The sequence below is a fragment of the Paenirhizobium selenitireducens ATCC BAA-1503 genome, from assembly GCF_000518785.1.
Classification (GTDB): Bacteria; Pseudomonadota; Alphaproteobacteria; order Rhizobiales; family Rhizobiaceae; genus Allorhizobium; species Allorhizobium selenitireducens.
Map to the genome: position 1 here is coordinate 1 of NZ_KI912496.1, position 110179 is coordinate 110179.

Here is a 110179-nt window from a genome sequence, read left to right on the forward strand (position 1 = left end):
CAAGCTGAAGAAGCTCTTGGCCGAAGCCATGCTGGACAATGCGATCCTGAAGGATGTCGCTTCAAAAAAATGGTGACGCCCGATGTGAAGCGGGATGCGGTGGTTCACGTCTGCGCGCAGCACGGGGTGAGCCAGCGTCGGGCGTGCGAGGTTCTATCGGTGGATTTCTCGAGCATGCGATAGCGCAGCGTGCGGCCTGACAATGCGGCCATTCGGGAGGCGATGAAGAAGGTGGCGTCGGAGCGTCGTCGCTTCGGCTATCGCCTGGCCGACAGGTGATAGCCTTGCAATCATCGTAAGGCGCCGTACCCACGTCATGCCCGATCGTCAGCCCTTCAGGCGGCGGCGGACAGGTGTTCGTGGACGGCGAGCCAACGACCGTCGGGCTGGCGGGCAAAGACGATCGTTTCGCGTTCGTTGTTGGTCAGGGCCTCGCCGCCGATCGAGAGGTCTGTCTCCACCGCATGGGTGAAGATGGCGACGTCACCGAGAGGCTGAACGTTGCGGTTCGTCGAGCGGCAGCTGCGCACCTGGAAGCCGTCGCGGATCTCCCACAGCGCCCATTCCGCCTCGTATTCGGCTCGGTTTTCGAGCGTCCTGTCGAGATTGTAGAAGATGAAGGTCGCGGCCGGCGAAAAGGCGTCGAAATAGGCCTTGGCGTCGTGGCGGCCAAAGGCTGCGACGAGGGCGTCGGCGGCGGCAAGGACGGCGTTCGTGGTATCGGTCATGTCTGTCGTTTCTGCGTGATTTACGGAATGGTTCAAACGGGTTTGACGCTGCTGATCAGCGCGGCGATCGGACGGTGCTGTTCGGCGACGCGGGACTTCAGCTCCTCAAGCGGCATGGTCTCGACCTTGCAGAACTCGATGAACATCAGGTTGAGGTTGTTGAAGAACACCTCGCCCAACGCGCGGGTGTCCACGCCGGCGATGATGACGCCGCGGCGCTGCAGGGTCTCGATGAGCTGGACGACCTGGGCGCAGAGGCGCTGGTCGAGCTCGGTATAACGTTTCGACAGCGGCGTCTCCGGCTGCTGGATCGACGAGGCCATGGCCGTGCGCCACATCTCCTTGCTCAGATAGACGAGCGAGTGGTCGTAATACTGGTTGATCAGCGCGCCGAGCGCCTCGTTCACGTTGAGCGGCGGGTTGGCGACGATCATTTCGCCGGCCTCCAGCACTTCGGTCACTTCCATCGAAACGGTGGCGACAAGGATGTCGCCCTTGTTCTGGTAGTAGTTGTAGAGCGTGCCGACGGAGACCTCCGCCCGCTCGGCAATGTCCTCGATACGGGCGCTGTCATAGCCCTGTTCGCGGAACAGGGTGGTGGCGGATTCGAGGATGCGGCGGTTCCTGTCTGCCTTCTGTCTGGCGCGCAATCCGGTCATCGGAACCTCCCTTGGAATCTCTTCAAAAATGAGATTGACTTAAAAAATGAATTCATTCAATCTTTTTCTCAAGGCGCCGATACGAGTGCCATTTTGATCAACGCGAGGGCTCGACGGGGGTCTTCGACAAGAGGGAAACGACATGAAGAAAACCGTTCTGGGCGGGCTCTCCCGCCGCATGCTTCTCGCCACCGCCGCCGTTTGCACGCTTTCCGCCGGCGCCTCGGCGCAGGAAGAGCTCAACGCGCTCGTCTGGTGCGACCACACCGATCCGGCGCTGATCGAGCCTTTCGAAAAGGCCAACAACGTCAAGGTCAATCTCAAGGAATATGAAGGCACGGGCGCCGGCCTGTCGATCGTCGAGCAGTCGCGACCCGGCGACTGGGACGTCTTCGTCATCGACGGTGTCGACGTGCCGCGCGCGGTCGAGATGGGCCTTCTCGCCGAGATCCCGGCCGACAAGCTGCCGACGGCCGACATCTTCCCGGAAGTGCGGATGGAAGCCAACAACACCAAGGACGGCAAGATATACGCCGTCACGGAGAAGTTCGGCTACAACACGATTTCCTACGACAAGACCAAGGTCGATCCGAAGGACATGGAAGACCTGTCGATCTTCTGGTCCGACAAATACAAGGGTCGAATCGCCCTCTATGACTATTACCTGCCGATGATCGGCCTGACCGGGCTTGCCATCGGCAAGAACACCGCCGACCTGACGGCCGCCGACCTTCCGGCGATCAAGGAAAAGCTATTCGAGATGAAGAAGGTCGCGCGCCAGGTGAGCGACGTCGTCGCCTCCCAGACCGCGCTCGTCAGCGGCGAAGTCGACATCATCCTCGGCGGCGGCGAATGGGTGACGGCCGGCCTCACCACGGAGAAGCCGAACCTCGACTGGACCGTGCCGAAGCAGGGCGCGCTGCGCTGGGCACAGTCGATCGGCGTCTTCAAGGACTCGACGAAGCAGGATCTGGCGGTCAAGTTCGTGCAGTACATCCTCAGCCCCGAAGGCCAGTCCAAGCTTGCGACCTCGTCCTGCTACTGGGGCATGCCGGCGAACTCCAAGGCCGGTGAAAAGCTGAACGACCAGCAGAAGACGGCGCTGCGCTGGGACAAGCAGCCGGAATATCTGAAGAACACGCAGCTCTATCCGGTTGTCGATGCGGATCTCGACGCCGCGATGCAGGATGCCTGGACGGAGATGCTGCAGCAGTAAGCGGCTCTGGCGTGGATCCTCGGGGCAAGCCCGAGGATGACGACCGGGAGGTTGTTTCGTCGCGCCCAGGCCCCTCTGTTCAGTGCGCTCAGCCAGGGGGGCTGCCTGCTGCGGCATTCCCTCGATACTCAGTCATCCTCGGGCTTGACCCGAGGATCCACGACCTTGCGGGCGACCTTTGCGGCACGCCCGATCGCCTCGGGAGACTGGGGCGAGATGAAGGGCCAGACATGCCTATGCGACTGCTACCGGATCCTATGGACACGGCCGTGACCGCAAGTTTCCCGAAACACCAGCCTTCAGCGTGAACGGAGTGTCATGCCCATGACCGCCACTGCCCTTGAACGCGCGGAACGCCGCAAGGCCTGGGGATTTGCGCTGCCGGCGCTGCTCTGGACCGTCGCGTTCTTCCTCATACCCTTTCTCTACATGGCGGCGATCAGCTTCTGGAAGCGCGAAGGCCGCGTCATCGTCGCCAGCTGGACGCTCGACAACTACAACGCCTTCTTCGGTAAGGCGCATCTGCTGAAAGCACTGTTCAACTCGCTGGAGGTCACGGCAACCGTCACGGTCATCTCCGTCGTGCTTGCCTATCCGCTCGCCTGGATCATTGCCGAACGGGTACCGCGGCGCTGGCAGCGCTTCGCGCTGATCATGGCGATCCTGCCCTTCTGGACCTCCTACGTGGTCCGGTCCTATTCCTGGCTGCTGGTTCTGTCGAAGGGCGGTGTCGTCAACCAGGCGCTGCTGTGGACCGGCCTGCTCGCCGAGCCGCTGGATCTCTCCGCCAATCGTACCGGCACGGTGATCGGCTTCGTGCATTTCTTTGTCATGCTGCTGACGCTGACGATCTATGCCAATCTCGTGCAACTGTCGCCGAATTACCGTCGGGCCGCCGCCGATCTCGGGGCGAACGGCTTCCAGACCTTCTGGCATGTCATCCTGCCGCTGACGCTACCCGGCATCATGGTCGGCGCCTTCCTGACCTTCGTGCTGTGCATCGGCGACTACATCACGCCGCAGATCCTCGGCGGCAACAACGAACTCGTCCTGCCCCAGCTCATCATGCTGCAGCTTGGTCGCCGGGCGGATTTCCCGATGGCTGCGGCGCTGTCGCTGGTGCTGATGGTGGTCGTGACGATCGCCTATCTCGCCTGCGCCCGCTGGCTGAAGATGGAAAGGACCTGACCGATGCGACACCTGCAAACGGCGCTCGCCTTTTTCTATGCCGGCGCCATCTATGTCTTCATCTTCCTGCCCGTCGCCGTGCTCGTGCTGTTTTCCTTCCAGGACGGCACCCTGCCGGTGCCGCCGCTGCACGGCCTGACCTTGCGCTGGTATGGCGAGATCTTCGCCGACGCCAAGCTGATGCAGGCGCTTTTCAACTCGCTGATCGTGGCGCTGGTCTCGTCTGCCGTGTCCTGCCTGCTCGGCTTCCTCGCGGCTTACGCCTTTGCCCGCTACAAGCTGCCGGGCTCCGGTCTCCAGCGGGCGCTGATTGTCGCGCCGATGACGGTCAGCACCCTGATCATCGCGCTTGGCCTTCTGTCTGTCTTCAGCCGTCTCGATATCCAGCTTTCTCTATGGACGGTGGGTGTCGGACATGTGGTGATCAACCTGCCGCTCTGCTTTGCCATCATCTATGCCTCGATGGGCGGCCATCAGGTCAATATCGAGCGGGCGGCGCGCGACCTCGGCGCCAGGGACTGGCAGGTGATGGCGCTCATCACCGCGCCGATGCTGATGCCGTCGATCCTGGCCGCCTTCTTCCTGTCGGTCACCTTCAGCTGGGACGAGTTCATCATCGCTTTCCTGCTGTCGCGCTTCGACGTGACGCTGCCCGTCGAGATCTGGAGCATGTTGCGCTCGGGCCTCGACCCCAAGACCAATGCCATCGGCAGCGTCGTCTTCCTCATCTCGGTCGCGTTCCTGATCGTCATGGAACTCGCCGTCTTCAGAAAATCCGGGAAATCTTCATGACCGCCGACGTCTCGATCAGAAACGCCACGAAAGTCTTCGGCGCGTTCCGCGCGCTGGACAATGTCTCGCTCGACATCGCCGCCGGCGAGTTCATCGTGCTGCTTGGGCCCTCTGGCTGCGGCAAGACCACATTGCTCTCGATCCTCGGCGGCTTCATCGAGCCGACCTCGGGTACGATTGCCATCGGTGGCCGCGACATGACCCACGTCGCGCCGGCAAAACGTCCGACGACCACCATGTTCCAGGACTATGCGCTTTTCCCGCATATGCGCCTGCTCGACAATGTCGGGTTCGGCCTGCGCATGCGGGGCATGGCCAAGGCGGAACGGGATGAGAAGGCATTGTCGATGCTGGATCTGGTCGGGCTGAAGGCCTCCGCATCGAAGAAGCCGCATGAGCTTTCCGGTGGACAGCGGCAGCGTGTGGCCCTGGCGCGCGCGCTGGCGGTCGATCCCGACGTACTGCTGCTCGACGAGCCGCTGGGCGCGCTGGACCTCAAGCTGCGGCGTCAGATGCAGGACGAGCTGAAGGCGATCCAGAAGCGCGTCGGCACCACCTTCATCCACGTCACCCACGACCAGGAGGAGGCGATGGCGATCGCCGATCGGATCGTCGTGATGAACCATGGGCATATCGAGGATGTCGGCGCGCCGTCGGAGATCTACATGCGGCCGCGTTCGCTGTTTGCCGCGGGCTTCATGGGCGAGGCCAATTTCCTGCCCGCAAGGGTGATCGGCATTACCTCTGGCGAGGTGCGGATCGAGACGGCGCTCGGCCGGGCGGTCATACCCGTTTCCGCCTTCACGGGTAGCATGCCGACCGCGGACCAGAAGGTTACGCTCTGCATTCGCCCCGAGCATTTCCGCTCGGCCGGCGAAGAGGGAGCAACCGTCGCGCTCGGCCGGGCGCGCATCACCGACAGCGCCTTCTTCGGCGCCCACCACCGCTGCCACCTGCAGCCGGAAGGGGCGCCCGACACAGTCATCACCGCTCATCTTCCACAGACGGCGGAGCCGCGCATCGGCGATATGCTTGATCTTACGGTGCCCGCCGATAGCATCGTCGCACTTGTCGAGGAGTGAGGAATCCCCCAATGAAGCCACGCATGCGCGCCGAAGACTGGTACAGCGTGCGTCGTCTTGACGACGGCGTCACGTATATCTGCGAGCCTCACATCCAGGAGTTCTATCGCTGCAACATCTGGCATGTACGCGGCCGAGATCGCGACATGCTGGTCGACAGCGGCATGGGCGTCGTGTCGCTCCGGGAATGGGTGCCGCTGGTGACGGAGCGCGAGCTGATCGCGGTCGCCAGCCACACCCATTTCGACCATATCGGCTGCCATCACGAGTTCGAGTGCCGCGCGGTGCATTCGGCCGAAGCCGACCTGCTGGCCAATCCGACGCGCGAAAATACGCTGGCCGATCCTTATGTCACCGACGAGATCTTCGACGCACTTCCGCCGGAACCCTATTGCTCGAAATGCTATGCGGTGAAGCGGGCGCCGGCGACGCGCATTCTGGAGGATGGCGACGTCATCGATCTCGGCGACCGCCACTTCGAGGTGATCCACACGCCGGGGCATTCTCCCGGTGGCATCGCGCTCTACGAAAAGGCGACGGAAATCCTGTTTTCCGGCGACATCCTCTACGACGGTCCGCTGATCGAGGACACCTACCATTCGAATGCCGCCGACTATCTCGCATCGATGGAGCGCCTGCTGACGCTTCCGGTGCGGCAGGTCCATGGCGGCCATTTTCCAAGCTTCAGCGGCGAGCGCTACCGGGGCCTGATCTCCGGCTGGCTCGACGCCAAACACAAGACAATCTGACGGGAGTGACGCATGCTCGACAAGCGCAAGTTCTACATCAACGGCCAATGGGTCGATCCGATCGCGCCCAACGACCTCGAGGTCATCAACCCCGCGACAGAGCAGCCGATCGCCGTGATCTCGATGGGGACCGCCGCCGACATCGACCGCGCCGTTGCCGCCGCCAAGACGGCTTTCCAGAGCTACGGCCGCACCAGCCTGGACGAACGCATCACGCTCCTGGAAAAGCTGCTTGCCATCTACAAGCGCCGCTATGACGAGATGGCCCGCACCATCACGCTCGAACTCGGCGCGCCGATCACCATGAGCACGGAACAGCAGGCCCATGTCGGCGTCGGCCATCTCAAGGGCTTCATCGATGCCCTGAAGCGCATCAAGGTGCGCGAGGAACTGCCGAACGGCGATATCGTGCTGCGCGAGCCGATCGGCGTCTGCGGGCTGATCACGCCGTGGAACTGGCCGATCAACCAGATCGCGCTGAAGGTCATCCCGGCGCTCGCGACCGGCAGCACCTGCGTGCTCAAGCCCAGCGAGTTCACACCGCTCAATGCGCTGCTCTATGCCGAGATGGTGCATGAGGCCGGCTTCCCGGCTGGCACCTTCAACCTGGTCAACGGCGACGGTCCCAATGTCGGGGCAGCGCTTTCGAAGCACAAGGATGTCGACATGATGTCGTTCACCGGCTCGACCCGGGCCGGCACGGCCGTCAGCAAGGATGCCGCCGATACCGTCAAGCGAGTCACGCTCGAACTCGGCGGGAAGTCGCCCAACATCGTCTTCGAGGATGCCGACCTGGAAGAGAGAGTGACCGGCAGCGTGCTTGAATGCTTCAACAATTCCGGCCAGTCCTGCGACGCGCCGACACGACTTCTGGTGCAGCGTTCGGTCTACGACCAGGCCGTGGGGATCGCCCGCCGCGTCGGCAGCGAAGTCACGGTCGGCAATCCGGAAGAGGCCGGCGAGCACATCGGACCGCTCGTCAGCGACATCCAGTATGGCCGCGTGCAGGCTCTGATCGAGGCTGGGATCGCCGAAGGCGCCGAGCTTCTCGTCGGCGGCCCCGGCAAGCCGGAAGGCTTCGAGACCGGCTACTACGTCAAGCCGACGATCTTTGCCGGGGTCAACAACCAGATGCGGATCGCGCGCGAAGAGGTTTTTGGTCCGGTGCTCGTCATCATCCCATTCGACGCGGAAGAGGATGCGATTGAGATCGCCAACGACACGAATTACGGTCTGGCGGCCTACATTCAGTCCGGCGATCTCGACCGGGCCGAGCGTGTCGCCGGACGCCTGCGCGCCGGCATGGTCCATATCAACGGCGCACCCCATCGCTATGGCAGCCCGTTCGGTGGTTACAAGCAGTCCGGCATTGGCCGCGAGGGCGGAATTTTCGGGCTCGAGGATTTTCTCGAAGTGAAGACGGTCCATCGGCCGCGTGCAGATTGAGAGTGATGTGAGATGATCCCAAAGACCATGAAAACCGCGGTGGCCGAGGCTCCCGGCGCTCCGCTCGTCATCCGTGATCTGCCGGTGCCCGTACCGGGTCGCGGCCAGTTCCTGGTGAAGCTCGAAAGCTGCGGTGTGTGTCATTCCGACCTGCACCTGCGCAACGGCGACGAGGGGCTGCCGGACGAGATGTATCCGCTCGTCCTCGGCCATGAAGGCATCGGCCGGATCGTGGCGGTGGGCGAGGGGACGGAGACGTCCCTCTCGCTCGGTGATCGGGTCGGTCTGCCATGGCTCTACGACACCTGCCTCGACTGCAGCCCCTGCCTCACCGGTGCGGAAACGTTCTGCACCCATCAGCACGCACGCGGTATCCACCATCACGGCGCCTTTGCCGAATATGCGATCCTCGAATCCCGCTTCGCCTGCACGATCCCGGACGCGATCGACCCGCTGCAGGGTGCGCCGCTGCTCTGCGCCGGCCTGACGGCCTGGAGTGCGCTTCGCAAGACCTCTCTTCGTCCGGGCAAGACCGTGATGGTGATCGGGTGCGGAGGGCTCGGCCAATATGCGATCATGATCGCCAAGGCCCATGGCGCGACCGTGGTTGCGGTCGATCGGGATCCGGCGAAGCTCGAGGAAGCTCGCCAGCGCGGTGCCGACCATCTGGTCGAGGCGGGGCCGGATGCTGGCTTGAAGGTCAAGGAACTGGGCGGCGCAGATGTCGCCGTCAACTTTGCGCCATCGCCGGCGGTGTGGAAGACGATCGAGCAGGCGGTCAATCCGATGAGCGATATCATCGCCATTGCGCTGGTTCACGATCCTGTGCCGCTGTCGATGATGTGGCTGATCGATGGCGGTCACCGCGTCTTCGGTTCGTCGGTCGGCTCGCGTCAGGACCTGCGCGACTTCCTCGCCTTTGCCGCGCGCACCGAGCTTTCGATCGACATCGAGACGATCCCGCTTTCGGGCGTCAATGCAGCTCTCGACCAGTTGCAGGCCGGAAAGGTTGCCGGCCGTATCTGCATCGATTTTTCGCTGTAGCGGGTGCCGACACGACCGTCGCCGCCCGCTCTTTGGGAGCCGGCGGCGGTGCTTGCACGCCCCGTCGACGAGGCTTGAACTGCCGATGCCGGGAACGCGCTGCCCATGCGGCATCGTGGCTGTCCTGCAGCTACTCGGCTAGAGATTCTCCTTCAGCAGGACCTCGATGCGGATCTTCTCCTGGGAGGCGAGCGGTTCGCGGAGATCCGTGCGCGCGCGCATGATGCGGATGGCGCTGCGCACGGCATGTCCCGGATCCTGGGCGATGATCGCGTCGATCCGCTCGTCGCGCAGTGCTTCCTCCGTGAAGGGCGTGCGCTCGTGCACGACGACGGTCAGCGCGCCGAGGTCTCCGCTCTTTTCGATGGCGGCCACGGGAATGCGGGCTTCGGCGCTCAGCACATAGGCGGCCCTGATGTCCGGATTATTCTCCAGTGTTCTCTGGATGATCGTCTGCGCCCGGCGCTCGTCGCCATAGGTCTCCAGCGAAGGCAGGCTCTTGAGGTGCGGGAACTGGCTGTTGATGATGCTGTCGAAACCGAGCCGGCGCTCGATGCTGTCCTGCGCCATCATGGTTTCCGCCACGACCATGATCTTGCCCGGCTCGTTGCGCAGGAAGCGGCCGATGATCCGGCCGGCGGTGGCGCCGGCGGCGAAGTTGTCGACACCGACGAAATCGGTGTTCTCAAGCTTCTCCTGGCCGGAGAGAAACTGCACCACCTTGATGCCCCGCTCGAAAAGCCGGGCCATCGCATCGCGCACCTGGGGTGATTCCGGCGCCATGATGGCCACGCCGTCGACGATGGTGCTGTCGATCGACGCGAGATACTTGGCGACGAAATGCGGGTCGCTGATGGGGATCTGGTCGACATCGACGACGGTCAGATCCGATCTCAGGGCCTCTCTGGCCTCCTCGACGCGCTGAAGCAGTTCGCGCAGATACTGGTCGCCGGCCGTCGGCAGCACGAACAGGAAGCGGTAGGTCTTGTTGCGTGCGAGGTTCACGGCCGCCGGGTTCCGGACGAACCCAATTCTTTCAATGGCTTCATTGACCTTCCGCGCCGCCGTCTTGCTGACGAACGGCCGGTCGTTCAGCACGCGGTCCACCGTGGCCAGGCTCACGCCGGCCGCTTCGGCAAGATCTTTCGCTGTGGGCCGCATGCCGTCTCCTGTCAGGCTTCGCAAAAATACGCCATCCGACTTTTCCAACAGAATCAAGCAAAAAGCAAGAAACTGAGGTGCGCACCTCAAAAATCGCTTGCATTGAGGTGCGCACCTCAATTACTAACACTGGCGACATCAATTGCTAAGGGACCGATTGCGATCGGAGGAGCGTATTGTTGTCGAAGGGGCCAGGGAGGATGGCGGCCTGTCGCATTTCCTCAGTCTGCTCTGTCTGCCCTCGCGGGCATTTTTTCGTTTCCTGATGGAGGTCGGGATGCACAAAGGGAGGTTCTCAACCATGAAGTCCAGGCTATTGAATTCCGTAGTGGCTGTCGGCGCACTCGTCGGAGCCGGCGCCGTTGGCGCAACATCCGCCCAAGCCGATGAACTGACCCTTTGTTGGGCGGCGTGGGATCCTGCCAATGCTCTTGTCGAGCTCAGCAAGGATTTCGAGGCCAAGTCCGGCCACAAGATGAAATTCGAATTCGTGCCGTGGCCGAATTTTGCCGACCGCATGCTCAACGAACTGAATTCGGGCGGCAAGCTTTGCGATCTGATGATCGGCGACAGCCAGTGGATCGGCGGCGCGGCCGAGAACGGCCAGTACATCAAGCTCAATGATTTCTTCGACAAGGAAGGCATCAAGATGAGCGACTTCATCCCGGCGACCGTGACCGGCTATTCGGAATGGCCGAAGAACACGCCGAACTACTGGGCCCTGCCGGCCTTCGGCGACGTGGTCGGCTGGACATACCGCAAGGACTGGTTCTCGCGTCCCGAGCTGCAGGCCGAGTTCAAGACCAAATACGGCCGTGATCTTGCCGTGCCGAAGACTTTCGCCGAACTCAAGGACATTGCCGAGTTCTTCCAGGGCCGCGATATCGACGGCACCAAGGTCTATGGCGCGGCGATCTACTCCGAACGTGGCTCGGAAGGCATCACCATGGGCGCGATGGACGTGCTCTACAGCTATGGCTTCCAGTACGACAACCCGGCCAAGCCCTATGAGCTGGAAGGTTTCGTCAACTCGGCCGATTCCGTCGCAGGCCTGGAATTCTACAAGGCGCTCTACGACTGCTGCACGCCGCCCGGCTCCTCGGACGCCTACATGTCCGAGAACATCGACGCCTACAAGTCCGGCCAGGTGGCGCTGCAGATGAACTTCGCCTTCATCTGGCCCGGCATCCATGCCGACGCCAAGGTGGGCGGCGACAAGTCGGGTTACTTCCCCAATCCGGCCGGCCCGGGCGGCAAACAGTTCGCCCAGCTCGGCGGCCAGGGGATCTCGGTGGTGTCCGCCTCCGAGAAGCAGGCGGCAGCGCTGGAATATATCAAGTGGTTCGCCCAGCCCGACATCCAGGCCAAGTGGTGGAGCCTCGGCGGCTACTCGGCGCTGCGCGCCGTGGTCGAAGATCCGGGTTTCGCCACCAGCCAGCCCTATGCGCAGACCTTCCTCGACTCCATGGCGATCGTGAAGGACTTCTGGGCCGAGCCGTCCTATGCGTCCCTGCTGCAGGCCTCGCAGAAGCGGTTCCATGACTATGTCGTCGCCGGTCAGGGCACCGCCAAGGAAGCCCTCGACGGCCTGGTCAAGGACTGGACCGACGTGTTCGAGGACGAAGGCAAGTACTGACCCTACGCTGCCGCTTCAGCGGAAGACCGCGTAAAAGCAGGGCCGGCCGTCGCGCCCGGCCCTGCCATTCCAGACCCATTCCTTGAAGGGGGTATCATGTCCGATACACCGATAGATCGCGTCGCACGCGCCACGCCGCCAGCGGTGGCCAAGCGGATCCGGGGCCTTTCCGACCGCGCCATAGCCTGGCTGTTCGTCGCGCCTTCGATCATCCTGTTGCTGGCGGTCAACATATTCCCGCTCATCTGGACCGTACGGTTGAGCTTCACCAATTTCCGTGTCAATCGGCCCAATGCCGAGGTCGAATTCATCGGCCTGCAGAACTACCGGCGGATCCTGACGGATGGCGACATCTGGCTGACCATGCAGGCGACGGCCCATTTCCTCATCTGGACGATCGTCCTGCAGGTGCTGATCGGCTTTTCGCTCGCCTATCTGATCAACAAGAAGTTTCGCGGCAATGACATGTGGACGACCATCATCGTCCTGCCGATGATGCTGAGCCCGGCCGTCGTCGGCAATTTCTGGACGTTTCTCTACCAGCCGCAGATCGGCCTGTTCAACTATGCGGTCGGTTTCCTGACCGGCGCCGATCCATCCAGCTTCTCGATGATCGGCAGCGTCAACCTTGCGCCCTGGGCCATCATCATCGTCGATACCTGGATGTGGACGCCTTTCGTCATGCTGATCTGCCTTGCGGGCCTGCGCTCCATTCCCGACAGCATTTACGAGGCTGCCGAATGCGACCGGGCCAGCAAGTGGCGCCAGTTCTGGACCATCACCATTCCCATGGTGCTGCCTTTCCTCATGCTGGCGATCCTGTTCCGCGGTATCGAGAACTTCAAGATGTTCGACCTGGTGGTCCAGCTGACGGGCGGCGGTCCGGGCTCGATCACCGAGCTCACCTCGATCAACCTCAAGCGCGAGGCGTTCGAGAAGTGGCGGACCGGCTATGCCTCGGCCTATGCGGTCATCCTGTTCGTCACCGTCTTCGGCCTTGCGTCGATCTACGTCAAAGCGCTCAACAAGGTGAAGCAGCGATGAGCAGTTATTCCGTCACAGAGCCCTCGGCCCGCCAGAAATGGTTCGCCGGCATCCTGGTGGTGTTCTACGCGGTCGTTACCATCCTGCCGCTCCTGTGGATCATCGCCACCGGCTTCAAGTCGCCATCCGATGCGATCGCCTATCCGCCCAAGGTCTTCTTCGAGCCGACGCTGGAAGGCTATGTCAACCTGTTCACCACCCGCACGCGCGTTTCGGAGGAAACCCTGCAGCAGATGGGCGAACCAACGTCGTGGTACGAGCGGCTGGTTCGCAAGGATGGGCTGGTGATTGCCGGTCCCTCCCGCTTCGGCGAGCGGTTCACCAATTCGGTGATCATCGGTTTCGGTTCGACTGTGCTCTGCATCGTGCTGGGAACGGCCGCCGCCTATGCCTTCTCGCGCTTCAAGGTGCCGCTCAAGGACGATCTTCTGTTCTTCATCCTGTCGACCCGCATGATGCCGCCGATTGCGGTTGCCATCCCGATCTTCCTGATGTTCCGCCAACTGGGCTTAAGCGACACCCATGCCGGCATGATCCTGCTTTACACGGCCGTCAATCTGTCGCTGTCCGTTTGGCTGCTGAAAGGTTTCATCGACGAGATCCCGGTCGAATACGAGGAGGCAGCGCTGATCGACGGCTACACCCGGTTTCAGGCCTTCTACAAGGTCGTCCTGCCGCAGGCGGTGACCGGTATCGCCTCGACCGCGATCTTCTGCCTGATCTTTGCCTGGAACGAATATGCCTTCGCGGTGCTGCTGACATCAGGTACGGCCCAGACTGCGCCGCCCTTCATCCCGACGATCATCGGGGTGGGTGGCCAGGACTGGCCGGCGGTGGCGGCCGGCGCCACGCTGTTCCTTGTTCCCGTGATGGTCTTCACCATTGTCCTGCGCAAGCATCTGCTGCGTGGCATCACCTTCGGAGCGGTCCGCAAATGAGTGAGTTCTTCAACGGCTTGGTCCATCTGCGCCGCGGCGCGTGGGAACTGGTCGCCTCCTTCCTGATTGCCGCGGGCGTCGTCATGCTGATGCAGCCCTTCGCGCTCTGGATGTTCTCCTACTCCTTCGTTGTCACCCTGGTGGGCACAGTGATGTTCATCGTCGTCAGCCACTTTCCGGAGTAATCCATGGCACAGATCAGAATTGAAAATGTGCGCAAGGAATTCGGAAGCTTCACGGCCGTCCAGTCTTCCACATTCACCGTCGAGGACGGCGAGTTCTTCATGCTTCTCGGCCCTTCGGGCTGCGGCAAGACGACGACGCTGCGCATGATGGCCGGCCTTGAACTGCCGACGAGCGGGGAGATCTACATCGACGGCGAAGAGGTGGGCATGAAGCCCGCGAGCCAGCGCGACATCGCCTTCGTCTTCCAGATGTTCGCCCTCTATCCGCACATGAATGTCCGCCGCAACATCTCCTATCCGCTGCTCAGCCAGGGCGTGCCCAAGGCCGAGGTGAAGAGCCGCGTTGCGGAAGTGGCGCGCATCCTCAAGATCGAGGACATTCTCGAAAAACCCGTCGGCGGCCTTTCCGGTGGCGACCGGCAGCGCGTGGCGCTCGGCCGGGCGATCGTCCGGCGGCCCAAGGCCTTCTTCATGGACGAGCCGCTCGGTGCGCTCGATGCGGAGTTCCGCGAGCACATGGCAGAAGAGCTGCGGGCGCTGCACGACCGTATGGGGGCGACGACGGTCTATGTGACGCATGACCAGCTCGAAGCCATGCAGATGGGCGACAAGATCGTGGTGATGAACCACGGCGTCGTCGAGCAGTTCGGCAAGCCGCAGCAGATTTACGACTGGCCGGCGACCAAGTTCGTCGCGAAGTTCATCGGTTCGCCGCCGATGAACTTTCTGGAATTCGACGGCATGATCGGCATTGGCGGAGATCACGTCGATCTGTCGGGAACGACGGTGCGGGTCCCCGTGTCGCGCCAGGGTGCCAAGGGGAAACTGACGCTGGGTGTCCGGCCCGAGCATATCCATTTCTCGGACCGATCGGACTTCCGTGGCCGGGTCATCGCGACCGAATATCTCGGCACGACCCAGATCGTCACCATGTCGACCGCCAATGGCGTCGTGAAGGCACGTATTTCCTCCAATCAGGCAATCACGCCCGGCGAAGTCATCGGCCTGGAATTCGATGCTCGCACGCTCACCGTCTTTACCGAGGAAAGAGGGCAGGCGCTCCTGTCGGAAGCAAACGAGGGAGTGCTGCGTCATGGCTGAAGTCATCCTCGAAAACGTGACCAAGACGTTCGGTGCCCAGGTGGCGCTCGACAATGTGTCGCTGACCATTCCGCATGGCTCCTTCGTCGTGCTGCTCGGACCGACCGGCGCCGGCAAGACGACCACCTTGCGCATGGTGTCCGGTCTCGACCACCCCGACAGCGGCGAGGTCTATATCGACGGCCAGCCGATGCGCGGCCTGACTCCGGCCCAGCGCAACGTCGCCATGGTGTTCCAGCAATATTCGCTCTATCCGCATCTGACGGTCCGGCAGAATCTGGAATTTCCGCTGAAGTCGCCTCTGCTGAAGACGCCGCCGGACGAGATCGAGCGCAAGGTGAAGGCGATCGCCGACGTCCTGCAGATTTCCCACAAGCTCGACAACAAGGCGACGGCGCTGTCGGGCGGGGAGATGCAGCGCGTGTCGATCGGCCGCGCGCTGGTCAGAAATCCGCGCATCTATCTGATGGACGAGCCCTTGAGTTCGCTCGATGCCAAGCTGCGGGCCGATCTTCGCATCGAACTGAAGCGCATCCAGGCCGATTCCGGCGCGACGCTGCTCTATGTCACGCATGACCAGATCGAGGCGATGACGATGGCGACCCATGTCGGCGTGTTGCATCACGGCAAGCTGGTGCAGTTCGGCTCACCGCGCGAGGTCTACGAGAACCCGGTCAGCGTCTATGCCGCCACCCGGCTTGGCCAGCCGCGCATCAACTTCCTGCCGGCGGATCTCTTTCCCGCGGCGCCCTCTGGTGCCGTCACCATCGGGCTCAGGCCCGAACATATCGCCCAGGGCGTGGGGGAGGACAGCCTGGTGACCCGGGTGGAACATCTGGGCGACCAGACGCGTCTGCACCTCTCGTTCAGGAATCATGACCTCGTGACCGTAACCGATGCCCATACCGGATTGCGGAGTGGCGATATCGTCAAAATTCAGCCAGACAAGCCGCTCTACTTCGATGCGGACGGCCTGCGCCTCGTTTAAGGGAGTTCTCCATGGCACATTTCATCAACAAGAAAGAAGACGTCGTCATCGAAGCGATCGACGGCTTGCTGGCAACCTCCCGCAGCCCGCTGGCGCGCCTTGACGGCTACCCGCATATCCGGGTCGTCGTGCGCAGCGACTGGGACAAGTCCAGGGTCGCGCTGGTCTCCGGTGGCGGCTCCGGCCACGAGCCTGCCCATGCAGGCTTCGTCGGCGCGGGCATGCTGACGGCGGCCGTGTGCGGCGATGTCTTTGCCTCGCCGAGCGTCGATGCGGTGCTGGCCGGCATCCTTGCCGTCACGGGCCCGTCGGGCTGTCTCCTGATCGTCAAGAACTATACCGGCGACCGGCTGAATTTCGGCCTGGCGGCCGAGCGCGCGCGCGCCTTTGGGCTGAACGTCAGCATGGTGATCGTCGACGACGATATTGCCTTGCCCGATCTGCCGCAGGCGCGCGGCGTGGCCGGGACCCTGTTCGTGCACAAGATCGCCGGTGCGCTGGCGGAGTCCGGCGCGGATCTCGATACCGTCACTGCGGCGGCGAGGCGGGTGGTTGCCGGCACCAAGAGCATCGGCATGTCGCTCGATACCTGCACTGTTCCGGGCTCGCCCAAGGAAGACCGCATCCCCGAGGGCATGGCCGAGCTTGGCCTCGGCATTCACGGGGAGGCCGGGGTCGAGCAGATCGACTTCTCCGATGCCCGTTCCGCCATGGCCGCCGTCGCGGCCAAGCTGGCGCCGACCATCGAAGACCGGCCCCATGTCGCCTTGATCAACAATCTGGGCGGAACGTCCGTGCTGGAGATGTCGGTGCTGACCCATGAGCTGATCAATTCGGCGGTCGGCAAGCATATCTCCCATGTCGTCGGGCCTGCACCGATGATGACTTCGCTCGACATGCGCGGCTTCTCGATCTCGCTTTATCCGGCCGACAAGGCGGATCTGGCGGCGCTTGGCCAGCCCGTGGCGCTTGCCGCGTGGCCCGGCCTTGCCGCGGTGAGGCCGGTTGCCGTCGCAGCCCTGCCGGATGGGCTGACGCCGATTACGCCCCTGCCGTCCGACCACAGGGAGATGCGGGAGTTCCTGATCAACTGCTGTAATGTGATGATCGCCGCCGAGCAGGATCTGAATGCGCTCGATGCCAAGTCGGGGGATGGCGATACCGGGTCGACGCTTGCCGGCGCGGCACGAGCGCTGATCAAGGCGATGGATCGCCTGCCGTTGTCGGATCACACCCAGCTCTACCGTGCGATCGGCCTGGAACTCAGCCAGACCATGGGCGGATCGTCGGGCGTGCTGCTCGCCATCTTCTTTGCCGCGGCCGGCGACGGGGCATCGAGCGGCCTGTCGATGCGCGACGCGCTGAAGGCCGGGCTTGCCCGCATGCAGGAGATCGGCGGCGCGCAGGTCGGCGACCGCACCATGGTTGATGCGCTCGCCCCCGCTCTGGACGCGCTCGGGGAGAGCATCGGGGCTGCGGCAACTGCCGCCCGCGCCGGCGCCAACATGACCGCCAAGCTGCTGCGCGCCAAGGCCGGACGTGCCGCCTACATCAACGCCAAACAGCTCGAGGGCCACGTCGATCCAGGCGCCGAAGCCGTGGCACGGCTGTTCGAGCATTTGGCCGGGTGACAGGCCGTTTTCGGGAGCTCTCTGGACGCGGCCGGCGGTGATCGCCGGTCGCTTTGTCTGTGGCGATGTCAAACGCCATGAGCGCAAAACCCTGAGTTCCCCTCTTCGGAAGCTCAGGGGATTGATCCGATTGCGACTGGATGGCGGCCCTACTTGATGTACCAGCCCCAGGGTTCGTCGCTGTTGAACGCGGTGATCTGTTTGACCTCGAGATAGTTGGAAAGGCCCCACTTACCGAGTTCGCGGCCGATGCCGGATTGCTTGTAGCCGCCCCAGGGCGCCTCGGTGAAGGTCGGCTGTGAGCAGTTGATCCAGACGATACCGGCGCGGAAGGCGCGGGCGACGCGCTCGCAGCGCGCCTTGTCCTTCGACATCACGGCGGCGGCCAGGCCGAACTTGCTGTCATTGGCCATGCGGATCGCGTCGGCCTCGTCCCTGAACGTCTTGACGCAGACGACCGGACCAAAGATCTCCTCGCGCCAGACGAAGTTGTCCTCGCTCATGTCGGTCAAGATGGTAGGTTCGAGGAAGTAACCGGTGTCGAGCCCTTGCGGACGCTTGCCGCCATGGGCAATGGTCGCGCCCTCAGTGCGGCCGCGTTCGATCATCGCCAGAACCTTGTCGTGCTGTCCCTTGGAGACGAGCGGGCCGAGCAGCGTGCCGTCTTCCAGGCCATCGCCGATCCGGATCTTCGCGGCCTCGGCGGTCAGCCGTTCCAGCAGTGCCGGATAGAGGCTTTCCTCGACCAGCACGCGGGAGGTTGCCGAGCAGACCTGGCCCTGGTTCCAGAAGATGCCGAACATGATCCATTCGACCGCCTTCTCGATGTCGCTGTCGGCGAAGACGACGAAGGGCGACTTGCCGCCGAGTTCGAGGCTGACATTCTTGATGTCGCGAGCGGCGGCCGCCATGATCTTGGCGCCGGTCGGCACAGAGCCGGTGAAGGCCAGCTTGTCGACACCCGGATGCTCCGACAGCGGCTGACCGGCTTCGGGGCCAAGGCCGGTCACGACGTTGAGCACGCCGGCCGGCAGACCCACTTCCTCGGCGATGGCGGCGAGTTCGAGTGCCGTCAGTGGGGTGAGCTCTGAAGGTTTCAGCACCATGGTGCAACCGGCGGCAAGCGCCGGCGCGACCTTCCACGAGGCCATCAGCATCGGGTAGTTCCACGGGATGATGGCGCCGGCGACGCCGATCGGCTCGCGCACCACCTTCGAGGAAAAGCGCGGCTCGGAGAGCGCGATCGGCTCCTCCGGGTTTTCGTCCAGCTCTTCCGCCAGATTGGCATAGAAGGAGAAGCAGCCGGCGGTATCTTCCATGTCCCAGACGGCTTCCGGCAAGGGCTTGCCGTTGTCGATGACTTCCAGGCGTCCGAGTTCCTGCTTGCGTTCCAGAATCTTCTCGGCGATGGCGCGCAGGTATCTGGCGCGCTCGCCTCCGCTCATCCTCGGCCAGGGACCGGTATCGAAGGCACGCCTCGCGGCCTTGACCGCAAGGTCGATGTCTTCGGCGGTGCCGGCCGGCGCGTGGTGAATGACTTCTTCCGTTGCCGGATTGACGACCGGGAAGGTGCCGCCCTTGACGGGTGCCAGCCATTGACCGTCGATGAAAAGCTTCTGCTTCATTTTTTCCCCTTCTTGGCTTTGGGTCTTGCGCAGGCGACGGGGCGATGCCCGGTCAGCCTGTGACTTTGAGGATCGCTTCTGCCGCCCGGGTTGCTCCGGCAAAGGCTTGCATCTTGCGGGCATTGTCCTTGAGGCGGGCCTGCATGGCGCGGTCGGACAGAAGCCCGCCGATGACGGCTGCCAGTTCGTCGACCGACCAGTCGTAGCGATGGAGCATCTTGCCGACGCCGGTTTCTTCGGCACGGCGGGCATTGTCGTGCCCGTCCCAGCAATAGGGCATCACCAGCGAGGGAACGCCGTAGTAAAGCGCCTCGCAGAAGCTGTTATTGCCGCCGTGGTGGATGAACAGGCTCGATTGCTCGACCACCGAAGGCTGCGGGAACCAGCTGTCGATGAAGACATTGTCGGGCACCTGGGCATATTCGTCGCGCCAATGGCCGGCATTGACGAGGAAACGATAGGGCAGGGTGGCGAAGACGTCGATCATCCGCCGCAGCATGTCGACATCCATGGCGCCCAGCGAGCCGAAGCTGGTCAGCACCAGTTCCGCATCGTTGTGGCTGGCAAAACGCGGCGCCTGATAGGGCGTTTCGCGCCGCACGCAGCCGTCCAGGAAGACGAAACGCTCGGGATCGAGCGGCTCGGCGCGGCGATGGCGGATGATCTCCGGCGCGAGCAGCAGGTTGAGGTCGGGCGAGGCATCGAGAAACAGGGGCGCGGCCGGCGGCTTCAACCCGCACTCGCTCATAAAGGCGGACAGCCGCTTGTGGGAGGCGGCCGTCACCTTGTCATAGGTCGAGGAGAAGGCCTTCCAGTCCGCCCCTGGCGTTTCGCCGAGGCCGGAGAGATAGGGCGGCACCAGCGGGTCGGGAATTTCGGTCTCGGCGCAGGACACCACGCGGATCCACGGCACGCCGGCCGTCGCGATCGCCGGAAACATGACCACGTTGTCGAGCACGATCGCATCGGGCTTCAGGCGCGCCAACAATTGGCGAAGCGGATCCTCGACGCCGATCGCGGTTTCGACGATGGCATCCCAGGTCGGTCCGACATAGGAGGTGAGCTGTTCGAAGGGCGATTGCCGGAAGGCATCCTGGTGACGGCTGATGAAGTCGTTCCAATCGGTCGTCTGGGCCGGCCCGCTCTCGCCGAGCTGGTATTCGGCAAAGCCGTATTCGGCGAAGACGCCGATGAAACCCGGATGACAGATGAAGACGGGCCGGGCGCCAAGCCGACGCAGCTCCTGGGCGATGCCGACACAGTTGAGCGCGGCGCCGTAGCTTGCTTCAGGGAACAGGGCGATGGTCTTTTGTGCTGCCATGGATTTGTTTTTGCTGGCCTTATCGCGAAACGAGCTTGAAGGCGGGAGGGACGCCGCGGCCGGCGAGGCGCGGCCTCAGCGATTGCGACAGCTGTATATGCACACGCATCAGATCGGCGGCAAGCTCCATCTGGCCGCGCTCGATCTGCTCGAGAATCTGGATATGTTCGAGATTGGACTGCATCAGCCGGTAGGTGTTCACGTGGCCCGCCGCGGCATTGGCGCGGCGCCGGCGATGGTGGTTGGTCAGGGCTTCCGCCATGAAGGGATTGCCGCAGCCGCGCGCCACCAGCATGTGGAAGTCGAAATCGGTGCGCTCGAACAGTTTGCGGTCGAAATCCGCCTCGCTCATGCTCCTGAGGATCAGCATGGATTGCCTGAGCGAGGTCAGCGCCGGCAGGTCGCGGCGGAATTCGGGCAAGGTCAGCGCCAGCGGTTCGGTCGCCAGCCGGAACTCGTAGGACTTGGCAACCGCATCGGCGCCCAGGGCAAACTGCTTCAGCAGCCACTGCTGCCCGGCGCCGCGTTCGGCAAGATTGTCCTCGGAGAGTTTTTGTAGCGCGTTTTGTACCGTCTGGCGGGAGACGTCATAGCGCCGCTGCAGCCCGGCAACGGTCTGCGCCTCGGCGATGCGCCCGGCGGAGAGGTCGCGCAGGATGGCGCTGTAGATCTCTGTTTCTCCATCGCTTTCGCCCGCGTCGTCAAGGCGCGCGATCGCCACCGGATCGACGGCAAGCAGAAAGCCGCCATCGGCGTCGGCGGTCACCAGTTCACGCTCCGCAAGCACCTGAAGCGCCTTGCGGACTGGCGTTCTGGAGACATTGCAGTGCGAGGCGAGCGCCTGTTCGGCCAGCCGTTCGCCGGGCGACATGCCGCGCTCGCTGGCGAAATCCAGTATTCTTTGCGCCAATTCCACATGGCGGTGATGAATGCGTCCCGGCTCTGTCGCCATGCCCCACCTGTCTCTCACAAAGGCCGCATGCTGACCGTTGCCGGCCTTTTTCGCAAGCCTTTCCATGACAATTCTGGCAGTTGCTGAGAAAATGTAAATTCCCTATTGACGTATTTTTTTTATAAATAATACTGTCCACCAACGGCGACATGAGATCGGGACACCGACGCCTCGCCGAATGAGGTTGGAACAATCATCAAAAAAGGGAGAGATCCGTGCGAACGAAAAGCGGATACGCCAGAACCAGCGCCTTTGCCGTCAAACTGCTCGCCGCAACTGTACTCGCCGGCAGCGCCGGTGTCGCCAACGCGGCCGATCTCGTCATTTCGAACTGGGATGGCTACATGGCGAAGGACATCGCCGAGAGCTTCAAGGCCGCGACCGGTCTCGAAATCGAAGTGGTGAACCACGCCACGAACGAAGAAATCATGGGCAAGCTGATGGCGAGCCAGGGCAAGGGCTATGACGTCGTCTTCGTTTCGTCGCCCTTCGCCGAGATCCTCAACCATCAGGGTCTGGTTGAGCCGCTCGATGGCGCCGCCATTCCGAACCTCGCCAACCTCTATCCCGAGGCGGTCAATCTCGCCTACGACCCGGGCAATGTCTATTCGGTGCCCTATACCTGGGGCACGACCGGCCTGTGCTATCGCTCCGATCTGGTCAAGACCGCGCCCGACAGCTGGATGAACCTGCTGGCGCCGTCCGACGACATCAAGGGCAAGACCACGATGCTGGCGACCGATCGCTGGCTGATGGCGGCGGGCGAGCTCGCCAAGGGCTATTCGGTCAACGAAGCCGATCCGGCGAAGATCGCGGAGGTCAAGGATCTGCTGATCCAGGCGAAGAAGACTCTGCTCGCCTATGACGACACGACCTTCTACTCCAAGCTCGTTTCGGGCGAAGCGTCGCTGGTCCACGCCTGGGACGGCTGGTGCAATTACGGCATCACCGAAAACAAGGACATCAAGTTCGTCGTGCCGAAGGAAGGCTCGGACCTCTGGGTCGACACCATCGTCGTGATGAAGAACTCGGAGAAGAAGGATGCGGCGATGAAGTTCATCAACTTCATCCTCGATGCCTCCAACCATGCCTGGGCTGCCGAAAACATCCTCTACAAGGTGCCGAACCGGGCTGCGATGGAGAGCCTCGACAAGGCGCTGATCGAGCAGTACCCGAACATGGGCATGACGCCTGCGGAACTCACCAAATACGAACTGCTCCGCGATCTCGGTGCCGCCCAGAAGGACTATTCTCGCGCCGTCAGCGAGATCAAGGCCGCAAACTAAGGCCTCACACCGGAAGACCCGAACACTGCAAGACGATGGGGGAGATGTCGGTCTCCCTCATCGGCACCCCTTTGGCTGCCGCGCTCCCTTGCCGGCCGTCATGGCAAATCCCTCGTCTGGAACTCGTGCATGTCCTATCAGTCCACCCGATCGAACCTGCTCACCGCGCCGGCTGTCGCCTGGCTCGTGGCGTTCATGGTGGCGCCGTGCCTGCTCATCCTGTCCTACGCCTTCTTTCAGCGCGGCATGTGGGGCGGCATCGAATATACCTTCACGCTTGAAAACTTCGCCCGGGTCGTCGATCCGCTCTATGCCAAGATCTTCCTGACCTCGGCGCGCATCGCCGGTCTTGCGACGCTGCTGGCCATCCTGATCGCCTATCCGGCGGCCTATGCGATCAGCCGTGCGCCGCGCATGCGCCAGCCCATGCTGCTGTTCTTCGCCGTTCTGCCGTTCTGGAGCAACTACCTGATCCGCACCTATGCCTGGATGGTGCTGCTCAACCGCGAAGGCCTGATCAACAATCTTCTGCGCTGGTTCGGTTATCAGGGCGAGCCGCTGTCGCTGCTCTACACGGAAGGTGCCGTCATCGTCGGCCTCGTCTACAACTACCTGCCCTTCGTGATCCTGGCGATTTATTCGACGCTGTCGCGGCTCAATCCGGAGCTGATGGAGGCCTCCCGCGATCTCGGCGGCGGCCCGATCCGGACCTTCTGGCGCGTCACCCTGCCGCTCACCCTGCCGGGGGTGGCCGCTGGCGGCGTCTTCGTCTTCGTCCTGTCGATCGGCAATTTCGTCACGCCCGCCCTGCTCGGCGGCGGCCGCTTCCAGATGATCGGCAATGTGGTCTACGACCAGTTCCTGACCGCCAATGACTGGCCCTTCGGTGCCGCCCTCGGGCTCGTGCTGATCGCCATCATGATCCTTCTCCTGATGCTGCAGGCCCGGGCAACCGCGCGTGCCAGCGGCGAGCGCGCGAGGGCGGACGCATGAGAATGGCAAATTCCTCGCGCCTGCCCGGCCGTCTCGTCCTTCTTGCCGTCTTCGGCTTCCTCTACCTGCCGATCGCGGTTCTGGTGGCGCTTTCGTTCAACGAGGCGGGCCTGCCGACAAGCTGGTCGGGCTTCTCGTTCAAATGGTATGCAGCACTCGCCGGCAATGGCGAGATCCTCGGGGCGGCCTGGAACACGCTGGTCGTTGCGGTGTTCGCAACCCTGATTTCGACGGCCCTCGGCACGCTGTTGGCGCTCGGCATGGAAACGCGGCGCCGCAAGAGCACGGGGCTCGAGGCGCTGGCCTTCGCGCCGATGGTCATTCCCGACATCGTGTTGGCGGTCGCACTGCTCACGTTCTTCTCGTTGCTCAACGTGACGCTCGGACTGCACACGATCATCATCAGCCATGTGATCTTCGATCTCGCCTTCGTCAGTTCGGTGGTCCGGGCGCGACTCAAGCATTTCGACTATTCGATCGTTGAGGCCTCGCGCGATCTCGGCGCCTCCGGCTGGACGACCTTCTGGCGGGTGACCTTCCCGGTGCTTCTGCCGGCGATCATTGCCGGCGGCCTGCTCGCCTTCACGCTCTCGGTCGACGAGTTCATCATCGCCTTCTTCACCGCCGGCGCCGGCCGCTCGTCGATCACCCTGCCGATCCAGATCTACTCGATGATCCGTTTCGGCATCACGCCGGAAATCAACGCCCTTGCCACGATCGTCATGGGGGTCAGCGCGCTCGCGCTGCTCATCTCCCAATGGCTCAACAAAGAACAGATGCAATGACCGACGCGCCCCATTCCCACGAGCCGATCCTGACGATCGACGGTCTCCACAAGAGCTTTGGCCCGGTGAACGCGGTGGATCACGTGTCGCTGGAGATCCGCAAGAACGAGTTCTTCGCGCTGCTCGGGCCCTCCGGCTGCGGCAAGACCACGCTTCTGCGCATGCTGGCCGGTTTCGAGACCCCGACCGGTGGGCGCATCCTGCTGGAAGGCAACGATATTTCTGCGCTCCCGCCGGAAAAGCGGCCGCTCAACCTGATGTTCCAGTCCTATGCGCTCTTCCCGCACATGACGGTCGCCAAGAACCTGGCATACGGGCTGGAGATGGACCGGTTGCCGAAGGCGGAAATATCCCGGCGCGTCGAGGAAATCATGGCGGTCACCGACCTTGGCCAGTTCGCCGGCCGCAAGCCCGACCAGCTGTCGGGCGGGCAAAAGCAGCGCGTGGCGCTGGCCCGCGCTCTGGTCAAGCGGCCCAAGGTGCTGCTGCTCGACGAACCGCTCGGCGCGCTCGACAAGAAGCTGCGCGAACGCATGCAGCTCGAACTGAAGCGCCTGCAGCATGAGGTCGGCATCACCTTCATCATCGTCACCCACGACCAGGAAGAGGCCCTGGTCATGGCGGACCGGATGGCGATCCTGAAGGACGGCAAGCTGCTGCAATGCGGCTCGCCGGAGGACGTCTACGAAACGCCGGCCGATCGCTTCGTTGCCAATTTCATCGGCGTGATGAACTTCATCGAAGGTGTCGTCGGTAGCGACGGCATATTCAATGCCGAGGGGCTGAAGCTTGCGACGGGCACCGAGATCCGTGGCGCGGCAACGCTTGCCGTGCGGCCGGAAAACATCACGGTGACTGGGGGCAGCTTCGGCATCGGCGGCAAGATCGTCGACATGGCCTATCACGGTCTCGACCGTGTCCTGCACGTCAAGATCGCCGCCAGTGCAACGCCGCTGCAGGTTCGGGTTCCGGCCAATGCCGCCGTGCCGCACACCGTCGGCGACACCATTCACATCGCGATCGACCCGGATCGCACCCGGCTATTCAAGAACTAAAAAACGAAGGGGAACCCCATGTCGCAAAAGACAATCGCATTCTTTCCAGAAGCCGCTTTCGGACCGGCGCTGAATTCCGTCGGCATCGCGCAGGCCGTCGAAGCACTCGGCCACAAGGCCGTCTTCCTGTCCGACCCGGGTTTCGTCTCGGTCTATCAGGGCTATGGTTTCGAGGCCCATCCTGTGAACCTCTCCGAGCCGATGCCGCCGGAGCAGATGGCGAAGTTCTGGGAGGACTTCATCAACGGCCACATCCCGAACTTCCGCAAGAGTCCCTACGACCAGATCGACAACTATGTGAAGGATTGCTGGACGGCGATCGTCGACAGCGCCAAATGGGCGGAAAAGGATCTGCCGGGCGTCCTGGCCAAGATCAAGCCGGATCTGATCTGCGTCGACAACGTCATCCTGTTTCCGGCCATCAAGCATTTCGGCAAGCCGTGGGTGCGCATCATTTCCTGCTCGGAAAACGAGATCGAGGATCCCAAGATCCCGCCGCATCTCTCAGGCTGCGGCGCCAGCGACTATGCCTGCCATGCAGCCTATCGCGACCATTTCAACGAAGTCATCAAGCCGATCCACGACGACTTCAACGAATTCCTGACATCGACCGGCGAGGACGCCTATCCGATCGGCCAGTTCTTCGAGGCCTCGCCCTTCATGAACCTGCTGCTCTATCCGGAGCCGGTGAAATTCGAGCGCGAACACCCGCTGAACCCCAGCCAGTTCCAGTATCTCGAAGGCTGCGTGCGCTCGGAAAAGCCCTACGAAGTGCCGGTCTTCAAGGCCAACAACGACAAGCCGCTGCTCTATGTCAGCTTCGGCAGCCTCGGCGCCGGCGACACGGATCTGCTGAAGCGGATCATCGCGACGGTCGGCAAGCTGCCGTATCGCGCTCTGGTCAATGTCGGCGACTACAAGGACCAGTACGAAAACCTGCCCGACAACGTCATCGTCGAGAGCTGGTTTCCGCAGCCGTCGGTCATCCCGCTCGTCGATGCCGTCATCCACCACGGCGGCAACAACTCTTTCACCGAGTGCCTCTACTTCGGCAAGCCGGCGATCATCATGCCCTATGTCTGGGACGGCCACGACAACGCGACCCGCGTCGACGAGACAGGCCACGGCTTCAAGATGCCGCGCTATGACTGGACCGACGCGGAACTGGCGACAAAGATCGACCACATGATCAACGACCCGGCGATGAAGGCCAAGCTCGCCGCTGCCGCAAAGCACATGCAGGGCCAGAACGGGCCGCAGAAGGCAGCCGGCATTCTCGATGAGCTGGTAAAGACCGGGAAATACAATGGTTGAGACGCTGAAAACGACGGCCCCGCACATCCATGGCGCCACCACTTTCGACGACCTGGTCGACTGGGGCGTGCAATCGGATGCGATCGAGGGCGCTTCGAAATCGACCGGCCGCCTGCTGTTCAAGGGGCCGAACAACCAGCCGGAAACCGGCATCTGGGTGTGCACGCCCGGCCGCTGGCGGCTGTCGATCCCGCGCGACGAGTTCTGCCACTTCGTCGCCGGCTCGGCGACCTACCGCTCGGATGACGGCGAGGTGATCGAAGTCACTCCCGGGACGGCGGTGATGTTCAAGGCCGGCTGGACCGGCGAATGCACGGTCCACGAGACCATGCGCAATATCTACATGCTGGCCTGAGCCGGCCACTCGAAAGGACATGACCATGACCACCGCACCTTTGATGCGCAATCCGCTCGAACAGACCGATCTCGTCGACTGGGGCATCATCCCGACGATGATCGAGGGCGAGAGCCACGTCTCCGGCCGGCTGATCCACAAGGGTCCGAACGGCGAGAGCGAATGCGGGCTCTGGGTTTGCACGCCGGGCAAGTGGGAGTGCCACGTGACGCGTGACGAGTTCTGCCACTTCCTCGAAGGCCGCAGCACCTATGTGCACGAGTCGGGCGAGGTGATCGAGATTACGCCGGATACGGCAGCCTTCTTCCCCAAGGACTGGAAGGGCGTCTGCACCGTCCATGAGACGATCAAGAAGGTCTACATGATCCGCTGAAAGGCGGAACGAAACGCCGCCCTGGCGGCCGTTCGAAGCAAGAGATTGACCATGCTGCAAAGCCAAACGCTGCCGGACGCGCGCCGGGAGTTCATTGCCGCGCATTTCGACGCGACGCCGAAGACCAGGGCGCTTCCGGCGGATGCCTCGCCGCGCCGCTACTACCGGATCGAGGTCGCGCCGAAGCTGTTAATGGAGGTCGAGCCCGGCACGCCGGACTTCGAGGCTTTCGTGCGCATCAGCCGGCACCTCAACGCGCTCGGGCTTTCGGCGCCGAGGATTTTCTCCGTCGATTTCGAGCGCGGGCTGGCGCTGATCGAGGATTTTGGTCACGGCACCTTCACCCGGTTGCTCGCCGCCGGGCGCTCGGAAGAAGAGCTTTACGGCCTGGCCGTCGATGCTCTGATCCATCTGCACCAGGCACCCGGCGCGACCCGGATCGACGTGCCGACCTATGACCATGGTCCGCTGTTCGATGAACTCGCCATGTTCACCGACTGGTTCGTGCCGCAATGCGCGCCGGACTGCGACGCGGCCGTCTTCAAGGACCGGTTCCTCGGTCTATGGAAGTCCGCGCTTACTGATGTCGCGACATGCCGCGATGCGCTGGTGTTGCGTGACTACCATGTCGACAATCTGATGGTGATCGAGGGGCGCGAGGGCGTGTCCGCCTGCGGGCTGCTCGATTTCCAGGACGCACTGATCGGATCGGCCGCCTATGATCTCGTGTCGCTGACCCAGGACGCCCGCCGCGACATTGATCCGGCTCTGGAGGAACGGCTGATCGAACGTTACCTCGCGGGTCGGCCGGGCCTCGACCGCCAGCGTTTCCTTTCCGAATACTGGCTGCTCGCTGCGCACCGGCACACGAAGATCCTCGGCAATTTCGAGCGATTGTCGAAGCGCGACGGCAAGCACGGCTATCTGATCCATCTGCCGCGCGTCGCCCGACTGCTGGACAAGGCGCTGACGCGCGCCGGGCTAGATGATATCCGTGCCGTCATGGATGCGGCACTTCCCTCCTGGCGCGACCATGCACCGGCCGCGTCGATTTCCTCTCCGACTTCCGAAGCAGGCAGGACGCCATGAGCGCTTATGACATTTCCAAGCCCACCTATTTTGCGGCGGGAGAATACCGGCACAGTCTCGGCCGGAGCATCGACGTGATCGATCCGGCCCGGATCGAGAAGGTCGGGGTGATCACCGAGGTTACCGAAGACGAGCTTTCCTCCACGCTGGATGCCGCAACGGCCGCGCAGCGCAAGTGGAAGCAGCTCGACGCCAAGAGCCGCGCCACCATCCTCCACAAGATCGCCAACCGCATCGAGGCGACCGACATGCGGCGCTGCGCCGAGATCATGTCGCGGGAAATGGGCAAGCCCTATCCGGAAGCGATCGGCGAGGTGGCCAACTGCGCCGGCGCCTTCCGCTATTTCGCCGAGATGGCCCGCGACGACGCGGGCAAGATCGCCGGCACCACGCAGGCCGGCTCGTTCCAGTTCGCCCGCTACGAGCCGCTGGGCTTGTCCGTCCACATCATGCCGTTCAATTTCCCCATCCTCCTGATGTGCTGGACGGTCGCGGCCTCGCTGGCCTCCGGCAATGGCTGCATCATCAAGCCGGCGCCGGCCACGACGCTGTCGACGCTCGAATTCATGCAGATCTTCGCCGATCTGCCGGAGGGGCTGATTGCCTGCCTGCCGGGCGGCGTGGCGCTGGCCGAGGCGCTGATCGCCTCGCCGAAGACCCATGCGGTCGCCTTTACCGGCTCGGTTGCCGCCGGACGGGCGGTCGCCATGGCCGCCGCCGGCCAGATGAAGCCAGCGGTGATCGAGGCCGGCGGTTCGGATCCGATGATCATCACCGCCAACGCCCCGCTGGACGTTGCCGCCGCCGGCGCGGTCACCGCCGCTTTCCATATGTCCGGCCAGGTCTGCACCTCGGCCGAGCGTTTCTTTGTGGTCGATGCCGTGCATGACGATTTCATCGCAAAATTCGTCGCCGAGACCAAACGCCTGCGCATCGGAAACGGTCTCAGCAAGGCCGAGATCGGACCTTTGGTTTCCGAAGCTGCGCGGGCCAAGGTCATCCGGCTGGTGGAAGATGCGGTTTCCAAGGGCGCCAAGGTCGAGATCGGCGGGCGTATACCGCCGTCCGAGCCGGTCGGCTGGTTCTACGAGCCGACCATCCTCACCGGCTGCACGTCCGACATGGCGATCATGCAGGAGGAGTGCTTCGGACCCGTCGCCTCCGTGATGCGGGTCGCAGATTTCGAACAGGCGATCGAGAAGGCCAACGACAGCGAATTTGGCCTCGGCGCCTCCGTCTTCACCACTTCGCTCGAAGAGGCGATGGAAGCGGCGGAGCGGCTGGAGGCCGGCATGGTCTGGGTCAACAATCCGCTGATCGACAATGACGCGCTGCCCTTCGGCGGCTGGAAGAAGTCCGGCATCGGCCGCGAATTGTCACGGCTCGGCATCGACACCTTCCGCCGCTCCAAGATGGTCATCATCGACCACAAGCCGGTGCGCCAGGAGTGGTGGTACCCCTATCCGGACGCGTGGTTCTACGAAACGGGCGGACGCAAGCACGCCTAGGCGCCGCTTCGGCCCCGAACAGATTTCATGACAAGAGGACTTTCGAAATGATCATCACCCTTCTCGGCGGCGCCGGCTTCATGGGCGCCGGCATTGTCCGCGACCTCGTTTCCGACCGCGCCATCGTCGACATCACGAAGATCCGCGTCTGCGATGCGGCGCGCGACAAGATGGAAGCGCTGAAGCAAGAACTTGGCGATGCGCGCCTGGAACTCATCGACCTGAACGTCACCGACCCGGCCGCGCTCAATGCCGCGATTGCCGGTGCCGACATCTGCATCAATTGCGTGCCGACCCTGCTCGGCTTCCAGATGGCGATCTTCGAGGCGGCGCTTGCGGCCAAGGTTCCGTATATCGACCTCGGCGGGCTTGGCACCTTCACGGTGAAGCAGCTGGCCGAACACGATCGCTTCAAGGCTGCGGGCGTGACCGCCGTGATCGGCGTTGGCGCCGATCCGGGCATGTCGAACGTGATCTGCCGGGCCGTGGCGGACGAGTTGGACGAGATCGACAAGATCAACCTCTACTGGGCGGCCGAACTGATCGGCGACGAAAACCCGGTTCTCGTTCCTCCCTACAGCGTCTCGACGGTGCTTGCCGAATATGCCCATGAGAGCACGCAGTTCTACGACGGCAAGCATGTGACCTGCCCGCCGATGAGCGGCAGCGAGTTCCTCGACCTGCCGGAACCCTGGGGTCGCTGCGAGTTCATGCACTCGCCGCATTCCGAACAGCTGACCGTGCCGCTGGCCGACGGCATCAAGGAGAAAGGCATCAAGGAATTCTCCTGGAAGCTGCACCTGCCGCATCGCGAACACGAGGCCTGGGTGGGCCTGGTCAAGGCAGGCTTCGGCGATTTCAACGATCCGGTCGACGTGGGCGGGGTCAAGGTTCGCCCGCTCGATGTGCTGAACAAGGTGATCGAGCGCAACATCAAGAAGAATGCGGCCAAGATCCCGGCGCAGGACAGTCACGAGATCCACTTTGCCATCGGCAAGGGTCGCAAGAACGGCGTCGAAACGACGGTGACGGTCGAGGTCGTGGTCAAGCCGGATGCGATGTACGCGCCCTATGTCGACGCCTGCACCTCGATGAACGGCTCGATCGCCGCGCAACTGATCCTCGCCAATCCGAAGAGGCCGGGCGTTTGGGCGCCGGAAGAATATTTCGACGTTGCGGCCTATTTCAAGGAACTGGAAAAGCGCAAGTTCATCATCAGCAAGCGGGTCGAGGCGTAAGACGCAGGCCCTCTACATCGACGACGCAGGTTCCGGGGGCCGGGGAGGTGACGCCTCACCCGGCTCTCGCCTGGGATATGACCGGTGCTCGTCGTTGCGCGGAAACGCCGAAGACGGACGGGCTAGTTGTTTCGCTGCGGCTTGCGGGCCAGCCAGTGTTCGAGGTCGGCTTCGGCGCGTTCGAGCGCATTGTGATTGAGCAGCTTGCGCAGGAGCGCCACGGTGACCGCCCGGGCACGCAGGTTGAAGCGACCTTCTTCCGCCTCTTCGCCGACGGGCTGGTAGACGCCGAGTTTCTCGTAGAGCTGCTGCAGGCGGTTCTGTACGCTGCGAAGCGAAAGGTTGCGGCGCTTGGCGATGGCGCGGTCGGTGAGGCCCAGCGCAATGTCGACCAGGATCTCGTATTCGGATTCGCTGAAGCCGCGGGCATGGCCAAGGCTCTTCTGCTGAAGGCCCCGCACTTCGCGGTCGATCACGCATTGCGCCTCGATGAAGATCGAGCGCAGCGCCAGCCTCAGCCGTTCATCGGAGGCCGACTTCAGCACATAGCCATAGGCCGCTCCATCCGGCACGATCCGCGAAATGCCGCGGACATTGGCCTCGTCGGCATAGTTGGACCAGAACAAGATGCGTGTATCCGGACGTTCCTTCCAGATGGTGCGGGCCGCCTCGATGCCGTTGCGCGGGCTCATCTGCAGGTCCATGACGATATGCTCGGAGCGGTGTTCGCGGGCGAGCTTTTCGCCGACCAGCCCGTTCTCGGCCTCGAACACCGTATCGCATTCCGGCAAGGCGGTACGCACGGCCTCGTTCAGGTAGGCCCGGTGCAGCGCGTCGTCCTCGACGATCAGAACCTTCATTCTGCAACCTCCTGTTCCGGCATGGGCAGAGTGACGCGGACAAAGGTCTCGCCATGCTCGCGGCCATAGGTGAACCCGGCCGAGATCAGCCGCGCGCGGGTGCGCATGTTTTCCAGCCCGCTGCCGGGGCGGCGGGCGACCTTGCCGATGCCGATGCCGTTGTCGCGGATCTCCAGCAGCATCTCGCCCGGCGGGCAGTCCAGACGGACGGAGATGCGGTCGCCCTGCGCGTGGCGAATGGCGTTGTTGATCGCCTCCTGGGCGATGCGGAAGAGGGCTACGCGGACGGAATGGCCGAGCCGGTCGGTCGCCCCCTCGGTATGGTCGAGGAGTTGGTGGTCGATCGTCAGTCCGCTGTCGCGCACCGATCGCTCCAGATGGTTCTCGATCGCATCGGCAAGACCGAAGAGCTGGAGCACGGAAGGGCGCGCTTCCTCGATGATCTGGCGCAGGTCCTGCATCGAGTGCTGCAAGCTGCGAAACAGAGGCTCCAGCGTCTCGCCGCTGATCGTCGGCATCAGGCTCAGCCGCTCCAGACGCTTGGCGAAACGGGTGAGATCGGCCAGCGTCTGGTCGTGCAGGTCCATGCCGATGCGTTGGCGCTCGGCTTCGAGCGCTTCGGTCAGCCGCAGCGCACCAAGGCGCAACCCCTCCTCGCGCGCCCGCGCCTCGGCCTCGACGATCGCCGAACGCTTGGCCTGGTCGGCGGCCCTCAGCGCAAAGAAGTAGGGCGCGAGCAGGTCGGCGATCGAACGGGCCTTGGCAATGTCGGCAGGGGTGTAGAAATCGGGCTGTAGGCTGGAGCAGGACAGGGCGCCGATGGTCTCCCCCTGTACCTTCAGCGCTACATGCAACCGGCTGCGCAGTCCGTGTTCGAAGATCGGGTGGGAGAAGGCTCCGGAGAAGTTGAACGTGGGGTCGGTGCTTGCATCGGCGGTCAGCATCTCGTCGACCTCTCCCATCAGCAGATCGCGGAGCGGGCTGTTGGCTATGAGCGCTGCCGACATCTTGCTCCATGCCGTCTCGAAGCCGCTCTCATAGGCCGTGTGGTAGGTGCTGCCCGGCGTGATGATGCAGACGTCCATGTGATCGTTGGGAATGATCAGGTTGATTTCCTTGGCCACTGCGCGTATGGCGGAATGGAAATCGAGTTGGCCGGCAAGCAGGCGCGAGATCGCCAGGTACTGGCCGAACAACGAGGCCGAGGCGTCTTCCAGCATTGGTATTCCTCCCCGGCTTCAGGGCTCCCTCCAGAGCCGTGAAACCAACTCACTTCACACCCATTAGCGCAAAAACCGCTCGTCGCGTCTTGCGAACTTCCGCAAATCTCTTGCGGGATCCCGCAGTCTCCCTGCTCGTATCCGTCTATACAGCTTTTTCGATTTCCTCCATCCTGCATTTCACTGAGGCGCCAGTCCTCAGTGGAGGAACATTTCCGGGCCAGCCGTTGAGGAGCGGTCCCGGAGATCCGCCGGACCGCTCCGGCATTCAGGGAGAGAGACATGACCATCAGGAAATTACTCCTGGCGTCGGCTGCGATCGTGTGCGCGGCGATGCCAATTTCGGCCCATGCCGACACATCGACCAAGAAGATCGCGCTTTCCAACAACTACGCCGGCAATTCCTGGCGTCAGGCCATGCTGACCAGCTGGGACAAGGTTACCAAGGAAGCGGTGAAGGCCGGCACGGTCGCCGCTGCCGATCCGTTCACTACCGCCGAAAACCAGGCGACCGAACAGGCCGCGCAGATCCAGAACATGATCCTGGAAGGCTATGACGCCATCGTCGTCAACGCTGCCTCACCGACCGCGCTCAACGGCGCCGTCAAGGAAGCCTGCGATGCCGGCATCACCGTCGTTTCCTTCGACGGCATCGTCACCGAGCCTTGCGCCTGGCGCATTGCTGTCGACTTCAAGGAAATGGGCCGCAGCCAGGTCGAATACCTGTCGAAGAAGATCCCGAACGGCGGCAACCTGCTTGAAATCCGCGGCCTTGCAGGCGTCTTCGTCGACGACGAGATTTCCGCCGGCATCCATGAAGGCGTCAAGCAGTTCCCGCAGTTCAAGATCGCCGGTTCGGTCCATGGTGACTGGGCGCAGGACGTTGCCCAGCGCGCAGTCGCCGGCATCCTGCCGAGCCTGCCGGAAATCGCCGCGGTCGTGACCCAGGGCGGTGACGGTTATGGCGCGGCTCAGGCCTTCGACGCGGCCAAGCGCCCGATCCCGACCATCGTCATGGGCAATCGCGAGGACGAACTGCAGTGGTGGAAGAAGCAGAAGGACGCGAGCGGCTACGAGACCATGTCGGTCTCGATCGCGCCCGGCGTCTCGACGCTCGCCTTCTGGGTCGCCCAGCAGATCCTCGACGGCAAGGAAGTGAAGAAGGACCTCGTGGTTCCCTTCCTGCGCATCGATCAGGACAATCTCGAGAAGAACCTCGAGACCACCGAAAAGGGCGGCGTGGCCAACGTCGAATACTCGCTCGAGGATGCCCAGGCGGTCATCAACGGCAAGTGACGGTATCATCACGGCGGAACTTCACGCCGCCGTGATCTCCCGCCACCCGGCGCCCCCAACCTGGCGCCGGGTGGTCATCCCATGAATTTTCCAGACAGGCAGTGGCCAAGGGCATGAGTATTGAAGCCGAACAGCAGGCGGTCGTCTCCGCGCGTGGTGTCAGGGTCGAGTTCGGCGCGGTCAAGGCGCTCGACGGCGTCGATCTGACGATCCTGCCCGGCGAGGCAGTCGGTCTGGTTGGCCACAACGGCGCCGGCAAGTCGACTATCGTCAACGTCATCAATGGCGGTCTCCCGCCGCACCAGGGCACGATCGCCTATGGAGGCGCGGACGGGGCCGGCGGGATCGCCACAGCGCGCGCCGGCGGCGTGCGATGCGTCTTCCAGGAATTGTCGCTCTGTCCGAACCTCACCATCGTCGAGAACACCCGCGTCATGCATGCGGGGCTTTCCGGCTTCGGCTGGCGCAAGCGGGCGCTGTCGCTGATCCGCGCGAAACTCGACGAGATCTTTCCCGGCAACCACATTGACTGCACGGCGACCGTCGGAGAACTGTCGATCGCCGAGCGGCAGATGGTGGAGATCGCCATCACCTTTGCCGCCGTCACAGACGCGCCGCGGCTGGTGATCCTGGACGAGCCCACCTCGTCGCTCGATGCGGGTCTGGCCGAACAATTGCTCGCCCATGTCCGCCGCTTCGTCGCTTCCGGCGGCGCGGTGCTGCTCATCTCCCATATTCTCGGCGAGATCCTGTCGACCTCCAGCCGCATCGTGGTGATGAAGGACGGCCGGGTCGTGGCCTCGCGGCCGGCGGCCGAATTCACCGTGAACAGTCTCGTGGAAGCCATGGGCAGCGTCGTCAAGGAACGGACCCGCGGCGGCGCCAGGATCAGGACCGAGGCGGATTTTTCGATCGAGCGCGCGCCGCAGGCCGGATCGCCGATCGGCTTCAAGGCGCGCAAGGGTGAGATCATCGGGCTTGCCGGCCTCGGTGGCCATGGCCAGACCGACATGCTGCTCGATCTCTTCCGCGACTACAGCGGCAACTGGTTGCCCGGTCACGGCGATGCGATCGCCTTCGTCGCCGGCGACCGCGCGCTGAACGGCACGTTCCCGCTGTGGAGCATTCTCAAGAACCTGTCGATCGGCAGCCTGCCGCATCTTGCGCGGCTCTGGGCGATCGACGGCGGGCGCGAAACGGCGCTCGGCGCAGACTGGAAGACCCGCATGGAAATACGTACGCCCGACATGGGCAATCCCATTCTCTCGCTGTCGGGCGGCAATCAGCAGAAGGTGCTTTTCGCCCGGGCGCTCGCCACGAAGGCCGAGATTGTGCTGATGGACGACCCGATGCGCGGCGTCGACATCGGCACCAAGCAGGAGGTCTATGCGATCATCAGGGCCGAAGCCGAGGCTGGCCGGACGTTCATCTGGTATTCGACGGAAATGGACGAAATCTGCCTGTGCGACCGGGTCTATGTGTTCCGGGACGGCGCGATCGTCGCCGAACTCACGGATGACGAGATCGACGAAAGCCATGTGCTCGCCGCCTCCTTCTCGGGAGAGGCAGCATGAAGGGTCTCTCTATCAACACGCTGCGACTGATCATCCCGGCGGTCTCGCTTGCGATCCTGCTCGCGGCGGTGTTCTACATTCAGCCGCGCGCCATGAGCTATACCGGGCTCAACCTGCTGTTCAATCTCGCCGTGCCGATCGCGCTCGCCACCATCGCGCAGATGCTGATCATGGCGGTCAACGATCTCGATCTGTCGATCGGAACCTTTGTCAGCTTCGCCGCCTGCGTGACGGCGGTCTACATGCCGACGGAGCCGGTGACTGCGATCGCCATTCTGGCCGCGGCCGTGCTGACCTATGCGGCGCTCGGCATGATTATCCACCTGCGGGACCTGCCCTCGATCGTCGTTACGCTGGGGATGAGCTTCGTCTGGGGCGGGCTGGCCGTCATCATCCTGCCGGCTCCCGGCGGCGAAGCGCCTGTCTGGCTGCGGGCCGTGATGGTGTCCAAGCCGCCCTTCGTGCCGATGGCGATCATCGCCAGCCTGCTGATAGCGCTCGTGGCCCACCTTCTTGTCATGCGCACCACCTTCGGCGTGCTGATGCGCGGCGTCGGCGGCAATGCCCGCTCGGTTGCCCGCGCCGGCTGGTCGGTGCTGTGGATCAAGGGCGCGACCTATGCGGCAGCCGGCTTCTTCGCCATCCTGTCCGGCATCGCGCTGGTCGGTCTCGCCACCTCGGCGGATGCCAACATCGCACTGCGCTATACGCTCCTGTCGATCGCCGGCGTCATCCTTGGTGGCGGCGAGTTCGTCGGCGGGCGCGTCTCGCCGGTCGGGGCGGTCATCGGTGCGCTGACGCTGACGCTTGCCGGTTCGTTCCTCTCCTTCATGCGCATCTCGCCCGACTGGCAGATCGGCGCGCAGGGAGCGATCCTCATCATCGTGCTCGGGCTCAGGCTGGTGCTCAATCGCCGCGGCCAGGAGGAGAAGCAGCCATGACCCGCGTTACCGCTCTCTTCGGCAAGGCCTGGATCTGGTCGTTCGTCGCCGCCATCGCCACCTGGATCGTCACCGTGCTGTTCACCGGCGGGGCCAGCTCGGCCGGGCTCTCCCAGGCTGCGTTCACCTTCGCCGCCTTCTCCGTCATCGTCGGTCTCGGGCAGATGCTGGTCATTACGCTCGGACCGGGCAATGTCGACCTCTCTGTGCCGGCCACGATGACGCTGTCGGGCACCATTGCGCTCAAGCTGATGGACGGCCAGGATTCGCTGATCCTCGTCGGCTTTCTCGTCGCCATCCTGATCGGCGTGGTCATCGGCGTGCTGAACTATGCGCTGATCAAGCTGCTCAGGATCCCGCCGATCATCGCCACGCTGTCGATGAGCTTCATCGTCCAGTCCTCGGCCATCTGGTACAATCGCGGCCTCAGGGTCAAACCGCCGGAAGTGCTGGCCCAGTTCACCACCTCGACCAGCTTCGGCATTCCCAATATTGCGCTCGTCGCGCTGCTGCTTTCCGTCGCCGTCTGGTGGCTGCTGGATAGGGCGATTTTCGGCCGCTGGATCTCGGCGATCGGCCAGAGCCGGTTCGCCGCCCGCATGGCCGGTATCCCTGTCGACGGCTCGCGCCTCCTGACCTACGTGCTCTGCGCGGTGCTGGCGGCGGTCTGCGGCTATCTGCTGGCGAGCTTTTCCGGCGGGGCGGCGCTCAACATGGGTTCGGAATACCTGCTGATGTCGATCGCCGTGGTGGTCATCGGCGGTTCGGCGGTCGCCGGCGGAAATTCCAACGTTCCGGGCATCTGGGGCGCCTCGCTCTTCATGTTCCTGGTCGTCTCGATGCTCAACACCTATGGCTTCGGCGCCGGCATCCGCCTGATCCTGACCGGCCTCATCATCATCACCGTGATCCTGGTCGCGAGCCGACCGCCGCGGGGATCAAGATGAAGAACCACCTCCTCCAATTCCACAGGTCTGCGGAACGACTGCCATGACGACTGCCCCTTCATCGATCTACGAGATCCACGACCCGCGCTTCCGCCACCTGATCGTCGTCAGCGCCGAACTGGAGGAACTGTATTCCGGTTGCCGCTGGGCGGAAGGTCCGGTCTGGTTCGCCGATCTCAACTGCCTGCTGTTCAGCGACATTCCCAACCAGCGCATGCTGCGCTATTCGCCGGGCCATGGCGTATCGGTGTTCCGCGAGCCGTCGAACTTCGCCAACGGCAATACGCGCGACCGCCAGGGACGGCTCGTTACCTGCGAGCATGGCGGCCGACGCGTGACGCGGACGGAAATCGACGGAAGCATCACGGTGCTGGCCGACCAGTTTGGCGGCAGAAGGCTCAATGCCCCGAACGACGTCGTGGTCAAGTCCGACGGCAGCGTCTGGTTCAGCGACCCGACCTACGGCATCCTGTCCGACTACGAAGGCTACAAGGCCGAACCGGAATTGGCGCACCGCAACGTCTTCCGGCTCGATCCGCAGAGCGGTGCGCTTTCCGCCGTCGTCGATGATTTTCGCCAGCCCAACGGTCTTGCCTTTTCGCCCGACGAGAAGCGGCTCTATGTTGCCGATTCCGCGCAGAGCCACGACGAGACGGCGCCGAGCCATATCCGCGTCTTCGACGTCGTCGACGGCTCGCGCCTGACAAACGGGCGGGTGTTCTGCAATCTGGACAATGGCATTCCGGACGGTTTTCGCGTCGATACCTTGGGCAATGTGTGGACCAGTGCGGGCGACGGCGTGCATTGCTTTGCGCCGGACGGCACGCTGCTCGGCAAGATCCTGGTGCCGCAGACGGTGGCGAACCTGACCTTCGGCGGGCCGCGCCGCAACCGGCTGTTCATCACCGCGACGCGTTCGCTCTATGCGGTCTATACGACGGCCAGCGGCGCCCAATATCCATGAGGCGCGCCCGCGATGGCGGGCGCCAGACCTGAAACCTCCGCATAGTCTCTGCCAGGGAGCCCGGCCATGACCACTGCCGTTTCGCCGATCATCATCCTGAATCCCGCCGACGACGTGGGCGTCGCCCGCAAGGTGATCCCGGCCGGTGCGCCGGCAGGGCCGGAAGGCCTGTTTGCCAGGGTCCAGATCGGCCGCGGCCACAAGATCGCGCTGCGTTCCATCGCCAAGGGCAAGGAAGTCCTGAAGTTCGGCCAGGTGATCGGGGTTGCGTCGGAACCGATCGAGGCCGGCGACCATGTGCATCTGCACAACCTCGAAATGATCGATTCGCAGCACGCCTACGAGTTCGGCGGTGTCGCCGGCCCGGTCCTGCTGCCGGAGGCCGAGCGGCGCACCTTCATGGGCTTCAATCGCGGCGCCGGCGGCATCGGCACCCGCAACTACATCGGCATCATCTCTTCGGTGAACTGTTCGGCGACAGTCTCGCGTTACGTGGCGGAGCATTTCAACCGGCATCACGGGCTTGAGGGTTTTCCCAATGTCGATGGCGTGGTCGCGCTGACCCATGGGGGCGGCTGCGCGATCAATACCAAGTCCGAAGGCTACGAGATCCTGACGCGCACCATCCAGGGCTATGCCCGTCATCCGAACTTCGGCGGTATCCTGATGATCGGGCTCGGCTGCGAGACCAACCAGATCGCGCCCATCCTCGAGCACTACAAGCTCGTCGAAGGCGCGCTGCTGAAGACCATGACGATCCAGCACACCGGCGGGACCCGCAAGACCATCGACGCCGCCTGCGAGGCGATCAAGGAGATGCTGCCGATCGTCAATGCCGTTGGCCGCACCGAACAGCCCTTGTCCGGCATCAAGCTGGCGCTCGAATGCGGCGGCTCGGATGGCTATTCCGGCATTTCGGCCAATCCGGCGCTCGGCGTTGCCTCGGACCTTCTGGTGCGGAACGGCGGAACCTCGGTGCTGGCCGAAACGCCGGAGATCTACGGGGCCGAACATCTGCTGACCCGCCGCGCGGTCAGCCCCGCCGTGGCTAGGAAGCTGCTCGACCGTATCGAGTGGTGGCGCCAATACACCGCCCGCAACGGCGACGAGCTCAACAACAATCCCTCCTTCGGCAACAAGCTCGGCGGGCTCACCACCATTCTGGAAAAATCCCTCGGCGCAGTCGCCAAAGGCGGGTCGATGCCACTTTCGGCGGTCTACGAATATGCCGAGATGGTGACCGAACCCGGTTTCGTCTTCATGGATACGCCCGGCTATGATCCGGTTGCCGTCACGGGCCAGGTGGCGGGCGGCTGCAATGTCATCTGTTTCACCACCGGCCGCGGGTCGGTCTCCGGCTTCAAGCCGGCGCCGTGCATCAAGATCGCCACCAATTCCGAAATGTACCGCCACATGGAAGAGGACATGGACCTCAACTGCGGCGACATCGTTACCGGCGAGGATACGATCGAGGCGGCCGGCCGGCGGATCTTCGAGGAGGTGATCGCGGTCGCTTCCGGCAAGAAGACGCGCAGCGAGGAATTCGAATACGGCGACAACGAATTCGTGCCGTGGCAGGTCGGCGCCGTAACCTGAGCAAGGGACGGATACCGGCAGTCGCGGCTGTCCTCCCGCCTCGCGTCCTCTATAGTCCCGCGAGGTGTGCTTCGTGCCGTGGTGACGGGGAGGAGACACACGAAAGGAAATCGGGAGTAGTGACTTGAAAAATCCGCTGTTCAGCCTTGAAGGCAAGACCGCCCTCGTGACCGGTTCATCGCGTGGGTTGGGCTTGGCGATCGCCACGGGGCTCGCCGAGGCCGGTGCGCGGCTGGTGCTGAACGGCATGGATGCCGACCGGCTGGCGAAAACAGCGGACGTCCTGCGTTCGCAAGGGCATGTCGTCCTCGTCGAACCCTTCGACGTCACCGACGAAGCCGCCGTCGTTGCAGCCTTCCAGCGTCTCGACGCCGAAGGTGTCCCGATCGACATTCTCGTCAACAATGCCGGCATCCAGCTGCGCAAGCCGCTCGTCGAGCTTGAGGCCGCGGAATGGCGGCGGGTGATCGATACCAACCTGACCAGCGCCTTCTTCGTCGGCCGCGAGGCCGTCAAGCGCATGATCCCGTGCGGGCAGGGCAAGATCGTCAATATCGGCTCGCTGATGAGCGCCTTTGCCCGCCCGACGGTCGCACCCTACACAGCGGCGAAAGGCGGCATCAAGCTCCTGACCCAGTCGATGGCGGCCGAGTGGGCCGAGTACGGCATCCAGGCCAATGCCATCGGTCCGGGCTACATGCTGACCGACATGAACGAGGCGCTCACCAGCAATCCGCAGTTCGATGCCTGGGTGAAGGGGCGCACGCCCTCGCGCCGCTGGGGGCGCCCGGAGGAACTGGTGGGAGCCGCCGTCTTCCTCGCCTCGTCCGCTTCCGACTATGTCAACGGCCAGATCATCTATGTCGATGGCGGCATGAGCGTCGTGCTCTGAGGCGCAGAAACGCCGCCGAACCTGAGGTATCGGCGGCGTCGAGGATGTCGGTGTTACTTGTCAGGCGGCGCGGCGGGGCAGTTTCCAGTTCGGCCGCGGGAAATGGCAGGTATAGCCGTTCGGAATGCGCTCCAGATAATCCTGGTGCTCCGGTTCCGCTTCCCAGAAATCACCGACGGGCTCGACCTCGGTCACCACCTTGCCGGGCCACAGGCCTGACGCGTTCACGTCGGCGATGGTGTCCTCGGCCACGCGCTTTTGCTCGTCGCTGGTGTAGTAGATCGCCGAGCGATAGCTCATGCCGACGTCATTGCCCTGGCGGTTCGGCGTGGTCGGGTCGTGGATCTGGAAGAAGAATTCCAGCAGGTCGCGGTAGCTGATCTTCGAGGGATCGAAAGTGATCTCGATGCCTTCGGCGTGGGTGCCGTGGTTGCGGTACGTGGCGTTGGCCACGTCGCCGCCGGTATAACCGACGCGGGTGGCGAGAACGCCGGGCATCCTGCGGATCAACTGCTGCATGCCCCAGAAGCATCCGCCAGCCAGTACGGCGCGTTCGGTGTTTGTCGTCATGCCATCCTCCTTCGGTGTGGGTTCCGCCCTTAGATGGGGCTCGCGGCCCGCAACGTCAAACGCGCGGGCCGCAGGGCACGAGGATGTGATCGCGGAAAGGCGCCCGCGACCCGTTGGACGTCAGTGGTTGTGACGCGGCGGCGTCCTGGCGATCTGGCGGAAGTCGTCCGCGCCCTTGATCGTCGCGCCCTCGGAGAGCTGCGTGACGGTCTGGCGATAGATCCGCTGCCAAGGAGTCGCGTCGGCGGGCACCTTGGGGATGCCTTCGCCCTTGCGACGCTCGATTTCGGCCTCGTCCACCAGCATGTCGCAGCGACCCTCGTTGAAGTCGATGCGGATGATGTCGCCGGTCCTCACCCAGGCGAGACCGCCGCCGGCCGCACTTTCGGGCGAGGCGTTGAGGATCGACGGGCTGTCGGCGGTGCCGGACTGGCGGCCGTCGCCGATCGTCGGCAGGCTCATGATGCCCTTCTTCAGCAGGTGATCCGGCGGCTGCATGTTGACCACTTCGGCGGAGCCCGGCCAGCCGAGCGGACCGGCGCCGCGGATCACCAGGATCGTGTTCTCGTCGATGTCGAGTTCCGGATCGTTGATGCGCTTGTGGTAGTCCTCGGAGCCGTCGAACACGACGGCCTTGCCGTCGAACACGCCTTCCCTGCCGGGTTCGCACAGATAGCGCTCGCGGAAGCCTTCCGACACGACGCTCATCTTCATGATGGCGAAGTCGAACAGATTGCCCTTCAGCACCAGGAAGCCGGCGCGTTCGCGCATCGGCGCGTCGTAGGGCTTGATGACCTCGCGGTCGTCGGATTCGCGGCCCTGCAGGTTTTCGGCCATGGTCTTGCCGGTGACCGTCGGACAGGCTCCGTCGAGCTTGCCGGCTTTCAACAGTTCCCACATGATCGCCGGCACGCCGCCGGCGCGGTGGAAGCGCTCGCCGAGATAGGCGCCGGCCGGCTGCACGTTGGCGAGCAGCGGAATGTCGAAGCCGTGCACCTGCCAGTCGTCCGGATGAAGCTCGACACCGGCGTGCTTCGCCATGGCGGCGAGATGCGGCTGGGCATTGGTCGAGCCGCCGATCGCCGAATTGACCTTGATGGCGTTGAGGAAGGCGGCCCGGGTCAGGATGTCGGACGGCTTGATGTCCTGAAGAACCAGTTCGACGGCGCGACGGCCGGTGCGATAGGCCATCTGGCCGCGCTCGCGGTAGGCGGCCGGAATGGCGGCGCAGCCAGTCAGCGACATGCCGAGCGCTTCGGCCATGGCGTTCATCGTCGATGCCGTGCCCATGGTGTTGCAGTGGCCGACCGAGGGTGCCGAATCGAGCGCCGCCTCAAGGAATTCTTCACGGGTGATCTCGCCCGCGGCAAGCTTGCGGCGCGAGCGCCAGATCACGGTTCCGGAGCCGACGAGGTCTCCGTCATGCCAGCCGTCGAGCATCGGGCCGCCGGAGAAGACGATGGCCGGCAAATCGACGGTGGAGGCCGCCATCAGCGCCGAGGGCGTGGTCTTGTCGCAGCCGGTGGTCAGCACCACGCCGTCGAGCGGGTAGCCGTAGAGGATTTCGACCAGACCAAGATAGGCGAGGTTGCGGTCGAGGGCTGCCGTGGGCCGCTTGCAGTTCTCGAACAGCGGATGGGTCGGGAACTCGATCGGGATGCCGCCGGCATCGCGAATGCCGTCGCGCAGGCGCTTGGCGAGGTCGAGATGGTGGCGGTTGCAGGGGTTGAGGTCGCTGCCCGACTGGGCGATGCCGATGATCGGCTTGCCCGAGCGCAGCTCTTCCGGCGTCGTGCCGTAGTTCATGAAGCGCTCGAGATAGAGCGCTGTCAGATCGATATGGTCGGGATTGTCGAACCAGTTCTGCGAGCGCAGGCGTCGGCCGGTCTTGTTTTCTTCGCTCATTGGTTCTCCTCCCGCTGGCGATGATTGATCTTTTCGAGATGCAGCAGCAGCCCACTATGGTCTTTCTCGCCGCCGCCGTCTGCGACGAATTGGCGGAACTCGTCGCGCACCATGGCGGTGAGCGGCAGCTCGAGGCTGAACAGGTCAGCCATGGCGGCGACCGCGTCGAGGTCCTTCAGCTGGAGCCGCGACGGGCCGCCCGGCGCGAAGCTGCGGTTCACCATTCTGCCGCCATGCAGGTCGAGAATGCGGCTTTCGGCAAAGCCGCCGCGGATCGCGTCGCGGAACTTTTCGCGGCTCGCGCCGCCGGCCTCGACGAGGATCATGGCTTCAGCGACCGCACCGATGGTGATCGCGACGATCTGCTGGTTGGCGAGCTTGCAGATCTGACCGGCGCCCGAGGGGCCGACATGGGTCACGCGTCCAAGCGCTGCAAAGACGTCAGCGAGGCTGTCGACAATGGCCGCATCGCCGCCCGCCATGATGGCGAGCGTACCCGCTTCGGCGCCGACCACGCCGCCGGACACGGGGGCATCGATGTGGTGCACCTGCCGCTTGCGCAGCGTTTCGGAATGCTCGCGGGCGATCGGCGGGGCGATCGACGAGGTGTCGACGACGATGGCGCCGGGCTTCAAAGCATCGGCGACGCCCTGGTCGAACAGAACATCCGTCACCGCCTTGCCGTCGCTCAGCATGGTGAAGACGATGTCGGCACCGCGCACGGCGTCGGCAGCCATCAAGGAAACAGTTGCGCCGTCGGCAGACAAGGCGTCCGCCTTGGACGGGTCCCGGTTCCAGACGGTGACGGCGAGGCCGACCTTGAGAAGACGACGCGCCATCGGCGCGCCCATCAGGCCGGTGCCGAGAAAGGCGATCCGGCGCGAGCCCCGACCTGTGCTGGCGGGGGAGCTCACAGCTTTCCTCCCAGTTCGTCTTCGATGTGCACACGGATGATCTCGTCGAACGAGGTTTCGGCGGTGAAGCCGAGCTCGCGGGCGCGCCTGGCCTCGAAGCCCGGCGCCCAACCGGCGCACATGCGCATGATCATCTCGTCCGGTTCGCGGCGGATGAGATTGACGGCCTTGTCGCCGGCAACGCGCCGCAGCGCCTCGATCTGCTCACCGACGGTGGCGCTCAGGCCCGGCATGGAGAGGTTGCGGCGCGGGCCGACCTTGTCGACATCGATCGTCGCGCCGTGGATCAAGAAACCGACGGCCGAGCGCGGCGAGGCATGCCAGTGGCGCACGTCGTCGGAGACGGGAAGCACGGCTTCCAGGCCGACCAGCGGTTCGCGCAGGATGTTGGAGAAGAAGCCGGAGGCAGCCTTGTTCGGCTTGCCCGGGCGGATGCAGATCGTCGGCAGACGGATGCCGATGCCGTCGAAGAAGCCGCGGCGCGAATAGTCTGATAGCAGGAGCTCGCAGATCGCCTTCTGGGTGCCGTAGCTGGTGAGCGGCGTGGTGTGGAATTCGTCCGGGATCGGATAGGGCAGGGGCGCGCCGAAGACGGCGATCGACGAGGTGAAGACGACCCGCGGCTTGTAGCCGTCCTGGCCGTTGGCGACGCGAATGGCGTCGAACAGGTAGCGCGTGCCGTCGAGATTGATGCGATAGCCTTTTTCGAAATCCATCTCGGCCTCGCCGGAGACGATGGCCGCGAGATGGAAGATCGCGTCCGGACGGCCGGCAATCAGGCGCTCCGCTTCACCGGGTGTCGAAAGATCGACGGTTTCCAGCGTCACCTTGCCGGCAAAACCGGCCGGAGCGTCGGGCGTGACCACGTCCACCAGGGTCATGGCCTCGATCGCCTTGCCGCCGAGCGCGCCGTCGCGCGCCAGGCGATCGGCGAGTTTGCGGCCGACCATTCCCGCGGCGCCGATGATCAGGATATGCATGGATTTCCTCCTCCTGCAGGGCCTGCCGTTCCGATTTGACGAATGACAAGCCGCTCAAAACAAATATTGTAAGGTTGTCTGATAACCTTATATGATAGGTTTGAAAACAGAATTATTGGCAATCCCCACCGTCGACGCTAGCAGAGTTCGTCGGGGTCGGGCACTTGGAGAATGCGACCTTGATCGGACGGAGCGGAGCGGTAGCGGCGGCAGCGGATGACCAGCAGGAGGCGCTCGTTCGAGCGCTTGGCCCGGACATGGTTCTGGTCGGTGATGAGGTCGGGCGCTATTGCCGCGACTGGCACGGCGACGTGACGACCGGTGCGGTTGCTGTCCTGAGGCCACGGTCCACCGACGAGGTCGCGGCCGCCGTCAGGGCTTGCGCGTCGCTCGGCCTTTCGATCGTTCCGCAGGGCGGTAATACCGGCCTGGTGCTCGGCGCCGTTCCGGACCGGCCGGACAGCCAGGTGGTGCTCAGCCTCGAACGCATGACGGCGATCCGGCGCATCGACGCGGATGATTTCTCCGCCGTGGTCGAGGCCGGCTGCATTCTCTCGGAATTCAAGGATGCGGTGGGGCGCGAGGGCATGTTCTTCCCGCTGGCGCTCGGCGCGCAGGGTTCGTGTCGGATTGGCGGCAATGTCTCCACCAATGCCGGCGGCATCAATGTGCTGCGCTATGGCATGACCCGGGAGCTGGTGCTCGGCCTGGAAGTCGTGCTGCCCGACGGCACGGTCTTCGACGGACTGTCGACGCTGCGCAAGGACAATCGCGGCATCGATCTCAAGCAGCTTTTCATCGGCGCCGAAGGCACGCTCGGTATCATCACGGCCGTCTCCGTCAAGCTCATGCCGGAACCCGACCGGGTGGCAACCGCGCTTGTCGGCCTCAATGCCCTTGACGATGCCATCGTTCTCTATCGCCGTGCGCGCCGCGATTGCTGTGATTTGCTGTCGGCCTTCGAGTTCATGCCGCCCTTGGCCTTCGTGCTCGCCCGCGAGGCGATCCCCGATCTTGCAATGCCGATGGCCGGCGACTACCCGGCCTATGTGCTGATGGAGATCTCCGGCTCTGGCCTCGTCGACATCGACGACCTGATGGAGCGTTTCCTCGGCGGCGTGATGGAGGAAGGGCTGGTGGCCGACGGCGTGATCGCCACGTCGAAGGGCCAGGCGCGCAATCTGTGGCTCTTCCGCGAAGGTATGAACGAAGGGCAGGCAAAACGCGGCCCGCATCTGCGGACGGATATTTCCGTTCCTCTTTCGCGGCTTGCCGATTTCGTCCGTGATGCCGAAGCCGCGGTTGCCGCCGCTCTGCCGGATTGTGTGAGCGTGTCCTACGGCCATGTCGGCGACGGCAATGTGCACCTGAACGTGCTGCCGCCTGCGGGGCTTTCGCCGGAGCAGTGCGCCGCGCAGATCTACCAGGCCAAGGTAGCCATCAACGTGGTGCTCGACGCCTATCACGGGTCGATCAGTGCGGAGCATGGCATCGGACGGTTGAAGAAACCGGATTTCGACGTGCGGCTGCCCGCGGTTCAGCGCCAGTTGCTGACCGCGATCAAGACTGCCATCGACCCTACCTTCGTCATGAATCCCGGTTGCCAATTGAATTTCGTGCAGAATTCCTAGAAAACCGCCGGGGGCTACAAGGAGACGGGGCAGCATGTCGGTGGATTTCGGTCATATCAGGCGCAATGAGCATTTGCCGGCGCGCATCGCGGCGCAGATCGGCCGCGATATTGCCGAGGGCCGCATCCTGCCTGGCGAGAAACTGCCGACCGAGCACGTTCTGGCCAAGGGCTTCGGTGTCAGCCGCTCCGTTGTGCGCGAGGCGATCGCCCAGCTCCGCAACGAAGGGCTCGTCGAGACGCGGCAGGGGGTAGGCGCTTTCGTCACCGAACAGCGTGCCCGGCAATCGATCCGGATCGAGCAGGACGACCTGCACGACCGCGAGAGTTTCCGGGAGCTGTTCCAGCTGCGTCTGCCGCTGGAAATCGAGGCGGCGGGGCTGGCGGCGGTCCATCACGACCAGAGCGACCTGGACAAGCTGGACGAGACGCTGGCGGCGATGACGGGCGCGGACAAGTGGACCGATCAGGGCATCGTGGCCGATCTCGCCTTTCACCGTATCCTGGCTGCGGCCACCCGGAACGAGTATTTCACGCTGTTCATCGGCTTCATCGCCGAACGCATCAGCCTGGCGATCAATGCGGCTCGCGCCGCGGCCGTGCTCGAGGAAATTGTCGAGGTGACCATCGCCGAGCATCTGGCCATCCGCGAGGCCGTCGCCAGCCGCGACCCGAAACGGGCGCGCGAAGCGATGCGCCGCCACCTGCTCGGAGCCACCGGCCGTCTCGGTCTTGAGCTCGAATCGTATTGAACAAGGCGTCGCCGCGTTCGTTTGCCCGGCGCGGCCGCTGATGAATTTCTTCTGAATTCGAATTCAGTCGGGAAATCTGTTTCGGCGCTGGACAGCCGGAAAGAGTCCGACTAAAACGTTTCAGCATTGTTGTCAGACATCCTGACAATAGGGCAAGGTGGGCTGGAGGGCGCACCTGCAGACTTTGAACGGGGGAGGTACGTTTTGGGTTCCACGCATTCGCTAAGCGCCGCGCAGATTTTGCCGGATGACGCCGCCGAGGCCTTGCTGGTCGGGCGCGTGTGGTCGAAGGCGGTCGATGGGCCATGCCCGGTCCTCGTGCGCAATGGCCGCCTGCTGGACCTCTCGCCGCTGTCCGCCACCGTTTCATCTCTTCTGGAAATCGAGGATGTAGCTTCCCGTTTGAAGGGGGCGAGCGATCTTGCCGAACTCGGCTCCCTCGATGATTTCCTCTCCGGCCAAGCCGGTGAACTGCTGGCGCCGGTCGACCTGCAGGCGATCAAGGCCGCCGGGGTGACCTTTGCCGACAGCATGCTCGAGCGGGTGATCGAGGAGCAGGCCAAGGGCGATGCCTCGCGTGCCCTGGACATCCGCAAGCGTCTGGCGCCGGTTCTCGGCGACAGCCTGCGTGGCGTCGTCGCCGGCTCCGAACAGGCGGCCCGCGTCAAGGCGCTGCTGCAGGACATGGGCCTCTGGTCGCAATATCTCGAAGTCGGCATCGGTCCGGATGCGGAGATCTTCACCAAGGCTCAGCCGATGTCGGCGGTCGGCTGCGGCGCGCTGGTCGGCATCCACCCCATTTCCGAGTGGAACAATCCTGAGCCGGAAGTCGTGCTCGTGCTGCGCTCCAGCGGCGAAATCGTCGGCGCGACGCTCGGCAACGACGTCAACCTGCGCGACGTCGAGGGTCGCTCGGCCCTGCTGCTCGGCAAGGCCAAGGACAACAATGCCTCCTGCTCGATCGGCCCCTTCATCCGCTTGTTCGACACGTCCTTCGGGTTGGATGAGCTTGGGCGCGTGCGGGTGTCTCTCAAAGTCGAGGGCAAGGACGGTTTCGAGATGACCGGCGAAAGCCCTATGGAGGCGATCAGCCGCAAGCCTGCGGATCTCGCCCGCCAGCTCATCAACCGCAATCATCAATATCCGGACGGCGCGGTGTTGTTCCTCGGCACCATGTTCGCCCCGGTCAAGGACCGGCGCGGCGCGGGCCAGGGCTTCACCCACGAGCTCGGCGACCGCGTGGAGATCGCCACGCCCAAGCTTGGCCGCCTCGTCAATTGGGTGGAGCGCACCGATGCCTGCCCGCCCTGGACCTTCGGCACGAAGGCACTGATCCGCAACCTGGCCGCTCGCGGCCTGCTCGACAAGGTGTGAGGGGACTGACCATGCAAAGGGCAATCGACACGTTCTATCGCATCCTCGAGATGCTGCTGATCTTCTTCCTGTCGGCGATGGCCTTGATGGTCTTCGTCAACGTCATCATGCGCTATGCGATGAATTCGGGCATCGTCGCCTCGGAAGAACTGTCGCGCTATTTCTTCGTCTGGCTGACCTTCACCGGGGCGGTCGTCGCCTTCCGGGAACATGGTCACCTGGGCATCGAGACGGTCGTGATGTTCCTCTCCCGCCGAGGACGGATCATCTGCATGATCCTGTCCAACATCATCATCCTAGCCTGCTCGGTAATCTTCTTCTGGGGTACCTGGAAGCAGTTTCCGATCAACGCCAGCATGAAGGCGCCAGTCACTGGCCTGTCGATGATCTGGGTCTATGGCATCGGTCTGTTCACCGGCGGCGGCATGGCGATCATCGCCTTCGAACGGCTGATCCGTCTGCTGACCGGTCGCGTGACCGACGAAGAAATCGCTGCTTTCGCCGGCGAAAACCTCACTCTCGAACAGCTGGCGGAGCGTACCTGATGACACTTCTCGTCTTTATCGGTTCGCTTCTCGGAGCGATGGCGATCGGTGTTCCGGTTGCCTTTGCGCTGATCTTCTGCGGCGTGGTGCTCATGTCCTACATGGGCATGTTCAACACCCAGATCATCGCCCAGAACATGATCGCCGGGGCCGATACCTTCACCCTGCTCGCCATTCCCTTCTTCATCCTCGCCGGCGAACTGATGAATTCCGGCGGCCTGTCGCGGCGCATCATCGACTTTGCCATCGCCTGTGTCGGTCATATCCGTGGCGGCCTCGGCATCGTCGCGATCATGGCTTCGATCATCATGGCCAGCATATCCGGTTCGGCCGCTGCCGATACCGCGGCGCTCGCCGCGATCCTGCTGCCGATGATGGCCAAGGCCGGCTACAATGTTCCCCGTGCAGGTGGCCTCATTGCGGCCGGCGGCATCATCGCACCGGTTATTCCGCCGTCGATGGCCTTCATCGTCTTCGGTGTGGCCGCCAACGTGTCGATCACCCAGCTGTTCATGGCCGGCATCGTGCCGGGCATCATGATGGGCATTTCGCTGGTGGTCGCCTGGCTGATCGTCGTGCGCAAGGACAATGTCCAGCCTTTGCCGAAGGCGCCGATGAAGGAACGCCTGACCGCAACCGGCCGTGCGGCCTGGGCGCTTGGCATGCCGGTCATCATCCTTGGCGGCATCAAGGCCGGGATCATGACGCCGACGGAAGCTGCTGTCGTCGCCGCTGCCTATGCGCTTTTCGTCGGCATGGTCATCTACCGCGAACTGAAGCCGAAGGACCTGCCGCATGTCATCCTGCAGGCGGCGAAGACGACCTCGGTCATCATGTTCCTGGTGTGCGCCGCACTCGTCTCGGCCTGGCTGATCACGGCCGCGAACATCCCGGCGGAGATCGCCGGCTACATCGAGCCGCTGATCGACCGTCCGATGCTGCTGATGTTCGTGATCATGATCCTCGTGCTGGTGGTCGGCACGGCGCTCGACCTGACGCCGACGATCCTGATCCTGACGCCGGTGCTGATGCCGATCATCAAGCAGGCGGGTATCGATCCGGTCTATTTCGGCGTGCTGTTCATCATGAACAACTGCATCGGCCTGATCACCCCGCCGGTCGGCGTCGTGCTCAACGTCGTGAGCGGCGTCGCCAAGATCCCGCTCGGCAAGGTCACGACGGGCGTCTGGCCGTTCCTGCTCGCCCAGACGATCGTGCTCTTTCTCCTGGTCCTGTTCCCGGACCTCGTGCTCGTACCCGCCCGCTGGCTGCACTGACAGCCCGCAGGCCCGACTTCTCGCTCAACCATCCATGGGAGGATAATATGAGAAAACTGCTTCTGACCACCACTGCCATCGCCTTCGCCTGCTCGGCCGCTGCTCCGGCTTTCGCCGAGTTCTCCGAGCGCAACATCCGCGTCTCGAACGGCATCAATGCCGACCATCCGGTCGGCAATGGCATCAAGGCCATGCAGGCCTGCCTGGACGAGAAGTCCGGCGGCAAGCTGAAGCTTACCGCCTTCTGGGGCGGCGCGCTCGGCGGCGACCTTCAGGCGACCCAGGCCCTGCGCTCGGGCGTGCAGGAAGCCGTCGTCACCTCGTCCTCGCCGCTGGTCGGCATCGTGCCGGCGCTCGGCGTCTTCGACCTGCCGTTCCTGTTCGCCAGCGCCGACGAAGCCTACAAGGTTCTCGACGGTGACTTCGGCGACCAGATGAACAAGAAGCTCGAGGAAGCCGGTCTCGTGAACCTGGCCTACTGGGAAAACGGCTTCCGCAACCTGTCGAACTCGGTTCGCCCGGTCAACAAGTGGGAAGACTTCGAGGGTATGAAGGTTCGCGTCATGCAGAACAACATCTTCCTCGATACCTTCCAGAATCTCGGCGCCAATGCCACCCCGATGGCCTTCGGCGAAGTGTTCTCGGCGCTGGAAACCAAGGCGATCGACGCGCAGGAAAACCCCTATGTGACGATCGACACTTCGAAGTTCTACGAAGTGCAGAAATACGTCACCGAGACGAACCACGCCTATACGCCGTTCCTCTTCCTGTTCTCGAAGGCGATCTTCGATACCTATGCACCGGAAGAACAGGCAGCCCTTCGTGATTGCGCCATGGTCGGCCGTGACGAAGAGCGCAAGGTCATCCAGGATCTGAACAAGAAGTCGCTGGAGAAGATCAAGGCCGAGGGCATCGAGGTCAACGTGCTGTCCGCGGAAGAACAGGCTCGCATTCGCGAGAAGTCGATGATCGTCTACGACAAGCACAAGGCCGAGATCGGCGCCGACGTTGTCGACGGCATCCTCGCCAAGCTGGCCGAGATCCGCAAGTAAGCGGTACGGGTACGACGGAGAGGCGGCCGTGCTCCTTCACGGCCCCTCCCAAACCAGGAAAGCCCGCGACGGTTGTCGCGGGCTTTTTTTGATCAGAGCGACTTGAGCTTCACAACGCGTGTACGAAAAAAGGGCCACTTCGTCCGAAGCGGCCCTTTTGTCATTCTCACCACGGTTCTCGTCGTGGGACTCAAGGCACGTCGAGCGGGCGATCCGGTTGGCGGCGCTTCAACTGCTGTTCGCGGAAGAAGATGAACATGCCGGAGCCGACGATCAGGGCTGCGCCCAGCATCATGGTGAGGCGCGGCACGTCGCCGAAGAACATCCAGCCGAACAGGATCGCCCAGAGCAGCAGCGTATATTGCAGCGGGGCTACGGTCGCGGCATCGGAGATCTTCAGCGCGCGGTTGACCAGCATATGCGCGCCCATGGCGACGACGCCGAGCAGTCCGAGCAGGGCCAGTTCGGAGGCCGAGGTGAGCGGCGTCCAGTCGAAGGGGGCAAAGACCAGTCCCGCAAGACCGGCACCGCCCACCTGGAACAGGACCAGCGTCTTGTCCGGCGTGCCGCGCAGGCTGCGGCCGGAGAGCAGCATGAAGGCGAAGGCGAAGGTGCCGAGGATGGAGATGATCGCCGGCATGGTGAACATGGCGCTCGATGGCTCGAGCGTGATGATCACGCCCACGAAGCCGACGAAGATCGCGCTCCAGCGGCGCCAGCCGACCTTTTCGCCGAGCAGGAGCGGCGAGGCGGCGGCGACGTAGATCGGAGCGGCCAGCCAGTAGGTCATGACGTCGGCAAGCGGCAGATACATGACCGCGTAGTAGAAGCAGAACACCTCCAGGGTCGAGAAGACCACCCGGGCGAACTGCATCAGCGGCCGCTCGGCCTCGAAGACCGGCTTCTTGCCGGCGCGCCAGAGGAAGGGTGCCAAGATCAGCAAGGCGGCAATGCTGCGAATCAGGATGACCTGGCCGAGGCCGTAACTGGCGACCAGCCATTTGCCCATGGCGTCGTTCAGCGCGAACATCAGCATACCGAGCAGCATGACCGCCGGACCCGCCATGGCCCGGTAGCGGCCGCCGCCAAGGGCTGTTTCAGTGGTATTGGACATTGATGCCTTCTTCCATCGGATAGGTGCGGCGTTCAGAGGCTGGACGCGTCGGAGATGCGGCGCGAGACCGTAAAGGCCCGCTCGAGTTCGGGGTTGAGCTCCATGCCAAGCCCCGGACCGGGCGGCACCGTTATCATGCCGTTCTTCACTTCGGGAAGAGCGGTCACCAGATCCCGATACCAGGTGCGGTAGAAGGCGCGCACGCTTTCCTGCACAAGCGCGTTCGGCGCGTTGAGCGACAGATGCGTCGAGGCGCAGAGCACGACCGGGCCGGTGCAGTCATGCGGCGCGACCGGCAGGTGCCAGGCTTCGGCCATGGCGGCGATCTTGCGGGCTTCCGACAGGCCGCCACACCAGGAAATGTCCAGCATCACCACGCCGGCCGCACCGGTCTCGAGATAGTCGCGGAAGGCCCAGCGCGAGCCCAGCGTCTCCGAGGCGGAGATGGGAGCGGGGGAGACCTCGGCATAACGCTTGAGGCTCGACAGGCTGTCCATCTTGATCGGATCCTCGTGCCAGAAGGTCTGGTACGGGGTGAGCGCCTTGGCGATCTGCATGGCCGGCAGCAGCTGCCACATGGAGTGGAACTCGACCATGATGTCCATCTTGTCGCCGACGGCGGCACGGATCTTCTCGAAGGGCTGCAGCGCCTGCTTCAGATCCGGCATGGAGATGTACTGGCCCCGGGTCTTCTCGGCTGCGGCGTCGAAGGGCCAGATCTTCATCGCCGTGATCCCTTCTTCGAGAAGGGACTGGGCCAGTTCGTCGGCGTGATGGAGAAAGCCGTTCAGGTCGTCATAGTCGCGGCCTTCGGCGAGCCCGTAATTGGCGGTTGTCTGGCCGGTCGCCTTCTTGATGTATTCGGTGCCGGCGCAGGTATTGTAGGTGCGAATCTCGCGGCGGGTGAAGCCGCCGAGAAGCTGGGCGATCGGCTGGCCGGTCGCCTTGCCGAACAGGTCCCAGAGCGCGATGTCGAAGGCCGAATTGCCGCGCACCTCGGCGCCCGACGAACGAAAGCCGAGATAGCCGACGAGGTCGGCGGACAGCCGGTCGATCTCCAGCGGATCGCGGCCGATCACGCGCGGCGCGATGTATTCGTGCACATAGGCTTCGACCGTCTCCGCGCCGAAGAAGGTTTCACCGAGGCCGGTCAGTCCCTCGTCGGTGTGGACCAGCAGCCAGAGCAGATTGGCGCGCTCGGCAACGCGCACCGTTTCGAGGCGGGTGATTTTCATGGGGCTCCTCCGGGGGCTTGCCGCCCTTGTGGTCGAGGCGCCGGATCGCGTCTCCTCCGGATCCGGCGCCTTTCAGGTCAGTGTGCGGTCAAACGTCGGCTTTGAATGTCTGCTTCTGGGATCCCAGCCCGTCGATGCCGAGTTCGACGACGTCGCCGGGTTTCAGGTAGCGCGGCGGCTTCATGCCCATGCCGACGCCGGGGGGCGTGCCGGTGGAGATGACGTCGCCGGGATGCAGGCTCATGAACTGGCTCAGATAGGAGACGAGGAAGGCGACGCCGTAGACCATGGTGGCCGACGTGCCGTTCTGCATCTTTTCGCCGTTGACGGTCAGCCACATGGACAGGGCCTGCGGATCGGCGATCTCGTCCTTCGTCACCAGCCAGGGACCGATCGGGCCAAAGGTGTCGCAGGACTTGCCCTTGGTCCACTGGCCGGCGCGTTCCGTCTGGAAGGCGCGCTCGGAGACGTCATGGGAAACGCAATAGCCGGCGACATAGTCGAGGGCCTCGGCTTCCGAGACATATTTTGCCGTCTTGCCGATGACGACGCCGAGTTCGACCTCCCAGTCGGTCTTTTCCGAGCCGCGCGGGATGAGCACGTCGTCGTTCGGGCCGACGATCGCCGAGGTCGCCTTCATGAAGATGACGGGTTCGGGCGGCACCGCCATGCCGCTTTCGGCGGCGTGGTCGGAATAGTTGAGGCCGATGCAGATGAACTTGCCGGTGCCGGCAACGCAAGCGCCGATGCGGGAGGCTTCAAGCTCGGGCAGCGAGTTGAGGTCGAGGGCGGCGATCTTCGAAAGCCCCTCGGGCGAGATCGCCGCGCCGCCGATATCGGTCACATGGGCGGAGAGATCGCGGATCTTGCCGTCCCGGTCGAGAATGGCGGGCTTTTCCTGGCCGGGCTGTCCGACGCGCATCAGTTTCATGGGGGTGTCCTTTCCAGAAGAATTAGATGGTCCAGCCGCCGTCGATGGCGAAGGCCTGGCCGGAGGTATAGGTGGCGCCGGCGATGTAGACGGCAAGATCGGCGATCTCTTCCGGTGTACCGAGCCTGCCCATGGGCTGGCGGGCGATGAAGGCGGCGCGGGCGGCGTCATAGTCGCCCTGGGCACGCATGCGGTCCTGCAGCGAGGGGCTCTCGACCGTGCCGGGGCAGATGGCGTTGACGCGGATTCCTTGCGTCACATAGTCGGCGGCGACCGACTTGGTGAGGCCGATCACGGCGGCCTTGGTGACGGTGTAGGCGCAGCGGTTGGGCACGCCCTTCACCGAGGATGCGACCGAGGCCATGTTGATGATCGAACCCGAACCGCGCGCCAGCATGGCGGGCAGGACGGCGCGGATGGTGCGGATCATGGCGCGCACATTGAGGTCGAAGGCGAAGTCGAGATCGCCGGCCGTCATGTCCATGACGGTGCCGCCATGGACGACGCCGGCGCAGTTGAACAGGATGTCGAAGGGCCCGGTCTCGGCGACGATCGCCTCGACGGCTTCGTCCTTCAGCACGTCGAGCACGCGCGTCTCGAGCATGAGCCCTTCCGCTTTCGCCTCGGCCGCCAGGCTGTCGAGCGCTTCCGCATTGATGTCGGTGGCAACCACGCTTGCACCGGCGCGGGCAAAGGCCAGCGCACTCGCACGCCCGATCCCTTGGCCCGAGGCCGTGATCAGGGCTTTCTTCTCGCTCAGCGACGCCATGATGAACGCCTCCTCCATCTTGTCATGTTGTCAGACTTCTTTGTTCAACGGTCGACAATGTGACTGCGATCGGTCGCAAGCACAACCTTTTTTCGCGGCGATTCGCCTGCTTTTTCATCAAACTTCATCGACGGCAGGTAGGGAATCGTCCCTGGCCGTCGCCGGGGAGGCGGCTCCCCGTGCCCTCAGGCGAGAGAAGCCAGCATGCCCTTCAGTTCTTCGAGCAGGGAGGCCTGCACAGGAATGCCACGGCTTTCGTTGCGGGTGCGGGCCTCGTAGCGGCGCTGCGAGGGCAGGCGGGCGCCTTGGCCGGTGATGGCGGCGAACATGTCTTCGGCCCGGCGCATGTGCTCTTCCATGCCGCCGCCGAGGAAGACCTTCGGATCGAGTGCGAGGATCAGTTCGCCGTGGCACGGGGCCGCGCCTGCACCATCGTCGAAGGCCATGGATTCGGCGCTCGTCATGTCGGCGATCAGCGGGCCGGCCATCAGCTCGATCATGGCCGAAAGCGCCGAGCCCTTGTGGCCGCCGAAGGTGAGCATGGCCCCCTCCATCGCCTTTGTCGCATCGGTCGTGTCATTGCCGTCGCTGTCGATCGCCCAGCCGAGCGGGATGGGCTTGCCGGCGCGGCGATGCAGTTCGATCTCGCCGCGGGCGGCGGCGCTGGTGGCGAAGTCGAAGACGAAGGGGTGGGAGGCGGCGCGCGGCCAGCCGAAGGCGATCGGATTGGTGCCGAAGACGGGCTTCGTGCCGCCGGCCGGCGCCACCCAGCTGTGGCTCGGCGTCATGGCGAGCGCCACGAGTCCGGCTTCGGCGATCTGTTCGACTTCCGGCCAGAGCGCCGAGAAATGATAGCAGTGATTGATCGCCATGGCGGCAATGCCGAGGCGGCTGGCCTTTGTGATCAGTTCGGGCAGGCCTTCCCGGAAGGCGAGCAGGGAATAGCCGAAATTGGCGTCGACCTTGACGATGCCGGGTGCCGAGGCGTCGACCGTCGGCACGGCCTTCGGATCGACCTTGCCCTTGCGCACCGTCGCCACGCAACCGAGCAGGCGCCACAGACCGTGCGAGTAGCATTCGTCGCGCTGGGCGGAGACGACGGACTTTGCGATCGTTTCGGCATGTCCTGCGGAAAGCCCGGCCGCGAGAAGGATGTCGGTTGCGAGGCGCCTGGCGTCTTCGAGCGGGAGGAATTCGAGATCCTGGGACATGGGATGCTTCCTGTCGGGTTGGAAAGAAAAGGGCCGCCAGCGCGATGCGGCTGGCGGCCCGGAGTTCTGCAGGACGGGCCGGATGCGGCTCAGGCGGCCTTTGCCGTCTTCGACGGACGGGTGGCGGCAGCCTTTTCGACCATGGCGGTGATCTCGGCGCGACGGGCGCCCTGAAGGATCATGCGCGGCATGCGGACGCGTTCGGAACCGCGGCCCATGATCTGCTCTGCGAGCTTGATGGTCTGGACCAGGTCGTGCTCGGCGTCGAGATGCAGGAGCGGCATGAACCAGCGGTAGATGCGGCGGGCTTCTTCCCAGTCGCCGCGGTCGACGGCGGCGACGAGCGCGACCGATTCCTGCGGGAAGGCGCTGGTGAGGCCGGAGACCCAGCCCTTGGCACCGAGCATCATGCCTTCGAGCGCCACGTCGTCGAGGCCGGCGAAGATGTCGAAGCGGTCGCCGAATTCATTGAGGAGGTCGGTGAAGCGACGGGTATCGGGTGCGCTTTCCTTGACGGCCTTGATGTTCCCCACGCCTTCGAGCGCGCGGAGCACGTCCGTGCCGATGTTGACGCGGTAGGCCGGCGGATTGTTGTAGAGCATGATCGGCAGCGAGGTTGCCTCGGCGACCGTCTTGAAATGGGCGACCAGTTCTTCCGGCTTCGGCACATAGACCATGGCGGGCAGCAGCATCAGGCCGTCGGCGCCGGCCTTCTCCGCGTCGCGGGCATAGGCGACGGCGCGGCGCGTGTCGAATTCGGAAACGCCGGTGATGACCGGAACGCGGCCGGCGACGACCTCGACGGCACCCTTGAGGATGGCGCGCTTCTCATCCGGGTCGAGCGAGTTGTTCTCGCCGCAGGTGCCCATGACGATCAGGCCGTGCACGCCGTCGTTGACCAGCGCGTCCTGCACCCGGCGGGTGTTTTCGAAATCGATCGACAGGTCTTCGTTGAATTGGGTCGTTACAGCGGGAATGACGCCGCGCCAGCCAGTGGTCATCGCAATCTCCTTGGGTTGGTGTGATATATCAGTATACAATTTGTCGACAGGAGGCAAGGTGGGGCTGCGGGTATTTTTTGTGACCCAGACCGCGTTCACCTTGCCGGGTACAAGACCTTCACCAAGTGGGGCGCGCAGATGGTATCGCCACCGTGGATGCGAGCGATCAGGCGAAGGGCTCGGTGGGACCCTTGGCGGGCGTGGTGAACCAGTCAGGCCCGGCCTCGGTCATGTGGATGTGGTCTTCGAGGCGAATGCCGAACCGGCCGGGCACGACGATCATCGGCTCGTTGGAAAAGCACATGCCTGCTTCGAGAGGGGTGCTGTTGCCGCGGACGATATAGGGCTCCTCATGGATCTCGAGGCCAAGCCCGTGGCCGGCGCGGTGGGGCAGGCCGGGCAGCGCGTAATCCGGCCCGAGACTGTGGCGGACGAGGACGGCACGGGCGGCGGCGTCGAGGCTTTCGCAAGGCGCGCCGAGACGCGCGGCGTCGAACACGGACTGCTGCGCCTCCCGCTCGATCGCCCAGATCCGGGCGAAGTCGGCAGGCGGCTCGTCGAGCATGTAGGTGCGGGTGAGGTCGGAATGGTATCCGTCGATGCGGCAGCCTGTATCGACCAGGATGACATCGCCCGGCTTGTAGGTCTGGTCACCGTCGGCCCCGTGCGGCAGGGAGGTCGCCTCGCCGAACGAGACGATGCAGAAGCTCGAGCCGCCTTCGGCGCCCAGCGCGCGATGCTGGTCGTCGATGAAGCGGATGACTTCGGAGGCGCGGATGCCGGGTTTGATCAGGGCGTGGACGCGCCTGTGGACCTCAAGCGTGAGGTTCATGGCGTATTGGATGATGGCGATTTCGCTCTCCGACTTGCGCAGCCGCTGGCGGCGGATGATCGGTCCGCCGTCTATCAGGCGCTCTGGGCCGAACTGGCGGGCCAGCGCATGATAGACGAAGAGCGGCAGGGCGTCGTCGAGCGCCAGTTGCTGGTCTGGACCAAGCAGGGCAGCGACGAGCGCGGCGCTGCTTTCCTCTTCCTGCCAGACATGGATTTCGCCCGGCAGGTGGGGAATGCTTTCGACGCGGCTGAGCTCGAAGCCCGGAACGATGTAGTGCAGGGCGGTCGGCGTGACCACGGCGCCGACCAGGCGCTCGCTCTGATGCCAGACGAGGCCGGTATAGTAGCGCAGGCTTTCGGTCGAGCCGAGCAGGACCGCACCGATCCGTTCTTCGGCCAGCACCGCCCGCAGGCGGGTCAGCCGCTGGGAGCGCTCCTCATTCGAGATCGGGGCCGGGAAAGGGTGGGCATTCATCGTGTGTTCCTCTTCGATGAAAATGGTGGGGCGGTCCATCGAAACGATTGGATCGCTCACTGCATCTGCGGGTCGCGTCAGCGGAAACGGCCGGGGCTGAAAGGTTCGGTGGGAAGGCTGGTGGCGCGGCCGGCGGCAAGGTCGGAAACGAGCCTGCCGGTCGCGGCCGACTGGGTGAGGCCCAGATGGCCGTGGCCGAAGGCATAGAGGATCGAAGGGCTCGCGCTGGAACGGCCGATGACCGGCAGGCAATCGGGCATGGACGGGCGGAAGCCCATCCATTCGCGGCCGCCCTCGGTCTTCAGTTCCGGCAGGAAGCGCGAAGCCTTGGCCAGCAGTGCCTTCGAGCGGCGATAATTGGGGGCGAGCTCCAGCCCGCCCAGTTCGACGGCGCCGCCGACCCGGATGCCCTCGGCAAGCGGCGTGACGACGAAGGCGTGGTCGTTGAAATAGAGCTGGCGCTGCAACTGGAAACTTTGCGCGGGAAGCGTCGTGTTGTAGCCGCGTTCGGTTTCAAGCGGCACGGGATCGCCCAGCCGGGCGGCCAGCGGTTTCGACCAGGCACCGCCGGCGACCACGACGGTGCGGGCGACGATCGTCGCACCATCGGCGAGGGTGATCGTCGCGCCGTCCGCATGCGGCGCGATGTCCCGGACTTCGCCCTTCTGCAGGGTGCCGCCACGGGCGACGACGAGATCGGCCACCGCGCGGGTCAGGCCCTGCGGATCGTTCACCTGGATGCCGGCCGGCGAATACATGGCGTGGCGGAACTGCGGCGCGAGGCCCGGTTGCAGCCGCTCGATGTCGGCTCTGCCGACGCTGGTGAACTGGAAGCCGGCCTTTTCCTTCTCGAGCCAGTCCGGAGTGGCCGCATTGAAGCTGGCTTCGCTGTCATAGAGATCGAGCGTGCCGGTATGCGTGAAGAAGGACGACAGCTCGGCGATCGCCCTCACGCGCTCCATTTCGCTGGCGGCCAACTGCATCATGCCGGTCTGCACGGCTATCCCGTGCGCAAATGCCTTTCGCGAGCTTGCCCGCCAGAAGCGCCAGAGCCATGGCACCATGTTCAACGCGTAGGTGGGCGGCAGGCTGAGCGGCCCCAGAGGATCGAGCAGCCATTTGGGCGCCTTGAACATGATGCCGGGCGAGGGAATGGGTATGATCTCGGGAAAGGCGAGGATGCCGGCATTGCCGGCGCTGGCACCGGCGGCGACCTCGTCGCGCTCGAGCAGGAGAACCTTGCGGCCGTCGTTCTGCAGGTAGTGGGCCGCCATCACGCCTACGATTCCGGCCCCGATGACGACGACGTCAGCATTGGATTGGGCAGTCATATCATCTCTTCCGGTTGGTCTGTCTTTGGGTTTGGGTCGGCGACCCGGTCGTTCAAAGGTTGCCGATTGCCAGCGCCTTGTGCATGTCGCGGGCGACATAATCCTGGATCTGGTGGACGATCTGGGCGGCGTGGGCGATGGCCAGGCGGTCGGACTCCTCGACGTCGCCGGCCTCGATCGCCGCGATCATGTCCTCATGTTCCTGGACATATTGCAGCGGCAGGCGGTCGTCGAAGGTGGAATAGTAGAGCCGCAGGATGCGCCGGCCTTCGTCGAGCAGGCGGGCAAAGAAGCTCGTGTAATAGGGGTTGCCGCCCAGCTCGGCGATCGCGACATGAAACTCGCGGTTGGCCTCGATCATTGCAAAGGCGTCCTGCGCCTTGACCGCGGCTTCGAATTCGCCCTGCCGGCGGCGTATCGTCGCCATCAGCGCCGGGTTCCTCTGGCCCGCGGCGGCCCGGGTGGTCACCCGGTACATCAATGCCAGCGCATCGAAATAGGTCGGCAGTGTGGCGAAATCGATCGTCGAGACGATCGTGTTGCGGTTGGGCAGCGTGGTCACCAGGCCGTCGGAAGCAAGCCGCAGCAGGGCTTCGCGGACCGGGGTGCGGGACATGCCGAAGCGTTCCGACAGTCGCACTTCATCCAGCGCGCTTCCCGGCGCCAGGGTCATCGCCAGGATTTCCTGCCGCAGCTTGCTGTAGACCGTCTGGGTGCCCGAGCCTCTGGAGCGCGGGGCCTCCGCCTGGGGATCGTCTGCCGTCATGTCTGCCACAGTTGATTTCGCGCCTGATCGCCGAGGATTGATCATGCCTGCATGCATATTGTCGACAGGAGGTCTGCGCAACTGTTTTGTGCGCGCGCGTGCCTTTGTCGCAGACCGAACGGGACGGCAGCCGCAGGCGCCGACGGGACAGCGAACGCCATCGCCCGCTTCGGCGCGCGATGGCTAGTGTGGCGCGGGGATGGGTCTTCTAGAGGAAGACGTGTGCGGCGTTCGCATCGAAGGTCAGCCAGACGCCGGTGCCGCGCGGGATGCCGGATATGGCTTGATGGCCGAACGGAAGACGGACCGAAACGGCGGTTCCGTCCGCGGTGCGGGTCGCGACATTGACGTGCGTGCCGAGGAAGGTGATGTCCTCGACCGTTGCCGGGAGCGCCATCTCCGTCTGCTTGGTCGCGAGCGACAGCCGCTCAGGTCTCAGCATCAGCATTCCGTCCGTCTTGCGCGCGGAATTGCCGTGGAGCGGTATGTCGGAAACGATCAGGCCGTCGGTGAGGGCGATCCGGGCGCGGCCGTTGATCTGCTCCACCACGCGGCATGGAAGGAAGTCGCTGTCGCCGATGAATTCGGCGACGAAGCGCGTGGCCGGATCGGCGTATAGCTGTTCGCCGGTGCCGATCTGGTCGATCACGCCATGCGAGAAGACGGCGATGCGGTCGGACAGCCGTAGGGCCTCTTCCTGGTCGTGGGTGACATAGAGGATCGTCACTTCCGTCTGCTGGTGAATGCGTCGGATCTCGTGCTGGATTTCCTCGCGCAGCTTCTTGTCGAGGGCCGAAAGCGGCTCGTCCATCAAAAGAACCGGCGGATCGTAGGCAAGCGCTCTGGCGAGCGCCACGCGCTGCTGCTGGCCGCCCGACATCGCGGCCGGCTTGCGGTCTTCGAAGCCCTCGAGCCTGACGAGCGTCAGCATCTGGCGCACGCGCTCGGTGATCGCCGCCTTCGACCAGCCGCGCACCTTGAGCGGAAAGGCGATGTTGTCGCCGACCGAGAGATGCGGGAACAGCGTGTAGCGCTGGAAGACCATGCCGATATTGCGCTGGTGCGACGGCGTTTCGAGGATGGTCTTGCCTTTCAGCAGGATATCGCCGCGCGTCGGCCGCTCGAAGCCGGCGAGAATGTAGAGCGTGGTGCTCTTGCCCGAACCGGAAGGTCCGAGAAATGTCAGGAACTCGCCATGGTCGACGGTCAGGTTCACGTCGTGCACCGCGACCACCGGGCCGTATTGCTTGCGGATGCCGCGGATCTCGAGGAAGGGCGTCATGCTTTCATTCCTTTTTTTACCGCGGCTGCGATCAGCATCAGCAACATGGTGACGACGATGAGAAGGGTCGATGCGGCGGCGATCACCGGGGTCAGGTCCTGGCGCAGCGTTGCCCAGATTTTGACCGGCAATGTCTGCAGCGTCGGGCTGGCCATGAAGATGGCCAGCACTACCTCGTCCCAGGAGGTGAGGAAGGAGAAGATCGCGGCGGAGAACAGCCCGTGGCTGATGCAGGGCAGGGTAATCAGGATCTTCGCCTTCAGGGGAGAGGCGCCGCAGAGCACGGCGGCATCCTCGATCGACTTGTCGAAGCCTTCGAGGGCGCCGGTCAGCGCAAGGATCGAGAACGGCAGCGCGACCACCAGATGGGCGATGACGAAACCGGCCGTCGTGCCATTGATGCCCAGGCGCAGGAAAAAGGCGTAGAGGGCGACGGCCAGCACGACGACAGGCAGGATCATCGGCGTCATGAACAGGGCGCGCAGCGCGACGCGTCCGACGAACCGGCCGCGCACCAGGCCGAAGGAGGCGACGAGCCCGATCAGCACGGAGAGGACCGTGACCATCAGGGCGATGCGGAAGCTCGTCCAGGCGGCTTCCAGCCAGCGCGGGTCGGCCAGCAGATCCTCATACCATTTGAGCGTCCAGGACGGCGGCGGAAAGATCAGCCATTGCGACGAGCCGAAGGAGAGTGCGGCGATGAACAGGATGGGCAGCAGCAGGAAGACGGAGGTCGCGACCGTGATCGCGAGCAGGACCCATTTCCAGGCGCCGAGGCTGTTGAGGTTGAGAAGCATCTCAGTGTTTCTCCTGTCCCGCGACGCCGAACAGCCTGAGCTGCACGGCATAGAGGCTCAAGGTGACGACGAGCAGCACCAGCGCGGCCGCCCCGCCCATGCCCCAGTTGACGAGCGACTGGACGAACTGGGCGATCAGCTCGGCGAGCATCATGTTGGCCGTGCCGCCGAGCAGCGAGGGCGTGACGAAGTAGCCGAGCGACATGACGAAGACCATGAGCGCGCCGGCGATCATGCCGGGGGTTGCCAGCGGCAGGAGCACATGGATGAAGGCCTGCATGCGGTTGGCGCCGCAGAGGGCCGCGGCCTGCAGGATGGCCGGGTCGATCTTGCGGATCACGCCGTAGAGCGGAATGATGATGAAGGGCAGCATGATGTAGGTCATGCCGATCGTCACACCGACCAGGTTGTTGACCATGACCAGCGGCTGGTCGATCAGCCCGAGCCCCATCAGCGTCTTGTTGATCACGCCGGTGCGCTGCAGGAGAACCATCCAGGCATAGGTGCGGGCGAGCAGGTTGGTCCACATCGACAGCAGGATGATCGCGAAGACGATGTTGGCCTGCCGCTTCGGCATGATCGCCAGCGCCCAGGCGACGGGGAAACCGATGATCAGCGAGATCGCCGTCACCAGCGCCGAGACGAAGAAGGTGTTGAAGAATATCTTGAGATAGGTCGAGCTGCCGAGCAGGTCGATGTAGTTCTGCAGGCCGAAGACGGGTTCGGTGATGCTCCGGGTCAGAAGCGCCAGCACCGGCAGGACGAAGAAGACCAGCACCAGCACGAGGGCGGGCAGGGTCGGCGCCAGCCCGCGCGGCAGCAACCGGCGACGGTGTGGCGTTTGCCTGCCATCTGCTGTTTCGGCGAGAGAAACCATAGCCATCACCTTGCGCAATTTTCTGTTCGCCCGACGGGCTGGCCCATCTTGGCCGGAACCGCACCGATCGGGGGCCGGAGGGTGACGACAGCCACCCCTCCGGCCGGTCTGCTGCTTACTTGGCCTGCCAGGCGTACCAGCGTTCGCCGATCTCGTCGCGGTGCTCGGCCCAGTAGGCCATGTCCGCATTGATCTGCGAGGCGGTCTGCTGGTCTGGCAGCGTCTTGGCGATCGCCGGGTCCATCAGCGCCGGCGACTTGGTGTTGGTCGGCGCATAGCCGGTGCCGGCCGCCATTTCGGCCTGGGCCTCGGGCGAGGTCGCAAACGCGATGAACTTCATCGCCGCTTCCTTGTTCTTGGTGCCCTTCGGAACGACGAGCGCGTCGGCCGCCGTGATGTTCTGGTCCCAGGAGGTCTCGACATTGACGCCGGTTGCGGCAAGAGCCGTCAGTCGACCGTTCCAGAAGGAACCGAAGGGCGCCTCGGCCGAGGCCAGCAGCTGCTGCGACTGGGCGCCGCCGGTCCACCAGATGATGTCGGCCTTGATGCTGTCGAGCTTCTTGAAGGCGCGGTCGAGATCCAGCGGATAGAGCATGTCGGCGGCAACGCCGTCGGCCAGCAATGCCGCCTCGATCACGCCCGGAGCCGACCACTTGTAGAAGGCGCGCTTGCCGGGGAAGGCCTTGGTGTCGAACAGGTCCGCCCAGTTCTTCGGGCAGGCCGAGACGGCATCCTTGTTGCAGCCGACGACGAAGGAATAGTAGAAGCTGCCGACGGAGTAGTCCGTGACGAAGCGCGGATCGAGTGCGCTCTTGTCGATGATCGAGAAGTCCAGCTTTTCGAGCAGGCCCTGGCTGCCGGCCTGGATGGCGTAGTCGCCCTCGGCATCGACGACATCCCAGGTCACGCCATTCGCCTCGACCATGGCTTTGATCTTGCCGTAGTCGGTCGGGCCGTCCTGCAGGACGTTGATGCCTTCCTTGGCGGTGAACTTGTCGGCCCAGGCGGATTTCTGGACGTCCTGCGTTGTGCCGCCCCAGCTGGTGAATACCATGTCGGCGGCGAAGCTCTGGCCGGCTACTCCCAGCAATACGGCCAGTGATGCGATGATGGTCTTGCTCTTCATGTTCCCTTGTCCTTGTTTGACGCTGCTCTTGACTGCGCATTCAAGATTGTGGCCGCCGATAGGCTTCTTCTGGTCGTTCCGGCCGCAACCTGCATTCCTTCGTGAGGTCAGCTGTGTCCTTCCGTGAAAAAGGGTGCTGGCTTCATGATCTTGTTCTCCGCGACCTCGATCAGGTCGCGGATTTTTGGCAGGAAGGCCTGCCATTGCGGGTCGGCCATGAGGCGGCCGCGGCGCGCCTCGCGATCATCGAGGCTTTCGAAGGCCCAGATGTGCACGATCTCGTTGATGGGGCCGATCTCGGAGAAGAAGTAGCCGACGAGCTGGCCGAGATGCTTCTTCTGGATGGCGATGCCCTCCTCGCCGACCACCTTGAGGTAGCCGGGGATGGAGCCGTTCTTCATGCGGTAGGTGCGGATCTCGTAATACATCGGCTCACCGCATCACGAAGGGGTCGGGAAAGGGATCGTCGGAGGTCTTCAGCCAGACGGTCTTGGTGCGGGTGTAGTCGAGCACGGCGGCCATGCCGCCCTCGCGGCCGTGGCCGGACAGACCGAAGCCGCCGAAGGGGGCGATGGGCGAGACGGCACGGTAGGTGTTGATCCACACCACGCCGGCGCGGATGCCGCGGGTCATGCGGTGTGCACGGCCGAGGTTCTGGGTAAAGACGCCGGCGGCCAGGCCGTAGAGCGTGTCATTGGCCAGCGTCAGCGCTTCCGCTTCCGTCTCGAAGGAGACGACGGACAGCACGGGCCCGAAGAACTCGTTGACCAGCGAGGGGGAGGCGATGCCGTCGCAATCGAGAATGGTCGGCGGGTAGAAATTGCCCGGACCTTCCGGTCGCACGCCGCCGGTCAGCAGCCTCGCGCCGGCCGCCACGGAACTTTTCACCAAGGCATCGACATGATCCTGCTGGCGCCGGGTGGCCAGCGGGCCGACTTCGGTTGCCATGTCGAGCGGGGAGCCGATGCGGATCGCCTCCGCCTTGGCCTTCAGGCGGGCGAGAAAGGCATCCTTGATGCTGCGTTCGACGATCAGGCGCGAACCGGCCACACAGGACTGGCCGGTGGCGGCGAAGATGCCGGCGACCTGGGCATTCACCGCGCTCTCGAGGTCCGCGTCGGCGAAGACGACGAAGGGCGACTTGCCGCCGAGCTCAAGCGACGTGGAGGCGAGGTTTTCCGCTGAGTTGCGCACAACATGGCGCGCCGCTTCCGGACCGCCGGTGAAGGCCACGTGGGCAATCTTCGGATGACGGGTGAGTGCTGCGCCGCAGGCCGGGCCGAAGCCGGTGATGACATTGACGACACCGGCCGGGAAGCCGGCCTCATGCACGAGGCGGGCGAATTCGAGAAGCGGCGCCGGGCCATCCTCGGAGGCCTTGACGACCATCGTGCAGCCGGCGGCAAGGGCAGGCCCGATCTTCACGGCGGAGAGGAAGAGCTGGCTGTTCCACGGCACGACCATGGCGACGACGCCGACGGGCTCGCGTCTCAGCCAGACTTCCATGTCCGGCTTGTCGATCGGCAGGTGGGCGCCCTCGACCTTGTCGGCGAGGCCGGCATAGTAGCGATAGTAGTCCGCGACATAGGCGATCTGCGCGGAGGTCTCGCGGATGATCTTGCCGGTGTCGCGAGTCTCGAGTTCGGCCAGCGTCTGGGCATTGGCGGCGATCAGGTCGGCAAGCCTGTAGAGCAGCTTGCCGCGCTGGGTCGCGGTCATCCTGGTCCAGGGGCCGTCATAAAGGGCACGCTCGGCCGCCGCGACGGCGCGATCCACATCCGCCTCGCGCGCTTCCGGCATCTCGGCCCACACTTCGCCGGTTGCGGGATCGAGGCTGTCGAACCGCGCTTCACCGTCCTGGAATATGCCGTCGATATAGAGCTGGAAGCGCTGCATGGTGCTACTCCGAAAAGGCCGGCATGACATCGCGGATGAAGCGTTCGAGCGAGGCTTTCTTGCGCTCGAAGCTCATACCGGTGTCGATCCAGAAGGAATATTCGTCATAGCCCATCGCCTCATAGGCCTTGAGGCGGGCGATCACTTCGTCGGCCGTGCCGACCGGAAGGTTCTTGTGCATCACCTCCGGAGAGAGATTGGCATTCGCCGCCATCTCTTCCTCGGTCAGCCGTTCGATCAGGCCCTGATGGATCGGCTTCTCGTTCTTGAACCAGGCGAAGAAGTAATTGTAGTAGACGCTTAACTCCTCGGACGCCCGGGCGATGTCGTCGCTGTCGGAACCGACATAGGTGTGCAGGAGAAGCATGATCTTCGGACGGGAGACGTCCGGGGCCTTCTCGCACGCCGCGTTGAAGCGGCCCATCAGGCTCTCGATTTCCGGATCGCCGTTCCACAGGGGCGTGACCTGGACATTGCAGCCGTTGGCCACGGCAAATTCGTGCGAATTCGGATCGCGGGCGGCGACCCAGATCGGGACCGGTGCCTGCAGCGGTTTCGGTGCGGAGGTCGTCGCCGGGAACTTCCAGAACTCCCCGTCATGGGCATAGTCGCCCTCCCACACACCCTTGACGGCCGGGATCAGCTCGCGCATGCGCTGGCCGGCGCTCCAGGCGTCGAGACCCGGCATGAGCCGTTCGTATTCGAAATTGTAGGCGCCGCGGGCAATACCGAGGTCGAGCCGCCCGCCGGTGATGATGTCGGTCATGGCGGCTTCGCCGGCAAGCTTGATCGGATGCCAGAAGGGGGCGATGACCGTGCCGGTGCCGAGGCGCACATTCGTCGTGCGGCGCGCCAGATCGGCGATCGTCACGAAGGGATTGGGGGCGATGGTGAAGTCCATGCCGTGGTGCTCGCCGGTCCAGATCGCGTGCATGCCGCCCTTGTCGGCGATCTCGCAGAGCTGGACGAATTCCTCGTAGAGGCTCTTGTGGTTCTGGCTGGCGTCCAGCCGTTCCATATGGACAAAAAGCGAGAACTTCATGCGGATGCCTTCCTGGCGATTGAATGGACGCGGCCGGCCGTCTCGTTGCCGAAGTAGACGCCGAAGTTTCCGATCGAACTTTCCATGACGTAGCGGTTCAGGATATCGGCCGTGGCCGAGCCGGCGCGCTTTTCTTCGGCGAGCTGCTCCAGGCCGACGAAGGTGCCGGCGCGCTCCGAACCTTCGCCGGCAAAGGCCCGGTAGACGATGTGCTGGCGGCCGTCGCTCGATCCCTCGTAGACGGAGTAGAGGAAGCCGATGGTGATCGGCAGTCCGGTGAACTGTTCGAGATAGGATCTGAGCACATCGAGCGGCTCGCCCTGATCGACGACGCAGCCCGGGAGGCCTCTTGCGTCGTCGCCCACCAGCAGAATTTCGCCGGCTCTTTCGACCACCGCACTGAGGTGCAGGTGGCCCTCGCTCGCCGCGGATACGGCCCTACCTGCCAGCGTCGGCGTGAAATAGCCGCCGCGCACATAGCCCAGACCGTTGCGCCCGCTGTTGCCGAAGGCCTCGACGCGGCCGAGCAGGATGACATGATCCCCGGCTTCGATCACCTGTTCGAGGCGGCAGTCAAACCACGCCGCCACATCGGCAAGCACCGGAGAGCCATGCGGCCCGAAAGCCCAGTCGACCGTGGCAAAGCGATCCTCGACCGGTCGGGCGAATGTGTTGGAGACGTCCTTCTGGCTGTCGGACAGGATGTTGACCGCAAAGCCCTTCGCCTCCGTCATCGCCGCGAAATTGCGCGAGGTCCTGGCGAGGCAGATCAGCAGCAGGGGCGGGTCGAGCGAGACCGAGCTGAAGGAATTGGCGGTGAAGCCGAGGGGCTTGCCGTCCGGCCCGACGGTCGTGACGACGGTTACGCCGGTGGCGAAGGCGCCGAAGGCATCGCGCAGGGCGCGGGGATCGAAGGCGGTCGTGGTCATGCGGGAACCTCCGGCAGTTGCAGCCATTCGAGGAGGAGACGGTTGACCTCGTCCGGTGCCGTCAGGTTGACCATGTGGCGATGTCCGTCGATGATCCGGACGTAGCCGCGCGGAGCAAGTGCCGCCATCGTCTGCGCCATGGCCGGAGTCGAATTCGGATCGTCCGAGCCGGTGAGGAAAAGGGCAGGGCAGGTCACTTCGCTCCACCGGTCCGCATAGGTCGCGTCGCCTCCGGCAAAGGCACTGTAGGCAGTCGCATAGGCGCCGACGTCCATCAGGCTCAACCACTCTCTCGTCAGTTCGCGGGCAAGGGCGCTGGCCGCATCATCGGCAAACCAGCGTTTCACCGGGCCGTCTATGTCGATCCCGGTCGATGCGATCGACGCGGCGCGTTCCAGCACGGCGCTCCTGGCGGCGGTATCCCGGCGATGGACGCCGTTCAGCAGGGCCACCCGGCGAATGCGCTTGGGGAAGGTCGATACCGCGCCGCCGGTGATCAGGGCGCCCATGGAGTGGCCGGCGAGATTGACCCTGTCGAGCGAGAGCGCATCGAGAAAGCGGCCAAGCCAGGCAACGAAGGCCGTGAGATCACTGCCGCCGGGCAGCGCCGCGCTTCGGCCGTGGCCGGGCATGTCGACGGCGATGACGCGATGGGTCCGGCTCAATGTGCCGATCTGCGGCGCCCATGCGTCGAGCCGCATGCCGACGCCATGGATCACGACGAGCGGTTCGCCCTGTCCCGTGTCGCTATAGGCCGTGCCGTCGAGCGTGACCCTGCGCTCGATGGGCGGAAGCGCCTTTGCTGCGAGGGGGGAACTGACCACGGCCATCGTCCTTGCTCCGCTCAGACGCCGGCCGGATTCTTAGCGTCCTGGCCAAGATCCCTGAGATCCTGGTAGCGGTCGCCGATCCGGTGGTGCGGACGACCGCCGACCGATGCGCCAAGGCCGATGACGATCTCGTCCGCCGCCGGGGCATCGGGAATGGAGGTCTGGATGGTCAGGTAGTGGGAGCGACGGCCTTCGTCGTTCTTGTCCATCAGCGGGATCATGATTGCCGCATTGGCCGGGCCGCGCGTATTGCAGAAGGCGAGATAGGATTTGGCGCCGACCGCCGTGCGGTAGTGGTTGCCGAAGCGCAGGGTGTGGATCAGCGCCGATGCATGCTCCAGCTCGCCGTCGAGCCCGACCACTGCCGTCTTGCCGTAGCCCTCCACCGCCTCGCCGGAACCGACGGCGTCGAGGATCATCCTGGTCAGCAGTTCACCGAGGATCGGGGCCGCCGCGTGAATTTCCGGCTTGAGGTCCTCGACGAAGCCGCGGCCGGCCCAGGGGTTCTTCACCACGGCGAAGGCCGAAAAGAGCTTCAGCGGAGTGGCCGCCTGCTTTCCGCCTTCGATCAGCGTGGTTTCAATCTGCAGCAAAGTCTTGCGTATCTGAAGGGTCATGGTCGCGTCTCATCTCTTGATGGTATTATGGTATACCATGATATGAGTGAGTCAAGCGACTTGTCGGAAGGGAATGTTTTTTTCTTTTTACGAAAATTTCGAGCGCAACTCATCTTGCCGGACGGCGATGTCGCCCGACGAATTGAACCCTGATTGTTCCTGCATCGCGCATGGAATCGCGATGGCGCGTGGAGCGGTGTTCAGCCCGCTGAGGCCAGCTGCTCGCGCAACACGGCCTCGGCAATCGAGGCGGCACGCTGAACATGTTCGGCGGCGGCGCGTTCGGCCGCGGCACCGTCGCCGGCACGGATGGCATCGACGATCTTCTGCATCTGCGCCGGGCCCTCCACCGATCGACGCTCGGTCTTGATGGTCATGGAGCGCAGGTGGTTGATGCGCACCATCATCAGTTTCACCACGCCCCAGGCGACGTGGCGGTCGATGCTGGTGAACAGCGTTTCGTAGAACCGGGTGGTGTGGGAAAGAACCTGGGCCATGTCGTTGTCGTCATAGGCATGGCGAATGTCGGCCAGCGCCTTTTCCAGTTCCGCGACGATCGCGGGGTCGCGCTTCTCGGCGCAGAGCCGGGCGGCCATGCCTTCCAGCGCACCGCGAATCTCGTAGATCTGCCGGGCTTCGTCGAGGTCGAGCCGCGCGACGATCGGGCCCTTGTTGGCGGGATTGGACACCAGACCCTCGGATTCCAGATGGCGCAGAACCTCGCGCACGATCGTGCGGCTGACGCCGAGCTGCATGCAGAGATCACGCTCGACGAGACGGTCGCCCGGCCTGAAATGGCCACTGAAGATGGCGTCCCGGACCTTTTCGAGCGCCAGCTCGCGCAATGTCTTGGAGGGTCTTTCGACGCGGATTGCGCCCTCGGTCGAAGAATTTGTCATCTGGCTATCCACATACCGCAGCAAAGCTGCATTCGGTATTATGGTCTACCAAAAATGGATGAGCCGCAAGCCTCCTGTTGGAGCCTTGCGGCTTTGCCCGCAGCTTTCGAACCGCATGTCGCGCCTCGCGTGCGGAAGGACACGTGCCGGATCAGGCGAATTCGGCGCTCATGACCTTGAGTTCATGCCACAGGCTTTCGGCAAATCCGCGCAGCACCAGAAGCTCGAATTCGTCTTCGCCGGTTCGAGCGAGGTTGGCGCCGATATGGCCGAGGAGCGTCATCGTTGCGTGCCCGACTGCGAAGGCTTGCCTGTGCAGGTCCACGGCTGTGCCCTTGGCAAGCACCCGGCGAACCTCACGACCATGGATGCGCAGCCGGGTGCGGCCATGGGTCTGGTCCACGACATGGGCGATGCCCGCGAGCCTTGCCGCGATCTGGCCGATGTCGGTCGCCTCGTCCGAGACGAGAAACCACTGGCCCGGTCCGGCTGCGCGAAGGGCATTCGGAGCAAGGGGGCCGAGTGCTGCACCTGCCGAGGCAGCATCGAATTTTCCCGGCTGGCCGAGCAGTTGCAGGACCGAACCCTCGGTGACGATCTCAAGCGTCAGGGCGGCGAAGCGGATCGGCTCGGCAGCATCCACCGCCGGGCGGCGGGTCAGCGGAAAATCGGACATGAGCGCGTCAGACATGGAGCTTCTCGTTTTCAGGATCGAAAAAGACCGGGCCGGTCAGGCGGGCGGGGGTGAACTCGTTGCGCAGGCCGTTCCAGGCGACGACCTCTTCGCCATGGCGGGAGGCGCCGCCCTTGACCAGGGCAAGGCCTATGGTCGAGCCGAGATGCGGCGAGAAGCAGCTGGAGGTGACGTAGCCCTGATCGTTTTCCAGGGTGGCGGCCGCATCCTTGGCGAGGATGTGCGAACCCGTCCGGAACGACGTCGCCGGGTCGAGCGGTACGACGCCGACCAGCTGTGGGCGATCCGGATCGGTCAGGCCCTCGCGCGATAGCATGTGCTTGCCGATGAAGTCGGTCTTGGCGGCCGACACCATCTTGCCGAAGCCGAGATCGGCCGGCACGACGGTGCCGTTGATCTCGTTGTGGGTGACATGGCCCTTCTCGATGCGCAGCACGGTCAGCGCCTCGATGCCGTAGGCGCAGATGCCGTGCTCCTTGCCGGCCTCCATCACCGCGTCGGCGACGCTTTCGCCGAAGTCCGCCGGCACGGCCAGTTCATAGGCAAGCTCGCCGGAGAAGGAGATGCGGAAGAGCCGGCCCTTGAGACGGCCGCCGAACAGGGAGACCTCCTTCGCCGCCAGATAGGGGAAGGCCTCGTCGGAAATGTCCTCGTCGACGATCCTTTGCAGGATCATGCGGGCTTTCGGTCCGGCAAGGGCCATCTGCGCCCATTGGTCGGTGACCGAGGCGAGCCGCACGTCGAGTTCGGGCCACAGCGCCTGGGCGCAGAGTTCGAGATGGTTCATCACGCCCGCCGCATAGGCGGTCGTGGTGGTCATGAAATAGCGGTCTTCCGAAAGCCGGCTCGTCGTGCCGTCGTCGTAAATGAAGCCGTCTTCTCGCAGCATCAGGCCGTAACGCGCCTTGCCGACGGGAAGCTTGAGGAAGCCGTTGCAGTAGACGCGGTTGAGAAACTCCGCCGCATCCGGTCCGCAGACCTCGATCTTGCCGAGCATCGATACATCGCAGAGGCCGGCATTGACGCGTACGTTGAGGACTTCGCGATCGACGCTCTCGCGCCAGCCGGTTTCTCCTGCCCGCGGGAACCAGGCGGAACGATACCACAGACCCGTCTCCACGAAGGTCGCGCCGTTCTTTGCCGCCCAATCGTGCAGCGGCGATTTCCGTACCGGCTGGAAGTCCTTGCCATGCGAGGTGCCGGCCAGCGCGCCGAAGGATACCGGCGTATAGAAAGGCCGGAAGGTCGTCGTGCCCACCTCGGCCGGCGAGATGCGCCGGGCTTCGGCCAGCAGGCCGATGGCGTTGACGTTGGACAGCTTGCCCTGGTCGGTCGCCATACCGTTGGTGGTGTAGCGCTTGGCAAGCTCGACATGGCCGTAGCCTTCCTGAACGGCAAGGCCCAGGTCCTTGAGGTGTACGTCGTTCTGGTAGTCGACGAAGGCCTTGCTCTTGATGCCCGGGATCGACCAGAGCGGTTTCGTCGGCGTCGGGGCGATGTCGTTTTCGATTTCCGGCAGATCGAGCGACGCCTGGCCCATGCCAAGATCGGCCAGCGCAGCATTGGCCGTATCCAGCGCGGAGGAAAACGCAGCACTCAGCCCGACGATGCCGGCTGCCGAACCGGCAAGCGCCAGATCCTTCAGACCCTGCGGCGCGAGGAAGGCGGAATGCGTGTCCGACCATTGCGGCTTGCCGCCGCGATGGCAGGCGAGATGGATGATCGGGCTGAAGCCGCCGGACATGGCGAGGCTGTCGACGTCCAGCTTTTCGGTCTGACCTTCGCGCCAGACTTCGATGCCTGCCAGTGACTTGCCGCCCTCGGCATTGGCGACGAAGCCGCCGCGCACCAGCCGGGCCCTGCCGGCATAGGAGATGGCCGCGTCGCGCCGGCTGTCGATGAGGGCCGCCACTTCGATACCGGCCGTTTCGAGATCGGCGGCAAGCGCGTAGCCGCTGTCATTGGTGGTGAAGACCGCAGTCTTCTTGCCGGGAGCGACGCCGTAGCGGTTGAGATAGCTGCGCATGGCGCCGGCCATCATCACGCCGGGAATGTCGTTGCCGCCGAAGACCAGCGGCCGTTCCTCGGCGCCGGTGGCAAGGATCGCCTTCTTCGCGGCGATGCGCCACAGCCGTTCGACCGGGCGGTTGGACGCGGGCAACGCCACATGCTTCTGCACGCGCTCGACCGCACCGAAGACATTGCCGTCATACCAGCCGAAGGCGGTGGTACGCGGCAGGAGTTCGACGTTCGGCAGGCTCTCAAGCTCGGCGATGATGCCAGCGGCGAAGGCGGCGGCGGGCTGGCCGTTGACCAGTGCACCGTCGCTCAGCAGGTAACCGCCGAGCCCGGCATTCTCATCCACGAGGATGACGCGCGCGCCGGCGCGGCCGGCGGCCAGCGCCGCGGTGAGACCGGCCAGGCCCGCGCCAACCACCAGCAGGTCGCAATGCGCCCAGCACTTTTCGTAGGCGTCCGGATCGGCTTCATAGCTTGCCTTTCCCAGGCCCGCCGCCTTGCGGATGACGGGTTCGTAGAATTTCTCCCAGAGTGCGCCCGGCCACATGAAGGTCTTGTAGTAGAAGCCGGCCGACAGGAAGGGCGATAGCAGGCCGTTGATCGCGCCGATGTCATGCTCCAGCGAGGGCCAGCGGTTCTGGCTCTTCGCTTCCAGGCCCTCGTAGAGTTCCTGCATCGTGGCGCGGGTGTTCGGTTCGGTCCGTCCGCCGCGGCCGATGGTCATCAGCGCATTGGGTTCGGCCGCGCCAGCCGTCAGAATGCCGCGCGGGCGGTGATACTTGAAGCTGCGGCCGACCAGCCGCTGGCCGTTGGCGAGCAGGGCAGACGCCAGCGTGTCGCCCTCAAGGCCCTGCATCGACTTGCCGTCGAAGGTGAAGGAAAGCGGTCTTGCCCGGTCGATCAGGCCGCCCTTTGCCAGACGATAGGAGGTCATGCGCTCACCTCGGCCTTGTCGGCGGCGTCGCGGCTGCCGTGGATTTCATGGGTGGCGGTGTCGCGGGACACCACGAGCCAGCGGCGGCAACCCGAGGTGTGGTGCCAGTATTCCTGATAGGCTCCGCGCGGGTTGTCGCGCAGGTAGACATAGTCGTACCACACGTCGGCGCCGGCATCGGGCGAGGGGCGGGCAAGGGCCTCGCCCCTGACGGTGAATTCTTCCTTCGGTCGAAGCCCGCAATGGGGGCAGGGGATGCGGCTGGCCATGGCACTCGTCCTTCAATGCAGGTTCGGCTGGGCGCCCTGGCCCTTTTCGTCGATCACGTAACCGCGGCGGAACCGGTCGAGGCGGAAGGCCCGGGCGGTCTCGTGCGGCTCTTCGCGGGCGATCAGGTGGGCGAAGCAATAGCCCGATGCGGGCGTCGCCTTGAACCCGCCATAGCACCAGCCGGAATTCAGATAGAGATTGTCGAGATGGACCCTGTCGATGATCGGCGAGCCGTCCATGCTCATGTCCATGATGCCGCCCCAGGAGCGCAGGACCCGGATGCGCGATAGCGCCGGGATCATCGCCTTGCCGGCTTCCGCGACGTGCTCGACGGTCGCCAGATTGCCGCGCTGGGCATAGGAATTGTAGCCGTCGATGTCGCCGCCGAAGACGAGGCCTCCCTTGTCCGACTGCGAGACGTAAAAATGCCCGGCGCCGAAGGTGACGACGCAGTCGATGAAGGGTTTCAGCCCTTCGGAGACGAAGGCCTGCAGCACATGGCTTTCGATCGGCAGCTTGAGGTCGACCATTTCGGCGACGCGCGAGGAGTTGCCGGCGGCCGCGAGTGCGAGCTTGTCGCAGCCGATGAAGCCGCGGGTCGTCTCCACGCCGAGAGCCTTGCCGTTTTCACGGCGGATGCCGGTCACCTCGCAGTTCTGGATGATGTCGACGCCATGCGCGTCGGCGCCGCGAGCGTACCCCCAGGCCACGGCATCGTGGCGCACCGTTCCGCCGCGCTGCTGCAAGAGGCCGCCCTGGATCGGGAAGCGGGCATTGTCATAGTCGATGAAGGGCAGTTTCGCCTTGACCGCCTCGCGATCCAGCAGTTCGGCGTCCACCCCGTGCAGCCGCATCGCATTGCCGCGTCGGGTATAGGCGTCGCGCTGGGCGTCGGAATGGTAGAGGTTCAGCACGCCGCGCTGCGACACCATGGCGTTGAAGTTGAAATCCTGCTCCAGCCCTTCCCATAGCTTCATCGACAGCTCGTAGAACGGATTGTTGCCCGGCAGCAGATAGTTCGAACGGATAATGGTGGTGTTGCGGCCGACATTGCCGGAGCCGATATAGCCCTTCTCGACCACGGCGATGTTTTTGATCCCGAAGACCTTGGAAAGATAATAGGCGGTCGACAGCCCATGTCCGCCGCCGCCGACGATCACCACGTCGTAATGCGGCTTCGGGTCCGGCTGGCGCCAATGGGCGGCCCAGTTCTTGTTGCCGCGCAGGCCGTTGAGGAAAATCGAAAGAGCGGAATAGCGCATCAGTGCCGCCTGCTGATTGGAGGAGACCCGCAGCATACGTCCACCGCGCAATTTATGAATTGCATAAATGAGACTAGTTCGGATAAAAATGGGCCATGACCGATGCCCCGTCACCGTCAACGCACACCTACGGCTTTGTGCTCACGCCGAATTTTGCGCTGATGTCCTTTGCATCCGCGACCGAGCCGTTGCGTGCGGCCAATCTGATCGCGCAGACCCTGCTCTATGAGATCGTACCGCTCTCGATCGGCGGCAGGCCTGTGGTGTCTTCTGCGGGCTTCGCCATCCCCTGCCGGGACATCGCTGCGGCCGGCAGCGACTATCACACGATCTTCGTCGTCGCCGGCGGCAATCCGGAAGACTGGAAGCAGGCAGCAGGCCTGCATCCGGCCTTGCGGCGGCTTTCGCGCCAAGGTGTGCGGATCGGCGGCATTTCCAGCGGCTCCTATCTTCTTGCTGCGTCCGGCCTGCTGGACGGTCGAGACTTCACCATCCACTGGGAGCACGCGCCGGCTCTCGCCGAGGCCTTTCCAAAGCTTGCCCCGCGTCAGGCGCGCTATGTGCTGGACGGGGATCGCATCACCTGCGGCGGTGGCGTCGCACCGCTCGACATGATGCATGCGCTGATTGCCGAACGCATGGGCCAGGCCTTCGCGCGGCGGGTCAGCGACTGGTATCTGCACACCGCCGTCGCCGAACCCGGCGGGCCGCAAAGGGGCTCGTCGGCGGAACGCTTCGGCACGCATCATCCGGCCCTCGTCACCGTGCTCGAAACGATGGAAACGACGATCGAAAACCCGCTTTCCCGCCGCGACATGGCGCGTCTGGCGGGCATCAGTCCGCGCCATCTCGACCGCCTGTTTGCCGAACAGATGCCGGCCGGTTTCCTCGAAAGTTACCGCAACATCCGGCTCGATCATGCCCGCAAGCTTCTCGAGCAGAGCCCTCTTTCCATTTCGGAGGTCGCCTTTGCCACCGGGTTTTCGAGCGCCTCGCACTTTTCGCGGGCCTACAAACAGCGTTTTGGCATCCAGCCGAAATCCGTTAGAGCGTAGATGAGACCAAGGCGGTTCGGCGGGCGAACCGGGAGTGAGGGAGTGATGCCAGTGGACAGGAAGAATGCGGCGAAGGTCGCCAAGGCGGTTCTGGCGCAAAATCCCCATGCCGTGCGCGAGCCGCGGGCCAACACGCTGGAAATGGCGATCGGCCACGAGGTGCGCACCTATCGCAAGAAGCTCGGACTGACGGTCGCCGACCTCGCCTCCGCCACCGGCATGTCGGTCGGCATGCTGTCGAAGATCGAGAACGGCAATATCTCGTCCTCGCTCAACACGTTGCAGTCGCTCTCAACCGCGCTCAGCGTGCCGATCACCGCCTTCTTTCGCGGCTATGAGGAGCCGAAGAGCGCCAGCTTCGTCAAGGCGGGCGAGGGCGTGAACATCGAGCGGCGCGGCACGCGCGCCGGCCACCACTACAGCCTGCTCGGCCACATCGAGAACAACACCTCGGGCGTGGCGGTGGAGCCGTATCTGATCACGCTCAATGCGGAATCGGACATCTTCCCGACCTTTCAGCACGAAGGCATGGAGTTTCTCTACATGCTCGAGGGTGAGGTGGTCTATCGCCATGGCGAGACCCTCTACCGGATGCAGCCCGGCGACAGCCTGTTCTTCGACGCCGATGCGCCGCATGGGCCCGAGGAACTGGTCAAGCTGCCGGCCCGCTATCTGTCGATCATCTCCTATCCGCAGCAAGGCTAGTTGGCCCAAGGGGTCAGCCGACCGTTGCGATCAGGTCAGACCACGGCCTCGCCGCCGTCGACCACCAGGATCTGGCCGGTCATGTAGGACGAGCGGGGTGACACCAGGAAGAGGATGGATTCGGCGATCTCCTCGACGCTTGCCCAGCGGCCCATCGGCACCTTTTCCCGCACATAGGCCTCGATCGCCTCCCGGCCGCCCATCTGGGTGATGAAGGGGGCGTTGAAGGGCGTGTCGACCCAGCCGGGGCAGAGCGCGTTGACCCGGATGCCGAACCGCGCATAGTCCCCCGCCATCTGCCGGGTCATGGCGATGACGGCGTGCTTCGTCGTGGTGTAGGCGATCATCTCGCGATCGTAGAGCACGCCCGACGAGGAGGACGTGTTGAGGATGACGCCGGATCCCTGACGTTTCATCATCGGCATGACGAGGCGGGCGGCCATGAAATGCGCCCGGACATTGAGGTTCCACGAGCGGTCGAAGCCCTCGATCGCGACCTGCTCCAGGTCCCCGGCGACCTGTGCGCCGGCATGATTGTGCAGGATGTCGATGCGTCCGTGGCGGGCCATGAGCGCCGAGAGGCCGGCTTCGAGGGCGGCATCGTCGGTCACGTCGAGGCCGAGTGCTTCGGCGCTGCCGCCGGAGGCGCGGATCTCTGCCGCAACCGTCTGCGCCGCTTCGACATTGCGGTCGATGATGGCGACGTGGGCACCCTCGCGGGCGATGATGGCGGCGCCCGCCTGGCCGATGCCGGAGCCGGCGCCGGTGACGATCGCGATCCGGTCCCTCAGGATCATGCTCTACTCTCCGGCATGCGTGTTTTTGCCCCGGTCCCGCATCAGCGTGCGGGCGATCAGAATCAGGAAGATCGAGGCCACCAGCACCAGCGTGGCGATCGCGTTGATCTCCGGCGTGACGCCCCGGCGGATCGACGCGAAGACGTAGATCGGCAGCGTGGTCTTGGAGCCGGCGACGAAGAAGGCAACGATGAAATCGTCGAAGGAAAAGGTGAAGGCGAGCAGGAAGCCGGCGAGGATCGAGGGCAGGATCTGCGGCAGGACGATCTCGCGGAAGGTGGTGAACGGGGTCGCGTAGAGATCGCTCGATGCCTCGACGATGTCGCGGCCCAGGCTGGCGATCCGTGCCTTGACGATCATAGTCACCAGCGCCAACGAGAACAGGCCATGCGCGGCGATGATCGAGCCGTAACCGAGCCCCAGCTGCGGCGGCTTGTCGCCCGGCCAGATCGAGGCGAGCGCCGGGTTGAGGAAGGAGAAGACCTCGACCAGGGCCACCAGCGTGGCGATGCCGATCACCACGCCCGGCACGACGATGGCCGCGGCGAACAGGCCGTCGAAGATGGCCCGCCCGCGGGGACCGAGCCGCTCCATGCCGAGTGCCGCCATGGTGCCGAATATCGCGGCGAGCCCGGCGCTGGTGAAGGCGATCATCAGGCTGTTCTGCAAAGCGGTGATCAGGAAGGTGTTGGTGAGCGCCTTGCCATACCAAATCGTGGAGAAGCCGGTGAACTCGGAGGCGCTGCGGCCGGCATTGAACGAGAACAGCACGACCAGCGCGATCGGCGCATAGAGGAACAGGTAGACGGAGGTGACGAGCGCGCGCATCAGACGAGATCCACCTGTCTTGAGCCGGAAATCCTGAAGGCGATGCGCATGGCGACGCTCAGCACGATGACGACGACCACCACCAATGTCACGGCGATCGCCGAACCGAACGGCCAGTTGCGCGATTGCAGGAAGAGGTCGACCAGGGCATTGCCGATGAAGAACACCTTGCCGCCGCCGAGAAGCTGGGGGATCAGATATTCGCCGAGAAGCAGGATGGTGACCAGCGCCACGCCGGTCATGACGCCCGGAAGCGAGAGCGGCAGGGTCACGCCGAAGAAGGTGGAAACGGGCCTTGCGCCAAGATCGGCCGAGGCTTCGAGCAGCCGGCGGTCGAGTTTTTCCAGGCTCACATAGATCGGCATGATCATCAGCGGCAGGTAGCCGTAGACGATGCCGAGCAGAACTGCGCCGGGCGTGTTCAGCAGCCGCACGTCCTCGATGCCGATCATCGACAGCAGGTTCGGGATGCCGCGCGAGCCGAGGATGTACATCCATGCATAGGTGCGCACCAGAAGACTGGTCCAGAAGGGTACGACGACCAATGAGACGAGCAGCAGCCGGTATTGCGGGCTGGCCTTGATCGCCAGGTAGTAGGCGACAGGATAGGCGACGATCAGGCAGAGGAAGGCGCCGAGCGGGGCGATCAGCATGGTGTTGCGGAAGGCGGCGGCGCGCGAGCCGAGATTGGCGAACTGGGCGAAGGTGAAGGCCGCCTGATAGCCGCCTTCTGGCGCCCGCTCGCCAACCGAAAACACGACGATCGCCATGAACGGCAGGACGAGGAAGACGAACAGCCAGATCGCCGCAGGCGCAACCAGCGTGGCGGTGACCAGTCTCTTTCGTGTGTCCGTTGTGAAGGCCATGCGGTGGTCCTGGTGTGGTCATTGATATGCGTCGAGCAAGGATTGCCCCTCACCCTGGCCCTCTCCCCGCAAGCGGGGAGAGGGGACGTCGAAGCTTCGCGCTTGTTCTGTGACAAGGAACGAGCGGGTGGCGATGTCTCCCTTCTCCCCGCCTGCGGGGAGAAGGTGGCGGCAGCCGGATGAGGGGCTTTCGCTCCAATCCGACCGAGGCCGTCAAGCCGACTTGAAGCGCGCCATCAGCTCGGCACGGGCGGGGTCGGTCAGCGTCACGGCGGCGCCGAATTCCAGCGGGGTCAGCGATGCCTCGTCCGGATAGACGATCTTGTTCGACGTCACGTCGGCCGGCAGCAGGGCCATCACCCGGCTGTCGGTCGTCGGGGCACCGTTGGCGATGTGTTCCTTGACGGCATTTGCCGGCGTCATCAGGAAGTCGAGCAGGGCATAGCCGGCCGGCTTGTTGGCGGCGCTCTTCGGGATGGCGTAGAAGTCGGTCCAGATCTCGCCGCCGTCGGAGCCGAGGATGTAGGCGATTTCCGGCATGTCGCGGTTGAGCTGCGCGCCGTCATTGGTCCAGCACATGGTCATCCAGGCGTCCGTGCCGCGCATGCCCGGCTGGTAGTCGCTGTTGATGCCGTAGAGATGCGGCTTGACCTTGATCAGCAGTTCCTCGGCCTTCGCCAGTTCCTCGGGCTTGATCGAGTTGAAGGAATAGCCGAGCGAGACCAGCGCGCTGCCGATCGTGGTCAACTGGTAATCGTGAACCATGGCGCGACCGTCGGCCTCGGTCTGGGCGACCTCGAAGAAGTCCTTCCACGAGGTGATCTTGGTCTTGATCTTGGCCGTGTTGACGGCCATGCCGGTCGTGCCCCAGTTCTTCGGCAGGGCGTAGGTCACGCCGTCGATGGCACCTTCCGAGGTGAAGCGCGGCGACTGCGTGGCCTGCGAGAAGGCGGGCAGCTTCGACATGTCGAGCGGATCGATCAGGCCGAGCTTCACATAGGTCGAAATGGTGTAGTTGGTGGGCACGAAGAGGTCCCAGCCGGTGCCGCCGGCCTGCAGCTTGGCGAGCATTTCCTCGTTGGAGCCGAAGACGTTGACTTCGACGGCGACGCCGGTCGCGGCGGTGAAGGCCTCGAAGGTTGCCGGATCGTGATAGTTCGGCCAGGTGGCGAGCGACATGGTCGTGCCGAGGTCGCCGGCATAGGCATTGGCGTTGAACGTGCCGGGCTGGCGGCCGAGCACCGCTGCGGCAAGGCCAAGGCCGGTGACGCCAAGGAAGTGACGGCGCGAAACGGACCCGCGCTTCAGGCGCATCCATTCGTCGCTCAATTGTTCGGCGGTCACCGGGGCATTTTCTCTGTACCACTTTGTCATGACGCTGTTCCCTTTTTTTGTCTTGACGAGTACGGCCGTTCCTCAGGCCGGAAAAACATGCATTTTGCCGGGATCGAATTTCAGAACGACCCGTTCGCCCGGTTCGACGAGATCGCTCTCCTGCACGCTGCGCCGGTCGGCCGTGACGAGGAAATCGCCCAGTCCGTCGACGTTTATCTGATATTCGGCGGTCGAGCCGAGGAAGATGCGGTGGGTGACCGTGCCCGCCAGTCCACCGCCCTGCGTCGGCTGCTGCCGGACGAGGTCGATCGCCTCGGGACGTAGCGCGACCGTCACGGCGCCGGGCGCCAGCATTCCTTTGCCTTCGCGTCCGAGCGCCATACCGTTGGAGAGCCGGATCGTCGTTCCGTCAGCCTCCAGTGTGGCGGCGATGCGATTGGTCTTGCCGACGAAATCGGCGACGAAGAGATCGGCCGGATGGTCGTAGATCGCCTGGGGCTTGTCCATCTGGACGATGCGGCCGGCGTTCATCACGCAGACCATGTCGCTCATCGACAGCGCCTCTTCCTGGTCATGGGTGACGAGCACGAAAGTGATGCCGAGTTCGCGCTGCAGGGTCTGAAGTTCGATCTGCATGGCGGTGCGCAGCTTCTTGTCGAGGGCTGCCAGCGGTTCGTCGAGCAGCAGCACGGAGGGCTTGTTGACGATCGCGCGGGCGAGCGCCACGCGCTGTTGCTGGCCGCCGGACATTTCGTGCACGCGACGCTTTTCGAAGCCGCCGAGCCGCACCATTTCCAGCGCCTCGCGCGCCCGGGCGGTGATCTCGGCGGCGCCGAGCCTCGGCCGCTGCTGCCTCAGTCCGTAGGCGACGTTCTGCTCGACGTTGAAATGCGGAAACAGCGCGTAGTGCTGGAAGACCATGTTGACGGGGCGGCGATAGGGCGGCACGCCGTTCATCTCGCGACCGTTGATCAGCACCGTGCCTTCGCTCGGCTGCTCGAAGCCGCCGATCATGCGCAGGCATGTGGTCTTGCCGCCGCCCGACGGTCCGAGCAAGGCCACGAACGCACCCTTCGGCACGGCCAGATTGATGTCCGATACCGCCGTCACGCTGCCATAGCGTTTGGCGACCGAACGGAACTCGATGTCGTTCGTCGAAGGCGCTGTCACGTCATATTCCCCGCGGTCGTTTTTCTGAATGCCGGGACCTCTTGCGATCGCCCGGCTTCACACCGTCTGGTCCAAACCTATTCAAGCCGGTCGATTGCGGTATATACCCCGAAAGAGGTATTCCAAGCCGTTTCGCAATGTGGAGGGTGTATACCCTGGGAGCAACTGCTGCTCTTTTTTGCAATCGGGTGGATGTCGGCATGGATCTCGAAGCCTTGTTCAAAGTCATGGGGCGGCTGGTGGGCGACGGCGCGCCTGGCGGGGATGCGGCGGGGGCCGCCTTCCATGCGCTGATGAAGAGCCTGCTGCGCTTCGACTATATCGTCGTCTTCGCCTATCGCGGACCGGAACGCCCCATCGATCTCTACAGCACGTTCACGCCTGAGGAACACGTCGTCTTCGTCAGCCTGTACCAGGCCGGCCCCTATCTGCTCGACCCGTTCTACAGCGCGGCGCAGGAGCCGAAGCCGGGCGTCTGGCGCATGCGGGAGCTGGCGCCCGACCGGTTCTTCTCGAGCGAGTATTTCCGCAGCTACTATACGCAGACCGGGCTGGCCGAAGAAGTCGGCTTCTTCGTCGCGCTGGACAGCGGCATCACGGTCGTTCTCTCGCTGATGCGGCGAGAGCAGTCGGGGGTGTTTTCCGCTGCCGAATTCGCGCTGCTGAAGAAGGCGGAGCCGGTGGTGGTCGCCCTTGTCCGCCATGCCTGGCCCGATCTCGGCCGCCGCTTCGACCAGGCGATCGCCAAGCGTGGCAGAAGTGGGCGAAAGGCCGCCCAGCCCGCCGCGGAACGGGTGTGGCGCGATCTCAATCTGACCGATCGAGAGGCCGCCATCGTCGAACTCGTCCTGCAGGGACATTCGTCGGAATCGGTGGGCCTCCGACTCGGCATCTCGACGGGAACCGTCAAGGTTCATCGCCGCAACGTCTATCGCAAGCTCGGCATTTCGTCGCAAACGCAGCTCTTGTCGATCTATCTCAAGAGCCTTGGGCAATAGCCGGCAAGCCCGCGGAGGCTCCGGCGCTGCGCACTTCAGCCGGTGAAGCGGTAGCGGGCGATCGATTCCGGCTTCATCTCGATCGAAAAGCCGGGCAGGGTGGGCGGCATATAGGCCGCGTTCTCGATCCGGCAGGGGTCGATGAAGTGTTCGTGCAGGTGATCGACATATTCGATGACACGGCCTTCCTTGGTGCCGGAGACGGCGATGTAGTCGATCATCGACAGGTGCTGGACATACTCGCAAAGGCCCACGCCGCCGGCATGCGGCCAGACGGGCAGGTCATATTTCGCCGCCATCAGCAGTACCGCCAGCACTTCGTTCAGGCCGCCCATGCGGCACGAGTCGATCTGCACGATGTCGATCGCGCCGCCGGCGATCATCTGCTTGAAGACGATGCGGTTCTGGCACATTTCGCCGGTCGCCACCTTCACCGGAGCGATCGCCTCGCGGATCGCCTTGTGGCCGGCGATGTCGTCGGGGCTGGTCGGCTCCTCAATGAAGAAGGGCTTGTAGACCGAAAGCGCCTTCACCCAGTCGATCGCCTCGCCGACCTCCCAGATCTGGTTGGCATCGATCATCAGGTAGCGGTCGTCGCCGATCACCTCGCGGGCGATCCTGAGGCGGCGCTTGTCGTCCTCGAGATCGCGGCCGACCTTCATCTTGATGTGGGTGAAACCCTGGTCGACGGCCTCCTGGCAGAGGCGGCGCAGCTTGGTATCGTCATAGCCGAGCCAGCCGGCCGAGGTCGTGTAGCAGGCATAGCCTTCTTTCTCGAGCAGGGCGATGCGTTCGGCCTTGCCGGCCTCGGCTTTTCTGAGGATCGCCAGCGCTTCGTCCGGCGTGATCGCGTCGGTCAGATAGCGGAAATCGACGATCGACAGGATTTCTTCCGGGGTCATCTCGGCGACGAGGCGCCAGACCGGCTTTCCGGCCGCCTTGGCGAGGATGTCCCAGACGGCATTGACCACCGCGCCGGTCGCCAGGTGCATGGCGCCCTTGTCGGGGCCGATCCAGCGCAGCTGGCTGTCGCTCGTGACATAACGCCAGAAGCGTCCCGGATTGGCCTTGATCCATTCAAGTTCCAGTCCCACGACCAGGTGCTTCATGGCCTCGATCGCCGCGCAGCAGATCTCGTTGCCGCGGCCGATGGTGAAGGTCAGGCCGTGACCTTCGAGACCGGGCTCGTCGGTGCCGAGGATGACATAGGCCGCGGAGTAATCCGGATCCGGGTTCATCGCATCGGAACCGTCGAGGCTCTCGGAGGTGGGGAAGCGCAGGTCGACCGACCGCAGGCTGGTAATTTTGGTCATGGAATCAGGCCCTTGGTTGTCGATGGGGTTCAAACGTCGGCTTTGAATGTCTGCTTCTGGGATCCCAGCCCGTCGATGCCGAGTTCGACGACGTCGCCGGGTTTCAAGTAGCGCGGCGGCTTCATGCCCATGCCGACGCCGGGGGGCGTGCCGGTGGAGATGACGTCGCCGGGATGCAGGGACATGAACTGGCTCAGATAGGAGACGAGGAAGGCGACGCCGTAGACCATGGTGGCCGACGTGCCGTTCTGCATCTTTTCGCCGTTGACGCTCAGCCACATGGACAGGGCCTGCGGATCGGCGACCTCGTCCTTGGTGACCAGCCAGGGGCCGATCGGGCCAAAAGTGTCGCAGGACTTGCCCTTGGTCCACTGGCCGGCGCGTTCCGTCTGGAAGGCGCGCTCGGAGACGTCATGGGAGACGCAATAGCCGGCGACATAGTCGAGGGCCTCGGCTTCGGAGACATATTTTGCCGTCTTGCCGATGACGACGCCAAGCTCGACCTCCCAGTCGGTCTTTTCCGAGCCGCGCGGGATCAAGACGTCGTCGTTCGGGCCAACGATGGCCGAGGTCGCCTTCATGAAGATGACCGGTTCCGGCGGCACCGCCATGCCGCTTTCGGCGGCGTGGTCGGAATAGTTGAGGCCGATGCAGATGAACTTGCCGGTGCCGGCAACGCAAGCACCGATGCGGGAGGCTTCAAGCTCGGGCAGGGAGGTCAGGTCGAGGGCGGCGATCTTCGCCAGTCCCTCGGGCGAAATCGCCGCGCCGCCGATATCGGTCACATGGGCGGAGAGATCGCGGATTTCGCCGTTCTGGTCGAGAATGGCGGGCTTTTCCTGGCCGGGCTGTCCGACGCGCATCAGTTTCATGGGGGTGTGTCCTTTTCGAATTCGCGGCCGAGCCGCTCTTTGTTCTTCGCAGTTCGCAATGCCGGACGGAAAACCGCTTCACACTTTTCCTGGCATTGCTCAGATGGTCCAGCCGCCGTCGATGGCGAAGGCCTGGCCGGAGGTATAGGTGGCGCCGGCGATGTAGACGGCGAGATCGGCGATCTCTTCCGGCGTTCCGAGGCGGCCCATGGGCTGGCGGGCGATGAAGGCGGCGCGGGCGGCGTCATAGTCGCCCTGGGCGCGCATGCGGTCCTGCAGGGACGGGCTCTCGACCGTGCCGGGGCAGATGGCGTTGACGCGGATGCCTTGCGTCACATAGTCGGCGGCGACCGACTTGGTGAGCCCGATCACGGCGGCCTTGGTGACGGTGTAGGCGCAGCGGTTGGGCACGCCCTTCACCGAGGATGCGACCGAGGCCATGTTGATGATCGAGCCCGAGCCGCGCGCCAGCATGGCGGGCAGGACGGCGCGGATGGTGCGGATCATGGCGCGCACATTGAGGTCGAAGGCGAAGTCGAGATCGCCGGCCGTCATGTCCATCACCGTGCCGCCATGGACGACGCCGGCGCAGTTGAACAGGATGTCGAAGGGCCCGGTCTCGGCGACGATCGCCTCAACGGCTTCGTCCTTCAGCACGTCGAGCACGCGGGTCTCGAGCACGAGCCCTTCCGCCTTCGCCTCGGCCGCCAGGCTGTCGAGCGCCTCCGCATTGATGTCGGTCGCAACCACGCTTGCACCGGCGCGGGCAAAGGCCAGCGCACTCGCTCGCCCGATCCCCTGGCCCGAGGCCGTGATCAGGGTGCGTTTGTCTTTGAGGGAAAGCGACATGGGGTCTTCCTTTCTGGATGCGGCGCGGTCAGGCGGCCTTTGGCCGGCGTTCGACGATATGGATGTGGTCGGCGGCGAGCACGACCTCGCCCTTCTGGTTGACGACCTCGGTGCGCTCGACGACGCGGCCGACCTCGGCGCGTTTCGGATCGTCCTCCTTGGAATGGATCGTCACCCGGGTATGGATGGTGTCGCCGATGAAGACTGGCCGGATGAAGCGCATTCGGTCATAGCCGTAGGAGAAGGCTGCCGGATTGATGACCGAGGCGGTGAGCCCGATGCCGATGGAAAAGACCATGGTGCCGTGGGCGATGCGCTGGCCGAAGGGCGTCGTCTTGGCGAATTCCGCATCCATGTGGTGCGGGAAGAAATCGCCGGTGTGGCCCGCATGCACGATGAAATCGGTCTCGGTGATGGTGCGGCCGGTGGTCTGGCGCTGTTCGCCGATCTGGTAGTCCTCGTAATATTTCAGCTGTTCCATTGCGGTCTTCCTTGTCAGGGTCTTTCGGCGAGCGGCGTGGCGGGGGCGGCGTTCGAGGCGTAGAGCGCCTCGACCAGCGCCATCGTCATCCAGGCGTCCTCGACCGAGGAGACGAGTTCGCTGTCTTCACCGGCGGCGAAGCGCTGCAGGTTGGCCATGCGGCCGACAAAGGCATCGGGGAACCAGGTGCCGTCGAGCGGCACGCTTACCCATTCGCTGCCGCCCTTCGGATAGATCTCCAGAATGTCCGGCTCGCCGCGCGGATAGTCGAGGTTGACCCCCAGCTGTATGTAAGCGGCGCCTTCCGTTCCGCAGACGCGGAACTCGCAGGCCTGATGCTTCCGGCCGAACTTGTGATCATGATTGATCGACAGCGCGCAGCGCACGCGCTCGCCATAGTCCAGGATCGCCGTGGTGCGGGTCTGGGCCATGCGGTGGTTGGGATGGCCGATCGATTTCGCGTGCACCCCCTTGGGGTCGCCCAGCACCTGACGGATCAGGTCGAGGTAGTGGATCGAGTGCATGGCGATCTCGATGCGCGGCAGGCCTTCGAGAAAGGCCCAGAGTTCCCAGGGCGTATCGAGCGCCAGAGTGACGTCGAAGTCGACGACCTCGCCGAGCAGGCCCTTGGCGATCGCATCCTTGAGCGCCAGCATCATCGGGGCGAAGCGCAGCTGGAAATTGACCGCGGCCTTGAGCTTCTTGTCGCGGCAGATCTTCAGGATCTCGGTCGCTGCGGCAAGGTCGGCGCCCATGGGCTTCTGGATCAGCACCGCAGCGCCGTCGGGCAGGGCCGAAAGAACTCGGGCATGGGCGCCCGGCGGGGTCGCGAGGTCGAAGACGGCATTCTCGACGGCGGCTGCCTCTTCCACGGTCGCATAGGCTTTCACGCCCCATTTGTCGGCCAATGCCTCGGCCTTGTCCTGATCCGGGTCATAGAGACCGGCAATCGGAAAGCCGCCCTTGGCATAGGCGGGGAAATGCGCATCGCTGACGATCGAGCCGGCGCCGAAGGTGACGATCGGGCGGGGATGAGAGGGTAGCGGCCAGGACTGGGAGAGGGAGTGGGGGGCGAAGGTCATCGGGTCTCTTCTCCCATTGGCGTCATGGTCGGAAGACCCCCCTCTGCCCTGCCGGGCATCTCCCCCTCAAGGGGGGAGATCCGGTGGGGCGGCGCCTCGCCACCCAAGGAATAAGGACGTGTCAGGACAGCTCCTCTTTCGCAGACGCTGCTGCGGGCGATCAGGGCGCGTCTTGCCGATCTCCCCCCTTGAGGGGGAGATGCCCGGCAGGGCAGAGGGGGGTGCCTGACAACCTCAATGCTAAGCATGGAAGAACACCTCTTCCATTTCCGCCCACCACTCGCCCTCCTTGCGGGTGTCGAGCGCCGACTGGCAGGGGATACAGACGGACCACCATTCCTGCGTCTTCGGGTCGGCGGCCATCTTGGCCATGTCGGCGGCGAAATCGGTGCCGTGGTATTCGAAGAAGGAGAACAGCAGGTTCTCCGGCTCCTTCAGGAAGATCGAATAGTTCTTGATATTGCAGGCCGAGATCATCGAAAGCACGTCGGGCCAGACGGCGGCGTGCAGGCGCTTGTATTCCTCGATCTTCTCAGGCCTGACGCCGATCACCATTCCCTTGCGTTGCATGATGTCCTCCTCCTCGTTTAGCGGATGTCCCGGTCGAATTCCGTAATCCGGCGGCCCTCGATCGCATCCCAGTCCCATTCGATGCCGAGCCCGGGGGTCGTCGGTGCCAGCGCCTGGCCGTCCTCGATCACCAGGCGTGACGTGGTGATGTCGTCGAGCTGGGGAATGTATTCGACATATTTTCCGTTCTGCACGGCACAGGTCAGGCTGACATGCAGTTCCATCAGGAAATGCGGGCAGACCGGCATGTCGAAGGCCTCTGCCGCATGGGCAACCTTGAGCCACGGCGTGATACCGCCGATCCGGCCGGCGTCGACCTGAACGATGGAGCAGGCGCCCTTCTGCATATATTCGCGGAAATGGCGGATCGAATAAAGGGACTCGCCGACCGCGATCGGGGTCGAAGTCGAACGGTTGAGCCGCACATGGCTGTCGATGTCGTCGGCCGGCAAAGGTTCCTCCAGCCAGGCAAGGTCGAGCTCGCGCAGACGCTCGGCCCTCCGGATCACTTCGTCGACGGCAAAGCCCTGATTGGCGTCCGTCATGATCTCGTAGTCATCGCCGACCGCCTTGCGCACGGCGGAGAGCCGGGCAAAGTCCTCCGAACCATGCGGCTTGCCGATCTTGACCTTCGAGCCGCGGAAGCCCTTGGCCTTGGCGTCGAGCGCGTCTTCGACAAGCGCTTCGGCCGGCAGGTGCAGCCAGCCGCCCTCGGTGGTATAGAGCGGGCAACGATCCTTGGCGCCGCCGGCAAGCTTCCACAGCGGCAGGCCCTGCTTGCGGGCGCGAAGGTCCCAAAGCGCGGTGTCGATGGCGGCGAGCGCGATCGCGGTGATCGCGCCGATGGTCGTGGCGTGGGTGGCGAATTCGAGTTCGTGCCAGATCGCCTCGATCTGGTCCGCGTCGCGGCCGATCAGGCGCGGCGCCAGATGGTCAGCGAGAAGCCGCATCGCCGACGACCCGCCGGTGCCGATCGTGTAGCTGTAGCCGGTGCCGGTTGCGCCGTCGCTGTCGGTGATCGTGACCAGCGGCGTCTCCTGGCTGACGAAGCTTTGGATGGCGTCCGTGCGCTCGACCTTCGGGCGAAGGTCGACCATTCTCAGTTCGACGCGCTCGATCCGTGCCATGGCTCAGCCCCTCAAGGTCTTGCCGCTGTCGCGGTCGAAGAGATGCGCCTGGGACAGGTCGAAGCAGAAGCCCAGCATTTCGCCCATCTTCAGCGGGCGTGGGTTGAGCATGCGGCCGACCCATTCGTGGCCGCCGAATTCGGAGAAGACCAGCGTCTCGTTGCCGAGCGGCTCGGTGATGCTGACCTTCAGGTCCTGGACATGGACGTCGGTCTCGTGGCCGGAATGGATGCCGTGCCCGGTCGGGTAGAGATCGTCGGGGCGCAGGCCAAAGGTCACCTTCCGGCCGGCGGAAACGCGGTCGGCGAACTGCTTCGGCAGCGGCAGGCTCTCGCCATTGGCAAAGACGATGCGGCCGTCTGCAATCTCGGCATCCTTGAGATTCATCGGCGGCGAGCCGATGAAGCCGGCGACGAATTTGGAATTGGGGCGCTGGAACACTTCCTCGGGCGAGCCGACCTGCTCGATATAGCCGTCGCGCATGATGACGATGCGGTCGGCGAGCGTCATCGCCTCGACCTGGTCATGGGTGACGTAGATGACGGTCGACTGAACCTTGGCGTGCAGCTTCTTGATCTCGGTGCGCATCTGGGTGCGCAGCTTGGCGTCGAGGTTCGACAGCGGCTCGTCGAAGAGGAAGACTTCCGGATCGCGCACGATGGCGCGGCCCATGGCGACACGCTGGCGCTGGCCGCCGGAGAGCTGCGAGGGGCGGCGGTCGAGAAGGGCCGTCAGGTCCAGGGTGCGGGCCGCTTCCTCGACACGGGGGCCGATTTCCTCCGGCTTCATGCCGGCGATCTTCAGCGAAAAGCCCATGTTCTCGCGCACGGTCATGTGCGGATAGAGCGCATAGGACTGGAACACCATGGCGAGGTTGCGGGCCCGCGGCGGCAGGTCATTGACGATCCGGCCGCCAATCTTCAGGTTGCCGCCGGAGATCGGCTCCAACCCGGCGATCATGCGGAGCGTCGTCGACTTGCCACAGCCGGACGGGCCGACGAGCGCGATGAATTCGCGGTCGGCGACTTCGAGGTCGATGCCGTGGACCACTTCGAGGGCGCCATAGCGCTTGACCAGCTTTTCGAGGGTGACGGTTGCCATGGTCTATCCTTTGACTGCGCCGGAGGTGAGGCCGGAAACGAGATGCTTCTGCACGATGAAGGTGAGCACGAGGGCCGGGATGATCATCACCACGGCGAGCGCGCACATGCCGCGCCAGTCGATGGTGAATTCCGCGGTATAGTCGAGCAGGCCGACCGGCAGGGTCTTGGAGGTGACGGAACGGGTCAGCTGTGAGGCGAGCGCGAACTCGTTCCACGAGGTGAGGAAGGCGAAGATGCCGGCCGATGCGATGCCGGGGCCGGCCAGCGGAAACTCGACCTGCCAGAAGGCCTGCCAGCGGGTGCAGCCGTCGATCTGGGCGGCTTCGGCGAGATCCTTCGGCACCTGGCGGAAGAAGCCGTCGATCAGCCAGATGGTGAAGGGCACGTTGAGCGCCACATAGACGAGGATCAGGCCGAAATGGGTGTCGATGATGCCAAGCCGCGCATAGACGAAGAACAGCGGCAGCGACAGCGCGATGCCGGGCACTGTGCGGGTCAGCATCAGGCCGAGGAAGATCGCCGACTTCGCCTTGAAGCGATAACGGGCAAAGGCATAGCCGCCGGCCATGCCGATGGCCAGCGAGATCACGGTGGAGGTGACCGAGATGATCAGCGAGTTGCGGAAATATTCGATGACCGGAATGCCGCCCTGGCCGATGCCGGAGAACATCGCGACATAGGCGTCGAGCGACAGGTCTTGTGGGATCCAGACCGGGGGCTTGGCCATGATCTCCACCGTCGGACGGAAGGAGGAGAGCACGATCCAGAGACCCGGCAGGCAGATGATGGTCATCGCCACGAACAGCGTGATCTTGTGCACGGCCGAGAGGGCGAGCGATTTCAGGCGGGCGGTCGAGTTCTCGTTCATCTCACCACTCCGCGGCGATCTGGGTGCGGGCTGCCGCCAGCTTCCGGTAGAAATAGACGGTGAAGAGGATCGACAGGAGGATGGCGAAATAGGCCATGGCATTGGCGAGCCCCATGCGGGCGTCGGAATAGGCGGTGCGCGAGACCAGCGTCCAGAGAAGCTCGGTGCGCTTGGCCGGGCCGCCATCCGTCATGATCTTGACGATGTCGTAGGCTCTGGCGACGTCGAGCGAGCGGATGGTCATGGCGATATAGGCAAAGGGCATGATGAAGGGCCAGGTGACGTAACGAAAGGTCTGGAAGGGCGTGCAGCCGTCGACGCGGGCCGCCTCCAGCGGTTCCTTCGGCATGGCGAGCAGGCCGGCGAGGATCAGGATGGCGAAGACCGAAGTGGACGACCAGATCTCGGCCACCAGGATCGACCAGAAGGCGAGCTTGCCGTCGATCAGCCACGGGATCGCCTGATCGGTGAGGCCGAGCGACTGCAGGGCATTGTTGATCAGGCCGATATTGTCGTTGAACATGAACTTGAACTGGAAGCCGACGAGGATGGGCGAGAACATCATGGGGAACATCATGATGGTCCTGAGCACCCGCTGTCCGCGCGAGGCCTTCTCGACCAGCATGGCAAGGCCGAGGCCGAGCAGCATCTCGACGTTGAGCGCGACGGTGAGCAACAGGACCGTGCGTCCGAAGGCCGTCCAGAACTCCCAGTCGGTGAGAATCCGCTGGTAGTTGCGAAAGCCGACCAGCGTGTAGAGCGACGCCGGCTGCGTCAGCCGGAAGGCGGTGAAGCTCGAATACAGCGACAGCAGGAGAGGAACGATGACGACGGCTGCCAGGACGACGAATGCGGGCAGCAGAAGCAGGACGGGTGCCGGGATTTTCCAGCCTTTCATGAAATGCCTCTCCTGTATGCTTTTGGTCTGATCTGTTTCGTGGTCACGGAGTGCTCCGCAAGGGCTGCGAAATGCCCCTCACCCTAACCCTCTCCCCGCATGCGGGGAGAGGGGACGACCACGACGATGCCTGTTTCGCGGTAAGGGTGCTGCATATACCTTCTCCCCGTCAGAACGGGGAGAAGGTGCCGGCAGGCGGATGAGGGGCGGACTCTGCCTTACAGCTCGCCCGTTTCCTCGAGAATCTCGGTTGCCTTCTGCGCCGCGGCGTCGAGGGCTTCCTTGGAGGTCTTGTCGCCGAGGATGGCGGCCTGGAGTTCCGGGTAGACGGCGTTCGAGATCTCGATCCACGACGGGGTCTGCGGAACCGGGAAGGCGTGCTGGGCGGCTTCCTGGAAGGCGCTCAGGACTTCCTTCTTGTAGGGATCGTTCGCCGCTTCGGCGATATCCCATTCCCAGACGGCGGTGCGGGTCGGCAGCGGGCCGGCGGCTGCCTCGAGCTTCTGGCTGTCCTCGTTGGTGAGGAACCAGACGAGCGAGGCGGCGGCGTCCTTGCTGGCGCAGCTTTCCGTGACCGAGAAGCCGTGGTGGCCGGACCAGCCGGTGCGCTTGCCGGACGAACCGGCCGGCTGGACCTTCACGCCGACATTGCCGGCAACCTTGGACGACTTCGGATCGTTGAAGAAGGTCGCCCAGCCAGGCCAGTCGAGGTTGACCGCGATGGTGCCGGAGGCAAAACCCTGGCCGAGATCGTCCCAGAGATAGTTGGTCGTGCCGGCGGGAACGGCCTTGGCCTTGTAGAGATTGACGAACCAGTCGAGGGCGCGAATGCCGGCTTCGGAGTTGAAGGCGGGCTTGCCGTCGGCGTCGAGATATTCGCCGCCTTCGGCGACGACCATTTCATAGAAGCGACCGTTGATGGCCTCTTCCTTGCCGGCGAACTGCGTGCCGTAGAAATCCGGCGGGCTGGAGAAGAAGGTCGCCTGGTCGGTCACCTGGGCCCAGGTATCCGGCGGAGCGAGGTCATAACCGAACTTGGCCTTGAAGGCGGTCTTCTTGGCTTCGTCCTGGTAGAGGCTCTTCTGGTAGTAGAGGGCGGACACGTCGAACTGCGCGCGCGGCAGCATGACCAGCTTGCCGTCGAGCGTCGAGGCCTTGATGTTGGCCGGCACGAAGGCGTCGACTTCTTCCTTCGGCACGAGAGCCGACAGGTCGGTGTAGATGTCCGGGTACTGCGGGGCGAACGAGGAGTGGTTGGACCCGACGCACCAGGAAATGCTTCCCGTGGCGATGTCCGACTTGATCTCCTTGTCGAGCTCGAAATGGTTCTTCTTGGAAATGACGTTGACCTTGGCGCCCGTCGCCTTCTCCCATTCGGCGATGCGGGCGTAGAGGGCTTCGTACTGCTGTCCACCGATCAGCTTGGCGTCGATCGTGACGCCGTCAAACTTGCCAGGCAGATCGGCCGCGCCGACCGTTCCCGCCCAAGCACACATCAATGCGCCGGCTGCTACGCCGGTCAAAAGCTTTGGCATTTTCTCCTCCCAGGTGGCTTGCGCCTCAGCTCTCACCAATAAGAGCTTCATTCATATACAAACCATTTATTCATCTAGCGTCAAGCGCAAAGTATTGCGAGGGCTCATTTCTGCGTATATGAAAGGAGTGCTTCACTGAAGGGGATCGCGCCGTGACCGAAGACGAGAATGACCGCTATCGCGCGCCGGCGCTCGACAAGGGGCTGGATATTCTCGAACTGCTGGCGGCGGTGGACGGCGGGCTGACCCAGGCGGAAATCGCCAAGCGGCTGGATCGCAGCACCAATGAATTCTACCGCATGCTCGACCGCCTGGTGAAGCGCGGCTATGTCACCCGCATCGACGGGGACCGTTTCGCGCTGACGCTCAAGCTGTTCGGCCTTGCCCAGCTGCACGCCCCGGTGCGCCGGCTCGCATCCTTTGCCATTCCGCTGATGCGGGAACTCGCCGAAGCTTCCCGCCAGGCCAATCAGCTCGTGGTGTTCGATCGGGGTTATCCGGTGGTCATCGCCCAGCAGGAAGCGCCCGGCTACTGGGGGATCTCGATCCGCGTCGGCTCGCGGATCAGCCTGTTCGACACCGGTTCCGGCCACGTGTTGCTCGCCTTCCGCACCAAGGAAGAGCGCGAGATGATGATCGCCGAGAACCTCGGCAGCAGCGGCGACCAGGCCAAGGTCACGCCGGAATTCATGGCCCGTCTCGACCAGATCCGCAGTCGTGGCTACGAGATGATGCCGAGCGCCCAGACGGCGGGCGTCATCAACCTTTCGGCGCCGGTGCTCGGCGCCGACGGCAAGGCAATCGCGGCGCTGACCGTGCCCTATATCACGCTGATCAACGCACCCGGCGCACCCGACATCACCAACACCATTCACCTGGTGGGGGAGACGACGCGCAAGCTGTCGGAAATGGCCGGTTCGGACTTCACGACCGAGGTTCGGTAAGATCTACAATTTCGTATTTGAATAGGCGGTTCTTCTGTGGCACTTTTCCGCCGGTTTCGAGGAGGAGGCCCCAATGATCGTCGACACCCATCTGCACCTGATCTACCGCGGCCGGCTTGCCTATCCCTGGCTCTCGTCCGTGCCTCCGCTCGATGCCGACTTCACGTATGACCTCTATGAGCGCGAGGCGCGCCGGCTCGGCATCGTCTCGGCTCTGCACATGGAGGTGGATGTCGCGCCGGACCAGATCGAGCGGGAGACTGATTTCGTCGCCGAACTTGCCGGGCAAGGCGGCAGTCTGCTGGCGGGCGCTATTGCCTCCTGCCGGCCGGAAGATCCGGACTTCGCCGCCTATCTTGAGCGTGCGCGCGCCAATCCGTTTGTGAAGGGCTTTCGTCGCGTGCTGCACGTGATGCCGGACGATCTGTCCGAGGGGCCGCTGTTTCGCGAGAACATCAAACGTCTTGCCGGCACCGGCCTGACCTTCGACCTCTGCGTCCTGCCGCATCAGCTCGGCAAGGCGATGGCGCTCGCCGATCTGGCGCCGGATGTCTCCTTCGTGCTCGACCATTGCGGCGTGCCCGACGTCAAGGGCGGCGGGTTCGATCTGTGGAAGGAGCCGATCGCCGAGATTGCCCGACGCCCCAATGTCACGGTCAAACTCTCCGGACTGCCGGCCTATGGCACAGAGAACTGGACGCTTGAAGACCTGAAGCCCTATTTCGCCCAAGTGGCGGAAAGCTTCGGCTTTTCCCGCATGGTCTGGGGCAGCGACTGGCCGGTCTGCACGCTGGGCGGCGGGCTTTCCACCTGGATCGGCGCCACGCATGCGCTGCTGTCGGGCGTGAGCCTGGAGGAACGAAGCCGCGTTCTCTCGGGCAATGCCCGGGCGCTCTGGAAGATTTGAGGCTGACTCCGTGGTAGCACCCGCCACTCGCTAGTCGCGAAAGCTCGCCCGAAATCCGTCGTTGAGGCGATCGATTGCCGTGCGCAGCGAGATCGCGCCGGTCACGGCGTCATTGACGATATGCGAGGCCGCCTCTTGGAAGGGCATGTAGCCGTTGTGCCGGGGACGCAGCCAGGCCCCTTCGAGGGTCGCCCGCGTGGCGCGATAGAAGTCGAGCGTGGCCGCATTCGCCTCCGCATTTTCCCATCCCGCGGCGTGGCCGGGCTGTCCGCCGGAGCGCCAGTAGCGGTCGGACTGAACCGCTCCGCCGGCAATCCAGTAGGCAAAGTCGATCGCCGCCTCGCGCTCCTTGGACAGGGCTGACACCGCAATGCCGGTGCCGCCGAGCGCCGAGCCGACGCGGCCGCCTTTACCGGCCACCGCCATGTTGGTGAAGGCGATGCGGCGGTCGCGGAATCCGTCCAGTGAGTAACTGACATAGCCGTAGATCAGCGGGGACACAGCAATCGGCGAATGGCGCTCGCCCATCCGGTCCAGCACGGCGATCGGGTCCATGGTCAGGCAGGCCGGATCGATCAGGGCGGCAAGCTCCCGGATCATTTCGAGCGCCAAGGTCGCGGCTTCCGTATCGACGAAGGGCCTGTCCCTTTCGACCGCGCAAGGGTGGCCGAGATTGCCGGTCAGCGTGAACAAGGTCATCAGCGAATGCGGGGGGCGAAGCGGCAGCAGGACAAGCCCGGCGCGCGCCAGATCCACCACCTCGTCCCAGCGGGTCGGAGCGATGGCGATCAGGTCGGGTCGATAGGCCAGAACCTGGGTCGCCGCGTCGATCGGAAAGGCCCATTGCCGCCCTTGCCAGTTGTAGCTCGGGAAGGATGCGCCAACCGAGCCTGCCGCGAGGTCGGCGAAGGCCGCGGCGCGTTCGGGCAGGTCGAGCGGAGCGAGGCAGCCTTCCGCTGTGATCTGGCCGACATGCGGGTGGTCGATGACGATCAGGTCATACTGTCGCGCCAGTTCTTCGACGGGGAAGCTCTCGAAATCCTGCAGCGAGCGTTTGTCCCATTCGATCTCGACGCCCGTCTTTTCAAGCCAGTCGGCCGAGCAGGCGACCATCGGGTCATAGCCGCGCGGATGGCTCCAGGTCATGCCCTTCAGGCGAAGCTGGCTCATTGGGCAAACTCCGCCCTGATCCGGGCCGTGTGCTCGCCAACCAGCGGCGCGGCGCGGCCGCCCTTCGGCCGTTCGCCATTGACCCGAACCGGACAGCGGGTGGTGCCGATCGAGACATCGTCCTCGCGGGTCACGGTCTGCAGCATGTCCAGCAGCTTGAAGCCCTCGCTGTCGAGCAGTTCCGGCCAGTCGAGGACCTTGGAGCACCAGATGTCGGCCGGTTCGAGGATCGACAGCCAGTGGTCGACGGTGTCGGTGGCGATGTGGTCTGCGATGATCCTCTTGATGTCGTCGCGCCGGGTAAACCAGGACTTGGCATCGTCGCGGAATGGCGCAAGCGCCTCAATGCCGAGCAGGTCCTGAAGACGGCCGATCGGGGTCATCGCGATCGCCAGATAGCCGTCGGCTGTGGGATAGACGCCGTAAGGCGCGGACAGGTAGGCATTGGCATTGCGGAAGGTCGATCGCTGCGGCAGCCGCCGGCCGTCGTTCAGATGCGTGGTCAGCAGTTCGAACTGCAGGTCGACCAGGCTTTCCAGCAGGCTCGTCTGCACATGCGCGCCCCTGCCGGAAATGCCCTGGCGAACGAGGGCGGCCAGAATGCCCTGGCAGGCATTGGCGCCGGCCAGCATGTCGGCGATCGACAGGCCGAGCGGCACCGGGCCCTCGCCGTCGTCGCCGTTTAGCCACATCACCCCCGAGCGGGCCTGCGCCAGCAGGTCCTGGCCAGGGCGCATGACCCAGGGGCCTTCTTCGCCGTAGCCGCTGATCGAGGCGTAGACGATCTTCGGATTGATGGCTTTCACCGCGTCATAGTCCAGTCCGAGCCGCTCGATGACGCCGGGGCGGAAATTCTGGATCAGCACGTCGGCGCGCGCCAGAAGCCTGCGCAGGAAGGCGAGGTCGTCGGGGTTCTTCAGGTCGATGCCGAGGCTCTCTTTGCCCCGGTTGATCGCATGGAAGATGGTCGAGTCGCCGCCGACTTCCGTGTCGCTCAGATAAAGCCGGCGGGACAGGTCGCCGCCGTCCGGACGCTCGATCTTGATCACTCTGGCGCCGAGGTCCAGCAGCCGCAGCGAACAATAGGGGCCCGACAGAAACTGGCTCATGTCGACCACCGTCAGACCTTCAAGCGGCAGGCCGCCTTCTTCCTGCATGTCTCATATCCTCCCATGGCGCCGTCTCGCGGCGGACCCCGCGCATTCCCGAGCGCATGAGGGTCTGAATTCTTATTTGAATTTTTCTTTCACATATGGGTGGTCAATTCAAGCGTAAAGTGTGCCGACACCGCGACTGGCGCCGCGGGCGTTCAATTGAGAAAGTCGGGTGAGAATGTCGGGTGTCGGAAGAGGACTAGTCGGCGAGCAATCCGTCGAAGACTTCGAGCATGGCGTCGGCAATGGCCTGCCCGAGTTCTGCAGCCGAGGTCGCCAGCGCTTCCTCGTTCATGTCCCGCGCCGCCATGGCGAAGGCGGCCCCTTCGATCGTCACGATCTCCTGGGCGCGCTGGATCGCCCACAGGGCAAAGTCGCTACGGTTGCTGATCTCGGTGGTTTCCACGGCTGCTCTCCTGGTCGCTCTTGGTGTCGAGCTTTATAGCGGATATGGGCCGGAGCGACAGTCGATAAACATTTGCAATTTTAAATTGCCGTGCACTGCATATACACGTTTTTGGTATGAATATTTACATATAATAGTACTATTGGTAGCGTCCCTTCATGCCGGACCTGCGGAGGGCGGGAGCGGCTCATTTGGGAGGAAATCAATGTCTATTCTATCCAGGCTCGCACTTGTTGCGGGCATGACCGCGATGTTGTCTTCAACGGCGCTCGCGGCAGGGCTGACCGTCGGCTTCTCGCAGATCGGTTCCGAATCCGGCTGGCGCGCCGCGGAAACCTCCGTCACCAAGATGGAAGCCGAAAAGCGCGGCATCGACCTGAAATTCGCCGATGCGCAGCAGAAGCAGGAAAACCAGATCAAGGCGATCCGCGGCTTCATCGCCCAGGGCGTTGACGCCATCCTGGTGGCGCCCGTCGTCGCTACCGGTTGGGATGCCGTTCTCGGCGAAGCCAAGGACGCCAAGATCCCGGTCATCCTGCTCGACCGTGGCGTCGATGCCGCCGAAGACCTCTACCTGACCTCGGTCGCATCCGATCAGGTCGAGGAAGGCCGGGTTGCCGGGCGCTTCCTGGTCGACAGCGTCAAGGACAAGGACTGCAAGGTCGTCGAACTTCAGGGCACCGTCGGCTCCACGCCGGCGATCAACCGCAAGAAGGGCTTCGAAGAGGCCATTGCCGGCAAGGCGAACATCTCGATCGTTCGCAGCCAGACCGGCGACTTCACCCGCGCCAAGGGCAAGGAAGTCATGGAAGGCTTCATCAAGGCCGAAAGCGGCGGCAAGGACATCTGCGCCGTCTATGCCCATAACGACGACATGGCGGTCGGCGCCATCCAGGCGATCAAGGATGCCGGCCTGAAGCCCGGCTCGGACATCCTCGTCGTTTCGATCGACGCCGTTCCGGACATCTTCTCGGCCATGGCCGCCGGCGAGGCGAATGCCACGGTCGAGCTGACGCCGAACATGGCAGGCCCGGCCTTCGACGCGCTCGAAGCCTATCTCAAGGACGGCAAGGCTCCGGAGAAGTTCATCATCACCGAGTCCAAGCTCTACACGCCGGCCGACAATCCCCAAGGCGAGTACGAAGCCCGCAAGGGTCTCGGTTACTGACCGCACGCAGCAGAGAGGGGGCCGCCGGCATTGCCGGCGACCCCCTTGCATTGCGTTGTGGGACGGCGAAATATCGCGATCAGCGGAGGGGAGCATATGGACAATGAAGGCTCGGGCACGGAATTCGTGCTGGAGGCGCGAGGCGTCAGCAAGATTTTCGGCCAGAACCGCGCGCTGAACGACGTGAACTTCGGGCTGAGGTCCGGTGAAGTCCATGCGCTTCTGGGGGAAAACGGCGCCGGCAAATCGACGCTCATCAAGATCTTGACCGGAGCCTATCAGCCCGACGCGGGCGATGTGATGCTCGACGGGGAACGCGTGCAGTTTCGCGATCCGCTCGACGCGCAGTCCTATGGCATCGGCACCGTCTACCAGGAGGTCAATCTCCTGCCCAACCGTTCGGTGGCGGAAAATCTCTATCTCGGGCACCAGCCGACGCGCTTCGGCTTCGTCCGCAAATCGCTGATCGCGCGCAACGCCCGAGTCCTGCTCGCGCGCTACGGTCTCGACATCGACGTGGAGGCCGAACTCGGCAGCTACTCCGTCGCCGTCCAGCAGATCGTCGCCATCTGTCGGGCCGTCGAACTGTCCGGCAAGGTCCTCGTTCTCGACGAGCCGACCGCCAGCCTCGACAAGCAGGAGGTCGACAGGCTGTTCGAAGTGATCGCCACGCTCAAGGCCGAAGGTCTGGCCATCGTCTTCATCACCCATTTCCTCGACCAGGTCTTCGCAATCTCCGACCGGGTGACGATCCTCAGAAACGGCAAGCTCATCGGAACCCGACCGCTCGCCGGTCTGACGCGGACCGACGTCGTGCGCATGATGCTCGGCAAGGACGTGACCTTCGTACCGGCCGTCACCGGCATAGAGGAACGGGAAGCCGGTCCTCCCATGGTCGAGTTCGACGCTTGCGGCAAGGTCGGCAAGGTGAAGCCTTTCTCCGTGCGGATCCACAAGGGCGAGGTGGTCGGCGTGGCCGGACTGCTGGGCTCGGGACGAACGGAAATGGCACGCGTGATGTTCGGCATCGACCAGACCGACAGCGGCGAAATCCGCGTCGACAAGAAGCGGGTCGACCTGAAGAGCCCCGCGCAGGCGATTGCTCATGGCTTCGGCTTCTGCCCCGAGGACCGCAAGGCCGAAGGCATCCTCGGCGACCTGTCGGTGAGGGAAAACATCATCATAGCCCTTCAGGGCAAGCTCGGCTGGTTCCGCACGCTTAATCGCGACGAACAGATGGAGATCGCCGGCAAGTTCGCCGAGGATCTCGATATTCGTGCCCATTCCTATGACATGCCGGTGAAGCTTCTCTCCGGCGGCAACCAGCAGAAGGTCATCCTCGCCCGCTGGCTGGCGACGGATCCGTCCTTCCTCATCCTCGACGAGCCGACCCGGGGCATCGACGTCGGCGCCCATGCCGAGATCGTGCGCACCATCAGCCGGCTGCGCGAAGACGGCCTGGCGCTGATGGTCATTTCATCCGAACTCGACGAGATCGTCGCCTATTCCTCACGCGTTGTCGTCATGCGCGACCGGGAAATGGTCGCGGAGCTGCGCGGCGACGAGATCACGCCTTCCGTCATCGTCCAGGCAATCGCGGCCCAACCCGAGGGAGAAACCGCATGAGGTCCATGCGCCTGACGCGGGCACTCAATCCGCAGACCATTGCGCTGCTCGGCGTGCTGTTCATCAACTGGCTGCTGTTTCCGGGTTTCTTCGACATCACCTGGCAGGACGGCCGGCTGTTCGGCAGCGTGATCGACGTTCTCAATCGCGGCGTGCCGGTTGCCATTCTCGCCATCGGCATGACCGCGGTCATCGCCACCAAGGGGGTCGATCTTTCCGTCGGGGCAGTGATGGCCATTGCCGGCGCTGTGGCGGCAACCATGGTGACGGAAGGCTATCCGACCTATGTGGCGGTGCCGACGGCGCTTGCCGCAGCCCTCGCCTGCGGGCTGTGGAACGGCATCCTCGTCACCTATTTCGCCATCCAGCCAATCGTCGCCACACTGGTGTTGATGGTGGCGGGGCGCGGCATTGCGCAGCTCATTACCGAGGGCTCGATCGTCACCTTTTCGGACCCTGCGCTGATCTTCATCGGCACCGGTTCCTTCCTCGGCATGCCCATGCCGGTCATCATCGCGGCGGTGCTCTTGATCGCCAGCGTCGTGGCCGTACGCTCGACTGCGATCGGGCTGTTCATCGAAGCTGTCGGCGTCAACCGCGTGGCGGCCAGCCTGGCGGGCATTCGCAGCCGCCTGCTGCTGGTGTCGATCTACACCTTCTCGGGGTTCTGCGCCGGGATATCCGGCATCATCATCGCCGGCGACATTCGCGGCGCCGACGCCAACAATGCCGGGCTGTGGCTCGAGCTCGACGCCATCCTGGCCGTGGTCATCGGCGGTACGTCGCTGCTCGGCGGACGCTTCTCGATCGCCATGTCGGTCATGGGCGCGATCATCATCCAGGCGATGAACACGGGTATCCTGGTCTCCGGCTTCCCGCCGGAATTCAACCTCGTGGTCAAGGCCGGCGTCATCATTCTCATCCTCCTGATGCAGTCTCCGCTCGCAGGCAGGCTCATCGAGGCTCGGCGCAACAGCCGCCTCCTTTCGGGAAAATCTTCATGAACCGCAGTCTCAGACCCCTTATGGCCACCGCCGTGATCTTCGCGCTCGCCTATGCGGCCAGCGTCCTGCAATATCCCGGCATGTTCTCGACGCGCGTGCTGGGCAATTTCCTCACCGACAACGCCTTTCTCGGTATTGCCGCGGTCGGGATGACCTTCGTCATCCTGGCGGGAGGCATCGATCTTTCGGTCGGCGCGGTGATCGGTTTCACCGGCGTGATGATCGCGGTGCTGGTGTCCTGGTACGGCTTCCATCCGCTCGTGGCCTTTGCCGTCGTGCTGGCGATCTCCGCCGCCTTCGGTGCCGCGATGGGGGCGGCGGTCCACTATCTGCAGGTGCCATCCTTCATCGTGACGCTCGCCGGCATGTTCCTCGCGCGCGGCGTTGCCTCCGTCATCACCCAGGATTCGATCCCGGTCACCCACGAATTCTACACGACCGTCTCGTCGACCTATTTCCTGATGCCCGGCGGGGGGCGCATCAGCCTCATCGGCGGCCTGATGATCCTCGTCTTCATCGCCGGCGCGTTGCTGGCACACCGCACGCGCTTCGGCTCCTATGTCTACGCGCTCGGCGGCAATGCCACGTCCGCCCAGCTGATGGGCGTGCCGGTGGCGCGCACCACCATCCTGATCTATACGCTGTCGGCCGTCCTGTCGGGTCTCGCGGGCATTGTTTTTTCGCTGTATACGTCGGCCGGCTATCCACTGGCGGCGGTCGGCGTGGAGCTCGATGCGATCGGCGCGGTGGTGATCGGCGGCACACTGCTGACCGGTGGCTACGGCTTCGTGTTCGGAACCTTCATCGGCGTCATGCTGCAGGGGCTGGTGCAGACCTACATCATCTTCGACGGGACGCTGTCCAGCTGGTGGACGAAGATCGTCATCGGCGCATTGCTGTTCGTCTTCATCGTATTGCAGCGGCTGGTCTTTTCAGCATCTTCGGTGCGCGCAAGGGGTTTTTGGAAGTTGAAACATGAGTGAACCTGGCAGTCTGATCCGCGCGCGCTCCGGGCGGTCGGCTGCAGCCAATTTTCATTCCTTCATCATCAACGAGATCGGGGCCGGCATCGTCTCCGGCCGCTTTCCCGTGGGTTCCATCCTGCCGCGCGACGCCGAACTCATGGACATGTACGGCGTGTCCAGAACCGTGTTGCGCGAGGCGCTGAAGACCCTCGAAGCCAAGGGCCTGGTCGAGGCACGGCCGAAGGTCGGGACACGTGTCTCGCCGAGAAGCCGCTGGGCGCTGTTCGACCAGCAGGTGCTGCTCTGGCATTTCGAAGCGGGGCTCGATCCCGTCTTCGTCGGCTATCTTTTCGACGTGCGGCGGCTGCTCGAGCTGGAAACCGTGCGGCTGGCGGCGAAGCTTCGCACCGCCGATCATATCCGCATGCTCTACTACTGGCTCCAGCAGATGAGCGTGTCGCGCGGCATGGCCGATTCCTTCGCGCTCGCCACCCTCGAACTGCATCGCGTGCTGGCGGATGCTGCACAGAACCCGATGCTGCGCGCCGCCCTCGGCGTCACCGAATTCACCCTCGCGGCAGCGATGCCGGAAGGGGAGGGGCGCGATGACGACAGCTTCTACGAGACGGCCGTCGTCAAGCGGCGCAACTTGGTGCAGTCGGTGGAAGCCGGCAAGGTCGCCGAGGCCGAGGCGTGTCTGATCGAGGCGATCGCGGTCGATTTTTCCAGCACACAGGCCCGCATGGCCGGGGCACCTTCACCAGGCGCCCGTTGACGCAGGGCCAAACACGTTCCGGCCGTGCCCTGCGAGGTGCGATCCGATCGCCGGTCAGGCGACCGCGCGTAGTGCTCCGGCCTTGCCGAGTTGCAGCCTGCGGCAGCGCAACGCCTCGTGCATCAGCACTTCATCGGCGAAGGCGCGCGCGTTTTCCCGAGCCTTTTCCAGATTGCTGACGCGGCCGGCGGTGAGCGTGTGAAGCGTGCCGCCGCAGTCGAACACGTCGCGGAAGGCGGATCGCTCGATGATCGGCGTATCCATTACGTTGACACGGCGCTCGGCCAGCAAGGCCTTGACCGTCTGCAGGGCGCGCGTCGTGACCATCGAGTTGACGCGGGTGAGGACGACCGAGAACGGGATGTGGATGTTGCCCTTGTCGGCCAGATACTGCATCAGCTCGATCACATGCGCGCCGCCCTGGGCATCCATCGAACAGCCCTGGATCGGGATCAGCACGTGGTTCGAATAGCCGATCGCCTTGGCGAGCAGCGGCGTGCGGGCACCCGGCAGGTCGATCAGCACATAGTCGGCTTCGCTGCGGCTTTCCTGGATGTGTTTTTCGAGCGAGGCCAGGGTGACATAGGGGATGACCTTGACCGTCGTCTTGTCCGCGGAATTCTCGCGCCAGCGGGTGATCCAGTACTGCGGATCGGCATCGAGCACGGTGACCCGGAAGCCCATCTGCTCGAGCTCGGTCGCCAGCAGGAGAACCGCGGTGGTCTTTCCCGCGCCGCCCTTGGTATTGGCAAAGGTGATGACCGGCATTGTCGATACTCCGGGTGTCAGGACGAATCGCAGCCCGCCCAAGACGGGTGCTTTCTCGACCCCGATGTTCGGCGATTTATGGTTAACGGATATTGAAGGGCGCCCGCGAATTGTCGGCCGGTGACCACTAGCGCCGGCGGTCCGCCGCGAGTATCTCGTGGGCGATCTGGTCGAGCGGTACGATCTTGTCGACGCCGCCGCGGGCCACGGCCTCCTTGGGCATGCCGTAGACGACGGAAGTCGCCTCGTCCTGGGCGATGGTATAGGCGCCGGCGTCGTGCATTTCGGCCATGCCGCGCGCGCCGTCATCGCCCATGCCGGTCATGATGACGCCCATGGCATTCGCCCCGGCGGCCCGTGCCGCCGATCGGAACAGCACGTCGACGGACGGCCGGTGCCTTGACACCAGCGGCCCGGAGCGCACGGAGACATGGTAGCGCGCACCCTGCCGTTCCAGCAGTATGTGGTGGTCGCCGGGGGCGATCAGCACGTGGCCACGCAAGACGGGATCACCGTCGACGGCCTCCTTGACCTCCATCTCGCACAGCGTGTTCAGCCGCTTGGCGAAGGCGGCGGTGAACTTCTCCGGCATGTGCTGGACGATGACGATGCCGGGGGCATTGGCCGGAAGGTGTTCGAGAAAGTCGCGCAACGCTTCCGTCCCGCCGGTCGATGCGCCGACGCAAATCACCATTTCCGTGGTCTTGGCCATAGCCCGGCCGGTGGGCGGCGGCAGGACCGCATCCGCGGTCAGCTTTGCCGAGGGACCGCTCATCGCGGCGCTGCGCCTGGCCCGGCCGATGACGCGGGCGTGCGCCGCGCTTTTGACCACCTCGCAGATCCGCATGCCGGCTTCCGCCAGGTGATCGGCAGCGCCGATCTTCGGCTTCAGGATCACGTCGACGGCGCCAGCTTCGAGAGCCTGCAGCAGCGTTTCCGATCCCTGTTCCGTGAGCGACGAGCACATCACGACCGGAATGGGGCGTTGCGCCATGAGCTTGCGCAGGAAGGTGATGCCGTCCATGCGCGGCATCTCGACGTCGAGGGTGATGACGTCCGGGATCTCCTCCTGGATCTTGCGGGCGGCCATGAACGGGTCCGATGCGGTGCCGATGACCTCGATGTCCGGATCGGCCTCGAGAACGCGGCTCAGTGTCTGCCGGACGCTGGCGGAATCATCGATGATGAGGACTCGGACTCTCTTGGCCATCAATCTGCGTCAGACCTTTTCGAAGACGGTGTTGGCCACCTGGCGGATCGGAAGGTCGAAGCCCGATACCGTCTCGGAATGCCCGATGAACAGATAGCCCCCCGGCACCAGGCAATCGATGAGGCGGGAGAGGACGCGGTGCTGCGTCGGCTTGTCGAAGTAGATCAGCACATTGCGGCAGAAGATGATGTGCATGGGGTCGCCGATGCCATAGCTCGGATCCATCAGGTTGAGGCGGGCGAAGCCCACCTTGGAGCGGAGAGCGGGATGGATGCGGACCTCGCGACGGTGCGCATCGAGCGGCGTCATGACATAACGCTCGCGCAGTTCCGGCGGAACGGGGGCGACCATGTCGGCGCTGTAGATGCCGCGGCGTGCGGTCTGCAGAACGTCGGTGCTGAGGTCGGTCGCCAGGATCGCATAGTCCTGCTGCGGGTTGCCGCCGGTGAAATCGTCGAGCACCATGGAGATGGTGTAGGGTTCGGCACCGGTCGAGCATGCCGAACTCCAGATGCGGAAACGGCGCAGGTCCCTGGCGGCCAGTTTCGGCAGGGCGTGATCCCGCAGGTAGTTGAAGTGGTTCGGCTCGCGGAAGAAGTCCGTCTTGTTGGTGGTGACGGCGTCGATCAGGAAGACCTTTTCCTGTTCAAGCCCATCATGCTTGAACAGGTAGTCGCAATAGTCATCGAAGCTGGAAATTCCGGTCGCCCGCAAGCGGCGACGCAGCCGACCTTCCAGCATGGTCATCTTGGTCGGCGGCATCTTGATGCCGCTGTAGTCATAGATGAAGCGCGCGAGCTGATCGAAGTTGCGTTTGCTGATATGGTCTTCGACGCAGGCAACGGTGGCGACTGCAGACATGCAAGGATTCCAGTCAGGTCAGGCGGCGTTACGGGCGGAGAGCAGGGCGGTATCGCCGCTCGACAGAAGCCGGGCGAGATCGACGATCACGACGAAGCCTTCATCGCGGCGGACGACGCCGGCAATGTAGTCCGAACTCCAGCGAACGCCGATCTCCGGGGCGGCCTCGATCTGGCTTTTGCGGAACGGGATGACCTCGAACACCCGGTCGGCGACCATGCCGAGCGAGAGCGTGCGGGATTCGAGCGGGATGTCGAGCACCAGGACGCGGGTGTTCGGTGTAGGCTCGGTCTTGGGAAGACCGAGCTTGAGCCTCAGATCGATGGTCGGCACGCCCTGGCCGCGCACGTCGCGCAGTCCGAGCAGATAGTCCGGTCCGTTGGGAATGCGGAAGAGATCCTCATAGTCGAGAATTTCGCGCACCACCTGGACCGGAACGGCAAAGACTTCCTTGCCGAGCGCGAAAGTCACAAACTGGGCTTCATCCGACATGCTGGCCATCATGCGCTCTCCTTGAATTCGCTGTCGGTTGCGTCGGGACCACCCATGCTGAGGTCGAGAGCGAAGCCCTTGACCCGCGCCTGCTGGGCGGCAACGCTGCTCGAAGCCTTCTGGACCGGGCGAACCGGCGCCTTGGCGACGGGGGCGGGGCGGGCGCCTGCAGCCGGTTTCGGCTGAATGCCGCGGGCGACATTGTCGACCTTGAAGAAGGCGATCGAGCTCTGCAGCTCTTCCGCCTGGGCGGCCAGTTCTTCCGAGGTCGCCGACATTTCTTCCGAGGCGCCGGCATTCTGCTGGGTCACCTTGTCGAGCTGCTGGATCGCCTCGTTGATCTGGGCAGCCCCGATGTCCTGCTC

General features: G+C 64.1%; 105 protein-coding genes and 3 pseudogenes. 48 read left to right on the plus strand and 60 right to left on the minus strand.

Annotated elements, in window-relative coordinates:
* A pseudogene (locus tag L867_RS27875) lies at positions 1–264 on the plus strand (IS3 family transposase); the annotation flags it as partial.
* A gap of 71 nt (positions 265–335) precedes the next feature.
* Here L867_RS27875 and L867_RS0123565 read toward each other — a convergent pair.
* Positions 336–728 carry a nuclear transport factor 2 family protein gene (locus L867_RS0123565; protein WP_028739116.1) on the minus strand — a complete coding sequence of 131 codons (393 nt, stop codon included), beginning with the start codon at positions 726–728 and terminating at the stop codon, positions 336–338.
* Between the two features lie 32 nt (positions 729–760).
* A complete protein-coding gene (locus L867_RS0123570) occupies positions 761–1387 on the minus strand; it encodes a TetR/AcrR family transcriptional regulator (protein ID WP_028739117.1) in 627 nt (208 codons plus the stop codon).
* Positions 1388–1529: 142 nt separating this feature from the next.
* On the opposite strand from L867_RS0123570, the gene L867_RS0123575 reads away from it, so the two are divergent.
* From L867_RS0123575 to L867_RS0123605, 7 genes are all read left to right on the plus strand, one after another.
* The gene (locus L867_RS0123575) at positions 1530–2603 is read left to right on the plus strand and encodes an ABC transporter substrate-binding protein (RefSeq protein ID WP_028739118.1); all 1074 of its coding nucleotides are present in this window, start codon (positions 1530–1532) and stop codon (positions 2601–2603) included.
* Positions 2604–2927: 324 nt separating this feature from the next.
* The gene (locus L867_RS0123580) at positions 2928–3791 is read left to right on the plus strand and encodes an ABC transporter permease (protein WP_028739119.1); all 864 of its coding nucleotides are present in this window, start codon (positions 2928–2930) and stop codon (positions 3789–3791) included.
* Between the two features lie 3 nt (positions 3792–3794).
* Positions 3795–4583, plus strand: coding sequence for an ABC transporter permease (locus L867_RS0123585; RefSeq protein WP_028739120.1), 789 nt, complete (start codon positions 3795–3797; stop codon positions 4581–4583).
* Positions 4580–5665: an ABC transporter ATP-binding protein gene (locus L867_RS28245; RefSeq protein ID WP_028739121.1), complete on the plus strand. Its 1086-nt coding sequence runs from the start codon at positions 4580–4582 to the stop codon at positions 5663–5665. The genes L867_RS0123585 and L867_RS28245 overlap by 4 nt, the downstream gene beginning before the upstream one ends.
* 11 nt (positions 5666–5676) lie before the next feature.
* Positions 5677–6414: an MBL fold metallo-hydrolase gene (locus L867_RS0123595; RefSeq protein WP_028739122.1), complete on the plus strand. Its 738-nt coding sequence runs from the start codon at positions 5677–5679 to the stop codon at positions 6412–6414.
* A 12-nt stretch (positions 6415–6426) separates the two neighbouring features.
* A complete protein-coding gene (locus tag L867_RS0123600; protein ID WP_028739123.1) occupies positions 6427–7860 on the plus strand; it encodes an aldehyde dehydrogenase family protein in 1434 nt (477 codons plus the stop codon).
* 27 nt (positions 7861–7887) lie between these two features.
* Positions 7888–8904: an alcohol dehydrogenase catalytic domain-containing protein gene (locus tag L867_RS0123605; RefSeq protein ID WP_169734114.1), complete on the plus strand. Its 1017-nt coding sequence runs from the start codon at positions 7888–7890 to the stop codon at positions 8902–8904.
* Positions 8905–9042: 138 nt separating this feature from the next.
* On the opposite strand, the gene L867_RS0123610 is transcribed toward L867_RS0123605, so the two are convergent.
* Entirely contained in the window at positions 9043–10065 is a 1023-nt protein-coding gene (locus L867_RS0123610) for a LacI family DNA-binding transcriptional regulator (protein ID WP_028739125.1), read from the minus strand.
* Positions 10066–10366: 301 nt separating this feature from the next.
* On the opposite strand from L867_RS0123610, the gene L867_RS0123615 reads away from it, so the two are divergent.
* The 7 genes from L867_RS0123615 to L867_RS0123645 all read left to right on the plus strand — a co-directional run bounded on the left by L867_RS0123615 (position 10367) and on the right by L867_RS0123645 (position 17588).
* A complete protein-coding gene (locus tag L867_RS0123615; RefSeq protein ID WP_028739126.1) occupies positions 10367–11701 on the plus strand; it encodes an ABC transporter substrate-binding protein in 1335 nt (444 codons plus the stop codon).
* Positions 11702–11797: 96 nt separating this feature from the next.
* Entirely contained in the window at positions 11798–12745 is a 948-nt protein-coding gene (locus L867_RS0123620) for a carbohydrate ABC transporter permease (protein WP_028739127.1), read from the plus strand.
* A complete protein-coding gene (locus L867_RS0123625) occupies positions 12742–13683 on the plus strand; it encodes a carbohydrate ABC transporter permease (RefSeq protein ID WP_028739128.1) in 942 nt (313 codons plus the stop codon). The genes L867_RS0123620 and L867_RS0123625 overlap by 4 nt, the downstream gene beginning before the upstream one ends.
* Positions 13680–13868 (plus strand): hypothetical protein, encoded by a 189-nt coding sequence (locus tag L867_RS0123630; RefSeq protein ID WP_028739129.1) that lies wholly within the window; start codon positions 13680–13682, stop codon positions 13866–13868. The genes L867_RS0123625 and L867_RS0123630 overlap by 4 nt, the downstream gene beginning before the upstream one ends.
* A gap of 3 nt (positions 13869–13871) precedes the next feature.
* Entirely contained in the window at positions 13872–14969 is a 1098-nt protein-coding gene (locus L867_RS0123635; protein ID WP_028739130.1) for an ABC transporter ATP-binding protein, read from the plus strand.
* Complete coding sequence (locus L867_RS0123640; RefSeq protein WP_028739131.1) at positions 14962–15957, plus strand: ABC transporter ATP-binding protein; 996 nt, start codon at positions 14962–14964, stop codon at positions 15955–15957. The genes L867_RS0123635 and L867_RS0123640 overlap by 8 nt, the downstream gene beginning before the upstream one ends.
* A gap of 11 nt (positions 15958–15968) precedes the next feature.
* The gene (locus L867_RS0123645) at positions 15969–17588 is read left to right on the plus strand and encodes a dihydroxyacetone kinase subunit DhaK (protein ID WP_028739132.1); all 1620 of its coding nucleotides are present in this window, start codon (positions 15969–15971) and stop codon (positions 17586–17588) included.
* Positions 17589–17737: 149 nt separating this feature from the next.
* Here the strand turns inward: L867_RS0123645 and L867_RS0123650 are convergent, their stop codons facing one another.
* The 3 genes from L867_RS0123650 to L867_RS0123660 are packed head-to-tail and all read right to left on the minus strand — an operon-like array spanning position 17738 to position 21486.
* Complete coding sequence (locus L867_RS0123650) at positions 17738–19213, minus strand: aldehyde dehydrogenase family protein (protein ID WP_028739133.1); 1476 nt, start codon at positions 19211–19213, stop codon at positions 17738–17740.
* 52 nt (positions 19214–19265) lie between these two features.
* Positions 19266–20534, minus strand: coding sequence for a glycosyltransferase (locus tag L867_RS0123655; protein WP_028739134.1), 1269 nt, complete (start codon positions 20532–20534; stop codon positions 19266–19268).
* A gap of 19 nt (positions 20535–20553) precedes the next feature.
* Positions 20554–21486 (minus strand): GntR family transcriptional regulator, encoded by a 933-nt coding sequence (locus tag L867_RS0123660; protein WP_028739135.1) that lies wholly within the window; start codon positions 21484–21486, stop codon positions 20554–20556.
* A 215-nt stretch (positions 21487–21701) separates the two neighbouring features.
* Here L867_RS0123660 and L867_RS0123665 point away from each other — a divergent pair, with 215 nt between their 5' ends.
* The 10 genes from L867_RS0123665 (at position 21702) to L867_RS0123710 (ending at position 31482) form a co-directional block, all read left to right on the plus strand.
* On the plus strand, positions 21702–22772 hold the full coding sequence (locus L867_RS0123665; RefSeq protein ID WP_037174418.1) for a polyamine ABC transporter substrate-binding protein: 1071 nt from the start codon (positions 21702–21704) through the stop codon (positions 22770–22772).
* A gap of 129 nt (positions 22773–22901) precedes the next feature.
* Positions 22902–23765 carry an ABC transporter permease gene (locus L867_RS0123670; RefSeq protein WP_028739137.1) on the plus strand — a complete coding sequence of 288 codons (864 nt, stop codon included), beginning with the start codon at positions 22902–22904 and terminating at the stop codon, positions 23763–23765.
* Positions 23766–23767: 2 nt separating this feature from the next.
* Positions 23768–24550, plus strand: coding sequence for an ABC transporter permease (locus tag L867_RS0123675; protein WP_028739138.1), 783 nt, complete (start codon positions 23768–23770; stop codon positions 24548–24550).
* Entirely contained in the window at positions 24547–25605 is a 1059-nt protein-coding gene (locus L867_RS0123680) for an ABC transporter ATP-binding protein (protein WP_028739139.1), read from the plus strand. Before L867_RS0123675 ends, L867_RS0123680 begins: the two co-directional genes overlap by 4 nt.
* 18 nt (positions 25606–25623) lie before the next feature.
* Positions 25624–26919, plus strand: coding sequence for a nucleotide disphospho-sugar-binding domain-containing protein (locus L867_RS0123685; protein WP_028739140.1), 1296 nt, complete (start codon positions 25624–25626; stop codon positions 26917–26919).
* Entirely contained in the window at positions 26912–27274 is a 363-nt protein-coding gene (locus tag L867_RS0123690; RefSeq protein WP_232364004.1) for a cupin domain-containing protein, read from the plus strand. Before L867_RS0123685 ends, L867_RS0123690 begins: the two co-directional genes overlap by 8 nt.
* 25 nt (positions 27275–27299) lie before the next feature.
* Positions 27300–27647 (plus strand): cupin domain-containing protein, encoded by a 348-nt coding sequence (locus L867_RS0123695; RefSeq protein WP_104368002.1) that lies wholly within the window; start codon positions 27300–27302, stop codon positions 27645–27647.
* A 51-nt stretch (positions 27648–27698) separates the two neighbouring features.
* Complete coding sequence (locus L867_RS0123700) at positions 27699–28736, plus strand: aminoglycoside phosphotransferase family protein (protein WP_037174421.1); 1038 nt, start codon at positions 27699–27701, stop codon at positions 28734–28736.
* Positions 28733–30244, plus strand: coding sequence for an aldehyde dehydrogenase family protein (locus tag L867_RS0123705; protein WP_028739144.1), 1512 nt, complete (start codon positions 28733–28735; stop codon positions 30242–30244). Before L867_RS0123700 ends, L867_RS0123705 begins: the two co-directional genes overlap by 4 nt.
* A 47-nt stretch (positions 30245–30291) precedes the next feature.
* Complete coding sequence (locus tag L867_RS0123710) at positions 30292–31482, plus strand: saccharopine dehydrogenase family protein (protein ID WP_028739145.1); 1191 nt, start codon at positions 30292–30294, stop codon at positions 31480–31482.
* Positions 31483–31604: 122 nt separating this feature from the next.
* On the opposite strand, the gene L867_RS0123715 is transcribed toward L867_RS0123710, so the two are convergent.
* Together L867_RS0123715 and L867_RS0123720 are read right to left on the minus strand one after the other, a co-directional pair.
* Positions 31605–32342 carry a response regulator transcription factor gene (locus tag L867_RS0123715; RefSeq protein WP_028739146.1) on the minus strand — a complete coding sequence of 246 codons (738 nt, stop codon included), beginning with the start codon at positions 32340–32342 and terminating at the stop codon, positions 31605–31607.
* Positions 32339–33562, minus strand: a complete 1224-nt coding sequence (locus L867_RS0123720) for a sensor histidine kinase (protein ID WP_028739147.1) — start codon at positions 33560–33562, stop codon at positions 32339–32341. The genes L867_RS0123715 and L867_RS0123720 overlap by 4 nt, the downstream gene beginning before the upstream one ends.
* A gap of 282 nt (positions 33563–33844) precedes the next feature.
* On the opposite strand from L867_RS0123720, the gene L867_RS0123725 reads away from it, so the two are divergent.
* The 7 genes from L867_RS0123725 (at position 33845) to L867_RS0123755 (ending at position 41772) form a co-directional block, all read left to right on the plus strand.
* On the plus strand, positions 33845–34858 hold the full coding sequence (locus L867_RS0123725) for an ABC transporter substrate-binding protein (protein WP_028739148.1): 1014 nt from the start codon (positions 33845–33847) through the stop codon (positions 34856–34858).
* Between the two features lie 113 nt (positions 34859–34971).
* Entirely contained in the window at positions 34972–36432 is a 1461-nt protein-coding gene (locus L867_RS0123730; RefSeq protein ID WP_028739149.1) for a sugar ABC transporter ATP-binding protein, read from the plus strand.
* Entirely contained in the window at positions 36429–37373 is a 945-nt protein-coding gene (locus L867_RS0123735) for an ABC transporter permease (RefSeq protein WP_028739150.1), read from the plus strand. The genes L867_RS0123730 and L867_RS0123735 overlap by 4 nt, the downstream gene beginning before the upstream one ends.
* On the plus strand, positions 37370–38320 hold the full coding sequence (locus L867_RS0123740; RefSeq protein WP_028739151.1) for an ABC transporter permease: 951 nt from the start codon (positions 37370–37372) through the stop codon (positions 38318–38320). Before L867_RS0123735 ends, L867_RS0123740 begins: the two co-directional genes overlap by 4 nt.
* Before the next feature lie 43 nt (positions 38321–38363).
* Positions 38364–39284, plus strand: a complete 921-nt coding sequence (locus L867_RS0123745) for an SMP-30/gluconolactonase/LRE family protein (protein WP_028739152.1) — start codon at positions 38364–38366, stop codon at positions 39282–39284.
* Between the two features lie 66 nt (positions 39285–39350).
* The gene (locus L867_RS0123750; RefSeq protein ID WP_028739153.1) at positions 39351–40880 is read left to right on the plus strand and encodes a UxaA family hydrolase; all 1530 of its coding nucleotides are present in this window, start codon (positions 39351–39353) and stop codon (positions 40878–40880) included.
* Positions 40881–41004: 124 nt separating this feature from the next.
* Positions 41005–41772 (plus strand): SDR family oxidoreductase, encoded by a 768-nt coding sequence (locus L867_RS0123755; RefSeq protein WP_028739154.1) that lies wholly within the window; start codon positions 41005–41007, stop codon positions 41770–41772.
* Positions 41773–41832: 60 nt separating this feature from the next.
* Here the strand turns inward: L867_RS0123755 and msrA are convergent, their stop codons facing one another.
* The 4 genes from msrA to denD all read right to left on the minus strand — a co-directional run bounded on the left by msrA (position 41833) and on the right by denD (position 46141).
* Positions 41833–42342, minus strand: a complete 510-nt coding sequence (gene msrA, locus L867_RS0123760) for a peptide-methionine (S)-S-oxide reductase MsrA (protein WP_028739155.1) — start codon at positions 42340–42342, stop codon at positions 41833–41835.
* Positions 42343–42462: 120 nt separating this feature from the next.
* Positions 42463–44247, minus strand: coding sequence for an IlvD/Edd family dehydratase (locus tag L867_RS0123765; RefSeq protein ID WP_028739156.1), 1785 nt, complete (start codon positions 44245–44247; stop codon positions 42463–42465).
* Complete coding sequence (locus tag L867_RS0123770) at positions 44244–45161, minus strand: NAD(P)-dependent oxidoreductase (protein WP_037174424.1); 918 nt, start codon at positions 45159–45161, stop codon at positions 44244–44246. The genes L867_RS0123765 and L867_RS0123770 overlap by 4 nt, the downstream gene beginning before the upstream one ends.
* Positions 45158–46141, minus strand: a complete 984-nt coding sequence (gene denD, locus L867_RS0123775; RefSeq protein WP_028739158.1) for a D-erythronate dehydrogenase — start codon at positions 46139–46141, stop codon at positions 45158–45160. The genes L867_RS0123770 and denD overlap by 4 nt, the downstream gene beginning before the upstream one ends.
* 182 nt (positions 46142–46323) lie before the next feature.
* Here denD and L867_RS0123780 point away from each other — a divergent pair, with 182 nt between their 5' ends.
* The 6 genes from L867_RS0123780 to L867_RS0123805 all read left to right on the plus strand — a co-directional run bounded on the left by L867_RS0123780 (position 46324) and on the right by L867_RS0123805 (position 52771).
* Positions 46324–47772 carry an FAD-binding oxidoreductase gene (locus tag L867_RS0123780; RefSeq protein ID WP_232364007.1) on the plus strand — a complete coding sequence of 483 codons (1449 nt, stop codon included), beginning with the start codon at positions 46324–46326 and terminating at the stop codon, positions 47770–47772.
* 34 nt (positions 47773–47806) lie between these two features.
* Positions 47807–48523, plus strand: coding sequence for a FadR/GntR family transcriptional regulator (locus L867_RS0123785; protein ID WP_028739160.1), 717 nt, complete (start codon positions 47807–47809; stop codon positions 48521–48523).
* A 204-nt stretch (positions 48524–48727) separates the two neighbouring features.
* Entirely contained in the window at positions 48728–49897 is a 1170-nt protein-coding gene (locus L867_RS0123790; RefSeq protein ID WP_028739161.1) for a fumarylacetoacetate hydrolase family protein, read from the plus strand.
* Positions 49898–49908: 11 nt separating this feature from the next.
* Positions 49909–50442 carry a TRAP transporter small permease gene (locus L867_RS0123795; protein WP_028739162.1) on the plus strand — a complete coding sequence of 178 codons (534 nt, stop codon included), beginning with the start codon at positions 49909–49911 and terminating at the stop codon, positions 50440–50442.
* Complete coding sequence (locus L867_RS0123800; RefSeq protein ID WP_028739163.1) at positions 50442–51719, plus strand: TRAP transporter large permease; 1278 nt, start codon at positions 50442–50444, stop codon at positions 51717–51719. The genes L867_RS0123795 and L867_RS0123800 overlap by 1 nt, the downstream gene beginning before the upstream one ends.
* A 47-nt stretch (positions 51720–51766) precedes the next feature.
* The gene (locus L867_RS0123805) at positions 51767–52771 is read left to right on the plus strand and encodes a TRAP transporter substrate-binding protein (protein WP_028739164.1); all 1005 of its coding nucleotides are present in this window, start codon (positions 51767–51769) and stop codon (positions 52769–52771) included.
* 190 nt (positions 52772–52961) lie between these two features.
* Here L867_RS0123805 and L867_RS0123810 read toward each other — a convergent pair whose 3' ends face one another.
* The 24 genes and pseudogenes from L867_RS0123810 to L867_RS0123925 all read right to left on the minus strand — a co-directional run bounded on the left by L867_RS0123810 (position 52962) and on the right by L867_RS0123925 (position 77912).
* Positions 52962–53885, minus strand: coding sequence for a DMT family transporter (locus L867_RS0123810; RefSeq protein WP_408606006.1), 924 nt, complete (start codon positions 53883–53885; stop codon positions 52962–52964).
* 32 nt (positions 53886–53917) lie between these two features.
* Positions 53918–55132, minus strand: a pseudogene (locus L867_RS0123815) (mandelate racemase/muconate lactonizing enzyme family protein); the annotation flags it as partial.
* A 76-nt stretch (positions 55133–55208) separates the two neighbouring features.
* Positions 55209–56051: a fumarylacetoacetate hydrolase family protein gene (locus L867_RS0123820; RefSeq protein ID WP_028739167.1), complete on the minus strand. Its 843-nt coding sequence runs from the start codon at positions 56049–56051 to the stop codon at positions 55209–55211.
* A gap of 22 nt (positions 56052–56073) precedes the next feature.
* Positions 56074–56820, minus strand: a complete 747-nt coding sequence (locus tag L867_RS0123825) for an SDR family oxidoreductase (protein WP_037174456.1) — start codon at positions 56818–56820, stop codon at positions 56074–56076.
* A 185-nt stretch (positions 56821–57005) separates the two neighbouring features.
* On the minus strand, positions 57006–58031 hold the full coding sequence (locus tag L867_RS0123830; protein WP_028739169.1) for an Ldh family oxidoreductase: 1026 nt from the start codon (positions 58029–58031) through the stop codon (positions 57006–57008).
* Between the two features lie 89 nt (positions 58032–58120).
* Positions 58121–59032, minus strand: a complete 912-nt coding sequence (locus L867_RS0123835) for a dihydrodipicolinate synthase family protein (RefSeq protein ID WP_028739170.1) — start codon at positions 59030–59032, stop codon at positions 58121–58123.
* A gap of 166 nt (positions 59033–59198) precedes the next feature.
* The gene (locus tag L867_RS0123840) at positions 59199–60341 is read right to left on the minus strand and encodes a M24 family metallopeptidase (protein ID WP_028739171.1); all 1143 of its coding nucleotides are present in this window, start codon (positions 60339–60341) and stop codon (positions 59199–59201) included.
* A 77-nt stretch (positions 60342–60418) separates the two neighbouring features.
* Complete coding sequence (locus L867_RS0123845; protein WP_028739172.1) at positions 60419–61672, minus strand: NAD(P)/FAD-dependent oxidoreductase; 1254 nt, start codon at positions 61670–61672, stop codon at positions 60419–60421.
* 52 nt (positions 61673–61724) lie between these two features.
* The gene (locus L867_RS0123850) at positions 61725–62438 is read right to left on the minus strand and encodes a GntR family transcriptional regulator (RefSeq protein ID WP_028739173.1); all 714 of its coding nucleotides are present in this window, start codon (positions 62436–62438) and stop codon (positions 61725–61727) included.
* Positions 62439–62646: 208 nt separating this feature from the next.
* Entirely contained in the window at positions 62647–63720 is a 1074-nt protein-coding gene (locus L867_RS0123855; protein WP_028739174.1) for an ABC transporter ATP-binding protein, read from the minus strand.
* On the minus strand, positions 63717–64517 hold the full coding sequence (locus tag L867_RS0123860) for an ABC transporter permease (protein WP_028739175.1): 801 nt from the start codon (positions 64515–64517) through the stop codon (positions 63717–63719). Before L867_RS0123860 ends, L867_RS0123855 begins: the two co-directional genes overlap by 4 nt.
* Before the next feature lies 1 nt (position 64518).
* A complete protein-coding gene (locus L867_RS0123865; protein ID WP_028739176.1) occupies positions 64519–65394 on the minus strand; it encodes an ABC transporter permease in 876 nt (291 codons plus the stop codon).
* A gap of 115 nt (positions 65395–65509) precedes the next feature.
* The gene (locus tag L867_RS0123870) at positions 65510–66520 is read right to left on the minus strand and encodes an ABC transporter substrate-binding protein (RefSeq protein ID WP_028739177.1); all 1011 of its coding nucleotides are present in this window, start codon (positions 66518–66520) and stop codon (positions 65510–65512) included.
* A 107-nt stretch (positions 66521–66627) separates the two neighbouring features.
* On the minus strand, positions 66628–66948 hold the full coding sequence (locus tag L867_RS0123875) for an NIPSNAP family protein (RefSeq protein WP_028739178.1): 321 nt from the start codon (positions 66946–66948) through the stop codon (positions 66628–66630).
* A 4-nt stretch (positions 66949–66952) separates the two neighbouring features.
* Positions 66953–68416, minus strand: a complete 1464-nt coding sequence (locus tag L867_RS0123880) for an aldehyde dehydrogenase (RefSeq protein WP_028739179.1) — start codon at positions 68414–68416, stop codon at positions 66953–66955.
* A gap of 4 nt (positions 68417–68420) precedes the next feature.
* Positions 68421–69458, minus strand: coding sequence for an LLM class flavin-dependent oxidoreductase (locus L867_RS0123885; protein WP_028739180.1), 1038 nt, complete (start codon positions 69456–69458; stop codon positions 68421–68423).
* Positions 69455–70387 carry a flavin reductase family protein gene (locus L867_RS0123890; protein ID WP_028739181.1) on the minus strand — a complete coding sequence of 311 codons (933 nt, stop codon included), beginning with the start codon at positions 70385–70387 and terminating at the stop codon, positions 69455–69457. Before L867_RS0123890 ends, L867_RS0123885 begins: the two co-directional genes overlap by 4 nt.
* Entirely contained in the window at positions 70384–71217 is an 834-nt protein-coding gene (locus tag L867_RS0123895) for an alpha/beta fold hydrolase (RefSeq protein WP_037174428.1), read from the minus strand. Before L867_RS0123895 ends, L867_RS0123890 begins: the two co-directional genes overlap by 4 nt.
* Positions 71218–71231: 14 nt before the next feature.
* Positions 71232–71834 carry an amino acid synthesis family protein gene (locus tag L867_RS0123900; protein ID WP_028739183.1) on the minus strand — a complete coding sequence of 201 codons (603 nt, stop codon included), beginning with the start codon at positions 71832–71834 and terminating at the stop codon, positions 71232–71234.
* Positions 71835–72034: 200 nt separating this feature from the next.
* Positions 72035–72733 carry a GntR family transcriptional regulator gene (locus tag L867_RS0123905; protein WP_028739184.1) on the minus strand — a complete coding sequence of 233 codons (699 nt, stop codon included), beginning with the start codon at positions 72731–72733 and terminating at the stop codon, positions 72035–72037.
* Between the two features lie 151 nt (positions 72734–72884).
* Complete coding sequence (locus L867_RS0123910; RefSeq protein WP_051439198.1) at positions 72885–73424, minus strand: sarcosine oxidase subunit gamma; 540 nt, start codon at positions 73422–73424, stop codon at positions 72885–72887.
* Positions 73417–76380 (minus strand): sarcosine oxidase subunit alpha, encoded by a 2964-nt coding sequence (locus L867_RS0123915; protein WP_028739186.1) that lies wholly within the window; start codon positions 76378–76380, stop codon positions 73417–73419. Before L867_RS0123915 ends, L867_RS0123910 begins: the two co-directional genes overlap by 8 nt.
* A complete protein-coding gene (locus L867_RS0123920) occupies positions 76377–76649 on the minus strand; it encodes a sarcosine oxidase subunit delta (protein ID WP_028739187.1) in 273 nt (90 codons plus the stop codon). Before L867_RS0123920 ends, L867_RS0123915 begins: the two co-directional genes overlap by 4 nt.
* A gap of 12 nt (positions 76650–76661) precedes the next feature.
* Entirely contained in the window at positions 76662–77912 is a 1251-nt protein-coding gene (locus tag L867_RS0123925) for a sarcosine oxidase subunit beta family protein (protein ID WP_028739188.1), read from the minus strand.
* A gap of 95 nt (positions 77913–78007) precedes the next feature.
* Here L867_RS0123925 and L867_RS0123930 point away from each other — a divergent pair, with 95 nt between their 5' ends.
* Both L867_RS0123930 and L867_RS0123935 read left to right on the plus strand, forming a co-directional pair.
* A complete protein-coding gene (locus tag L867_RS0123930) occupies positions 78008–78967 on the plus strand; it encodes a GlxA family transcriptional regulator (RefSeq protein ID WP_028739189.1) in 960 nt (319 codons plus the stop codon).
* Between the two features lie 45 nt (positions 78968–79012).
* Positions 79013–79672, plus strand: coding sequence for a helix-turn-helix domain-containing protein (locus L867_RS0123935; protein ID WP_028739190.1), 660 nt, complete (start codon positions 79013–79015; stop codon positions 79670–79672).
* A 35-nt stretch (positions 79673–79707) separates the two neighbouring features.
* Here L867_RS0123935 and L867_RS0123940 read toward each other — a convergent pair whose 3' ends face one another.
* The 5 genes from L867_RS0123940 to L867_RS0123960 all read right to left on the minus strand — a co-directional run bounded on the left by L867_RS0123940 (position 79708) and on the right by L867_RS0123960 (position 84668).
* Entirely contained in the window at positions 79708–80469 is a 762-nt protein-coding gene (locus tag L867_RS0123940) for an SDR family NAD(P)-dependent oxidoreductase (RefSeq protein WP_028739191.1), read from the minus strand.
* A gap of 3 nt (positions 80470–80472) precedes the next feature.
* A complete protein-coding gene (locus L867_RS0123945; RefSeq protein WP_028739192.1) occupies positions 80473–81297 on the minus strand; it encodes an ABC transporter permease in 825 nt (274 codons plus the stop codon).
* Positions 81297–82163 carry an ABC transporter permease gene (locus L867_RS0123950; RefSeq protein WP_028739193.1) on the minus strand — a complete coding sequence of 289 codons (867 nt, stop codon included), beginning with the start codon at positions 82161–82163 and terminating at the stop codon, positions 81297–81299. The genes L867_RS0123945 and L867_RS0123950 overlap by 1 nt, the downstream gene beginning before the upstream one ends.
* Positions 82164–82376: 213 nt before the next feature.
* A complete protein-coding gene (locus L867_RS0123955; RefSeq protein ID WP_028739194.1) occupies positions 82377–83537 on the minus strand; it encodes a polyamine ABC transporter substrate-binding protein in 1161 nt (386 codons plus the stop codon).
* A 42-nt stretch (positions 83538–83579) separates the two neighbouring features.
* Positions 83580–84668: an ABC transporter ATP-binding protein gene (locus tag L867_RS0123960; protein ID WP_028739195.1), complete on the minus strand. Its 1089-nt coding sequence runs from the start codon at positions 84666–84668 to the stop codon at positions 83580–83582.
* A gap of 200 nt (positions 84669–84868) precedes the next feature.
* On the opposite strand from L867_RS0123960, the gene L867_RS0123965 reads away from it, so the two are divergent.
* Entirely contained in the window at positions 84869–85666 is a 798-nt protein-coding gene (locus L867_RS0123965; protein ID WP_037174432.1) for a helix-turn-helix transcriptional regulator, read from the plus strand.
* A gap of 35 nt (positions 85667–85701) precedes the next feature.
* On the opposite strand, the gene L867_RS0123970 is transcribed toward L867_RS0123965, so the two are convergent.
* The 11 genes from L867_RS0123970 to L867_RS0124020 form a co-directional block, all read right to left on the minus strand.
* Positions 85702–86979 (minus strand): L-fuconate dehydratase, encoded by a 1278-nt coding sequence (locus tag L867_RS0123970; protein ID WP_028739197.1) that lies wholly within the window; start codon positions 86977–86979, stop codon positions 85702–85704.
* Between the two features lie 29 nt (positions 86980–87008).
* Complete coding sequence (locus tag L867_RS0123975) at positions 87009–87851, minus strand: fumarylacetoacetate hydrolase family protein (protein WP_028739198.1); 843 nt, start codon at positions 87849–87851, stop codon at positions 87009–87011.
* A 99-nt stretch (positions 87852–87950) separates the two neighbouring features.
* Positions 87951–88700 carry an SDR family oxidoreductase gene (locus tag L867_RS0123980; RefSeq protein ID WP_028739199.1) on the minus strand — a complete coding sequence of 250 codons (750 nt, stop codon included), beginning with the start codon at positions 88698–88700 and terminating at the stop codon, positions 87951–87953.
* Between the two features lie 28 nt (positions 88701–88728).
* Positions 88729–89181 (minus strand): MaoC family dehydratase, encoded by a 453-nt coding sequence (locus tag L867_RS0123985; RefSeq protein ID WP_028739200.1) that lies wholly within the window; start codon positions 89179–89181, stop codon positions 88729–88731.
* A gap of 14 nt (positions 89182–89195) precedes the next feature.
* Positions 89196–90263, minus strand: coding sequence for a Gfo/Idh/MocA family protein (locus tag L867_RS0123990; RefSeq protein ID WP_028739201.1), 1068 nt, complete (start codon positions 90261–90263; stop codon positions 89196–89198).
* A 240-nt stretch (positions 90264–90503) separates the two neighbouring features.
* Positions 90504–90833 (minus strand): L-rhamnose mutarotase, encoded by a 330-nt coding sequence (locus L867_RS0123995; RefSeq protein ID WP_028739202.1) that lies wholly within the window; start codon positions 90831–90833, stop codon positions 90504–90506.
* A gap of 17 nt (positions 90834–90850) precedes the next feature.
* Positions 90851–91960: a mandelate racemase/muconate lactonizing enzyme family protein gene (locus L867_RS0124000; protein ID WP_028739203.1), complete on the minus strand. Its 1110-nt coding sequence runs from the start codon at positions 91958–91960 to the stop codon at positions 90851–90853.
* 3 nt (positions 91961–91963) lie between these two features.
* Positions 91964–93061 (minus strand): ABC transporter ATP-binding protein, encoded by a 1098-nt coding sequence (locus L867_RS0124005; RefSeq protein ID WP_028739204.1) that lies wholly within the window; start codon positions 93059–93061, stop codon positions 91964–91966.
* A gap of 3 nt (positions 93062–93064) precedes the next feature.
* Positions 93065–93931 (minus strand): carbohydrate ABC transporter permease, encoded by an 867-nt coding sequence (locus L867_RS0124010; protein WP_037174435.1) that lies wholly within the window; start codon positions 93929–93931, stop codon positions 93065–93067.
* 1 nt (position 93932) lies between these two features.
* Positions 93933–94829: a carbohydrate ABC transporter permease gene (locus tag L867_RS0124015; RefSeq protein WP_028739206.1), complete on the minus strand. Its 897-nt coding sequence runs from the start codon at positions 94827–94829 to the stop codon at positions 93933–93935.
* A gap of 218 nt (positions 94830–95047) precedes the next feature.
* On the minus strand, positions 95048–96364 hold the full coding sequence (locus L867_RS0124020) for a type 2 periplasmic-binding domain-containing protein (RefSeq protein ID WP_028739207.1): 1317 nt from the start codon (positions 96362–96364) through the stop codon (positions 95048–95050).
* A gap of 152 nt (positions 96365–96516) precedes the next feature.
* Here L867_RS0124020 and L867_RS0124025 point away from each other — a divergent pair, with 152 nt between their 5' ends.
* Together L867_RS0124025 and L867_RS0124030 are read left to right on the plus strand one after the other, a co-directional pair.
* The gene (locus L867_RS0124025) at positions 96517–97308 is read left to right on the plus strand and encodes an IclR family transcriptional regulator (RefSeq protein WP_028739208.1); all 792 of its coding nucleotides are present in this window, start codon (positions 96517–96519) and stop codon (positions 97306–97308) included.
* Between the two features lie 73 nt (positions 97309–97381).
* Positions 97382–98215 carry an amidohydrolase family protein gene (locus tag L867_RS0124030; protein WP_028739209.1) on the plus strand — a complete coding sequence of 278 codons (834 nt, stop codon included), beginning with the start codon at positions 97382–97384 and terminating at the stop codon, positions 98213–98215.
* A gap of 30 nt (positions 98216–98245) precedes the next feature.
* Here the strand turns inward: L867_RS0124030 and L867_RS0124035 are convergent, their stop codons facing one another.
* The 3 genes from L867_RS0124035 to L867_RS0124045 all read right to left on the minus strand — a co-directional run bounded on the left by L867_RS0124035 (position 98246) and on the right by L867_RS0124045 (position 100945).
* Complete coding sequence (locus tag L867_RS0124035; RefSeq protein WP_028739210.1) at positions 98246–99385, minus strand: extracellular solute-binding protein; 1140 nt, start codon at positions 99383–99385, stop codon at positions 98246–98248.
* The gene (locus L867_RS0124040) at positions 99382–100542 is read right to left on the minus strand and encodes a CaiB/BaiF CoA transferase family protein (RefSeq protein ID WP_028739211.1); all 1161 of its coding nucleotides are present in this window, start codon (positions 100540–100542) and stop codon (positions 99382–99384) included. The genes L867_RS0124035 and L867_RS0124040 overlap by 4 nt, the downstream gene beginning before the upstream one ends.
* A gap of 196 nt (positions 100543–100738) precedes the next feature.
* Positions 100739–100945 (minus strand): hypothetical protein, encoded by a 207-nt coding sequence (locus tag L867_RS0124045; protein ID WP_028739212.1) that lies wholly within the window; start codon positions 100943–100945, stop codon positions 100739–100741.
* A 205-nt stretch (positions 100946–101150) separates the two neighbouring features.
* On the opposite strand from L867_RS0124045, the gene ytfQ reads away from it, so the two are divergent.
* The 5 genes from ytfQ to L867_RS0124070 all read left to right on the plus strand — a co-directional run bounded on the left by ytfQ (position 101151) and on the right by L867_RS0124070 (position 106483).
* Positions 101151–102113 (plus strand): galactofuranose ABC transporter, galactofuranose-binding protein YtfQ, encoded by a 963-nt coding sequence (gene ytfQ / locus L867_RS0124050; RefSeq protein WP_028739213.1) that lies wholly within the window; start codon positions 101151–101153, stop codon positions 102111–102113.
* 96 nt (positions 102114–102209) lie between these two features.
* Positions 102210–103739, plus strand: coding sequence for a sugar ABC transporter ATP-binding protein (locus L867_RS0124055; protein WP_028739214.1), 1530 nt, complete (start codon positions 102210–102212; stop codon positions 103737–103739).
* Positions 103736–104743: an ABC transporter permease gene (locus tag L867_RS26255; protein WP_037174438.1), complete on the plus strand. Its 1008-nt coding sequence runs from the start codon at positions 103736–103738 to the stop codon at positions 104741–104743. The genes L867_RS0124055 and L867_RS26255 overlap by 4 nt, the downstream gene beginning before the upstream one ends.
* Positions 104740–105726 (plus strand): galactofuranose ABC transporter, permease protein YjfF, encoded by a 987-nt coding sequence (gene yjfF, locus L867_RS0124065; RefSeq protein WP_028739215.1) that lies wholly within the window; start codon positions 104740–104742, stop codon positions 105724–105726. Before L867_RS26255 ends, yjfF begins: the two co-directional genes overlap by 4 nt.
* A complete protein-coding gene (locus L867_RS0124070; protein WP_028739216.1) occupies positions 105719–106483 on the plus strand; it encodes a FadR/GntR family transcriptional regulator in 765 nt (254 codons plus the stop codon). The genes yjfF and L867_RS0124070 overlap by 8 nt, the downstream gene beginning before the upstream one ends.
* A gap of 54 nt (positions 106484–106537) precedes the next feature.
* Here L867_RS0124070 and L867_RS26260 read toward each other — a convergent pair whose 3' ends face one another.
* From L867_RS26260 to L867_RS26265, 5 genes and pseudogenes are all read right to left on the minus strand, one after another.
* A complete protein-coding gene (locus L867_RS26260; protein ID WP_051439199.1) occupies positions 106538–107251 on the minus strand; it encodes a ParA family protein in 714 nt (237 codons plus the stop codon).
* 127 nt (positions 107252–107378) lie between these two features.
* Positions 107379–108461 carry a protein-glutamate methylesterase/protein-glutamine glutaminase gene (locus tag L867_RS0124080; RefSeq protein WP_028739217.1) on the minus strand — a complete coding sequence of 361 codons (1083 nt, stop codon included), beginning with the start codon at positions 108459–108461 and terminating at the stop codon, positions 107379–107381.
* 9 nt (positions 108462–108470) lie between these two features.
* Entirely contained in the window at positions 108471–109322 is an 852-nt protein-coding gene (locus L867_RS0124085; protein WP_028739218.1) for a CheR family methyltransferase, read from the minus strand.
* An 18-nt stretch (positions 109323–109340) separates the two neighbouring features.
* On the minus strand, positions 109341–109823 hold the full coding sequence (locus L867_RS0124090) for a chemotaxis protein CheW (RefSeq protein ID WP_028739219.1): 483 nt from the start codon (positions 109821–109823) through the stop codon (positions 109341–109343).
* Positions 109823–110179 (minus strand): annotated as a pseudogene (locus tag L867_RS26265) (methyl-accepting chemotaxis protein); the annotation flags it as partial. The gene L867_RS0124090 and the pseudogene L867_RS26265, both read right to left, overlap by 1 nt.

Excerpts from the sequence above, each read along its gene's own strand:
- L867_RS0123600 (WP_028739123.1), top strand. The coding sequence starts at position 6,427 with ATGCTCGACAAGCGCAAGTTCTACATCAACGGCCAATGGGTCGATCCG.
- L867_RS0123805 (WP_028739164.1), top strand. The coding sequence starts at position 51,767 with ATGAGAAAACTGCTTCTGACCACCACTGCCATCGCCTTCGCCTGCTCG.
- L867_RS0123865 (WP_028739176.1), bottom strand. The coding sequence starts at position 65,394 with ATGGTTTCTCTCGCCGAAACAGCAGATGGCAGGCAAACGCCACACCGT.
- L867_RS0123895 (WP_037174428.1), bottom strand. The coding sequence starts at position 71,217 with ATGGCCGTGGTCAGTTCCCCCCTCGCAGCAAAGGCGCTTCCGCCCATC.
- L867_RS0123620 (WP_028739127.1), top strand. The coding sequence starts at position 11,798 with ATGTCCGATACACCGATAGATCGCGTCGCACGCGCCACGCCGCCAGCG.
- L867_RS0123905 (WP_028739184.1), bottom strand. The coding sequence starts at position 72,733 with ATGACAAATTCTTCGACCGAGGGCGCAATCCGCGTCGAAAGACCCTCC.
- L867_RS0123810 (WP_408606006.1), bottom strand. The coding sequence starts at position 53,885 with ATGTCCAATACCACTGAAACAGCCCTTGGCGGCGGCCGCTACCGGGCC.
- L867_RS0124030 (WP_028739209.1), top strand. The coding sequence starts at position 97,382 with ATGATCGTCGACACCCATCTGCACCTGATCTACCGCGGCCGGCTTGCC.
- L867_RS0123715 (WP_028739146.1), bottom strand. The coding sequence starts at position 32,342 with ATGAAGGTTCTGATCGTCGAGGACGACGCGCTGCACCGGGCCTACCTG.
- L867_RS0123745 (WP_028739152.1), top strand. The coding sequence starts at position 38,364 with ATGACGACTGCCCCTTCATCGATCTACGAGATCCACGACCCGCGCTTC.
- L867_RS0123580 (WP_028739119.1), top strand. The coding sequence starts at position 2,928 with ATGACCGCCACTGCCCTTGAACGCGCGGAACGCCGCAAGGCCTGGGGA.
- L867_RS0123625 (WP_028739128.1), top strand. The coding sequence starts at position 12,742 with ATGAGCAGTTATTCCGTCACAGAGCCCTCGGCCCGCCAGAAATGGTTC.
- L867_RS0123830 (WP_028739169.1), bottom strand. The coding sequence starts at position 58,031 with ATGTCCCAGGATCTCGAATTCCTCCCGCTCGAAGACGCCAGGCGCCTC.
- L867_RS0123800 (WP_028739163.1), top strand. The coding sequence starts at position 50,442 with ATGACACTTCTCGTCTTTATCGGTTCGCTTCTCGGAGCGATGGCGATC.
- L867_RS0123990 (WP_028739201.1), bottom strand. The coding sequence starts at position 90,263 with ATGACCTTCGCCCCCCACTCCCTCTCCCAGTCCTGGCCGCTACCCTCT.
- L867_RS0123965 (WP_037174432.1), top strand. The coding sequence starts at position 84,869 with ATGGATCTCGAAGCCTTGTTCAAAGTCATGGGGCGGCTGGTGGGCGAC.
- L867_RS0123835 (WP_028739170.1), bottom strand. The coding sequence starts at position 59,032 with ATGACCACTGGCTGGCGCGGCGTCATTCCCGCTGTAACGACCCAATTC.
- L867_RS0123840 (WP_028739171.1), bottom strand. The coding sequence starts at position 60,341 with ATGAATGCCCACCCTTTCCCGGCCCCGATCTCGAATGAGGAGCGCTCC.
- L867_RS0123935 (WP_028739190.1), top strand. The coding sequence starts at position 79,013 with ATGCCAGTGGACAGGAAGAATGCGGCGAAGGTCGCCAAGGCGGTTCTG.
- L867_RS0123795 (WP_028739162.1), top strand. The coding sequence starts at position 49,909 with ATGCAAAGGGCAATCGACACGTTCTATCGCATCCTCGAGATGCTGCTG.
- L867_RS0123850 (WP_028739173.1), bottom strand. The coding sequence starts at position 62,438 with ATGACGGCAGACGATCCCCAGGCGGAGGCCCCGCGCTCCAGAGGCTCG.
- L867_RS0124035 (WP_028739210.1), bottom strand. The coding sequence starts at position 99,385 with ATGAGCCAGCTTCGCCTGAAGGGCATGACCTGGAGCCATCCGCGCGGC.
- L867_RS0123995 (WP_028739202.1), bottom strand. The coding sequence starts at position 90,833 with ATGCAACGCAAGGGAATGGTGATCGGCGTCAGGCCTGAGAAGATCGAG.
- L867_RS0123855 (WP_028739174.1), bottom strand. The coding sequence starts at position 63,720 with ATGACGCCCTTCCTCGAGATCCGCGGCATCCGCAAGCAATACGGCCCG.
- L867_RS0124000 (WP_028739203.1), bottom strand. The coding sequence starts at position 91,960 with ATGGCACGGATCGAGCGCGTCGAACTGAGAATGGTCGACCTTCGCCCG.
- L867_RS0124085 (WP_028739218.1), bottom strand. The coding sequence starts at position 109,322 with ATGTCTGCAGTCGCCACCGTTGCCTGCGTCGAAGACCATATCAGCAAA.
- L867_RS0123615 (WP_028739126.1), top strand. The coding sequence starts at position 10,367 with ATGAAGTCCAGGCTATTGAATTCCGTAGTGGCTGTCGGCGCACTCGTC.
- L867_RS0124070 (WP_028739216.1), top strand. The coding sequence starts at position 105,719 with ATGAGTGAACCTGGCAGTCTGATCCGCGCGCGCTCCGGGCGGTCGGCT.
- L867_RS0123875 (WP_028739178.1), bottom strand. The coding sequence starts at position 66,948 with ATGTATTACGAGATCCGCACCTACCGCATGAAGAACGGCTCCATCCCC.
- L867_RS0123820 (WP_028739167.1), bottom strand. The coding sequence starts at position 56,051 with ATGAAACTGATGCGCGTCGGACAGCCCGGCCAGGAAAAGCCCGCCATT.
- L867_RS0123725 (WP_028739148.1), top strand. The coding sequence starts at position 33,845 with ATGACCATCAGGAAATTACTCCTGGCGTCGGCTGCGATCGTGTGCGCG.
- L867_RS0123675 (WP_028739138.1), top strand. The coding sequence starts at position 23,768 with ATGGCAAATTCCTCGCGCCTGCCCGGCCGTCTCGTCCTTCTTGCCGTC.
- L867_RS0123640 (WP_028739131.1), top strand. The coding sequence starts at position 14,962 with ATGGCTGAAGTCATCCTCGAAAACGTGACCAAGACGTTCGGTGCCCAG.
- L867_RS0123845 (WP_028739172.1), bottom strand. The coding sequence starts at position 61,672 with ATGACTGCCCAATCCAATGCTGACGTCGTCGTCATCGGGGCCGGAATC.
- L867_RS0123650 (WP_028739133.1), bottom strand. The coding sequence starts at position 19,213 with ATGAAGCAGAAGCTTTTCATCGACGGTCAATGGCTGGCACCCGTCAAG.
- L867_RS0124020 (WP_028739207.1), bottom strand. The coding sequence starts at position 96,364 with ATGCCAAAGCTTTTGACCGGCGTAGCAGCCGGCGCATTGATGTGTGCT.
- L867_RS0123910 (WP_051439198.1), bottom strand. The coding sequence starts at position 73,424 with ATGTCTGACGCGCTCATGTCCGATTTTCCGCTGACCCGCCGCCCGGCG.
- yjfF (WP_028739215.1), top strand. The coding sequence starts at position 104,740 with ATGAACCGCAGTCTCAGACCCCTTATGGCCACCGCCGTGATCTTCGCG.
- L867_RS0123930 (WP_028739189.1), top strand. The coding sequence starts at position 78,008 with ATGACCGATGCCCCGTCACCGTCAACGCACACCTACGGCTTTGTGCTC.
- L867_RS0123700 (WP_037174421.1), top strand. The coding sequence starts at position 27,699 with ATGCTGCAAAGCCAAACGCTGCCGGACGCGCGCCGGGAGTTCATTGCC.
- L867_RS0124040 (WP_028739211.1), bottom strand. The coding sequence starts at position 100,542 with ATGCAGGAAGAAGGCGGCCTGCCGCTTGAAGGTCTGACGGTGGTCGAC.
- L867_RS0123610 (WP_028739125.1), bottom strand. The coding sequence starts at position 10,065 with ATGCGGCCCACAGCGAAAGATCTTGCCGAAGCGGCCGGCGTGAGCCTG.
- L867_RS0123900 (WP_028739183.1), bottom strand. The coding sequence starts at position 71,834 with ATGACCCTTCAGATACGCAAGACTTTGCTGCAGATTGAAACCACGCTG.
- L867_RS0123730 (WP_028739149.1), top strand. The coding sequence starts at position 34,972 with ATGAGTATTGAAGCCGAACAGCAGGCGGTCGTCTCCGCGCGTGGTGTC.
- L867_RS0123765 (WP_028739156.1), bottom strand. The coding sequence starts at position 44,247 with ATGAGCGAAGAAAACAAGACCGGCCGACGCCTGCGCTCGCAGAACTGG.
- L867_RS0123670 (WP_028739137.1), top strand. The coding sequence starts at position 22,902 with ATGTCCTATCAGTCCACCCGATCGAACCTGCTCACCGCGCCGGCTGTC.
- L867_RS0123885 (WP_028739180.1), bottom strand. The coding sequence starts at position 69,458 with ATGAAGTTCTCGCTTTTTGTCCATATGGAACGGCTGGACGCCAGCCAG.
- L867_RS0123920 (WP_028739187.1), bottom strand. The coding sequence starts at position 76,649 with ATGGCCAGCCGCATCCCCTGCCCCCATTGCGGGCTTCGACCGAAGGAA.
- L867_RS0123720 (WP_028739147.1), bottom strand. The coding sequence starts at position 33,562 with ATGCTGGAAGACGCCTCGGCCTCGTTGTTCGGCCAGTACCTGGCGATC.
- L867_RS0123880 (WP_028739179.1), bottom strand. The coding sequence starts at position 68,416 with ATGCAGCGCTTCCAGCTCTATATCGACGGCATATTCCAGGACGGTGAA.
- L867_RS0123570 (WP_028739117.1), bottom strand. The coding sequence starts at position 1,387 with ATGACCGGATTGCGCGCCAGACAGAAGGCAGACAGGAACCGCCGCATC.
- msrA (WP_028739155.1), bottom strand. The coding sequence starts at position 42,342 with ATGACGACAAACACCGAACGCGCCGTACTGGCTGGCGGATGCTTCTGG.
- L867_RS0123705 (WP_028739144.1), top strand. The coding sequence starts at position 28,733 with ATGAGCGCTTATGACATTTCCAAGCCCACCTATTTTGCGGCGGGAGAA.
- L867_RS0123785 (WP_028739160.1), top strand. The coding sequence starts at position 47,807 with ATGTCGGTGGATTTCGGTCATATCAGGCGCAATGAGCATTTGCCGGCG.
- L867_RS0123680 (WP_028739139.1), top strand. The coding sequence starts at position 24,547 with ATGACCGACGCGCCCCATTCCCACGAGCCGATCCTGACGATCGACGGT.
- L867_RS0124090 (WP_028739219.1), bottom strand. The coding sequence starts at position 109,823 with ATGGCCAGCATGTCGGATGAAGCCCAGTTTGTGACTTTCGCGCTCGGC.
- L867_RS0123945 (WP_028739192.1), bottom strand. The coding sequence starts at position 81,297 with ATGCGCGCGCTCGTCACCTCCGTCTACCTGTTCCTCTATGCGCCGATC.
- L867_RS0123565 (WP_028739116.1), bottom strand. The coding sequence starts at position 728 with ATGACCGATACCACGAACGCCGTCCTTGCCGCCGCCGACGCCCTCGTC.
- L867_RS0123955 (WP_028739194.1), bottom strand. The coding sequence starts at position 83,537 with ATGACAAAGTGGTACAGAGAAAATGCCCCGGTGACCGCCGAACAATTG.
- L867_RS0123645 (WP_028739132.1), top strand. The coding sequence starts at position 15,969 with ATGGCACATTTCATCAACAAGAAAGAAGACGTCGTCATCGAAGCGATC.
- L867_RS0124055 (WP_028739214.1), top strand. The coding sequence starts at position 102,210 with ATGGACAATGAAGGCTCGGGCACGGAATTCGTGCTGGAGGCGCGAGGC.
- L867_RS0123735 (WP_028739150.1), top strand. The coding sequence starts at position 36,429 with ATGAAGGGTCTCTCTATCAACACGCTGCGACTGATCATCCCGGCGGTC.
- L867_RS0124010 (WP_037174435.1), bottom strand. The coding sequence starts at position 93,931 with ATGAACGAGAACTCGACCGCCCGCCTGAAATCGCTCGCCCTCTCGGCC.
- L867_RS0123985 (WP_028739200.1), bottom strand. The coding sequence starts at position 89,181 with ATGGAACAGCTGAAATATTACGAGGACTACCAGATCGGCGAACAGCGC.
- L867_RS0123950 (WP_028739193.1), bottom strand. The coding sequence starts at position 82,163 with ATGGCCTTCACAACGGACACACGAAAGAGACTGGTCACCGCCACGCTG.
- L867_RS0124005 (WP_028739204.1), bottom strand. The coding sequence starts at position 93,061 with ATGGCAACCGTCACCCTCGAAAAGCTGGTCAAGCGCTATGGCGCCCTC.
- L867_RS0123595 (WP_028739122.1), top strand. The coding sequence starts at position 5,677 with ATGAAGCCACGCATGCGCGCCGAAGACTGGTACAGCGTGCGTCGTCTT.
- L867_RS0123575 (WP_028739118.1), top strand. The coding sequence starts at position 1,530 with ATGAAGAAAACCGTTCTGGGCGGGCTCTCCCGCCGCATGCTTCTCGCC.
- L867_RS0123825 (WP_037174456.1), bottom strand. The coding sequence starts at position 56,820 with ATGGCGTCGCTGAGCGAGAAGAAAGCCCTGATCACGGCCTCGGGCCAA.
- L867_RS0123940 (WP_028739191.1), bottom strand. The coding sequence starts at position 80,469 with ATGATCCTGAGGGACCGGATCGCGATCGTCACCGGCGCCGGCTCCGGC.
- L867_RS0123970 (WP_028739197.1), bottom strand. The coding sequence starts at position 86,979 with ATGACCAAAATTACCAGCCTGCGGTCGGTCGACCTGCGCTTCCCCACC.
- L867_RS0123975 (WP_028739198.1), bottom strand. The coding sequence starts at position 87,851 with ATGAAACTGATGCGCGTCGGACAGCCCGGCCAGGAAAAGCCCGCCATT.
- L867_RS0123635 (WP_028739130.1), top strand. The coding sequence starts at position 13,872 with ATGGCACAGATCAGAATTGAAAATGTGCGCAAGGAATTCGGAAGCTTC.
- L867_RS26260 (WP_051439199.1), bottom strand. The coding sequence starts at position 107,251 with ATGCCGGTCATCACCTTTGCCAATACCAAGGGCGGCGCGGGAAAGACC.
- L867_RS0123690 (WP_232364004.1), top strand. The coding sequence starts at position 26,912 with ATGGTTGAGACGCTGAAAACGACGGCCCCGCACATCCATGGCGCCACC.
- L867_RS0124015 (WP_028739206.1), bottom strand. The coding sequence starts at position 94,829 with ATGAAAGGCTGGAAAATCCCGGCACCCGTCCTGCTTCTGCTGCCCGCA.
- L867_RS0123685 (WP_028739140.1), top strand. The coding sequence starts at position 25,624 with ATGTCGCAAAAGACAATCGCATTCTTTCCAGAAGCCGCTTTCGGACCG.
- L867_RS0123605 (WP_169734114.1), top strand. The coding sequence starts at position 7,888 with ATGAAAACCGCGGTGGCCGAGGCTCCCGGCGCTCCGCTCGTCATCCGT.
- L867_RS0123740 (WP_028739151.1), top strand. The coding sequence starts at position 37,370 with ATGACCCGCGTTACCGCTCTCTTCGGCAAGGCCTGGATCTGGTCGTTC.
- L867_RS0123925 (WP_028739188.1), bottom strand. The coding sequence starts at position 77,912 with ATGCGCTATTCCGCTCTTTCGATTTTCCTCAACGGCCTGCGCGGCAAC.
- ytfQ (WP_028739213.1), top strand. The coding sequence starts at position 101,151 with ATGTCTATTCTATCCAGGCTCGCACTTGTTGCGGGCATGACCGCGATG.
- L867_RS0123860 (WP_028739175.1), bottom strand. The coding sequence starts at position 64,517 with ATGCTTCTCAACCTCAACAGCCTCGGCGCCTGGAAATGGGTCCTGCTC.
- L867_RS0123660 (WP_028739135.1), bottom strand. The coding sequence starts at position 21,486 with ATGGCGACAGAGCCGGGACGCATTCATCACCGCCATGTGGAATTGGCG.
- L867_RS0123630 (WP_028739129.1), top strand. The coding sequence starts at position 13,680 with ATGAGTGAGTTCTTCAACGGCTTGGTCCATCTGCGCCGCGGCGCGTGG.
- L867_RS26255 (WP_037174438.1), top strand. The coding sequence starts at position 103,736 with ATGAGGTCCATGCGCCTGACGCGGGCACTCAATCCGCAGACCATTGCG.
- L867_RS0123750 (WP_028739153.1), top strand. The coding sequence starts at position 39,351 with ATGACCACTGCCGTTTCGCCGATCATCATCCTGAATCCCGCCGACGAC.
- L867_RS0123655 (WP_028739134.1), bottom strand. The coding sequence starts at position 20,534 with ATGGCAGCACAAAAGACCATCGCCCTGTTCCCTGAAGCAAGCTACGGC.
- L867_RS0123585 (WP_028739120.1), top strand. The coding sequence starts at position 3,795 with ATGCGACACCTGCAAACGGCGCTCGCCTTTTTCTATGCCGGCGCCATC.
- L867_RS0123710 (WP_028739145.1), top strand. The coding sequence starts at position 30,292 with ATGATCATCACCCTTCTCGGCGGCGCCGGCTTCATGGGCGCCGGCATT.
- L867_RS0123890 (WP_028739181.1), bottom strand. The coding sequence starts at position 70,387 with ATGACCACGACCGCCTTCGATCCCCGCGCCCTGCGCGATGCCTTCGGC.
- L867_RS0123870 (WP_028739177.1), bottom strand. The coding sequence starts at position 66,520 with ATGAAGAGCAAGACCATCATCGCATCACTGGCCGTATTGCTGGGAGTA.
- L867_RS0123915 (WP_028739186.1), bottom strand. The coding sequence starts at position 76,380 with ATGACCTCCTATCGTCTGGCAAAGGGCGGCCTGATCGACCGGGCAAGA.
- L867_RS28245 (WP_028739121.1), top strand. The coding sequence starts at position 4,580 with ATGACCGCCGACGTCTCGATCAGAAACGCCACGAAAGTCTTCGGCGCG.
- denD (WP_028739158.1), bottom strand. The coding sequence starts at position 46,141 with ATGCATATCCTGATCATCGGCGCCGCGGGAATGGTCGGCCGCAAACTC.
- L867_RS0124080 (WP_028739217.1), bottom strand. The coding sequence starts at position 108,461 with ATGGCCAAGAGAGTCCGAGTCCTCATCATCGATGATTCCGCCAGCGTC.
- L867_RS0123980 (WP_028739199.1), bottom strand. The coding sequence starts at position 88,700 with ATGTCGCTTTCCCTCAAAGACAAACGCACCCTGATCACGGCCTCGGGC.
- L867_RS0123695 (WP_104368002.1), top strand. The coding sequence starts at position 27,300 with ATGACCACCGCACCTTTGATGCGCAATCCGCTCGAACAGACCGATCTC.